The organism is Frigidibacter sp. RF13, from assembly GCF_026626305.1.
Classification (GTDB): domain Bacteria; phylum Pseudomonadota; class Alphaproteobacteria; order Rhodobacterales; family Rhodobacteraceae; genus TMP-24.
In genome coordinates this window covers 56,625-166,838 of record NZ_JAPNUE010000002.1, presented here as the reverse complement: position 1 = coordinate 166,838, position 110,214 = coordinate 56,625, and the positions used below count along the sequence as shown (strand labels likewise).

Annotated in this window: 113 protein-coding genes (2 of these 113 running past the window's edge); 45 read left to right on the top strand and 68 right to left on the bottom strand. The window is 64.7% G+C overall.

Annotation, left to right across the window (positions count from 1 at the left end):
- The 8 genes from OU426_RS06460 to OU426_RS06425 form a co-directional block, all read right to left on the bottom strand.
- Window positions 1-279, bottom strand: partial view of a cupin domain-containing protein gene (locus OU426_RS06460; protein WP_267633111.1) — the 5' portion only. Its footprint begins 69 nt before the window's first position; 279 of the gene's 348 nt are visible here — the first part of the coding sequence; the start codon lies at window positions 277-279; its stop codon lies off the left edge, out of view.
- A gap of 7 nt (window positions 280-286) precedes the next feature.
- A complete protein-coding gene (locus OU426_RS06455) occupies window positions 287-628 on the bottom strand; it encodes a cupin domain-containing protein (RefSeq protein ID WP_267633109.1) in 342 nt (113 codons plus the stop codon).
- Complete coding sequence (locus tag OU426_RS06450) at window positions 625-990, bottom strand: cupin domain-containing protein (RefSeq protein WP_267633108.1); 366 nt, start codon at window positions 988-990, stop codon at window positions 625-627. Before OU426_RS06450 ends, OU426_RS06455 begins: the two co-directional genes overlap by 4 nt.
- Window positions 987-2,264: a nucleotide disphospho-sugar-binding domain-containing protein gene (locus tag OU426_RS06445; RefSeq protein ID WP_267633106.1), complete on the bottom strand. Its 1,278-nt coding sequence runs from the start codon at window positions 2,262-2,264 to the stop codon at window positions 987-989. Before OU426_RS06445 ends, OU426_RS06450 begins: the two co-directional genes overlap by 4 nt.
- Before the next feature lie 13 nt (window positions 2,265-2,277).
- Window positions 2,278-3,261: an ABC transporter ATP-binding protein gene (locus OU426_RS06440; RefSeq protein WP_324289801.1), complete on the bottom strand. Its 984-nt coding sequence runs from the start codon at window positions 3,259-3,261 to the stop codon at window positions 2,278-2,280.
- Complete coding sequence (locus OU426_RS06435; protein ID WP_267633105.1) at window positions 3,258-4,034, bottom strand: ABC transporter permease; 777 nt, start codon at window positions 4,032-4,034, stop codon at window positions 3,258-3,260. The genes OU426_RS06440 and OU426_RS06435 overlap by 4 nt, the downstream gene beginning before the upstream one ends.
- Complete coding sequence (locus tag OU426_RS06430) at window positions 4,027-4,881, bottom strand: ABC transporter permease (RefSeq protein ID WP_267633103.1); 855 nt, start codon at window positions 4,879-4,881, stop codon at window positions 4,027-4,029. The genes OU426_RS06435 and OU426_RS06430 overlap by 8 nt, the downstream gene beginning before the upstream one ends.
- Before the next feature lie 69 nt (window positions 4,882-4,950).
- On the bottom strand, window positions 4,951-6,000 hold the full coding sequence (locus OU426_RS06425; RefSeq protein ID WP_267633102.1) for a polyamine ABC transporter substrate-binding protein: 1,050 nt from the start codon (window positions 5,998-6,000) through the stop codon (window positions 4,951-4,953).
- Window positions 6,001-6,170: 170 nt separating this feature from the next.
- Between OU426_RS06425 and OU426_RS06420 the strand changes: the two genes are divergently transcribed.
- From OU426_RS06420 to OU426_RS06405, 4 genes are all read left to right on the top strand, one after another.
- Window positions 6,171-7,133 carry a GntR family transcriptional regulator gene (locus OU426_RS06420; protein WP_267633101.1) on the top strand — a complete coding sequence of 321 codons (963 nt, stop codon included), beginning with the start codon at window positions 6,171-6,173 and terminating at the stop codon, window positions 7,131-7,133.
- On the top strand, window positions 7,126-8,451 hold the full coding sequence (locus OU426_RS06415) for a glycosyltransferase (RefSeq protein WP_267633100.1): 1,326 nt from the start codon (window positions 7,126-7,128) through the stop codon (window positions 8,449-8,451). Before OU426_RS06420 ends, OU426_RS06415 begins: the two co-directional genes overlap by 8 nt.
- A 119-nt stretch (window positions 8,452-8,570) precedes the next feature.
- Entirely contained in the window at window positions 8,571-9,251 is a 681-nt protein-coding gene (locus OU426_RS06410) for an IS6 family transposase (RefSeq protein ID WP_267633099.1), read from the top strand.
- Window positions 9,252-9,373: 122 nt separating this feature from the next.
- Window positions 9,374-11,524: a selenide, water dikinase SelD gene (locus tag OU426_RS06405; RefSeq protein ID WP_267633098.1), complete on the top strand. Its 2,151-nt coding sequence runs from the start codon at window positions 9,374-9,376 to the stop codon at window positions 11,522-11,524.
- A 6-nt stretch (window positions 11,525-11,530) separates the two neighbouring features.
- Here the strand turns inward: OU426_RS06405 and OU426_RS06400 are convergent, their stop codons facing one another.
- Window positions 11,531-12,526 (bottom strand): class I SAM-dependent methyltransferase, encoded by a 996-nt coding sequence (locus OU426_RS06400; RefSeq protein WP_267633096.1) that lies wholly within the window; start codon window positions 12,524-12,526, stop codon window positions 11,531-11,533.
- Window positions 12,527-12,535: 9 nt separating this feature from the next.
- A complete protein-coding gene (clpS, locus tag OU426_RS06395) occupies window positions 12,536-12,856 on the bottom strand; it encodes an ATP-dependent Clp protease adapter ClpS (protein WP_420712576.1) in 321 nt (106 codons plus the stop codon).
- Window positions 12,857-12,993: 137 nt separating this feature from the next.
- Between clpS and OU426_RS06390 the strand changes: the two genes are divergently transcribed.
- Both OU426_RS06390 and OU426_RS06385 read left to right on the top strand, forming a co-directional pair.
- Window positions 12,994-13,695 (top strand): HAD family hydrolase, encoded by a 702-nt coding sequence (locus OU426_RS06390; RefSeq protein WP_420712572.1) that lies wholly within the window; start codon window positions 12,994-12,996, stop codon window positions 13,693-13,695.
- Between the two features lie 239 nt (window positions 13,696-13,934).
- Entirely contained in the window at window positions 13,935-15,869 is a 1,935-nt protein-coding gene (locus OU426_RS06385) for a D-alanyl-D-alanine carboxypeptidase family protein (RefSeq protein WP_267633095.1), read from the top strand.
- Window positions 15,870-15,961: 92 nt separating this feature from the next.
- Here the strand turns inward: OU426_RS06385 and ccoS are convergent, their stop codons facing one another.
- From ccoS to ccoG, 4 genes are read right to left on the bottom strand one after another with little or no spacing between them, the layout of a single operon-like run.
- A complete protein-coding gene (gene ccoS / locus OU426_RS06380) occupies window positions 15,962-16,120 on the bottom strand; it encodes a cbb3-type cytochrome oxidase assembly protein CcoS (protein WP_267633094.1) in 159 nt (52 codons plus the stop codon).
- A gap of 9 nt (window positions 16,121-16,129) precedes the next feature.
- On the bottom strand, window positions 16,130-18,319 hold the full coding sequence (locus OU426_RS06375; protein WP_267633093.1) for a heavy metal translocating P-type ATPase: 2,190 nt from the start codon (window positions 18,317-18,319) through the stop codon (window positions 16,130-16,132).
- 3 nt (window positions 18,320-18,322) lie between these two features.
- Window positions 18,323-18,778, bottom strand: a complete 456-nt coding sequence (locus OU426_RS06370) for a FixH family protein (protein WP_267633092.1) — start codon at window positions 18,776-18,778, stop codon at window positions 18,323-18,325.
- A 1-nt stretch (window position 18,779) separates the two neighbouring features.
- Entirely contained in the window at window positions 18,780-20,216 is a 1,437-nt protein-coding gene (gene ccoG / locus OU426_RS06365) for a cytochrome c oxidase accessory protein CcoG (RefSeq protein ID WP_267633090.1), read from the bottom strand.
- A 377-nt stretch (window positions 20,217-20,593) separates the two neighbouring features.
- On the opposite strand from ccoG, the gene OU426_RS06360 reads away from it, so the two are divergent.
- Window positions 20,594-21,274, top strand: coding sequence for a DUF2270 domain-containing protein (locus tag OU426_RS06360; protein WP_267633089.1), 681 nt, complete (start codon window positions 20,594-20,596; stop codon window positions 21,272-21,274).
- A 16-nt stretch (window positions 21,275-21,290) separates the two neighbouring features.
- Here the strand turns inward: OU426_RS06360 and OU426_RS06355 are convergent, their stop codons facing one another.
- Window positions 21,291-22,187, bottom strand: a complete 897-nt coding sequence (locus OU426_RS06355; RefSeq protein WP_267633088.1) for a LysR family transcriptional regulator — start codon at window positions 22,185-22,187, stop codon at window positions 21,291-21,293.
- 98 nt (window positions 22,188-22,285) lie between these two features.
- On the opposite strand from OU426_RS06355, the gene OU426_RS06350 reads away from it, so the two are divergent.
- Entirely contained in the window at window positions 22,286-22,447 is a 162-nt protein-coding gene (locus OU426_RS06350) for a hypothetical protein (protein WP_267633086.1), read from the top strand.
- Here the strand turns inward: OU426_RS06350 and OU426_RS06345 are convergent.
- Window positions 22,444-23,007: an HD domain-containing protein gene (locus tag OU426_RS06345; protein WP_267633085.1), complete on the bottom strand. Its 564-nt coding sequence runs from the start codon at window positions 23,005-23,007 to the stop codon at window positions 22,444-22,446. The genes OU426_RS06350 and OU426_RS06345 overlap by 4 nt on opposite strands.
- A gap of 160 nt (window positions 23,008-23,167) precedes the next feature.
- On the opposite strand from OU426_RS06345, the gene OU426_RS06340 reads away from it, so the two are divergent.
- The 3 genes from OU426_RS06340 (at window position 23,168) to OU426_RS06330 (ending at window position 26,213) form a co-directional block, all read left to right on the top strand.
- Window positions 23,168-24,283 carry an acyltransferase family protein gene (locus OU426_RS06340; RefSeq protein WP_267633084.1) on the top strand — a complete coding sequence of 372 codons (1,116 nt, stop codon included), beginning with the start codon at window positions 23,168-23,170 and terminating at the stop codon, window positions 24,281-24,283.
- A 17-nt stretch (window positions 24,284-24,300) separates the two neighbouring features.
- Window positions 24,301-25,701 carry an adenosylhomocysteinase gene (ahcY, locus tag OU426_RS06335; RefSeq protein WP_267633082.1) on the top strand — a complete coding sequence of 467 codons (1,401 nt, stop codon included), beginning with the start codon at window positions 24,301-24,303 and terminating at the stop codon, window positions 25,699-25,701.
- Between the two features lie 170 nt (window positions 25,702-25,871).
- Complete coding sequence (locus tag OU426_RS06330; protein WP_267633080.1) at window positions 25,872-26,213, top strand: DUF2853 family protein; 342 nt, start codon at window positions 25,872-25,874, stop codon at window positions 26,211-26,213.
- Between the two features lie 212 nt (window positions 26,214-26,425).
- On the opposite strand, the gene OU426_RS06325 is transcribed toward OU426_RS06330, so the two are convergent.
- The 5 genes from OU426_RS06325 to tsaD form a co-directional block, all read right to left on the bottom strand.
- Window positions 26,426-26,821, bottom strand: a complete 396-nt coding sequence (locus OU426_RS06325) for a DUF1761 domain-containing protein (protein ID WP_267633078.1) — start codon at window positions 26,819-26,821, stop codon at window positions 26,426-26,428.
- Window positions 26,822-26,887: 66 nt separating this feature from the next.
- Window positions 26,888-27,307 (bottom strand): EVE domain-containing protein, encoded by a 420-nt coding sequence (locus OU426_RS06320; protein ID WP_267633076.1) that lies wholly within the window; start codon window positions 27,305-27,307, stop codon window positions 26,888-26,890.
- Window positions 27,307-27,576, bottom strand: a complete 270-nt coding sequence (locus OU426_RS06315) for a YciI family protein (protein WP_267633075.1) — start codon at window positions 27,574-27,576, stop codon at window positions 27,307-27,309. The genes OU426_RS06320 and OU426_RS06315 overlap by 1 nt, the downstream gene beginning before the upstream one ends.
- A 2-nt stretch (window positions 27,577-27,578) precedes the next feature.
- Window positions 27,579-28,544, bottom strand: a complete 966-nt coding sequence (locus OU426_RS06310) for an NAD(P)H-dependent glycerol-3-phosphate dehydrogenase (protein ID WP_267633073.1) — start codon at window positions 28,542-28,544, stop codon at window positions 27,579-27,581.
- Window positions 28,541-29,635: a tRNA (adenosine(37)-N6)-threonylcarbamoyltransferase complex transferase subunit TsaD gene (gene tsaD, locus OU426_RS06305; RefSeq protein WP_267633072.1), complete on the bottom strand. Its 1,095-nt coding sequence runs from the start codon at window positions 29,633-29,635 to the stop codon at window positions 28,541-28,543. The genes OU426_RS06310 and tsaD overlap by 4 nt, the downstream gene beginning before the upstream one ends.
- A 93-nt stretch (window positions 29,636-29,728) precedes the next feature.
- Here tsaD and OU426_RS06300 point away from each other — a divergent pair, with 93 nt between their 5' ends.
- The 3 genes from OU426_RS06300 to OU426_RS06290 all read left to right on the top strand — a co-directional run bounded on the left by OU426_RS06300 (window position 29,729) and on the right by OU426_RS06290 (window position 33,108).
- Window positions 29,729-30,454, top strand: coding sequence for a uroporphyrinogen-III synthase (locus OU426_RS06300; RefSeq protein ID WP_267633070.1), 726 nt, complete (start codon window positions 29,729-29,731; stop codon window positions 30,452-30,454).
- Between the two features lie 66 nt (window positions 30,455-30,520).
- Window positions 30,521-31,621, top strand: coding sequence for a COG4223 family protein (locus OU426_RS06295; protein ID WP_267633069.1), 1,101 nt, complete (start codon window positions 30,521-30,523; stop codon window positions 31,619-31,621).
- A complete protein-coding gene (locus tag OU426_RS06290; protein WP_267633067.1) occupies window positions 31,618-33,108 on the top strand; it encodes a heme biosynthesis protein HemY in 1,491 nt (496 codons plus the stop codon). The genes OU426_RS06295 and OU426_RS06290 overlap by 4 nt, the downstream gene beginning before the upstream one ends.
- Before the next feature lie 50 nt (window positions 33,109-33,158).
- Here the strand turns inward: OU426_RS06290 and OU426_RS06285 are convergent, their stop codons facing one another.
- The 3 genes from OU426_RS06285 to OU426_RS06275 form a co-directional block, all read right to left on the bottom strand.
- The gene (locus OU426_RS06285; protein ID WP_267633066.1) at window positions 33,159-33,473 is read right to left on the bottom strand and encodes an H-NS histone family protein; all 315 of its coding nucleotides are present in this window, start codon (window positions 33,471-33,473) and stop codon (window positions 33,159-33,161) included.
- 98 nt (window positions 33,474-33,571) lie between these two features.
- Entirely contained in the window at window positions 33,572-34,123 is a 552-nt protein-coding gene (locus OU426_RS06280) for an ActR/PrrA/RegA family redox response regulator transcription factor (protein ID WP_267633065.1), read from the bottom strand.
- 56 nt (window positions 34,124-34,179) lie between these two features.
- Window positions 34,180-34,818 (bottom strand): SCO family protein, encoded by a 639-nt coding sequence (locus OU426_RS06275; RefSeq protein WP_267633064.1) that lies wholly within the window; start codon window positions 34,816-34,818, stop codon window positions 34,180-34,182.
- A gap of 118 nt (window positions 34,819-34,936) precedes the next feature.
- On the opposite strand from OU426_RS06275, the gene regB reads away from it, so the two are divergent.
- On the top strand, window positions 34,937-36,307 hold the full coding sequence (regB, locus tag OU426_RS06270) for a sensor histidine kinase RegB (RefSeq protein ID WP_267633062.1): 1,371 nt from the start codon (window positions 34,937-34,939) through the stop codon (window positions 36,305-36,307).
- 110 nt (window positions 36,308-36,417) lie between these two features.
- Window positions 36,418-38,016 (top strand): PAS-domain containing protein, encoded by a 1,599-nt coding sequence (locus tag OU426_RS06265; RefSeq protein ID WP_267633061.1) that lies wholly within the window; start codon window positions 36,418-36,420, stop codon window positions 38,014-38,016.
- Between the two features lie 2 nt (window positions 38,017-38,018).
- On the opposite strand, the gene OU426_RS06260 is transcribed toward OU426_RS06265, so the two are convergent.
- Window positions 38,019-38,774, bottom strand: coding sequence for a hypothetical protein (locus OU426_RS06260; protein WP_267633060.1), 756 nt, complete (start codon window positions 38,772-38,774; stop codon window positions 38,019-38,021).
- 102 nt (window positions 38,775-38,876) lie between these two features.
- On the opposite strand from OU426_RS06260, the gene OU426_RS06255 reads away from it, so the two are divergent.
- The 4 genes from OU426_RS06255 to msrA all read left to right on the top strand — a co-directional run bounded on the left by OU426_RS06255 (window position 38,877) and on the right by msrA (window position 41,979).
- Window positions 38,877-40,112: an argininosuccinate synthase gene (locus OU426_RS06255; RefSeq protein ID WP_267633058.1), complete on the top strand. Its 1,236-nt coding sequence runs from the start codon at window positions 38,877-38,879 to the stop codon at window positions 40,110-40,112.
- A gap of 78 nt (window positions 40,113-40,190) precedes the next feature.
- Complete coding sequence (locus OU426_RS06250) at window positions 40,191-40,475, top strand: SCP2 sterol-binding domain-containing protein (protein ID WP_267633056.1); 285 nt, start codon at window positions 40,191-40,193, stop codon at window positions 40,473-40,475.
- 116 nt (window positions 40,476-40,591) lie between these two features.
- The gene (locus tag OU426_RS06245; RefSeq protein WP_267633054.1) at window positions 40,592-41,212 is read left to right on the top strand and encodes a hypothetical protein; all 621 of its coding nucleotides are present in this window, start codon (window positions 40,592-40,594) and stop codon (window positions 41,210-41,212) included.
- A 146-nt stretch (window positions 41,213-41,358) separates the two neighbouring features.
- The gene (gene msrA, locus OU426_RS06240) at window positions 41,359-41,979 is read left to right on the top strand and encodes a peptide-methionine (S)-S-oxide reductase MsrA (RefSeq protein ID WP_267633053.1); all 621 of its coding nucleotides are present in this window, start codon (window positions 41,359-41,361) and stop codon (window positions 41,977-41,979) included.
- Window positions 41,980-42,036: 57 nt separating this feature from the next.
- Here the strand turns inward: msrA and OU426_RS06235 are convergent, their stop codons facing one another.
- The 3 genes from OU426_RS06235 to OU426_RS06225 all read right to left on the bottom strand — a co-directional run bounded on the left by OU426_RS06235 (window position 42,037) and on the right by OU426_RS06225 (window position 46,731).
- The gene (locus OU426_RS06235; RefSeq protein ID WP_267633052.1) at window positions 42,037-43,116 is read right to left on the bottom strand and encodes a CAP domain-containing protein; all 1,080 of its coding nucleotides are present in this window, start codon (window positions 43,114-43,116) and stop codon (window positions 42,037-42,039) included.
- Window positions 43,117-43,591: 475 nt separating this feature from the next.
- Complete coding sequence (locus OU426_RS06230) at window positions 43,592-44,467, bottom strand: PfkB family carbohydrate kinase (RefSeq protein ID WP_267633050.1); 876 nt, start codon at window positions 44,465-44,467, stop codon at window positions 43,592-43,594.
- A complete protein-coding gene (locus OU426_RS06225) occupies window positions 44,464-46,731 on the bottom strand; it encodes an NADP-dependent malic enzyme (RefSeq protein ID WP_267633049.1) in 2,268 nt (755 codons plus the stop codon). Before OU426_RS06225 ends, OU426_RS06230 begins: the two co-directional genes overlap by 4 nt.
- 174 nt (window positions 46,732-46,905) lie before the next feature.
- On the opposite strand from OU426_RS06225, the gene mutS reads away from it, so the two are divergent.
- The gene (gene mutS, locus OU426_RS06220; protein ID WP_267633407.1) at window positions 46,906-49,521 is read left to right on the top strand and encodes a DNA mismatch repair protein MutS; all 2,616 of its coding nucleotides are present in this window, start codon (window positions 46,906-46,908) and stop codon (window positions 49,519-49,521) included.
- Here the strand turns inward: mutS and OU426_RS06215 are convergent.
- Window positions 49,499-50,377 carry a LysR family transcriptional regulator gene (locus tag OU426_RS06215; protein ID WP_267633048.1) on the bottom strand — a complete coding sequence of 293 codons (879 nt, stop codon included), beginning with the start codon at window positions 50,375-50,377 and terminating at the stop codon, window positions 49,499-49,501. The genes mutS and OU426_RS06215 overlap by 23 nt on opposite strands.
- 93 nt (window positions 50,378-50,470) lie before the next feature.
- Between OU426_RS06215 and tmpA the strand changes: the two genes are divergently transcribed.
- Window positions 50,471-51,613 carry a 2-trimethylaminoethylphosphonate dioxygenase gene (gene tmpA / locus OU426_RS06210; protein WP_267633047.1) on the top strand — a complete coding sequence of 381 codons (1,143 nt, stop codon included), beginning with the start codon at window positions 50,471-50,473 and terminating at the stop codon, window positions 51,611-51,613.
- Window positions 51,610-52,215: a (R)-1-hydroxy-2-trimethylaminoethylphosphonate oxygenase gene (tmpB, locus tag OU426_RS06205; RefSeq protein ID WP_267633046.1), complete on the top strand. Its 606-nt coding sequence runs from the start codon at window positions 51,610-51,612 to the stop codon at window positions 52,213-52,215. Before tmpA ends, tmpB begins: the two co-directional genes overlap by 4 nt.
- A gap of 42 nt (window positions 52,216-52,257) precedes the next feature.
- Here the strand turns inward: tmpB and OU426_RS06200 are convergent, their stop codons facing one another.
- The gene (locus OU426_RS06200; protein ID WP_267633045.1) at window positions 52,258-52,803 is read right to left on the bottom strand and encodes a nucleotide exchange factor GrpE; all 546 of its coding nucleotides are present in this window, start codon (window positions 52,801-52,803) and stop codon (window positions 52,258-52,260) included.
- A 5-nt stretch (window positions 52,804-52,808) separates the two neighbouring features.
- Window positions 52,809-53,876 (bottom strand): heat-inducible transcriptional repressor HrcA, encoded by a 1,068-nt coding sequence (hrcA, locus tag OU426_RS06195; RefSeq protein ID WP_267633044.1) that lies wholly within the window; start codon window positions 53,874-53,876, stop codon window positions 52,809-52,811.
- A 98-nt stretch (window positions 53,877-53,974) separates the two neighbouring features.
- Between hrcA and rph the strand changes: the two genes are divergently transcribed.
- The 5 genes from rph to OU426_RS06170 are packed head-to-tail and all read left to right on the top strand — an operon-like array spanning window position 53,975 to window position 57,201.
- Window positions 53,975-54,685 carry a ribonuclease PH gene (gene rph / locus OU426_RS06190; protein WP_267633043.1) on the top strand — a complete coding sequence of 237 codons (711 nt, stop codon included), beginning with the start codon at window positions 53,975-53,977 and terminating at the stop codon, window positions 54,683-54,685.
- Window positions 54,682-55,296, top strand: a complete 615-nt coding sequence (rdgB, locus tag OU426_RS06185) for an RdgB/HAM1 family non-canonical purine NTP pyrophosphatase (RefSeq protein WP_267633042.1) — start codon at window positions 54,682-54,684, stop codon at window positions 55,294-55,296. Before rph ends, rdgB begins: the two co-directional genes overlap by 4 nt.
- Window positions 55,293-55,667: a RidA family protein gene (locus OU426_RS06180; RefSeq protein WP_267633041.1), complete on the top strand. Its 375-nt coding sequence runs from the start codon at window positions 55,293-55,295 to the stop codon at window positions 55,665-55,667. Before rdgB ends, OU426_RS06180 begins: the two co-directional genes overlap by 4 nt.
- A 26-nt stretch (window positions 55,668-55,693) precedes the next feature.
- The gene (hemW, locus tag OU426_RS06175) at window positions 55,694-56,848 is read left to right on the top strand and encodes a radical SAM family heme chaperone HemW (protein WP_267633040.1); all 1,155 of its coding nucleotides are present in this window, start codon (window positions 55,694-55,696) and stop codon (window positions 56,846-56,848) included.
- Complete coding sequence (locus OU426_RS06170; protein WP_267633406.1) at window positions 56,848-57,201, top strand: YbaN family protein; 354 nt, start codon at window positions 56,848-56,850, stop codon at window positions 57,199-57,201. The genes hemW and OU426_RS06170 overlap by 1 nt, the downstream gene beginning before the upstream one ends.
- Here OU426_RS06170 and OU426_RS06165 read toward each other — a convergent pair whose 3' ends face one another.
- The 7 genes from OU426_RS06165 to hemJ all read right to left on the bottom strand — a co-directional run bounded on the left by OU426_RS06165 (window position 57,202) and on the right by hemJ (window position 64,544).
- On the bottom strand, window positions 57,202-58,095 hold the full coding sequence (locus OU426_RS06165) for a ParB/RepB/Spo0J family partition protein (protein WP_267633039.1): 894 nt from the start codon (window positions 58,093-58,095) through the stop codon (window positions 57,202-57,204).
- Window positions 58,096-58,098: 3 nt separating this feature from the next.
- Window positions 58,099-58,914: a ParA family protein gene (locus tag OU426_RS06160; protein ID WP_267633038.1), complete on the bottom strand. Its 816-nt coding sequence runs from the start codon at window positions 58,912-58,914 to the stop codon at window positions 58,099-58,101.
- Window positions 58,907-59,524, bottom strand: coding sequence for a 16S rRNA (guanine(527)-N(7))-methyltransferase RsmG (rsmG, locus tag OU426_RS06155; RefSeq protein ID WP_267633037.1), 618 nt, complete (start codon window positions 59,522-59,524; stop codon window positions 58,907-58,909). Before rsmG ends, OU426_RS06160 begins: the two co-directional genes overlap by 8 nt.
- Window positions 59,521-61,395 carry a tRNA uridine-5-carboxymethylaminomethyl(34) synthesis enzyme MnmG gene (gene mnmG / locus OU426_RS06150; RefSeq protein ID WP_267633035.1) on the bottom strand — a complete coding sequence of 625 codons (1,875 nt, stop codon included), beginning with the start codon at window positions 61,393-61,395 and terminating at the stop codon, window positions 59,521-59,523. Before mnmG ends, rsmG begins: the two co-directional genes overlap by 4 nt.
- A 3-nt stretch (window positions 61,396-61,398) precedes the next feature.
- Window positions 61,399-62,682, bottom strand: a complete 1,284-nt coding sequence (gene mnmE, locus OU426_RS06145; protein WP_267633034.1) for a tRNA uridine-5-carboxymethylaminomethyl(34) synthesis GTPase MnmE — start codon at window positions 62,680-62,682, stop codon at window positions 61,399-61,401.
- 27 nt (window positions 62,683-62,709) lie between these two features.
- The gene (rho, locus tag OU426_RS06140) at window positions 62,710-63,981 is read right to left on the bottom strand and encodes a transcription termination factor Rho (protein ID WP_267633032.1); all 1,272 of its coding nucleotides are present in this window, start codon (window positions 63,979-63,981) and stop codon (window positions 62,710-62,712) included.
- A gap of 113 nt (window positions 63,982-64,094) precedes the next feature.
- Window positions 64,095-64,544 (bottom strand): protoporphyrinogen oxidase HemJ, encoded by a 450-nt coding sequence (gene hemJ / locus OU426_RS06135; RefSeq protein ID WP_267633031.1) that lies wholly within the window; start codon window positions 64,542-64,544, stop codon window positions 64,095-64,097.
- A 404-nt stretch (window positions 64,545-64,948) separates the two neighbouring features.
- Here hemJ and OU426_RS06130 point away from each other — a divergent pair, with 404 nt between their 5' ends.
- From OU426_RS06130 to dnaQ, 4 genes are read left to right on the top strand one after another with little or no spacing between them, the layout of a single operon-like run.
- Window positions 64,949-65,548, top strand: a complete 600-nt coding sequence (locus OU426_RS06130) for a Maf family protein (protein ID WP_267633030.1) — start codon at window positions 64,949-64,951, stop codon at window positions 65,546-65,548.
- Window positions 65,545-66,384: a shikimate dehydrogenase gene (locus tag OU426_RS06125; protein WP_267633028.1), complete on the top strand. Its 840-nt coding sequence runs from the start codon at window positions 65,545-65,547 to the stop codon at window positions 66,382-66,384. Before OU426_RS06130 ends, OU426_RS06125 begins: the two co-directional genes overlap by 4 nt.
- A complete protein-coding gene (gene coaE / locus OU426_RS06120) occupies window positions 66,381-66,977 on the top strand; it encodes a dephospho-CoA kinase (RefSeq protein ID WP_267633027.1) in 597 nt (198 codons plus the stop codon). Before OU426_RS06125 ends, coaE begins: the two co-directional genes overlap by 4 nt.
- Entirely contained in the window at window positions 66,970-67,671 is a 702-nt protein-coding gene (gene dnaQ / locus OU426_RS06115; protein ID WP_267633026.1) for a DNA polymerase III subunit epsilon, read from the top strand. Before coaE ends, dnaQ begins: the two co-directional genes overlap by 8 nt.
- A 15-nt stretch (window positions 67,672-67,686) precedes the next feature.
- On the opposite strand, the gene OU426_RS06110 is transcribed toward dnaQ, so the two are convergent.
- The 6 genes from OU426_RS06110 to OU426_RS06085 all read right to left on the bottom strand — a co-directional run bounded on the left by OU426_RS06110 (window position 67,687) and on the right by OU426_RS06085 (window position 74,592).
- Window positions 67,687-68,355 carry a sugar transferase gene (locus tag OU426_RS06110; protein WP_267633024.1) on the bottom strand — a complete coding sequence of 223 codons (669 nt, stop codon included), beginning with the start codon at window positions 68,353-68,355 and terminating at the stop codon, window positions 67,687-67,689.
- A gap of 219 nt (window positions 68,356-68,574) precedes the next feature.
- A complete protein-coding gene (xylA, locus tag OU426_RS06105; protein ID WP_267633023.1) occupies window positions 68,575-69,876 on the bottom strand; it encodes a xylose isomerase in 1,302 nt (433 codons plus the stop codon).
- Window positions 69,873-71,309 (bottom strand): xylulokinase, encoded by a 1,437-nt coding sequence (gene xylB, locus OU426_RS06100; protein WP_267633022.1) that lies wholly within the window; start codon window positions 71,307-71,309, stop codon window positions 69,873-69,875. The genes xylA and xylB overlap by 4 nt, the downstream gene beginning before the upstream one ends.
- Window positions 71,309-72,073, bottom strand: coding sequence for an ATP-binding cassette domain-containing protein (locus OU426_RS06095; RefSeq protein WP_267633021.1), 765 nt, complete (start codon window positions 72,071-72,073; stop codon window positions 71,309-71,311). The genes xylB and OU426_RS06095 overlap by 1 nt, the downstream gene beginning before the upstream one ends.
- An 11-nt stretch (window positions 72,074-72,084) precedes the next feature.
- Window positions 72,085-73,398 (bottom strand): sugar ABC transporter permease, encoded by a 1,314-nt coding sequence (locus tag OU426_RS06090; RefSeq protein ID WP_267633020.1) that lies wholly within the window; start codon window positions 73,396-73,398, stop codon window positions 72,085-72,087.
- A 168-nt stretch (window positions 73,399-73,566) separates the two neighbouring features.
- On the bottom strand, window positions 73,567-74,592 hold the full coding sequence (locus OU426_RS06085) for a substrate-binding domain-containing protein (RefSeq protein WP_267633019.1): 1,026 nt from the start codon (window positions 74,590-74,592) through the stop codon (window positions 73,567-73,569).
- 204 nt (window positions 74,593-74,796) lie between these two features.
- On the opposite strand from OU426_RS06085, the gene OU426_RS06080 reads away from it, so the two are divergent.
- Together OU426_RS06080 and OU426_RS06075 are read left to right on the top strand one after the other, a co-directional pair.
- Entirely contained in the window at window positions 74,797-76,071 is a 1,275-nt protein-coding gene (locus tag OU426_RS06080) for an ROK family protein (RefSeq protein WP_267633018.1), read from the top strand.
- Between the two features lie 150 nt (window positions 76,072-76,221).
- Window positions 76,222-77,073, top strand: a complete 852-nt coding sequence (locus OU426_RS06075; protein WP_267633017.1) for a YihY/virulence factor BrkB family protein — start codon at window positions 76,222-76,224, stop codon at window positions 77,071-77,073.
- On the opposite strand, the gene OU426_RS06070 is transcribed toward OU426_RS06075, so the two are convergent.
- The 5 genes from OU426_RS06070 to OU426_RS06050 form a co-directional block, all read right to left on the bottom strand.
- On the bottom strand, window positions 77,070-80,591 hold the full coding sequence (locus OU426_RS06070) for a translocation/assembly module TamB domain-containing protein (protein ID WP_267633016.1): 3,522 nt from the start codon (window positions 80,589-80,591) through the stop codon (window positions 77,070-77,072). The two genes, OU426_RS06075 and OU426_RS06070, sit on opposite strands and share 4 nt — an antisense overlap.
- Window positions 80,591-82,411 (bottom strand): autotransporter assembly complex protein TamA, encoded by a 1,821-nt coding sequence (locus OU426_RS06065; RefSeq protein WP_267633014.1) that lies wholly within the window; start codon window positions 82,409-82,411, stop codon window positions 80,591-80,593. Before OU426_RS06065 ends, OU426_RS06070 begins: the two co-directional genes overlap by 1 nt.
- Window positions 82,412-82,518: 107 nt before the next feature.
- Window positions 82,519-83,040, bottom strand: a complete 522-nt coding sequence (gene idi, locus OU426_RS06060; RefSeq protein ID WP_267633012.1) for an isopentenyl-diphosphate Delta-isomerase — start codon at window positions 83,038-83,040, stop codon at window positions 82,519-82,521.
- A gap of 3 nt (window positions 83,041-83,043) precedes the next feature.
- Complete coding sequence (gene secB, locus OU426_RS06055) at window positions 83,044-83,547, bottom strand: protein-export chaperone SecB (RefSeq protein ID WP_267633011.1); 504 nt, start codon at window positions 83,545-83,547, stop codon at window positions 83,044-83,046.
- 51 nt (window positions 83,548-83,598) lie between these two features.
- Window positions 83,599-84,084: an FxsA family protein gene (locus OU426_RS06050; protein ID WP_267633009.1), complete on the bottom strand. Its 486-nt coding sequence runs from the start codon at window positions 84,082-84,084 to the stop codon at window positions 83,599-83,601.
- Between the two features lie 105 nt (window positions 84,085-84,189).
- Here OU426_RS06050 and OU426_RS06045 point away from each other — a divergent pair, with 105 nt between their 5' ends.
- From OU426_RS06045 to OU426_RS06035, 3 genes are read left to right on the top strand one after another with little or no spacing between them, the layout of a single operon-like run.
- Entirely contained in the window at window positions 84,190-84,855 is a 666-nt protein-coding gene (locus OU426_RS06045) for a Tim44/TimA family putative adaptor protein (RefSeq protein WP_267633007.1), read from the top strand.
- A complete protein-coding gene (locus OU426_RS06040; protein ID WP_267633006.1) occupies window positions 84,852-85,748 on the top strand; it encodes an MltA domain-containing protein in 897 nt (298 codons plus the stop codon). The genes OU426_RS06045 and OU426_RS06040 overlap by 4 nt, the downstream gene beginning before the upstream one ends.
- Window positions 85,745-86,341 (top strand): Smr/MutS family protein, encoded by a 597-nt coding sequence (locus OU426_RS06035; RefSeq protein ID WP_267633005.1) that lies wholly within the window; start codon window positions 85,745-85,747, stop codon window positions 86,339-86,341. Before OU426_RS06040 ends, OU426_RS06035 begins: the two co-directional genes overlap by 4 nt.
- Before the next feature lie 3 nt (window positions 86,342-86,344).
- Here the strand turns inward: OU426_RS06035 and OU426_RS06030 are convergent, their stop codons facing one another.
- The 4 genes from OU426_RS06030 to hslV are packed head-to-tail and all read right to left on the bottom strand — an operon-like array spanning window position 86,345 to window position 90,483.
- Entirely contained in the window at window positions 86,345-87,547 is a 1,203-nt protein-coding gene (locus tag OU426_RS06030; RefSeq protein ID WP_267633004.1) for an alpha/beta hydrolase, read from the bottom strand.
- A complete protein-coding gene (gene hslU / locus OU426_RS06025; RefSeq protein ID WP_267633003.1) occupies window positions 87,537-88,838 on the bottom strand; it encodes an ATP-dependent protease ATPase subunit HslU in 1,302 nt (433 codons plus the stop codon). The genes OU426_RS06030 and hslU overlap by 11 nt, the downstream gene beginning before the upstream one ends.
- Before the next feature lie 3 nt (window positions 88,839-88,841).
- On the bottom strand, window positions 88,842-89,933 hold the full coding sequence (locus OU426_RS06020) for a hypothetical protein (RefSeq protein WP_267633002.1): 1,092 nt from the start codon (window positions 89,931-89,933) through the stop codon (window positions 88,842-88,844).
- On the bottom strand, window positions 89,926-90,483 hold the full coding sequence (gene hslV / locus OU426_RS06015) for an ATP-dependent protease subunit HslV (RefSeq protein ID WP_267633001.1): 558 nt from the start codon (window positions 90,481-90,483) through the stop codon (window positions 89,926-89,928). The genes OU426_RS06020 and hslV overlap by 8 nt, the downstream gene beginning before the upstream one ends.
- A gap of 115 nt (window positions 90,484-90,598) precedes the next feature.
- Here hslV and OU426_RS06010 point away from each other — a divergent pair, with 115 nt between their 5' ends.
- Genes OU426_RS06010 through OU426_RS06000 form a run of 3 tightly spaced genes read left to right on the top strand, consistent with a single transcriptional unit; the run spans window position 90,599 to window position 92,973 of the window.
- The gene (locus OU426_RS06010; protein ID WP_267633000.1) at window positions 90,599-91,528 is read left to right on the top strand and encodes a hypothetical protein; all 930 of its coding nucleotides are present in this window, start codon (window positions 90,599-90,601) and stop codon (window positions 91,526-91,528) included.
- Window positions 91,529-91,586: 58 nt separating this feature from the next.
- Window positions 91,587-92,195, top strand: coding sequence for a uracil-DNA glycosylase family protein (locus tag OU426_RS06005; protein ID WP_267632999.1), 609 nt, complete (start codon window positions 91,587-91,589; stop codon window positions 92,193-92,195).
- Window positions 92,188-92,973: an SseB family protein gene (locus OU426_RS06000; protein WP_267632997.1), complete on the top strand. Its 786-nt coding sequence runs from the start codon at window positions 92,188-92,190 to the stop codon at window positions 92,971-92,973. Before OU426_RS06005 ends, OU426_RS06000 begins: the two co-directional genes overlap by 8 nt.
- A gap of 2 nt (window positions 92,974-92,975) precedes the next feature.
- Here the strand turns inward: OU426_RS06000 and OU426_RS05995 are convergent, their stop codons facing one another.
- The 6 genes from OU426_RS05995 to OU426_RS05970 are packed head-to-tail and all read right to left on the bottom strand — an operon-like array spanning window position 92,976 to window position 99,593.
- Window positions 92,976-93,911, bottom strand: a complete 936-nt coding sequence (locus OU426_RS05995; RefSeq protein WP_267632996.1) for a 2-hydroxyacid dehydrogenase — start codon at window positions 93,909-93,911, stop codon at window positions 92,976-92,978.
- A gap of 2 nt (window positions 93,912-93,913) precedes the next feature.
- The gene (rodA, locus tag OU426_RS05990; protein WP_267632994.1) at window positions 93,914-95,053 is read right to left on the bottom strand and encodes a rod shape-determining protein RodA; all 1,140 of its coding nucleotides are present in this window, start codon (window positions 95,051-95,053) and stop codon (window positions 93,914-93,916) included.
- The gene (gene mrdA, locus OU426_RS05985) at window positions 95,050-96,996 is read right to left on the bottom strand and encodes a penicillin-binding protein 2 (protein ID WP_267632993.1); all 1,947 of its coding nucleotides are present in this window, start codon (window positions 96,994-96,996) and stop codon (window positions 95,050-95,052) included. The genes rodA and mrdA overlap by 4 nt, the downstream gene beginning before the upstream one ends.
- Window positions 96,993-97,589 (bottom strand): rod shape-determining protein MreD, encoded by a 597-nt coding sequence (locus OU426_RS05980; protein WP_267632991.1) that lies wholly within the window; start codon window positions 97,587-97,589, stop codon window positions 96,993-96,995. Before OU426_RS05980 ends, mrdA begins: the two co-directional genes overlap by 4 nt.
- Window positions 97,582-98,517, bottom strand: coding sequence for a rod shape-determining protein MreC (gene mreC, locus OU426_RS05975; protein WP_267632990.1), 936 nt, complete (start codon window positions 98,515-98,517; stop codon window positions 97,582-97,584). Before mreC ends, OU426_RS05980 begins: the two co-directional genes overlap by 8 nt.
- 38 nt (window positions 98,518-98,555) lie before the next feature.
- A complete protein-coding gene (locus tag OU426_RS05970) occupies window positions 98,556-99,593 on the bottom strand; it encodes a rod shape-determining protein (RefSeq protein WP_267632989.1) in 1,038 nt (345 codons plus the stop codon).
- 257 nt (window positions 99,594-99,850) lie between these two features.
- Here OU426_RS05970 and OU426_RS05965 point away from each other — a divergent pair, with 257 nt between their 5' ends.
- Entirely contained in the window at window positions 99,851-100,609 is a 759-nt protein-coding gene (locus tag OU426_RS05965) for an SDR family NAD(P)-dependent oxidoreductase (RefSeq protein WP_267632988.1), read from the top strand.
- 10 nt (window positions 100,610-100,619) lie between these two features.
- Here OU426_RS05965 and OU426_RS05960 read toward each other — a convergent pair whose 3' ends face one another.
- From OU426_RS05960 to def (OU426_RS05945), 4 genes are read right to left on the bottom strand one after another with little or no spacing between them, the layout of a single operon-like run.
- Entirely contained in the window at window positions 100,620-100,856 is a 237-nt protein-coding gene (locus tag OU426_RS05960; RefSeq protein WP_267633405.1) for a GlsB/YeaQ/YmgE family stress response membrane protein, read from the bottom strand.
- 55 nt (window positions 100,857-100,911) lie between these two features.
- Complete coding sequence (gene fmt, locus OU426_RS05955; protein WP_267632987.1) at window positions 100,912-101,808, bottom strand: methionyl-tRNA formyltransferase; 897 nt, start codon at window positions 101,806-101,808, stop codon at window positions 100,912-100,914.
- Complete coding sequence (def, locus tag OU426_RS05950; protein ID WP_267632986.1) at window positions 101,805-102,308, bottom strand: peptide deformylase; 504 nt, start codon at window positions 102,306-102,308, stop codon at window positions 101,805-101,807. Before def (OU426_RS05950) ends, fmt begins: the two co-directional genes overlap by 4 nt.
- A 10-nt stretch (window positions 102,309-102,318) precedes the next feature.
- Window positions 102,319-102,840, bottom strand: a complete 522-nt coding sequence (def, locus tag OU426_RS05945) for a peptide deformylase (RefSeq protein WP_267632985.1) — start codon at window positions 102,838-102,840, stop codon at window positions 102,319-102,321.
- A 190-nt stretch (window positions 102,841-103,030) separates the two neighbouring features.
- Between def (OU426_RS05945) and OU426_RS05940 the strand changes: the two genes are divergently transcribed.
- Both OU426_RS05940 and OU426_RS05935 read left to right on the top strand, forming a co-directional pair.
- Window positions 103,031-104,203, top strand: a complete 1,173-nt coding sequence (locus OU426_RS05940) for a MalY/PatB family protein (protein ID WP_267632984.1) — start codon at window positions 103,031-103,033, stop codon at window positions 104,201-104,203.
- Window positions 104,200-104,751 carry a L,D-transpeptidase family protein gene (locus tag OU426_RS05935; RefSeq protein ID WP_324289800.1) on the top strand — a complete coding sequence of 184 codons (552 nt, stop codon included), beginning with the start codon at window positions 104,200-104,202 and terminating at the stop codon, window positions 104,749-104,751. The genes OU426_RS05940 and OU426_RS05935 overlap by 4 nt, the downstream gene beginning before the upstream one ends.
- Before the next feature lie 103 nt (window positions 104,752-104,854).
- Here OU426_RS05935 and OU426_RS05930 read toward each other — a convergent pair whose 3' ends face one another.
- On the bottom strand, window positions 104,855-105,205 hold the full coding sequence (locus tag OU426_RS05930) for a hypothetical protein (protein ID WP_267632982.1): 351 nt from the start codon (window positions 105,203-105,205) through the stop codon (window positions 104,855-104,857).
- 270 nt (window positions 105,206-105,475) lie between these two features.
- Here OU426_RS05930 and OU426_RS05925 point away from each other — a divergent pair, with 270 nt between their 5' ends.
- The gene (locus tag OU426_RS05925; RefSeq protein ID WP_267633403.1) at window positions 105,476-106,618 is read left to right on the top strand and encodes a lytic murein transglycosylase; all 1,143 of its coding nucleotides are present in this window, start codon (window positions 105,476-105,478) and stop codon (window positions 106,616-106,618) included.
- A 135-nt stretch (window positions 106,619-106,753) separates the two neighbouring features.
- The gene (locus OU426_RS05920; RefSeq protein ID WP_267632981.1) at window positions 106,754-108,412 is read left to right on the top strand and encodes an amidohydrolase; all 1,659 of its coding nucleotides are present in this window, start codon (window positions 106,754-106,756) and stop codon (window positions 108,410-108,412) included.
- On the opposite strand, the gene OU426_RS05915 is transcribed toward OU426_RS05920, so the two are convergent.
- The 4 genes from OU426_RS05915 to OU426_RS05900 all read right to left on the bottom strand — a co-directional run.
- Window positions 108,413-108,823, bottom strand: coding sequence for a hypothetical protein (locus OU426_RS05915; protein WP_267632979.1), 411 nt, complete (start codon window positions 108,821-108,823; stop codon window positions 108,413-108,415).
- Between the two features lie 103 nt (window positions 108,824-108,926).
- On the bottom strand, window positions 108,927-109,667 hold the full coding sequence (locus tag OU426_RS05910; RefSeq protein WP_267632978.1) for a hypothetical protein: 741 nt from the start codon (window positions 109,665-109,667) through the stop codon (window positions 108,927-108,929).
- Window positions 109,668-109,771: 104 nt separating this feature from the next.
- Window positions 109,772-110,137 (bottom strand): phosphomannose isomerase type II C-terminal cupin domain, encoded by a 366-nt coding sequence (locus OU426_RS05905; RefSeq protein WP_267632977.1) that lies wholly within the window; start codon window positions 110,135-110,137, stop codon window positions 109,772-109,774.
- On the bottom strand, window positions 110,134-110,214 hold the 3' end of the coding sequence (locus OU426_RS05900) for an ATP-binding protein (RefSeq protein ID WP_267632976.1). It continues 2,412 nt past the right edge of the window; 81 of the gene's 2,493 nt are visible here — the last part of the coding sequence; its start codon lies beyond the right edge, outside the window — the gene reads right to left on this strand; its stop codon occupies window positions 110,134-110,136. Before OU426_RS05900 ends, OU426_RS05905 begins: the two co-directional genes overlap by 4 nt.

The window sequence follows — 110,214 nt, the reverse complement described above, 5'->3', positions numbered from 1 at the left end:
GAAAGCCGCCGTATCCGGCGTGATCTCGATCACCTCGCCCGATTCATGGACATAGGTGCAGCGCCCTTCGAGGAAATGGCAGAACTCGTCCCGCGTCACATGGCAGACCCATTTGCCCGGCGTGCAGACCCAAAGCCCGCATTCGCTTTCGCCATTCGGTCCTTTCGAAATAACCCGGCCCGAGGTGTGAGAGGCTCCTTCGATCATCGTCGGGATAACGCCCCAGTCCACCAGATCGGTCTCTTCCAGCGGTTTGCGCATCAATGGTGTCGCGGTCATGGTGCTCCTATCGGCTCATGAAGGCCTTGGTGGCGGTTTCGGTGATGTGGCAGATGCCGGTCCAGCCTGCCTTGAAGAAAACGGCAGCCCCGGGTGCGATGACAATTTCCTGCCCGTCATCGGCGACATAGCGGCCCCGCCCGGAAAGAAAGATGCAGAACTCATCGCTCGGGATCGTCACCCGGCGCCTGCCCGGGGTGCAGGACCAGATACCGCATTCGCTCGAACCGTCGGGGTTCACATGCAGGACACGGCCGCTCAGGTGCGGGCTGCCATCCAGAACGTTCTTGCTGGGCCCCCAGTCTTCCAGCGGTACTGTGCCGGTGTCGGGCCAGGTGGGCGTGCTCATTCCCCCGCCTCCCTGTCTGTCAGGTAATAGCTGTTCCGCATCGTCTCATGCACCTCGCACTCACCTGCCCATCCGGCCGCGAAGAACACCGCCGTTCCGGGCACCACTTCCACAACCTCGCCCGTGTCGCGGGTGTAGGTCGCGCGGCCCGCGGTGAAATAGCAGAACTCGTCGCGCGGAATGGCCAGGCGCCAGCGACCGGGTGTGCAGACCCAGATGCCCACCTCCGGCCGGTTCCCCGGCCCCTTGTACACCAGACGTCCCGTCGATTGCGAGGCGCCCTCGATGGCGTCGGGCTGCGCCCCCCAGTCAACCAGATCGGTCCGGGTCGAGGCCTCTTTCAGATGCGGCGCAGAGCTCATTTCAGCAGCCCCACCAGCAGCTTCGCAGCCTTCGCAGGCCCGTTCTGGCTTTGCATATGCCGCGACGTCGCAGCCAGCTTCGCCGCCATCGCCTTGTCGCTGATGCAGGTCTCCAGCTTTGCGATCAGCTCCGCCTCGGTCCAGTCGTAGCGCGGCATCTTGAACCCGTGCCCCGTCTCCTGCACCCGGGTCGCATTGTCATGCCCATCCCAGACATAGGGCATGATGATCGCGGGCTTCGCGAAATAGAGGCATTCGGTGAACGAGTTGTTCCCGCCATGGTGGATGACCGCATCGACCTGCGGAATGACCGACGGCTGCGGGAACCAGTTCGAGACATGCACATTGCCCGGCAGGTCGGAATATTCCGACCCATAGTCGCCTATGTTCACCAGCGCCCGGAACCGCGATTTCGCCAGCGCCGCAATGATCCGCTTCAGAAGATCGGTATCCCCCGCACCAAGCGAGCCGAACGAGACATAGAGAAGCGGCCCATCATTGTTCTTCGTGAAGGTCGGCACCTCGTAAGGCGCCTCCTTCCGCACGCAACCTTCCAGATACTGGAACTGCGCCGGGTCCAGGGGATGCTCGCGGGTGAACTTCACCGGCTCGGGGTAGAGAAGCAGGTTCATATAGGGCGAGGCCTCGAAGAACTGGCCGATCGGATAGGCCGCCTCGCCATTCTGGGCGAGGAAGGCGTTGAAATCCTCGTGGATCGGCTTGATCACCGCGTTGAAGTGATCCCGATAGGCCTGATGGCAGGCGAAATCCTTCTCGCCGCAGCCCGACAGATGCGGCGGGATTTCATCGTCCTCGATCTCGTTTTCCGAACAGGAAATCACCCTGACCCAGGGCACGCCATATTGCTTGATCGCCGGGAAAAGGATGACGTTGTCGACCGCAATCACGTCGGGCTTTACCTTGGCCAGCACGCCCGGCAAATCCTTCTGCGCCCATTTCGCGCTGTCGACGATCGCGGTCCAGCAATCCTTCACGTAATTGTCGATCTGGTCGTAGGGCGACTTGCGGAAATTCGGGATATGGCCGTTGATGAAATCCTCCCAGAATTTCGCCATCTGCTCGGGCGGCATCGGCTCTGACAGGGCCACCGGATGGGCCTCGAATCCGTAGCCTTCATAGACCGGCACGAAGCCGGGGTCCGACAGGAACACGGCCTTGTGCCCCAGCGCCTCGACGGCCTGGGCGATGCCCACCGAATTCAGCGCCGGGCCAAAGGCCGCTTCAGGGAAAAAGGCGAAGGTTTTCTGGGCCATGAGTTCCTCCTGTTCAATCCGTGAATATCCGCACGTCGGCATCATTCCAGCCAATCGTGACCATGTCGCCCTCGGCAACCGGCCGCCGGTCGGCCCCCGCCGCCGTCACCCGCACGATCAGCGGCTGCGCAGACATCGCCGTCGCTACATGCAGCATCAGGTCCAGCCCGTGATAGGCCCGCGCCACCACCCGGCCCTCGACTTTCCGGTCCGCCGCCTCGGGGAAAAGCGCGATCCGCTCGGGCCGGATCGCCAACACCCGGCCACCGTCCTCGACAAAATTCGTCACCCCGATGAAGTCCGCCGCATAGCGGCTCGCCGGCGCCTCATAGACCTCGTGGGGGCTGCCCACCTGCACCAGCCGTCCGTCCTTCAGGATGGCGATCCGGTCGGCCATGACCAGCGCCTCTTCCTGATCATGGGTCACGACGATGAAGGTGATCCCCACCTCATGCTGCAACCGCTTCAGCTCCAGCTGCATCGCCGCGCGCAGCTTCTTGTCCAAGGCCCCCAACGGCTCATCCAGCAACAGAAGCCTTGGCCGCTTCACCAGGGCCCGCGCCAGCGCCACCCGCTGCTTCTGCCCGCCCGACAGCTGATCGGGCTTGCGCTTCGCCAACGCCGAAAGCTGGGTCTTCTCCATGATCTCGCCAACGCGTGCGGCAATCTCGCCCCGCCCCAGCCGCTCCATCTCCAGCCCGTAGGCGATGTTTCCCTCGACGGTCATGTGCGGGAAAAGCGCATAGGACTGGAACATCAGGTTCACTGGCCGCTTGTTCGGCGGCACCCGCGCGACATCGGCACCATCCAGCCGGATCGCCCCTTCCTCGGGCATCTCGAACCCCGCCAGCATGCGCAAAAGCGTCGTCTTGCCCGACCCCGAGGCGCCAAGAAGTGCAAAGAACTCGTTCTCGTAGATATCCAGCGACAGCCGGTCCACGGCCATCACCGCCCCGAACCGCTTCGTCACTGCGTCGATGTTCAGAAGTACGGTCAAGGCGCGATCACCCCCCGGTTCAGCCGCTGCGCCAGCGTCACCGCCGTCACCGACACCGCCATCACAAGTGCGGCCAAGGCGTTGATCTCGGGCGTCACCCCGAAGCGGATCATCGCGAAAATCTGCATCGGCAGCGTGGTCGAGGATCGCCCCGCCCCCGCCGTGAAGAAGGCGATGATGAATTCGTCGACCGACAGCGTGAAGGCCAGAAGCGCCCCGGCAATCACCGCCGGCAGGATCAGGGGCAGCGTCACCCGCCGGAAGGTGGTGAACCCGTCCGCCCCCAGATCGCCCGACGCCTCGGTCACCGACCAGTCGAAGGTCTTCAGCCGCGCCCTGACGACCGCCGAGACGAAGGCCAGATTGAAAACGACATGTGCCAGGATGATCGTATGCAGCCCCATCGGCACCTTGAGGATCGAGAAGAAGGACAGAAGCGCGATGGCCAGAACGATGTCGGGAATGATCATCGGCGCGAAGATCAAGGCCTCGACCGCCCGCCCCTTCCGCGCCCGCGCCTCGATGCCCAGTGCCAGCGCGGTTCCCAGCACCGTCGCGACCAGCGTCGAAATCAGCCCCACGACCAGCGTGTTCAGCGCAGCCGCCAGAATGTCGGCATTGGCCAGAAGCGCCCCGTACCACCGGACCGAAAAGCCGGTCCAGACCGTCGCCAACCCGCTCTCGTTGAACGACAGCGCCACCAGCACCCCAATGGGAACGTAAAGAAAGCCGAGCACGGCCAACAGAAGGGCGGCGCGCCCCAGCCTAACCATTACGCTCCCCCATGCCCTTCGCGGTGCCCCAGGCCTGCGCCATCAGCAGGACCATCATGATCGCGATCAGCACCATCGACAGCGCCGCGCCGAAAGGCCAGTCGTTCGCCGTCAGGAACTGCGCATAGACGAGGTTCCCCACCATCTGGAACTTGCCCCCGCCCAGCAGTGCGGGTGTGATGAAGTTGCCGATCGAAAGCACAAAGACAAACACCGCCCCCGCCGCCACCCCCGCCAAAGTCTGCGGCAGAACCACCCGGCGAAAGGTCGTGAACGCCCCCGCCCCTAGATCGCGCGAGGCTTCCGCCAGTTCCGGGTTCAGCCGCGAAAGGGGCGCATAACAGGCCAGGATCACGAAGGGCAGGTAGTTGTAGACCAGCCCCACGATCACGGCGCCTTCGGTATAGAGCATCGACGGCGGCTCGCCCTCGTATCCCAGCATCCGCAAGCCTTGCGTGATCAGCCCCTCGCGGTTCAGAAGCACGATCCAGGCATAGGTTCGAATGAGATAGTTCGACCAGAAGGGCAGCACCGCCAGAAACAGCAGCATCCCCTGCCAGCGCCGCGGCGCCCCCGCAATCGCATAGGCCGCCGCATAGCCCACCACGACCGCGATCAGCGTGGCCGTGCCCGCGACCCGCGCCGAATGCAGGAAGATCCCCAGATAAAGCGGATCGGCCAGCAGCCGGAAGTTCTCGAACGTGAACGTATAGTCGACCCCGCCGTATATCCCCCGCCGGAAGAACCCGAGCGCGAGGATCAATAGGCAGGGCACCACCATGAAGGCCGTCAGCCACAGAAGGGCCGGGGCCATCAGCAGCCGCGCGCGGAGGGATTGCGAAAGCACGAAGAGGTCACCTGTCAGTAAGCCCCCGGGGGGCGGGCGCTCCGACCCCCGGGGAAGCGGCGCGCCAACCTATTGCGCCGCCTTGATTTCCGTCACCGCCTTCGTATAGGCGCGCATCGCCTCGCCCACATCGCGCAGCTGCTCGAACTTCGTCAGGTCCGCGGGCGTCATCGCCATGTTGGGGAACTGCTCCAGCATCTCCGGCGCCAGCCCTTCCATCGCGGGCTGGTTCGGCACCTTGTAAAGGATGTTCTCCGCCGCCCACTTATGGTTGTTGGCGTCGAGGATGTAGTTGATGAACTTGAACGCACCCGCCTTGTTCTCGGACGCCTTCATCACCACCATCGTATCGACCCACAGGTCCGACCCTTCCGTGGGCACCGCAAACTTGATCGTCGCATTTTCCGCGATCCCGTAGTTGCACCAACCGTCCCAGGCATGCACCAGATTGGCCTCACCCGACACGAGCTTTGCGTAGAAGGTCGTGTCGTCGAACGCGAGCATCGTCGCCTTTGCCGCCGTCAGGTCCGCCTGCACCTCGTCGATATGGGCCTGATCGCTGTCATTCACCGAATAGCCCCGCGCCAGGAACCCAGCCGCCAAGAGCCAACGGTCGGTCCCCAGAAGCGTCACCTTGCCCGCATTGGCCTCGGACGGCGCCAGAAGATCCTTCCAGCTCGTCGGCTCCGGGCTCACCACGTCGGACCGGTAGCACAGGCCCGTCGTCCCCCAGGCGTAGGGCACCGAGAAGGCATTGCCCGGATCATGCGGCAGCGCCTGCGCCTCGGGGTAGAGGTTGGAAAGGTTCGGCACCTGCGCCGGGTCGATCGGCTCCAGAAGCCCAAGGTTGTTCAGAACCTCGGCAAAGGGCGATGAGACGAACACGACATCATAGCCCGCCCCGCCCGAGGCGATGAGCTTGCCCATGATCTCTTCGTTCGTGGCATGCACCACCATCTCGGCCGGCTCGCCGCTTTCGGCCGAGAAGTTCGCCACCGCATCCGGCGCCATATAGCCATCCCAGTTCGAGATCACGAGGTCGGCGAAGGCCGGTCCGGCAAGCGCGGCAAGGGCGGCTCCGGTCAGAAGGGTCCGAAGCGTCGAAGACATTCTGGTCATGGATGATCCCCTGTTCTGGATTGTCTGTTTTGGTTGTTTTTCGCGAATTCCGCCCGAAATGGCATTGCTGGACGGCGATGATCTTGACCCTACAGTATTATTGCGCGAAAAAATACGTCAACAGAAACTTCTTGCCCCGCCCTCACCGCCGGGGTAGCCCGCGAGGCACGATGCCGAGCACGACGCCCAAGACCTCCGCCCGCAGCCCTCGCGCCAGCCATCTGGAACTCGCGCGCCAGATCCTCGACCATGTCCGCGCGCGCGGCCTTGGCCCCGGCGCCCATCTGCCCGAACAGGCGCTGGCGACCGCTTGCAACGTTTCGCGCACGCCGGTCAGGGCCGCGCTGAATCTGCTTGTGACCGAAGGGCTTGTGACCCACACGGGCGATGCGGGCTACCGCCTCGCCCCCGCCTTCTCGACCGCCTCGGCGCTGTCGAACACGCTTCCCCAGACCAGCGACCGCGACCTGACCGCCCGCATCCTGCGCGACCGTGCCGGCCGGCGGCTCGACGAAACCGTGACCGTGGGCGAACTCATGCGCCGTTATTCCGCCGCCCGCTCCGCCGTCACCCAGGCACTGGGAAAACTGGCCGAGGACGGGCTCGTGACGCGCGCGCCCGGCCAGTCCTGGCTCTTCTCCCCCCTGCCCGACGACCCCGAATCACAGGCCGACAGCTACGACTTCCGCCTTATTCTCGAACCCGCAGCGCTCGCCCCCGGCTTCCGCTTCGACCCCGACCGCGCCGCGGCGCTGCGCCGCGCGATGATCGGCTTCCTGGCTGAACCCGACCACCGGCTCGACCCGCGCGCCTTCCAGTCGCTCGACAGCGAATTCCACGGCCTCATCGCGCGCGGCGCCGCGAACCGCTTTCTGGGCGAGGCGCTCCTTGGCCACCTGCGCCTGCGCGACCTGCCCGGCACCTCGACCCGCCTCAATGTCGTGCGCCTGCGCCAGGCCATGCAGGAACATCTCGGCATCCTCGACCAGATGGAGGCGGGGCGCTTCGACATCGCTGCCGACCTCCTGCGCGTCCACCTCAGGCTTTCCCGCAGCCAGCGGCCGCAGGCCGCGAACCGCGGCGCGCCCCCGCTTTTCGGCCTCACATTCCGCGCCGGGGGCCCCGATGCCTGACGCGCCCCTGATCGCCTTCTTCCCCGAGGCAAGCTTCGGCGCGGCGCTCAATTGCGTGGGCATTGCCCGCGAGCTGCAATCGCGTGGCGCGCGGCCGGTCTTCATCTGCCACCCGGGCTTCACCGGTATCTTCGCCGACTACGGCTTTCAGGAATACCACCTGCCCTCGACAGGCCCCGCCCAACCGGCCGACTACTGGCAGGCCTTCATCCGCCGCCACCTGCCGCATTTCAACCTCTCGCCCATCGACCAGATCGAGACCTACGTCGCCCCGACTTGGGAGGCGATCGTCGACACCGCCATCGCCGCCGAGGCGCCACTCGCCGCCCTCCTCGCCCGCCTCCGGCCCGACCTCATCGTCCTCGACAATGTCGTGATGTTCCCGGCCATCGCCCGCGCCGCCTGCCCCTGGGTCCGCATCATCTCCTGCGCGGAAACCGAGCTTGCGGACGAAACCGTGCCGCCGTATCTCTCCGGCCTCGCCTCGGACGACCGCACGGGCCGCGCGGCCTTCCTGCAACGCTACCTCAAGGCGACCGCCCCGGCGCAGGACCGTTACAACCGGTTCCGCCAGTCGGCAGGCCTCGCACCGCTCGCCCCCGGCCAATTCCTAGAACCCTCGCCCGACCTGAACCTGTTGCTGGCCCCCTCGGTCCTGCGCCACGATCGCGCAACGCCCCTCGACCCCGATCAGTTCACCTTCCTCGAAGGCTGCGTGCGCCACGAAGGCCCCTATGAACTGCCGGACTTCCCGCGAAACGAAGGCCCGTTGATCTATGTAAGCTTCGGCAGCCTTGGCGCCCTCGACATGGGCCTGATGGAGCGGATGATGGCCACCTTCGCCACTATCCCCGCCCGCTTCCTCGTGAACGCGGGCGCACTGCGCGAAGCCTATCGGTCGGTGCCCGACAATGTGCATCTGGAAGGCTGGTATCCCCAACCCTCGGTCGTCGCCATGGCCGACCTCTTCATCCACCACGGCGGCAACAACAGTTTTTGCGAGGCGCTCTACCACGGCGTCCCCTCGCTGATCCTGCCCTACTGCTGGGACGGCCACGACAATGCCACCCGCGCCGAGGAAACTGGCACGGGGCGCCGCCTGAACCGGGCCGACTGGACGGCGGCCTCGCTCAGCGCAGCGATAAGGGGGCTTCTGTCCGACGACGCGATGCGCGCCCGGCTGAAGGCGAACGCCCGCCAGATGAAGGCCGCGCCGGGAGTCGAAACTGCCGCCACTCTGATCCTCAAGACCGCAGGTGCAGGATCAAAGGCTCTCGCCCCCGCCGATCACCAGCGCATGGCCCGTCATGAAGGATGACCGGTCCGAGGCGAGATAGACGATACTGTCGGGGCTCTGTCTCGAACGTCTTCGGTTGACCCGAGCGGGTCTTGACCAGACATTGCAGTCCTCCAGGAACACCGGGCGGAGGCGGGGCGATGATCTCGTTCAAGGGCGCGCGGTTTCCGAAGGATGTGATCCTGTTCGCGGTGTTCTTCTACGTCCGCTACACGGTGTCGTACCGCGACCTTGAAGAGATCCTGGCAGAGCGGGGCGCGCGAGTGGACCATGCGACGCTGAACCGCTGGGTGGCCAAGTACTCGCCGCTGATCGCAAGCACGGCGCGGCGCCGAAAGGCCCCGGCGGATCGATCCTGGCGTATGGACGAGACCTGCATCAAGGTGAAGGGCGAGTGGGTCTATCTTTGCCGAGCGATCGATAAGCTTGGGAAAACCCTCGACTTGATGCTGTCCAAGCGGCGCAACAAGACGGCTGCGACCAAGTTCTTCGCACGCGCCCTTGAGGTGAACGGACTACCCCGCAAGATCGTCATCGACCGCAGCAGAGCCAACACGGCCGGGATCAGCCCGGTCAACCGCATGCTGCGGAGTTTTGGATGCCGGATCCCGATCGAGATGGTCCGGATCAAATACCTTAACAACATTGTCGAGCAGGATCACCGCATCATCAAGAAGCGCACTCGACCGATGCTGGGCTTCAAGTTCTTGGCCTCCGCGTCGGCAAGGCTCGAGGGCATCGAGGTGGCGAACATGATCCGCAAGGGCCAGATGGCGCCCAGACTCCGCCCATTTGCCCAGTTCGCCGCTCTGGCAGCCTAACGGAAGAAACTCAGAGGCTTCTGCCGATCAACGCAGAAGTTTGCGACATATCCGATGAAAGGGCAAAACGGCAGCTCTTTTGTGGTGAGCCATTTCGATCTAGGAGGGAAGCGAGGGCATTCATGAAGCTTCCTGAACCGATCACGCGTGAAATTGTCCTGGTGGGGGGCGGCCATACTCATGCGCTCGTCCTGCGCATGTGGGGGATGGCGCCCCTGCCCGGCGTGCGGCTGACGCTTATCGACCCGGCCCCTGCGGCCGCCTATTCCGGCATGCTGCCGGGTCATATCGCCGGGCATTATCCGCGCGCTGCGCTGGAGATCGATCTGGTGAAGCTCGCGCGGTTTGCGGGTGCCCGGCTGGTTCTGGGTCGCGCGACCGGGATCGACCGGGCGAAGCGGCGCGTGCAAGTCGAGGGGCATGCCGACATCGCCTATGACCATTTGTCCATCGACGTCGGCGTGACATCTGACATGCCAGGCCTGCCGGGCTTTCGGGACTTAGCGGTCCCGGCGAAGCCGCTCGCGCTTTTTGCCGACCGTTGGGAGGCGTTCGTGTCCGGCGTGACTTCGGGCGCGGTGGCGCCCGAGGTCGCGGTGATCGGCGCGGGTCTTGCCGGGGTCGAGCTGGCGCTTGCCGTGCGGCACCGGTTGGGACTGAGCGCGCGCGTGGCGCTGATTGAGGCGGCGGAGCCGCTTGCCGCCGTGGGACGCGGCGCTCGGGCGGCGCTGATGGCGCATCTGCAGCGGTCGGGCGTAGTCCTCCACGCCGGGCGTGCGGCGATTGCCTGCACGGCGGACGGGGTGGTGCTTGAGGGGAGCGAGACAGTTCCCGCCAGCTTCATCATCGGCACGGCGGCGGCGCGGGCGGGCGGTTGGCTTCAGGGGACCGGGCTGGCGCTGGAAGGTGGCTTCGTACGGGTCGGGCCGACGCTGCAAAGCAACAGCGATCCGCACATCTTCGCGGTGGGCGATATCGCCCATTTGACCCACGCGCCGCGTCCCAAGGCCGGGGTCTTCGCGGTGCGCGAGGCGCCGGTTCTGCTGGCCAATCTCAGGGCGCTTGCGACCGGTGACAGGGCGCAGGTGCACTACCAGCCGCAGAGCGATTATCTGAAGCTCGTCTCGACCGGCCATAAGGGCGCGGTCGCGGACAAATGGGGGCTGAGGCTTGACGGCGGGCTGCTATGGCGCTGGAAGGACCGGATCGACCGCAAGTTCATGGCGAAGTTCCATGACCTGCCGACCATGGCGGCGCAAGGACCGGCAGGGACACCGTCCGACCGTCCGCTCTGTGGCGGTTGCGGGGCAAAGGCGGGGCGCGGGGCGCTCGACCGGGCTTTGGCGCGGTTGCCCGCGCCGCAACGGGCCGATGTGGCGACCGGGGCGGGCGACGACGCGGCGGTGCTGATCATCGGCGGAGAGCATCAGGTCATTACCACCGACCATCTGCGTGCCTTCACCTTCGATCCTTACGTGATGGCGCGCATCGCCGCGGTGCATGCGCTAGGCGATGTCTGGTCGATGGGGGCGACGCCTCAGGCCGTGCTCGCCCAGATCATCCTGCCGCCCATGGGCGAGGGCCTGCAGGCCGAATGGCTGCGCGAGATCATGGAGGGCGCGCTAACTATCTTCGCGCCCGAAGGCGCCGATATCGTCGGCGGCCATACGACACTTGGCGCCGAACTGACGATCGGTTTCACCGTCACCGGCCTCGCGCCACGCTCCGTGACGCATGCAGGCGCGCGGCCAGGCCAGGCTATTCTGCTGACGAAACCCATCGGCACCGGCGTGATCATGGCAGCCGAAATGCTGGGCGCGGCGCCGGGGCGGGTGGTGGCGGGGGCACTGACCCACATGCAGCGCCCGCAGGGAAGGGCGGCACGGCTTCTCGCGCCCCATGCCACGGCGATGACCGATGTCACCGGATTCGGACTTGCCGGGCACCTTCTGTCGATCCTCGATGCCTCGGGCGTGGCGGCGACCCTCCGGCTCTCGGACATTCCCACCCTGCCCGGTGCGGTCGAACTGGCCGGCGCCGGACATGGGTCGAGCCTATTGCCCGCGAACCTCGCGGTCCGGGCGCGGATGTTCTACAGCGACGGGCCGAAGGCCGAACTGCTGTTCGATCCCCAGACGGCGGGCGGGTTGCTTGCGACGGTTCCGGCGGATGTGGCCGAAGGGCTCGTGGCGGCGTTGCGCGCGGCGGGAGAGGAGGCCGCAATCATCGGCCACGTCGCGGAAGGTGTGCCCTTCCTGACAGTGGACGATTGATCTGGCTCAGCGCCTCTTGAAGCGCGGCTTCGCACCCATCAACACCTTGAACCCGCCTTCACTTGCGACCTGGCGCACCTCAAGGAACGCTTGCGCCATCGCCTCTTCGTAGGGAAGGGTCCGGTTGGCGACGAGCCAGAGCTGGCCGGAGGGGGCGAGCATGGTGCGCGCGGCTTCGATGAAGGCCGCACCCAGCCCCGGATCGGCGGCGCGCGAGACATGGAAGGGCGGATTCGTCACCACGAAATCCAGAAGCGCGGGCGGGCGGAAGCGGGTGGCATCGGCCCAGTGAAACGCGGCGCGCGCGTCGGTGACATTGTCGCGGGCAGAGGCCAGCGCCTCGGCCTCAGCCTCGACCAGATGCAGGGTCTTGACGCCGGGCCTTGCCAGAACCTGCGCCGCGAGCCAGCCCCAGCCCGCGCCAAGGTCCGCCCCCTTGCCCCGCAAGTCGGCGGGCAGATGGCGGGCGAGAAGGGCGGAGCCCGGGTCTATCCCGTCTGCGGAGAAGACGCCGGGTCGGGTGATGAACCCGGGGGCCGCCTCTTGCGCCTGCCCCTGCCACCCATCGAAAACGGCAGCGCCGGGGTTGGCGAAACCGAAGGCCCGGCCATGCGCCTTGGAGGCCTGCGCCAGGAGCGGTTGGCGCGAACGGATGTCTTTCAGCGCGGATTCGATCCCGTCGTGCTTCTGTCCGTCGATCCAGATCGGCGCACCCTCGGGCAATAGCCCAGCCGACTGATGAACCAGCGCGCGCGCCAGTGCCCGGGCACGCGGCAAAAAGATCAGCGCCCCAGAAAAAGCGCCCTCCGGCGCCTCGGCCACCGCCCAGCCGCGTTCGCGGAAGCTATCAAAGTCGGGGCGGAAGCCTGTGACGATCAACGCCCGATCACGCGGCACGCAGCCCAGATCGCTGGCAAGCGTCGGGCGCAGCACCAGAATGCGGCCCGAAGCGGGCCAGCCGCCCGCCTCGGCGAGCGCATCCTCAAGGCGCGAGGTTCCCATGGCCCGCGCCTATTCCTTTTCCATCGTGCATTGCAGCGGGTGCTGATGGCGGCGCGAGAAATCCATCACCTGCGCCACCTTGGTTTCGGCAATCTCGAACGAAAAGACGCCGACGACCGCCAAACCCTTCTTGTGGACGGTCAGCATGATTTCGAACGCCTGGGCGTGATTGAGGCCGAAGAACCGTTCCAGGATATGGACGACAAATTCCATCGGCGTGTAATCGTCGTTCAGCAGCATGACCTTGTAAAGCGGCGGGCGCTGGGTCTTGGGCTTGGTCTTCGTCGCGACAGAGGCATCGCCCTCGGTTCCGTCCCGCGGGTCGGTCATCATGTCGGGCAGGCGGGACACGGGCGAAATGCTCCTTGGAATCGGCAGGCGTCAGGGCGAATACTATAGTCGAATGCGAAGATGACGAAAGGGTTGCCTTTCCGCAACTTGTCCGTTTGTCACCTTGAGGAGAGATAATGCCGCGGCTCGCCGCCATCGGTTTCGACGCCGACGACACGCTCTGGCACAACGAGCGCTTCTTCCGCATGACGCAGGAAAGGTTCGCAGGTCTTCTGACGGACTACACCGACGCGGGCCATCTGCAAGCCCGGCTTCTGGCCGCAGAACGGCGCAATCTTGGACATTATGGTTTTGGTATCAAGGGTTTCGTCCTTTCCATGATCGAAACCGCGATCGAGGTCACCGAGGAACGTGTGCCTGCCCGGGTAATCGCTGAACTGATCGCAGCGGGGCAGGAAATGCTTGCGCACCCGATCGAGCTTCTGCCCGGTGCGCGGGCAGCGGTCGAGGCGCTGGCCGACAGCCATCCGCTGATCCTGATCACCAAGGGCGACCTTCTCGATCAGGAACGCAAGCTGGCGCAATCGGGTCTCGGGGACCTGTTCGATGCAGTCGAGATCGTGTCGGACAAGACCGCGCGAACCTATGGGCAGATATTCGCGCGCCACGGCGCCGGGGCCGAACAGGCGCTGATGGCGGGCAATTCGCTGAAATCGGACGTGCTGCCGATGATCGCGGCTGGCGGGTGGGGCGTGCATGTGCCGCACGAGCTGACCTGGGCGCTGGAACACGACCATCCGCCCGAAGACGAGCCACGCTTCCGCAGCCTCGCCGGGATCGGCGATCTGCCTTCACTGATCGCTGCAATCGAGGGCTGAAACTACCTGATATGTTGTGTTTCGGCGCGGACTGGCCACCAGATATGGGACGGCCGCCGAAATCCGGCGGACACCGTTGCACACAAGACAACGGAAAAGCCTTTGAATAAAAAGGTGTTTTCGGCTTTTGGACCCTGTGCTATCGTCACAGGCAAATCACAAAGAACCCGGCAAAGACCGGGACGAGGCAGTAGGCAGTGACAGGCATCATACCCACCGTTTGGCGGTGCATTTCGCACATGTGCACCCTAACCCTTCAGGCGCTCGCGCTTGTTCTTCTGGCATCGGGCGCTTGGGCCGCGCCCTACGCGGACTATGTGATCGACGCGCGCACCGGCGAGGTCCTTCATCAGGACAATGCCGACACGCGCCTGCACCCGGCCTCTCTGACCAAGATGATGACGCTCTACATCGCGTTCGAAGCGATCGAGCATGGGGAAATTTCCCTCGACACGATGGTGACCATATCAAAACACGCCGCTTCTCAACCGCCGTCGCGGCTCGGGCTGAAGGCGGGCCAGCGGATCGCGCTGCGCTATCTGATCCGGGCAGCCGCGATCAAATCGGCGAACGATGCCGCGACGGCAATCGGCGAGGCGATCGAGGGCACAGAAAGCGCCTTCGCCAAGCGCATGACCCGCACGGCCAACGCCATGGGCATGTCGAAGACCACCTTCAAGAACGCCAATGGCCTGACCGCGCAGGGGCACCTCTCGACCGCGCATGACATGACCATCCTCGGGCGGCGGCTTTTCTACGATTATCCGCAATATTACGGCCTCTTTTCGCGCCGCACGGCGGATGCGGGCATGGCGCAGGTCGCCTCGACCAACCGCCGCTTCCTTGACAGCTACGAAGGCGCGGACGGGATCAAGACCGGCTATACCTCACCTGCGGGCTTCAACCTCGTGGCCTCGGCCCAGCGCGGCAACAAACGCATCATCGCCACCGTCTTCGGCGGCAAATCGACCGCGAACCGCAATGCGCGCGTGGCCGAACTTCTGGACCTCGGCTTCGGAAAGGCGCCGAACAAGGCCAAGATCTCGCCCCCGCCGGCCATCGCCTATAACGGAGATGTCAGCGAGCCCGAAGAGGATCTGATGGCGGAGACTATCGCCGCCAATGTCGATCCGTCGGTGCCTGCGGCAGGCAAGATCATCCGTTTGAAACTTGCGGTCACCGAAAGCCCACGCCCGCGCGCCAGACCACTGGCCGCACCGGTCGCGATCGCCGCGGCCGTGGTGGCGCCGGATGCTGACATCACCGCCGAAGCCGCCGAGATGGCCGACGCGACGGACGAGCTGATGGCCTCGCTCGCCGGAACCATCGACGCCGCGCTGGCCGAGGCGAATGCCGAGCCCGCCTTCGAGCAGACTGCAACGCCGCAGCCCGAAACACTCGCCATGGCGGAGCAGGTCGAAACCGTGACGCCCGTGCCGGAGACCACCGAAGCGGCGCCGGGAGCAGTGGCGATCGCGGCAGCTCCCGAGGCCGCCCCAGAGGAGGACGCGACCGCGGCCATCGCCACCGCATCCGCGATCGCACCGAAGACGACGCCCGTTCCGCCCGCCCGCCCGGGCGCCGCCGTTACGGATGCGCCGACGGCGGTTGCAGAAGCCGCGCCAGCGACCGAAGAGGGTGCCGAGACCGCGTTCGCCGCGACTGTGATCGCCGACCCGGAAAGTGCCGACATTCCGAAGGATCTTGAGGTCGCGGCTGCGGCCACCGAACCTGCAACGACCCCTGTCACGCCCGACGACAATCAACTGAGCGAGGCGGTTCTTTTGATGCCGCCTGCACCAGCGGCGGCATCTGACGCAACATCTGATGCGGCGGCCGAGGTGATCCTCGCCAGCGCCGACGCCTCGGTCGAAATGCCGGTCGAACCGAAGAATCCCGATTTGGAAATCGTCACCCGCGTATCCACCTCCGACGGCCGCGAATGGGGGATCAATGTCGGCAGCTTCTCGTCCCGCTACAATGCCGAACGCGAGCTTCTGCGCACCGCGCTTGTCGAGATGGCAACGCTCGACGAGGCTTTGCGCAAGGTCTCAAGCCGCAAGGGCGCGTTCGATGCCAATTTCGTCGGCATGACCCAGGAAGATGCCGAACTCGCCTGCCGCCGCCTCAGCGCGCGCGGGACAGAGTGCACGGTGCTGAACCCGGCTGGCTAAGTAAGGCGGTGAAAGCCCAGCGTCGCCCGAAATCTTTGAAAGATTTCGGACCGGATTTCGTCACGAAATCCGGCGCCCCCGGCGACGGGGACTCACGGCTTCGGCCTCTCGTCCCAGTCCTTGTTCAGGATACGCTGTGCGTCGCCTTCGGGGTCGTCATACTGGCGGGTCTTCAGGGACCAGAGAAAGGCCGCAAGCCCAAGCCCGCCCAGGATAAGCGAGACCGGGATGAGGATGACGAGCATTTCCATTGCAAGCGCCTATTTCAGACGCAGCGCGTTGAGTGTCACCATGAGCGACGAGGTCGACATGGCGAAAGCCGCGATCAGGGGCGTGGCGAACCCTGCCAGCGCTACGGGCACCGCGAGCGCGTTATAGCCGAGCGACAAGGCGAAATTCTCCTTGATCCGCGCCCGCGCCTTGACGGCGATGGCACGGGCTTCGGCGATGGGTGCCAGCGACTGGCCCAGAAGCACGATGTCGGACGCGGTGCGCGCGGCGTCAAGCGCCGAGGCGGGCGAGACCGAGACATGGGCGGAGGCAAGCGCCACCGTGTCGTTCAACCCGTCGCCCACCATCAGCACGCGCGCGCCCCTTGCCTTCAGCGCATCGATATGGGCGGCCTTCTCGACGGGCAGCATGCCGCTTTGCCAGTCTGCGATGCCGAGCGTCCGTGCGAGCCCCGCCACCGGTCCTTCGGCGTCACCAGATAGAAGCGTCACGCCAAGGCCCGCGGCCTTCAGCATTCCGACCGCCTCTTCCGCGCCGGGCCGCAGCCGGTCGGCGAAGATCAGGGCCTTGCGGGTAGCGCCGACGGCAAGGTAGCTCGCGCTGTCCGCGACCGCCTCAGTGCCAACCCAGGCCGCGCGGCCAAGTCGCACACGGCTCCCCTGCCACAGGCCCTCGACACCATAGCCTGCGACCTCGCGCAGGTCGGTGACGTCAGCCGCCGTGACCCCGCGCGCCTTCAGCCGTTCCGCGATCGCCAGAGACAGCGGATGGGCCGAGCCATCGGCAAGTGCGAGCGCCACGGCGGCTTCCTCGTCCGTCAGGATATCAAGGTTCGCCGGTTCCGGCGCACCCATGGTCAGGGTGCCGGTCTTGTCGAAAACCACATGCGTCACTTCCGCCAGCCGTTCCAGTGCGGTGCCGTCCTTGACCAGCAGCCCCTTGCGGAAAAGCCGCCCCGAGGCCGAGGTCACGACCGACGGCACCGCAAGTGCCAGCGCGCAGGGGCAGGTGATGATCAGAACGGCGGACGCTATGTTCAGCGCCAGACGCGGATCGTGGGTGCGGGTGATCCAGAAGAGGAACGCGCCGAGCGCCAGCAAGTGAACCATCGGCGAATAGCGCCGCGCCATCCGGTCGGCGAGCGAGATATAGCGGTTCTTCGCGCTTTCCGCGACCGCCACCAGATCGGCAAGACGGTGCAGCGACGATGACGCGCCCGCCGCCTGTACCCTCACCTGAAGGGGCCCGGTCAGGTTGACCTCGCCCGCACTGACCAAGGTACCAACCTCCACCGCGACAGGCCGGGTTTCGCCGGTCAGGAGAGAGCGGTCGACCTCGGACGCCCCCGCCTCGACCACGCCGTCGACGGGCATCCGCGCGCCGGGCCGCACGAGGACCAGATCGCCCGACAGAACTTCTGCCACTGGCACCAGTCGCGCCTCGCCGTCCCCGTCCAGCCGGACCGCGCGCGGCACTTCCAGCGCGGCCAATTCCTCAGCCGCAGACCGGGCGACAGCGCGCGAGCGATAGTCGAGATAGCGGCCGATCAGCAGGAAGAAGCATAAGGACACGCCCGCGTCGAAATAAGCATGCTCTCCGCCCATGATCGTCTCGAAGAGCGAGACGGCTGAGGAAAGGATCAAGGCGAGCGAGATCGGCACATCCATCCCCAGCTTGCGCGCCCGGATCGAGGCGAGCGCAGAGGCAAAGAAGGGCTGGCCCGCGAAGACGAGCGTCGGCAAGGCGATCATCGCGCTGATCCAGTGGAACAGGTCGCGCGTGGCAGCCTCTGCCCCCGACCAGACGGCGACCGACAGCAGCATGATATTCATCATGGCGAAACCGGCGACGCCCAAGCGCATCAAGAGGTCGCGCCCACGCTTTTCGCTTTCGGTCGTAGTCAGGAGCCCCGGGTCAAGCTCGAACGCCGGTTGGCCGACCTCTTCCAGCGCGGCGATCAGCCGCTCTGGCAGCACTTCGGGCGCGGCCATCACCGAGACGCGCCGACGGGTCAGGTTGACACGCGCCGACAGGACGCCCGGTTCCGCCGTCAGGCGTCGTTCGATGGTGGCCATCGCCGTGCCGTCGCGTGCCTCGGGTATCGAAAGCACGATCCCCTCGGAGGCCGCCCGCAGCCGCGACTGCGCGAGCATCTCGGTCGCGGGCAGCGCGACGCAGGCCGGGCAGGCGGAGAGGGAGAGGGGTTCGGCAAGGCTCATGGCCTAGCCTTTCACATATAGATCGAGACGCTGGTGAAACCGCGTGCCATCCTCTGACCGCGCCTCCAAGAGCACCATCCAGCGGCCTTTGCCCAGATCGACGGGTGCGCGGAAATCGCCGTTCCTGTAGGTGAAGGCGGGTGTCTTGTCTTCTGCGGCCTCGGTCGTCCGACCGATGAGGGCGCTGATGTCTTTCGCCTGCACCGGCTGGCCCGCCCGGTCGCGGAAGGAGAGGATCAGTTCGCCCGCCTCGTAGCGGTAGCCGAGCGTCCAGCCGAGCCTTTCCTGCGCGGCGCGCTCTGCCTCGAAGCTCTGCGAGGCGACATAGGAATTCTGCACCTCAAGGCCGGGGAAAGTGCCGACCGCCTTCACCGCCATGAAGACATTGACGCCGATGATGACGGCGAAGGCCCCGGCGGTGATGGCAAAGACCTTACGTCCTGTCAGTTCGCGCGCCATGTCACTCTCCCTTGCCATGGAAGACCGTGTCGGCGCTGACCCGGTCAGTGGCCTCTGTCAGATCGACGACCCAGAAGCGCATTTCCAGAAGCCCGCCGTCTGCGGCCTTGGACCCGGGCGCGGCCGTCACATAGATGCGCTGGGTCAGGGTGCCGTCGGCGGGCACGTTCACCACCGTATTGTCGCGCCCTTCGAGCGAAATCTCCAGTGCCTCCTCAGCCGTGACCGAGACATGGAAGGGACGCTCCTCGCCATGCTTGTTGTGAAGGCGCACTTCGTAGGTGTTGCGGATCGTGCCGTCCTTCAGCGTGACATAGAGCGGGTTCCTGACCGGCGTGACATTCAGGCCGATCGGCGAGCGCAGGAAGAGTGCCGCGACCATAGCAACCCCGACCGAGGCCCAGAGGGCCGTGTAAAGCAGGGTGCGCGGCCTGAAGATATGCTTCCAGATATTGCGCGCCTTGCCGCCGGCACGTTCGACCGTCTCGTCCTTCAGCGCCATATAGTCGATCAGGCCACGCGGCTTGCCGATCCGGTCCATCACCTCGTCGCAGGCATCGATGCACAAGGCACAGGTAATGCATTCCAGCTGCTGGCCTTTCCTAATGTCGATCCCCATCGGGCAGACATTCACGCAAGCCATGCAATCGATGCAGTCGCCCTGCTTCTCCGCCTCAGCATCATCCGGTTTCCTCAGCTTGCCGCGCGGCTCGCCCCGCCACTCTCGATAGGCGACGACGAGTGTATCCTCGTCCATCATCGCCGCCTGGATGCGGGGCCAGGGGCAGGCATAGATACAGATCTGTTCGCGCGCGAAGCCGCCGAAAAAGAAAGTGGTGAAGGTCAGGATCGCCATCGTCACGTAGGCGACCGGATGGGCGGTGCCGTCGAGAAGCGCCCAGAAAAGCGTGGGCGCATCGGTGAAATAGAAGATCCACGCGCCGCCGGTCGCCAGCCCGATCAGGAACCAGACCAACCACTTTATGGCGCGAAGCCGGACTTTCTGCGCGTTCCATTTCTGGTGATAGAGTCGCACACGCGCATTGCGGTCGCCCTCGATCCAGCGCTCGACAAGGATATAGAGATCGGTCCAGACCGTCTGCGGGCAGGCATAGCCGCACCAGACCCGGCCGAGCGCGGAGGTGAAGAGAAAGAGCCCAAGCCCCGCCATGATCAGAAGGCCCGCGACGAAATAGAACTCGTCGGGCCAGATTTCGATCATGAAGAAGAAGAAGCGGCGGTTGGCCAGATCGACCAGCACCGCCTGATCGGGAAGGGACGGCCCACGGTCCCAGCGCAGCCAGGGCGTGATGTAATAGATCCCCAGCGTCACCGCCATGATGATCCATTTCAGATTGCGGAACGTGCCTTTGACCCGGCGCGGAAACACCGGTTCGTGCACCGCATAAAGCGATGGAGGGCTGTCGTTGGCGCTCATACGGGCTGCCTGTTCACTGTTCGCGTCCTCGCTTCTTATGCGGATCAGGGTGCCGCCGGGCTTTGATGTAGGTCAACAGTGGATCCGGCGTGAGCCGTCAAATCGCCGCAGACCGGGCCTTTGTCCGATCAAAGAGACCGACTGGGGGCGGATGTTCGTGGCGGAAGCTGCGACTGGGCCGGCCTGGCCATTCGCGGACGGATGTGACGCGGACAGTTCGGGCTGGGTCATGGGTGCGGGCCGCAACCCGCCCGATTGAGCTAGAAACATTGCCATTGCCCGCAATTGAGACTTGCCAGCTGGGCGTTCCGGGCGCCTGATGAAGGCAAGATGCGCCAACCTTTCACAAGGGCCACAAGGCGCGCGAGGGAGGGGCCATGCCGGAAAAACGCCGCGCGGGCGATGCGAATGAATTCTCAGCCGCCGAGATCGGCGCGCTTGCGCACCTCTACCGGGGCGAGGTCTATCGCTCCACCATCTGGCGGACGCGACTCGATACCACCACCAACTGGTCAGTCGTCACGCTCGGCGTGGCCTTGTCGATCACCTATTCCTCGCCCGGCGCCTCGCCCTTGCCGCTGGTCCTTGTCGGCATCCTGATAATGCTCTTCCTCGCGCTCGAGGCGCGGCGCTATCGCTATTTCAGCGTCTGGCGCGCGCGGTCGCGCTGGCTGGAGCGGAATTTCTACGTGCCAATGCTGCAGGATGGCGACCTGCATACAGAAATGAACTGGCAGCGCATCCTTGCCGACGATTACGCCCACCCGCGCTATCACGTCTCTTATCTGGTGGCGGTGGCGCGGCGGGTAAGGTCGAATTATCTGTGGATCCTCCTGATCCAGACCTTGGCCTATTGCGGCAAGATCACCGTCCATCCGGTGCCGGTGCAAAGCTTCGCGGGCTTCGTCAACCGCGCCGATATCGGCCCGATCCCAGGTGAGATCGTCCTCTTCGCCGGATTTCTCTATGTCGCCGCCTGGACCGGGCTCGCGCTCTGGATCACCCGCGTCGACGCCCGCCGCATCCGCCAAAGGGGCGGCACGCCCGAGATGGGGTGAGGATAGGGCGGGGGCTTCATACCGGCACGCGCGCCGCCTGCGCGCGCAGCCATTTGATGAAAGTGCGCTTGGCGTCCGACAGCGGCCCCGGCGCTGTGACGATGAAATAGCCGCTGTGGGTATCGTTGCAATCGTCCAGCAAGAGCCTGAGGCGGCCCTCGGCAATATCCTGTTCGACGATGGCCGAGCTGGCCACGAACAGGCCAAGCCCGGCGCGGCCGGCGGCCAGCATAAGCTCTTCGGTCAGGAAATAGCTTTTCGCGCTGCCTGAAAGATCCACGCCGCTACAGGCCAGCCATTGCTCGGTTTCGGGCCAGCCCTGCTCCAGCACCCATGGCAAGTGCTTCAGGTCGCCGGGCGACAGGTTCTCGCGGCCCTGCAACAGCTTTTCCGCCCCGATCGCCATCATCCGCGCCGAGGTCAGAAACTCCGCCTCGACTCCCGACCATTTGCCCAGACCATAGCGGATGCCGACGTCTATCCCCTCGCGCCTCAGGTCGACGACGTCCTGTTCGGCGCGCAGCGTCAGGGTAATGTCGGGATGGTTTAGCCAGAAATCGCGCAGGCGCGGCATCAGCCAGCGTTCGGCGAAGATCGGCGTGGTGGTCACAGAAAGCGCGTTCGGCTTCTGCCGCGCCCGCAAGGCGAGAAGCGCCGACTGTATCTCGGCAAATCCCCGGTTCGCGGCAGCGGCCAGTTCCTCGGCTTCGGCCGAAAAAACCAGCGTGCGGCCCTCGCGATGCACCAGTGACCGACCGAGATATTCCTCAAGCCCGCGCACCTGCTGGGCGATGGCGGCATGGGTGACATTCAGCGCCCGCGCCGCCGCGCTAAAGCCGCCAAGGCGCACCGCCGCTTCAAGCGCGCGCAGGGCGGACAGCGGGGGGAAGCTAAGCCAGTCAATCTGCGCCATCTGTTAGTTTTCCTAACATGAAGGAAATCCAATTGATTGGGATTTTCTGCGGAAAAGGCATAGTTTTCAATCAGAAACTTCAACGAATGGAGAAGGAAATGTTGAACATACTCGCCGATACGCTCTATGTCGCCACCTTTCAGGAGCTGCCCCGTCGCAAGGTGCACTGGCCCGAAGAGCGGCCCGCCAGGAGGGCACTGGAATCCGCAGAACCGCGCCGCCGTCGCCGCTGGTTGTCGTTTGCGGGGATCCTTGGCTAGGGCGTATCAAGAAGATGGGCGTGGCGGGCGACGAACGCCGCGCGCACCTCGGCTGGCGGGCGCAGCCGGATCTCGATCGCCGGAAGATCCTGATGCGGGGGGCGGCCGAAGAATCGGTCGGCCTCCGCACGCGTGAAGCCCGCGATCTGAACCGCCTCGGCCCAGGCCGATATCCGGTCGGCGCGCTTAATTTCCTTCTTGATCGCCGCAGGCAGGCTGCCCGGCAGGCCGAAGCGCAGGTGGACGGCCGCCGTCAGCCGCTCGTCCAGCGCCCCATAGCCCGGCCCGATCGCCGCCTTCACCGGACTGATCATATCCCCGATCACATACTCCGGCGCGTCATGCAGAAGCGCCGCCAGCTGCCAGCGCGCGCCGATGCCCGGGTTGAGATACGAAAAGATTTCCTCGACCAGCAGCGAATGTTCGGCGACCGAATAGGGCCAGTCACCAACGGTCTGCCCGTTCCAGCGCGCGACGAAGGCGAGGCCATGTGCGATATCGGCGATCTCGATATCCAGAGGTGTCGGATCGAGCAGGTCGAGTCGCCGCCCCGACAACATTCTCTGCCATGCACGTCTATTGGCCACAGTTCACCTGAAACCGCACGGTCCGCGCGACCGCCGCTTGACCGGCCGGGGACAGTGGATGTTGCTCTGGACCGTTCATTACGAGTGCGGGGGCGGGTACGTCAATCGAAGGTCTTGCGGAGCATTCCAGAGCGTGACCCGGGACGAGAGCATTCAGATCGAGCTGGTGCGCGTGATCTGCATCACCTGCATGATGTGGGTCCATGTAGCGCCCGGCCTTGCCACGCCGTCCTTCGTCAACGGCGGCTCGGGAACGGCAGCCGGTATCTTCTTCGGCGAAACGCTCGGGCGGGTCAGCGTCACGACGCTGAGCTTCGTCTCCGGCTATCTTTTCTGGACAACGGGTATCGCGAAACCGTTCCCCGATGTCGCACGGCGCCTCGCCTTCTCGATCCTGCTGCCCATGCTGATCTGGAGCGCGATCTTCATCCTGATGGCCTGGCTGCGCGGCCGGATGGGGGAGCCGTCGAATGCGATTGCGCTGGTCGGCGAGGGCTGGATGGGCTGGGTCAATGCCTGGACCGGTCTTGCCGGACGCACCGCCAATCAATCGCTGTTCTTCGTGCGTGACCTGATCGCGGCGACGCTGATCCTGCGGCTAATAGCGCCGCTCGTGCGGCTGGCACCTGTGCTGAGCGTCCTGATCGCGATTGGCGTGAATTTCCTGACGCACACCCAACCTTTTCTGTTCCGGCCGCAGATCCTCACCTTCATGATCCTGGGCGCGGCCTGCGCTCAGCGCGGCTGGACCGTCACACATCTGGCCGCGCCACGTTTCTCACTGATCTGGGGTTTCGGCTTCAGCATCGCAGCGACCACGCTTTACCATCTCTACCCGGGCGAGGCTTTCCCGTTCGAGATCGCCCATGACCTTATGCGCCGCGCGGGGATCGGTTGCCTGATCGTCGCCATAGCCTATGCGCTGGTCGAAAACCCGGCCGCCCGAAGCGTCGCCAATTGGGGGCGGCACAGCTTTCTGGCCTATCTGTCGCATGCCTGCATCATCGGCGTTCTATGGCTGCCCTGGTCGCGGATCATGGGATCCGAACAGGAGCCCCCATATCTGTTGTTCTTTCTTGCCATGCCCCCGCTCTGCATGGCGCTGGCCATAAAGGCCGGGCGGCTGGTCGACCGGTTGCCGCCTCTTCTACAGATCGCGCTGCGCGGCCGGATATTCCGCGACTCCGGCCGGGCGGGCCGGGTTGATTGCCCTGAGGGGAAGGGAATGTTATCTGACCGCAAATCTTGATTGAGGAGCACGGCCTGATGGCTCAGGACTATATCGTCAAAGACATTTCGCTTGCCGCCTTCGGCCGCAAGGAACTCGACATCGCCGAAACCGAAATGCCGGGCCTGATGGCGCTGCGCGAGGAATATGGTGCGGCCCAGCCGCTGAAGGGCGCGAAGATCGCCGGATCGCTGCACATGACGATCCAGACCGCGGTGCTGATCGAAACGCTGACGGCGCTGGGCGCCGATGTGCGCTGGGCCTCGTGCAACATCTTCTCGACCCAGGATCATGCGGCGGCGGCGATCGCGGCCTCGGGCACGCCGGTCTTTGCCATCAAGGGCGAGACGCTGGCGGAATACTGGGAGTATACAGACAAGATTTTCCAGTTCGGCGGCGAAGGCGGCACCTGCAACATGATCCTCGACGATGGCGGGGATGCGACGCTTTACATCCTGATGGGCGCCCGCGTCGAAGCGGGCGAGAAAGATCTGATCGAGGTTCCGACCTCGGAAGAAGAGGTCTGCCTCTTCAACCAGATCAAGAAGCGGCTGGCGGCGAGCCCCGGCTGGTTCACCAAGCAGCGCGCTGCGATCAAGGGCGTCTCGGAAGAGACCACCACCGGCGTTCACCGCCTCTATGATCTGCACAAGAAAGGCCTCTTGCCCTTCCCCACGATCAACGTGAACGATTCCGTCACCAAGTCGAAGTTCGACAACAAGTACGGCTGCAAGGAATCACTCGTCGACGGCATCCGCCGCGCCACCGACACGATGATGGCCGGCAAGGTCGCGGTCGTCTGCGGTTACGGCGACGTGGGCAAGGGTTCTGCCGCCTCGCTTCGCGGCGCGGGCGCGCGCGTGAAAGTGACCGAGATCGACCCGATCTGCGCCCTGCAAGCGGCGATGGACGGCTACGAAGTCACGCTGCTGGAAGACGAGGTCGCTTCGGCCGACATCTTCATCACCACCACCGGCAACAAGGACGTGATCCGCATCGAGCATATGCGCGAGATGAAGAACATGGCCATCGTCGGCAACATCGGCCATTTCGACAATGAGATTCAGGTCGCGGCGCTGAAGAACCACAAGTGGACCAACGTCAAGGACCAGGTTGACATGATCGAGATGCCGTCGGGCGCCAAGATCATCCTCCTGTCCGAAGGCCGCCTTCTGAACCTTGGCAATGCCACCGGCCATCCGTCCTTCGTGATGTCGGCCTCGTTCACCAACCAGGTTCTGGCGCAGATCGAGCTGTGGACCAAGGGCGCCGAATACAAACCCGGCGTCTATATCCTGCCCAAGCATCTGGACGAAAAAGTCGCTCGCCTGCATCTCAAGCGCATCGGCGTGAAGCTGACGGAACTGCGCAAGGATCAGGCCGACTATATCGGCGTGACGGTCGAAGGTCCGTTCAAATCGGATCACTATCGCTACTGACGCAGCGCAAACTCGACGGGAAGGGGGCGGTTTTCCGCCCCTTTTCTTTTTGGGGTGAAAAAAGCCCGATCTTTCACTTTGCCAAAAACGCTGAACCGACCGTAAGCTTTCGCCCGGGCGGCAATCGCCGTCTTCAAGATCAACATAATCCGGAACGGTTGGAGCTGACGATGGGAAAGAGGGACGAACTGATCGCCAAATATGCGGACGATCTGAAGAACAAGTGCAAGATGACCCCCGACATGGACCTTCTGACCAAGGTCACGATCGGCTGTGGTCCGGCGATCTACAGCGCCGATTCCGAAACCGTCGCGGCAAGCCAGGCGTCGGAACTTGAACTGGTGAAGAACAACTTCCTGGTCAAGAAGCTCGGCCTCAAGGACGGGCCCGAACTGATGGCGGCGATCAACGCCGTGATCGAAACCTACGGCAAGTCCGAGCGCAACAAGTACCGTGCCGTGGTCTACTACATGCTGACCAAGCATTTCGGCAAAGAGAAAGCGTACAAGTAATCCTTCGGGAACGCACCGCGATTCCTAAGGAAGAGTTTATTTAACCTGCTGTTTCTCTTGAAATTTTAGGCACTCTGCCCTTGCCCGGGCAGGGTGATGCGGGGTATGTTCTTCCTGTCAGGCCAGGATGGCCGAGACCCGGATTTCACGTGGTGCAGGGGTGCACACGGGTGGAAAGGGTCCCGGCCAGCAGCGTCGGGACCCTTTTTCATTCAGAACAGCATTAGGATGGCACCCATGATCGCGCAGGCGAACGTGGCATTGGCGCCGTCGATCAGCGTCAGCTTCGAATTACGCATCGCGAAGGCATAGTTCATCGCCAGAAACGGCATGACGAAGAAGGCGCCAATTCCAAGGCCCGCGACAATCCCCTTGCCGACCGTATCGATGCCCGCCATCGAGAATATGTGCCGCATCATGCCGGCAACGACGACCATCGCCAGAAAGCCGGTGACATAGGGCATGGGGTTCGACCCGTTCGCGGGTCGGCCGTCTGCGCCGACCGCCACTCCCGAGGCCGCCATCCAGGCCTTGCTGAGGCTCATGTACCAGACCGCACCGAAGACATAGGCGCCTAACGCGGCAGCCAGCACATTGAGAAGTTCCATCGCGTCCTCCCTCGGTTCACGCTGGCGGCAGGATGGCGCGCGAGCGCCGTCCGGCCAAGCGAAAACTCAAGGGTCGACACCACCAAGGGTGCAGATGATCCGCCATTCCTCTTCCGTCACCGGCTGGACGGACAGGCGCATGTTGTTCACCAGAACCATCTGCGAAAGCCCGGGATGGGCCTTGCAATCCTCAAGCGTCACCGGCCGCGCGAAGGGCTTCACCGCGCGGATATGGACGCAATCCCAGCGCGGATCGTCGGTGGTGCTGTCGGGCGCGCTTTCGGCACTCACTTCGACCACGCCCACGATTTCTTTGCCGATATTGGAATGGTAGTAGAAGCCGCGCTCGCCCACTTTCATCGCCCGCATGTTGTTGCGGGCCTGATAGTTCCGGACGCCGTGCCATTCCTCGCCCGCCGCGCCTTTTGCGACCTGCTGGTCCCAGCTCCAGGTGTCGGGCTCGGATTTGAAAAGCCAGTAGGCCATCAGCCGATCACCTTCTTCCATTCGATGACCGAGACGCTTTCGAAAAGCCCGGCCTTGCCATAGGGATCGCCCGCCGCCCAGGCGTTCGCGGCCTCAAGGTCCTCGGTCTGAAGGATCACCAGTGAGCCGACCATCTGGCCACCTTCCAGGAACGGACCGGCCATCTCGACCACGCCGGTTTCCTCGATATAGGCAAGGTGGGCGGCGCGGTTGGCAAGGCGCACTTCAAGCGCGCCGGGCTTGTCGCGGCAGATCACGGCAAAACGCATCGTCATTCCCTTTTCAACGGGCGCGCCATCAGCGCCGCCATAGCTTCCCCGACGGTCACGCGACCGTCAACCAGCGCCGCGACCATCGCGGTCACAGGCACGTCAACGCCAAGTGTCTTTGCAAGCGCAAGCGCGGCCTTCGCGGTTGCCGCCCCCTCGACGGTAGTGCGCGTATCGAAGGCGGTTCCGGCGCCCAGCGCCCGCCCATAGCGGAAGTTCCGCGATTGATCCGAGGTACAGGTCAGGATCAGGTCGCCTAACCCCGACAGACCCATTAGCGTCTCGCCGCGTGCCCCCAGCCGTTCGGCCAGCCGCACCATCTCGGCAAAGCCGCGTGTCATCAGTGCGGCCCGTGCACTGTCGCCAAGCCCCGCGCCGGCGATCACCCCCGCCGCGATGGCGATCACATTCTTCAGGGCGCCGCCCAGCTCGGCCCCGGTCACGTCGGTCGTGCGATAGAGCCTGAGGACCGGGGTTGAGAGCAGGTCTTGCAGATCCGCGCCCCGCCCCTCGTCGGCACAGGCAAGCGTCAGCGCAGTCGGCAAGCCGCGCGCAATGTCTGCGGCAAAGCTCGGTCCGGTCAGGACGGCCGGATGACCACCGGCGAAGCTTTCGGTCAGGATCGCCGTTGGTCCGCGCAGGCTTGTCAGGTCGATCCCCTTGGCGCAGGCGACCAGCGCGCGTCCCGCGAGCGCCTCGCGATGGCTTTCCACAAAGCCCACAAGCGACTGCATCGGAACTGCCAGAAGCAGCATACCCGCCGCGCTGAAATCGACGATTTCAGCCGAAACAGACACTGTTTCCGGCAAAGTCACGCCTGGCAGGCGGGCTGCATTTTCGCGCACTGCCTTCATTGCCTTCGCCTGATCCGCGTCGCGCGCCCAAAGGCCCACAGTCTCGCCGCCCCGCGCCAGCGCAACCGCCAGAGCGGTACCGAAGGCGCCAGCGCCCAGAACCGCGATCCTCATGCCTTCGCCCCCTTCTTTCCGGACCCGAGCATCGCGGGCGCGCTGTCATCCAGCGGCCAGCGCGGGCGGGCAGTAATCTCGCCCATCGGTCTCTGGCCGATCCGGTGCTGTTCGATCCCGGCCCAGGCGATCATTGCGGCATTGTCGGTACAGAGCGACAGGGGAGGCGCGGTGAAGCGCACGCCTAGGCGCGCACACAGATCGGTCAGGTTGGCGCGGATCGCCGAGTTGGCCGCAACACCGCCTGCGACGGCAAGGGCCGGGGCCGCAGGACGCTCCGCCACATAGGCCTCCAACGCCCGCCGCGACTTCTCGGTCAGAACCGCCGCAACCGCTGCCTGAAAACCGGCGCACAGGTCCGAACGGTCCTGATGGGTCAGTCCTCCCTTCTCGGCCACGACGGAATCGCGGGCGCGGAGAATCGCGGTCTTCAGGCCGGAAAAGGACATGTCGCAGCCCGGACGGTCCAGCAGCGGGCGCGGAAAGACAAAGCGCGCAGGATCGCCGCGCGCGGCTTCCGCCTCGACAAGCGGCCCGCCCGGCTGGCCAAGGCCCAGAAGCTTCGCCACCTTGTCGAACGCCTCGCCCGGCGCATCGTCGATCGTGCCGCCAAGGCGGGTGAAGCTGTCCGGCGCCCGCGCGATCAGGAACTGGCAATGGCCGCCGGAGACGAGGAGCATCAGATAGGGAAAATCGAGCCCGTCGGTCAGGCGCGGCGTCAGTGCATGGCCCGCGAGATGGTTGACCGGCAGAAGCGGCAGGCCCGACCCGGCGGCCAGCCCGCGCGCGAACATCACGCCCGACATCACCCCGCCGATCAGCCCCGGCCCCGCCGTCACCGCGATCCCGTCCAGATCGGCCAGTCGGATGCCCGCCAAGTCCAAAGCCTCGGCGGTCACCAGATCCAGCCGCTCGGCATGCGCGCGCGCGGCGATCTCGGGCACAACGCCGCCGAAATCGGCGTGAAGCGCGGTCTGGCCCTGCACGACCGAGGACAAAACCTCTCCACGGCCTCGGGCAAGACGCACGACCGCAGCCGCCGTATCGTCGCAGCTGCTTTCGATGCCGAGATATGTCAGCGTCTCTGCCATGGCTCCATCGTTGCAAGCCGGTCCCCCGGCAGGTAACACCGGGGCGGCGATCCGACAATGCCGAACGCGCCGCAGGATGGATGACCCGCACGGATGACAGAACCCCCGCGCCCGACATTGCTTCTGACCCGGCCCGAGGCGGCGTCGCACCGGTTCGCCAATGCCTTCCGTGCCCGGTTTGGCGCGGACTGGCCCGTGGTGATCGCGCCACTGATGCGATTGCGCCATCTTTCCCCCCAGATTGACCTGACCGGCATCGACGGCCTGATCTTCACCTCGGAGGCAGCGGTCGATGCTTTCTGCCGGATCAGCAGTGACCGCAGCCTGCCCGCCTGGTGCGTGGGGAAACGAACCGCCGAGGAGGCCGCCGGGCGGGGCATTAACGCGCAACACGCTGGCGGCGATGCCAAGGCCCTCGCCGCGATCCTTCGCGAGCGGCAGGGCGGTCGGCGGCTTCTGTGGCCGCATGGGCAGGACCGGGCGGTCGATCTGCCGGAATTGCTAAATCCGGCCGGAATAGAGACGATTTCCGTCGAAACCTATGTTCAGGAAGCGCTGCCCCTGACTGCAGAGGCGAGGGCATTGCTCGCCGCCGATCAACCCGTCCTCCTGCCGCTCTTCTCGCCACGCTCGGCGCGGCTGTTTCTCTCGGCAACGAGGGCGCGAACGGCGCCCCTGTGGATTGCCGCGCTCAGCCCCGCCGTAGCCGCCGAACTGGGCGAGCTGTCGCGTGCGATGATCCGCGTAGCGGCGCGGCCCGATGGCGAAAGCCTGCTTGATTGTCTGGCTGCGACCTTGGGGACAGAGCCAGAAGGTTGAGGCGGCGGGCCGGGGTCACTAGATTGCACCTTGAGAAGATTCTTGATTTGGTCCGGAGGGGGCGAAATGGCGCGAAGAAGCAAAGCCGGTGCATCCCAGGACGAAGCCATAGCACGAACCGAAGAAACCCCCGCCGAAGCGCTCGCGGACGAACCTCTCGCACTCGCCATGCCGAACATGGACGAAGCGGCGGAGCCGCCGCCGGAGGCCCAGCCGCCGCAACCGGAGGTGCAGGCGGCGCCTCAAGCCCCCCGCCGCGCTGGCTTCTGGCCGCTCGCGTTCGGCGGCGCCCTTGCCGCAGCGGTTGGCGCTGGTGGGGCCGTCGCGGTCCTTCGCGCCAATCCGGGCCTCATGCCGCCGCCCAGCACCGCTGGTCTGGAACAAAGGCTGTCGGATCAGGACAAGCGGCTTTCTGACCTGTCCGCCCAGCTCGCGGCGGCACCCGCCGAGGTGCCAGCGGCGGCGCCGGACCTCCAGCCGCTCATCGATCCGCTGACCGCGCGCCTCGATCAGGTCGAAGCGGCGCTTTCACGCCTGCAAGACCGTGTAACCGCGCTTGAGAGCCGACCAGCCGCCCCGTCCGGCGATATCAGCGCCGCCACCAACGAGGCGGTCGCGGCGGCGAAAGCCGCCGAGGCAGAAGCGGCCCGGATACGCCAGGAAGCCGAAGCGATTGCCCGCAAGGCCGCCATTTCATCTGCGCTTGGCCAGATCGATACGGGTCTTGAAAGTGGCGCGGCGCTCGCGCCGTCGCTCAAGGCGCTCAGCGATCTGGGTATCGCCGCCCCCGATCCGCTTATCGCCGTCGATCAGGGCGCACCGACGCTTGCGGCGCTACGCGACAGCTTCCCCGCCGCTGCGCGCGATGCCCTGTCCCTTTCTCTCGCCGCCTTGCCCAAGGCCGGCACCTGGGACCGGGTCTCTGCCTTCCTGCGCAGCCAGACCGGCGCGCGGTCATTGTCGCCGCGTGCAGGCGATGACCCAGACGCTGTCCTCAGCCGGGCCGAGGCCGCGCTCGGCGCCGGAGATCTGATGGCGGCGGTCGCAGAAATCTCGGCGCTGCCGGATGCCGGGCAGGCGCGGATGAGCGAATGGGTCGGGCTGGCGACCAAACGGTCCGAAGCGCTGAAAGCCGCAGCAGCCCTCAGGGCGGAGGTCAGCCAATGATCTGGTCCTTCGCAAAGATCGCCCTCTTCGTCGCGCTTGTCGCAGGGCTGACGCTGACGGCGGGCTATTTCGCCGATCAGGGCGGTGGTATACGTATCGCCGTCGCCCATCAGGAATTCACCCTCGGCCCGGTGCAGTCGGTCGTCGGCATCCTGCTGGCCCTTCTTGCACTCTGGCTCGCGCTGAAGGTCATCGGATTCGCGGTTGCCATCCTGCGCTTCATCAATGGCGATGAAACCGCGATCAGCCGCTATTTCGACCGTAGCCGCGAACGCAAGGGCTATGAGGCGCTGACCGAGGGCATGATGGCACTGGCGGCGGGGGACGGGACGGCGGCGCTGTCGCATGCCGCGCGGGCGGGCAAGTATCTTGACCGGCCCGCGCTGACCAATCTTCTCTCCGCGCAGGCAGCCGAAGCGGCGGGCGACGGGCGCAAGGCGACGGAGGCCTACAAGCGGCTTTTGGGCGACGAGCGGACCCGTTTTGCCGGGGTGCGCGGGCTTCTGAAACAGAAACTGACCGAGGGCGATCGCGACACCGCGCTGAAGCTTGCCGAAAAGGCCTTTCTCATGCGGCCGTCAAATCCAGAGGTGCAGGATGCGCTGTTCGATCTGCAGGCCGAAAGCGGAGACTGGGCAGGCGCGCGCAAGGTTCTGGGCGCAAAGCTGAAACACGGCCATCTGCCGAAGGATGTCCACCGCCGCCGCGATGCGATCCTGGCGCTGCAGGAGGCACGGGCGGTATTCGAGGATGACCTGCCGGTCGAGGCCCGCGAGGCTGCGATTGCGGCGAACAAACAGTCGCCCGATCTCATTCCGGCGGCAGTACTGGCAGCCCACGGCTATCAAGCTCAGGGCAAGACCAAATATGCCCTGCGCATCCTGAAGAAGGCCTGGGAGGTTCTGCCGCACCCCGACCTCGCCGCCGCTTTCGCGGCGCTGGAGCCGACCGAGACCCCGCGCGAACGGCTGAAGCGGTTCGACCTGCTATTCTCCGCCAACCCGGATCACGAGGAAACCCGGCTTCTGAAAGCTGAACTCAATATCGCGGCCGAGGAGTTCCCCGCTGCACGCCGGGCGCTGGGCGACCTGCCCGAACGCCATCCGACCACGCGCGCCCTCACCATCATGGCGGCGATTGAGCGCGGCGAGGGCGAAGAGGATGCGGTTGTTCGGGGATGGCTGACCCGTGCGCTGTCGGCAAGCCGGGGGCCGCAATGGATCTGCGACAAATGCCAGCATGTGAATGCAGTCTGGTCACCCACCTGCGATCATTGCGGCAGCTTCGACACCCTGTCCTGGCGTGAACAGTCGCAGACCCCGTCCGGGCCATCCGCAGCCGATCTCTTGCCGCTGGTTGTCGGGGGCGCTGCAGCCGCGGAACCTGCCGCGCCTGCCGACACGCCGGACGAGCCGACAGAGCCGCAGACAGGCGCAGTCTATGAAGCGGAGTTCATCGAAGCGAACGGGCCGCGCAGCAGTCGCTGACACGGCCCGTTTTCGCTGCTGCCAACCCGGAAGATGCCGGGGCGAACGGATCAGATCAGAAGATCGTCAAGCTTCTTGCCGGCCTTCAGCGCCGCCTCGACCCAGCGCGGCTTGCGGCCACGACCGGTCCAGGTTTCGGACTTGTCGGCGGGGTTGGCATATTTCGCCTTCGCGGGCTTGCGCTTGCGAACCGGCGCGGCAGCCATAAGCTCGCTGAGAGAAAACCCGAGTGCGGCGGCCTTTTCTTCCAGCGCTGACAGGGCTTCCTGCTTCTTGCGCGCCTCGAACGAGGAAATAGCCTTTTCGACCTGAGAGCGAAGATCCTTCAGCTCTTTCAGCGACATCGCGTCGAGATTGATTTTCATTTGGCTGTCCTTTTTTCGGCTCTGCCAAATAATCACCACAGAACCGGGAAAGCTACAAGCCCGTGACGACCTGCCTTTTTGTGCAGGAGACGAACGTCTTATTTAGGGCTGCGCTTGGCCAATATTCGCTGCAACGTGCGCCGATGCATGCTTAATCGCCTAGCGGTTTCAGATACATTCCGGTCGCACAATTCATAGACGCGCTGAATATGTTCCCAACGGACACGGTCGGCCGACATCGGATTTTCCGGCGGCGGCGGGGCTTCGCCGCGCGACAGAAGAGCGTTGGTAATATCGTTGGCATCGGCGGGTTTCGAAAGGTAATCGGTTGCACCGAATTTTACCGCCGCGACCGCCGTCGCGATCGCGCCATAACCAGTCAGGACGACAATGCGACAATCGGGGCGGCTCGCACGCAGCGCCTCGACCACGTCAAGCCCGTTGCCATCCTCAAGCCTGAGATCGACAACCGCGTAGGCGGGCGGGCGGCTTGAGGCAACAGCCTTTCCGGCAGCGACGCTTTCGGCGGTTTCAGGCAGGAAGCCGCGCTTTTCCATCGCGCGCGCAAGCCGGGCAACGAAGGGCGCATCATCGTCGACTAGCAGAAGCGTCCGGTCTGGCCCAAGCTCGGCCATATCAATATCCGCCATCACAAATCCTCGCGCATTTCCTTGCGAATGGACCCTAGAGAAGGCTGGTCGCAGGGTCAATTTTCCGTCTGCGCCGCGTCCAGAAAACAGGCGGTGCGCTCGGCGACCTGATCGCTGGTCTCATCCCGGCCGAAAAATTCGACAAACCCGTGGCCAGGCAGCATCAGATAGGTCTGGGTCATGTGATCGACCATATAACTGTCGTCAGCCGGCGCTTCAGGCACTTTGTAATAGGTCTTGTATTCCTTTGTGACCGCCTTGATCTCTTCCTCGCTGCCGGTCAGGCCGATCATGCGCGGATGCAGATAATCGGTCCATTCCTTCAGAACCTCGGGTGTATCGCGGCCCGGATCGACCGAAATGAAAACCGGCGTCACCTCATGGCCATTCTCTTCCAGAATATCGACCGCCTCGGCATTGCGGGCGCTGTCGGTCGGGCAGACGTCGGGGCAGTAGGTATATCCGAAATAGACGAGTGCCGGTTTCGAAAGAACTTCCTTGTCGGTCACGCGACTGCCGTTCTCATCCGTCAGGGTGAAGGGGCCACCGATCGCGCCCGATCCGCCGACGACATTTGTCGCCCGGCAGCGGGCGAACCCCTCCAGCTCCTGCTTGTGGGTCAGGCTGTAGGTCGCGATCAGCGCGATCACCACGGTCGCGGTCGCCGCGATTGCCAGTCTGCCCGATGCCGCCATGATTGCCCCATCCGCTTGCGCTTTTCGTCGGCGCCATAGATCGCCTATCTTGGCGCCGGGTTCAATCGGATCGCCTGAACGTGATGCGGGGCATGTGGCCGCAGGAAGGATGGAGGGCATGAGCAAGATATCCGCCCAGGTAGTGGCGGAGGATGCCTTCGCCTCGCGCAGCGACTGGGTGCGGCTGAGGACACTCGTCATCCTGCGCTGGACGGCGGTCGCGGGCCAGCTTGCGGCGATGTTCGCCGCCTGGCGTTTCTACGGGATCGACATTCCCGCCGCGCCGTGCCTTGCCGTCGTCGGACTTTCGGTCGCGGTGAACCTTGCCTCGAACCTTCTTTACGCCGAAACCCACCGTCTGACGGAGTTTGAGGCGCTGACCCTTCTGGCGTTTGACAGCTGCCAGCTTACCGCGCTCCTCTATCTGACCGGAGGCTTGGGCAATCCGTTCGCGCTCCTCCTCCTTGTGCCCGCAACCATCGCGGCGACAGCGCTGAACGGGCTTTCTATCGCCATTCTCGGCGGACTGACCGTTATTCTCGTCTCGCTCCTTGCGGTCTTTCACCTGCCGCTGCGCTATCTCGACGGGGCCGAGATCCTGGTGCCCGCGATCCTCGCGAACGGCTTCTGGCTGGCCATCGTGATCGGCGTCGCCTTTATGGCGCTTTACACACGGCGGGTCAGCGGCGAGCTGCATGCGATGACCGATGCGCTTCTGGCCACCCAGATGGCGCTTGCCCGTGAACAGACGCTGACCGACCTGTCGGGCGTCGTCGCCGCCGCCGCGCATGAACTTGGAACGCCCCTGGCCACGATCAAGCTCGCCGCAAGCGAGCTGGCCGACGATCTGTCCGACCGGCCAGACCAGCGCGCGGATGCGGTGCTGATCGGTGCGCAGGCCGACCGCTGCCGCGACATACTGCGGTCGATGGGCCGCGCAGGGAAGGACGATCTGCAGATGCGGGCCGCGCCCTTTCAGGCCATTGTCGAAGAGGCCGCCGAACCCCACCGCGACCGCAAGGCAAATATCGCCATCACGATCAAAGGCGACGGTCAGCCGGTGCTGGCACGGCGGCCGGAGATCATTCACGGGCTGCGCAATCTGATCCAGAATGCCGTCGATTTTTCTAACGGCGCCGTCTGGATCGACCTCGACTGGACGGCGGACCGCGTCCTGCTCGCCATCACCGACGACGGGCCGGGCTTTCCGCCCGCGCTTCTGGGGCGGATCGGCGACCCGTTCGTGCGCGACCGCGGCCGTTCCGACGAGCGTCGGCCGCAGTATGAAGGCATGGGCCTTGGCCTTTTCATCGCCAAGACGCTACTCGAACGAACCGGGGCGCGGCTTGAGTTTTCGAATGCCTCTGACCCGTTTCTCGCGACCGAGGAACGCCCGGCACGCTGCGGCGCGCTTGTGAGGGTAAGCTGGCCGCGCGAGCGGGTCGAAATCGCAGATCATGACATATCCGGTCAGAATCAGCCGTTCTGACGCCTGCGGAAGCGGTCAACCGTTTGAAATTTATGGATCCGCTTAACCTCGGATTAACCAGTTGAGCGAAGGATCGGTCCCGGGGCGATACGTTCGGGAAAGGTCTTGCCATGCTGGCAACACTGGTTCTTGCGGCGATCTATGCAATGACGTCGGTTGTTTCGGCCCTTCTGGTGCTCTTTGCGCTGACGCTGCTCCACCGAAGGGCGGGCGCACGCCACCAGGCCCGGGCCGAGGCGCTTCTTGAAGCGGAACCGACCATCTTCCTTTTCGAACATCGCGATCTTGTCGATGCCACCGCACCCGCCCGCGCACTTCTGTCGCTGTTGCCCGGTCCAGGGGAGGAGTGGAACCGGCTTGCCGCCTACCTCGGCCCCCGCATTCCCGGCTTCGACCGGATCGAGGCCGAGGCGGAGCGGGCCGGCAGTGTGTCCCTTTCCGGCGGTGAGGACGGCAGCCTGTCGCTTGTGGCCGAACATCTGGGCGAAAGGCTTCGGCTGACGCTGGTCGATCTGAAGGCCGAAGGCCAGTTCGTGATGATGGACAGCCTCAGCCAGCATGCGCAGGAAGAGGAGCTCTCGGCGCTGAGGGACATGCTCGCCAGCCTGCCGGTTCCGGCCTGGCGGCGTAGCGGCGATGGCGCGGTTGCCTGGTCGAACTCGACCTATCTGGCGCTTGCTGCCCATACCACGGGCGAACCAGATCTGGTCTGGCCGCTGCCCGACCTCTTTCCGCACGAACCCGGCGCCGGACCGGGGCGGCAATCGCGGCGGCAAAGCATCCGCGATGCGTCCGGCCAGGAACATTGGTACGATTGCCAGCATATCCCGTCGGGTGATGGCAGCCTGGGTTTCGCGATCCCCGCCGATGCGGTGGTCAGGGCGGAACGGTCGCTGCGCGATTTCATCCAGACCCTGACCAAGACCTTTGCCGACCTGCCGATCGGTCTGGCGATCTTCGACCGCAACCGCCAGCTCGCGCTCTTCAACCCCGCCCTTGTCGATCTGACAACGCTCGACAGCGAGTTTTTGATTGGCCGGCCCACGCTTTTTGCCTTCCTCGACCGGCTACGCGATGTCCGGCTTCTGCCGGAGCCGAAGAATTACGCGCTCTGGCGGCAGGAAATGGTCGATCTCGAACAGGCGGCTTCAAGCGGCCAGTATCAGGAAACCTGGACGCTGCCTTCCGGCCAGACCTACCGGATCACCGGGCGGCCACATCCCGAAGGCGCGGTGGCCTTCCTCTTCGAGGATATCAGCGCAGAAGTTTCGCTGACGCGGCGCTTCCGGGCCGAGATCGAACTGGCGCAATCGGTGGTCGATGCGCTGGACGATGCGGTTGTGGTCTTTGCCCAAAGCGGCGATCTGATCATGTCGAATCGCGCCTATGCCGACCTGTGGAAAGTCGATCCGCGCCCGACGCTCGGAATAATGACCATCTCCGACGCGACCCGTCACTGGCAGGACCGCTGCCTGCCCACCGGCCTCTGGAGCGATATCCGCGAGTTCGTCCGAAGCCACGAGGATCGGGTGGACTGGGAAGGCGCCGTCACGCTCGCGGGCGGCCGGCAGCTTGACTGCACGGTGCAGCCTCTTCCCCGGGGGGCCACGCTTGTCCGCTTCGCCCCGCACCGGGCCGAGCGGCTACAGGTCCACCATTCCCGCCGCGGGCGCGTCGGCGCGGAGGCCGGAGGGCCGTTCGATGCCTGAGGTCAGCTAAGCGCCCGGCCCTCGATGTAATGGCCGTAAAGCGTGGTCAGCACGCTTGCCCACACCATCATCTGGACCCAGCCGATCAAAGCTGCCCAGATCGCCGGGACCAGACCGCCGGGCGGCAGGAAAAGCTTTCCGGGCAACGCCAACAAGCTGCCGAAAACCACCAGTATGACCGAGAGCGCCAGAAGGTCGGCGGCCTGCCCAATCGTCGCCCGCCAGCCGTCCCCGATCCCCGAGGATTCGCCAAGCGCCGCCGCTGGCAAGGACACCGAAAGCCGGAGGACTAGGAAGACGAGGGGAACAACGAAAAGAACCCTTGCCACAAGCTCCATCGTACTTTCGCCGAAGGGTTGGAAGGCGTAGGCCAGAAGCGCGGCGACGAAGCCGATGGCGACCGCCGCCGGGATCACAAGAAGGGCGATCAAGAAAGACCGGCCGAAATAGGCCATCATCCGATCGCCGTTAAACGCCGGCAACAGCGAAGAAGGCCGTTCGACCCGCAGGATGAACCGGTGCCAGGCGACAGCGATCCACACCCCGACAACAGAGGTAACCAGGATCACGATGAGGAGGGGCCCCACAGGAAGCCTTGCGCCCTGCGCGGAAAAGTCGATCGCCGAGAAAACGTTGACGCCAATAAAGACCGCCACGGCGAGCTGGATCAGGTAAAGCGGTCCCGAAACCTTTAACGCCGCTTCCAGATTGCCGAACACCTGCCGGACGGAATGGATGAAGATCTGCCAGCCTTTCATGGGCCCTCCTTGTTGCCGGATGCAGCCTAATCCGGTCACGGGCTTGTGGGGAAGGCCGTTTCGCACTATCCCCCGGCCCGACAGATGACCCGGAGGAACCCGATGCCTGCGCCCGCCGCCCCGAAGAAAGTCGTTCTCGCCTATTCCGGCGGTCTCGACACCTCGATCATCCTCAAATGGCTGCAGACCGAATATGGCTGCGAGGTGGTGACCTTCACCGCCGATCTCGGCCAGGGCGAGGAACTGGAGCCGGCGCGCAAGAAGGCGGAGCTCCTGGGGATCAAGCCCGAGAATATCCATATCGTCGATGTGCGCGAGGAATTCGTACGCGATTTCGTCTTCCCGATGTTCCGGGCGAACGCGCTCTACGAGGGGCTATACCTCCTCGGCACTTCAATCGCTCGTCCGCTGATCTCGCAGCATCTGGTGCGCATCGCCCATGAAACCGGAGCCGATGCGGTCGCGCATGGCGCCACGGGCAAGGGCAACGATCAGGTCCGGTTCGAACTGTCGGCCCTCGCGCTTGACCCCCACGTCAAGGTGATCGCGCCCTGGCGGCTGTGGGACCTGACCTCGCGCACCAAGCTGTTGGAGTTTGCTGAGGCGAACCAGATTCCGATCGCCAAGGACAAGCGCGGCGAGGCGCCGTTCTCGGTCGATGCGAACCTTCTGCACACCTCGTCCGAAGGCAAGGTCCTGGAAAACCCCGCCGAAGAGGCGCCGGAATTCGTCTATCAGCGCGTGGTGCCGGTCGAAAAGGCGCCCGACACGCCCGAAATGGTAGAAATCACCTTTGAAAGGGGCGACGCGGTGGCCATCAACGGCGAGCGGCTGTCGCCTGCAACGATCCTGACGCGCCTGAACGAACTGGGTGGCAAACACGGCGTGGGCGTGCTCGATCTGGTCGAGAACCGTTTCGTCGGCATGAAATCGCGCGGCCTTTACGAAACCCCCGGTGGCACGATCCTTCTGGAGGCGCACCGCGGCATCGAACAGATCACGCTGGATGCTGGCGCAGGCCATCTGAAGGATTCGATCATGCCGCGCTATGCGGAACTGATCTACAACGGCTTCTGGTTCAGCCCCGAACGCGAGATGCTGCAGGCCCTGATCGACAAGAGCCAGGAACATGTCACCGGCACCGTGCGCGTGAAACTCTACAAGGGCTCGGCCCGCACCGTCGCCCGCTGGTCGGACCACTCGCTTTACAGCGAAAAGCACGTGACCTTCGAGGAAGACGCGGGCGCCTACGATCAGAAGGATGCCGAAGGCTTCATCAAACTGAACGCACTGAGGCTGAAACTGATCGCCACGCGGAACGCCCGGGTGAAGAGCTAAAACACTGGTGACGCAACGCTCAGGTTGCGGATCATCGTGAGGCAACTCTAGATCCTCCCCGACATAGGGGAGGATTTCATGCCGCTGGACGCCATTGCCGCCGATATTGCCCGAACGCTCGAAACCCGGGCCTTTACCGGGTCGCTCAAGTTCGACTGCGGCGACGTGGGGGTGATCGTGCTGGCGGATGGAACCGCGACCACGGCGGACCGGAAGACCGATTGCACGCTGAAGATCAGCGAGGACAATCTGGTGAAGCTGCTGACCGGGAAGCTGAACCCGATGGCCGGCGTGATGACCGGGAAGCTGAAGGTTTCGGGGGATCTGACCGTCGCGATGGGGCTTGCGAAGCTCCTCGGCTGACCGGCTCGCGGACCATGCCCAGATTTTGCCATGATTCACCCCTAGAAACGTGGGCGGCAGGGTGGCGGGGTCTTTCGACCCATTGGTGGAGTGCGCAGGTGCGAACAAAATCTCTGATGATCCTCTTTTCCCTTGCGGCGGTCGGCCTTTCTCCGGTCGCCTTGCTCTTGCCGCTTGACGGCATAGATGCGGCCTATGCGGGGAACGGTCATGGCGGCGGCGGTGGAAACGGCGGCGGCAAGGGTGCCGAGAAATCCAAGAAGGAAAAGCCGTCCAAACCCAGCAAGGCCCCCAAGACCACGAAGACCAGCAATGGCGCGATCGCGTCGGAGCTGAAGGGCCTGAACGCCTATCATGCGTCAGCCACAGCATTCGAGAATGCCGCGCCGAACAGTCAGGTCGGCCGGATCGCCACCTATCGCGAGGCCGCACTTGCCAGCCAGGAAGGCGCCGCCGCGGTTGAAGATGCAGGGCAGGCGCTTGTCGATGCGCAGACCGCGCTCGATGAGGCGACGGCCTCTGGCACCGCCACGCAGGAAGAGCTGGACGCGCTGCAGGCCGCGGTCGACGAGGCGCAGATCGATTATGACACGGCGGTCACGGACGCAGAGGCGCTCAGCCTCGCCGAGGAAGAGGCGCTGCTTGAGGCCTCGAACGGCCGGATCCTGACGCGCGGCACGATCGAATATCTGCGAGAACAGCTGGGCATCACCGACAGCCCGGAAACCAGCGGCTGATCGCGTTTGATGGATTTTGAAACGGCCCGCGGCTTGGGTGCCGCGGGCCGTTTTCCTTTGGTCGCGCGTGTTTCGTCCCCGCTCACGGGAAACTGACTTGCCCGTGAGCGGTGCCACAGGGCATCGCTGGGCAAACGGAGGGTTTCATGCGCGCGTTCCTGGTCTTCATTTCTGTGTTCTTCGCCCCGCTGGCCGCCCGGGCCGATACGGCGATCCTTGCCGGTGGCTGTTTCTGGTGCCTGGAATCGAACTTCGAAAGCGTGCCGGGCGTGAGTGCGGTCATCTCCGGCTATACCGGCGGGCATCTGAAGAACCCGACCTATGACGATGTGACGTCCGAGACCTCGGGCCATCTCGAATCCGTGAAGATCACCTTCGATCCGGGCAAGGTGAGCTACAGCGAGATCGTGCGCCTATTTCTGCATTCGACCGATGTTCTGGACGCGGGCGGGCAGTTCTGCGACCGGGGCGAGAGCTATACATCGGCGATCTTTGCAAGGAACGCCGCCCAGCGCGCGGCGGCCGAGGCAGAGGTTGCGAAGGCGGAAAAGGAACTTGGCCGCAAAATCGTGACGCCCGTACGTGACGCGGTGAAATTCTGGCCGGCCGAGGACTATCATCAGGATTACTACAAGGGCAGTTCGATCGTGCTGACCCGGCGCGGGCCCAAGACCAAGGCGGCGGCCTACGCGTTCTACCGCAATGCCTGTGGTCGCGATCAGCGCGTGAAGCAGCTTTGGGGCAGCCAGGCAAGCTTCGTTCACTGAGATGCAGTGCTGATGCCGCGGCCCCCGGCGACCCTTGCCGGGGGCCGCGGCATCGGTTCAGGCGACTTCGTGGCAGGGGTGATGGGGCTGCCAACCGCCATGGTACGTAACGGCGAGCTGCTGCAGGAACATGTCCACGTCGAACCTTGCCGCCGCCAGTTCGGACGGCACTGCCGGATCAGCGGCCCAGGGCGTCATCTCAGGCTGCCATCCGTCAGCGTCGGCGCCGGGCTGGACGGGATCGTGCCTGAAGCTGAATGTATCGGGATCATCCGCCTGTCCGTCGCCGTACCCGCGCTTGAGCAGATCGGCGAGAAGCTGGGCGTGATCGACGACATTGCCCGTGGCAATCGGCGCCCCTCCGTCATCGGTCACGCCGGTCCTGTCATCCCCGGCGGGAAGGCCGTCGCAACCGTCGTCGACATTGGGCGCTTCGCCGGTGGCAACGACCACCTCTTCGTCCGGCTGATCGGTGTCATCGCAGTGATCCGGCATCGGGTCAGAGTGCGGTGTCCGCGCCGTGACATCCTCGTCCGGAACCGCCCCATCAGGCACGGGCAGGTCCGTCTCGGGCGTGCCACCCGGACTGCCGGTGTCACTGCCATCGGGCGCCGGACTGATATCGGGAGCTTCGGCGATCATATCCCCGTCCGGTGCAGGCGGCTCCTCCGGCGCCCCGTTCGGCGCATCGCTGGTGGCGAAATTCTGCGTGACCACCACCGAATCGAATGTTGTGCCCTCGCTTGTGAAATCTCCCTGCTCGAGCCCGATCCCGATTTCCTTGAATTCAGGATTGAGGATGTTCGCACGATGGCCTGGGCTGTTCATCAGCCCCCGGTGCAGGTCGATCACGTCATCGGACAAGCCGGGCTGGCCACGCTCGCTCTGGAAGGCGATGTTCTCGCCCGACCGCCAGCTGCCCTCGAATCTGTATCCCGCACCCTCCATACGATCCTGCGGCGAAGATCCGTCCACGCCGGTATGCGAAAAGACGTCGCTGTAGAGGATCGACCGCCTGTGAGTCTCGGCCGAATCATTCAGCCGGTCGTTGAGCGTCAGGGGCGACAAACCGATCGCGGCGCGCTCGCCGTTGATCAGTTGAAACATCTGAAGTTCAAAGGTGTTTGCTTTGGACATCTTGCTTTCCTTTGTTAACGGCAGCGGGGGCTGCCAGAGAGGCTTTTGGAGAACTCGCTTGCAGATGGCGTCCGAAGGATGGCGCCGACGATCAGGCACATGTTTCCGGTTCCGGCCAGAGTGTGACCGGAGTGTCGGTTACAGATCCGATAGCGGGACCGTTTTTCACGCAGCGGCAATGAGTTACATGCCAGGCACGGTGTTGGCCGACGTGATCATCGTCGGCGCCGGCACCCTAGGAACGCGAGGAATCCGGGTCAATTGCCCGGGTGGTACGCCGCCGGTTTGGGGCTTGAAACCGCCAAAGAGCGGGCAAGGGTCGGCGGGAAAGTGCGGGTCTTTGCGGCATCGGCGACAAGCAGCGCGCGAACTCTGCCGCGATGGCATCGCGCCGCGCATGGCTCATCGCCACAGCATCGAACCAGGGCGCTGCGTAGGACCGGATCGTGATGCGGCCCCGGACTCGTCGGGCAACTCAGCCGCGACGGCCGAGAAAATCCGCGACCTCGGCTGCGGTAGGAACCGCATCAGCGGTCCCCGCCCGCGTGACCTTGAGGCTTGCCGCCGCACCCGCCCATTCAAGCGCCGCTTGCGGCGAAAGACCCCGGTCGCGTGCGGCAGCGAAATAGCCGGCGAATGTGTCGCCAGCGCCGGTCGTGTCGACCGGGGTGACCTTGAGCGCCGGCGCAAAAGCGGTTTCACCGGTCCTTGCGCGCCAGTCGGCGCCCTCGGCGCCGCGTGTCACCAGAATTTCGGGTACGTCGAGCGTTGCGAGATCTGTTCCGAGCGCCGATGAGAGTTGCGCGGCCTCGACGGCATTCAGTGCGAGGATCGTCACATAAGGCAGGACGGCGCGAACTGCCCCAACGTCGAAGGGCGCAGCGGAATAGAGAACCCGCATCCGCTTGGCGCGGGCCAGTTCTGCGGCACGCACCTGATGGGCGGTCTCGTTCTGCAGGATCAGCATGTCGTCCGGCTGCGCTTCGGCAAGCGCCGCCTCGACCAAGGCGGCAGGCATCGCCCAGTTCGCGCCGGGGAACAGGACGATATTGTTTTCGCCCGCCACATCGACATTGATGATCGCATGGCCGGTCGCCACGTCGAGTCGGGAGATATGGGTCGTATCGACCCCCCAGCCTGCCAGCCGCTCGACCGTCCAGCCGCCCTCGGGGCCTACCGCGCCGATATGGGCCACGCGGGCGCCCGCCTTGGCGGCGGCGGCGGATTGGTTCGCGCCCTTGCCGCCAAGGCCCATGCGGTAGTCCGTCGCCGCTAGCGTCTCGCCCGGACCGGGCAGGTGCGGGACCGCGTAGAAATGGTCGATATTGATCGAGCCGAGATTGTAGATCATGCGGTCTGGCCGAGCTTGCAGGCAGCGATGACCGCCATGTTCAGGATATCGTTCACCGTCGAGCCGGTGGAACAGACCTGGATCGGACGGTCGACGCCCGTGAGGATCGGGCCGATCACCGTCGCGCCCGCCATTTCCTGGATGAGCTTGACCGAGATCGAGGCGGAATGGCGGGCGGGCACAACCAGTACATTCGCCGGTCCGGTAAGCCGGCAGAACGGGTAATGTGCCATCTGATCCATGTTCAGCGCCACATCCACCGTCATCTCGCCTTCATATTCGAAATCCACCCCGCGCTGGTCGAGCACCCTGGGCGCCTGATGCATCTTGGTGGCACGCTCGCTGACCGGATAGCCGAAAGTCGAGAAAGACAGGAAGGCAACACGCGGTTCGATCCCGAGGCCGCGCGCCACATGGGCGCCACGCATGGCGATGTCGGCCAGATCGTTCTCGTCCGGCCATTCGTGCACAAGCGTATCGCCGATGAAGACGATCCGCCCGCGATGGACGATGGCGGTGATGCCCACGGCGCCATCGGCGGCCTTCACGTCGAAGACATGGTTCACGAGCTGCAGCACATGCGCCGATTTCCGCGTCGCGCCGGTTACCATCCCGTCGGCATGACCATGGGCGAGCATCAGTGCCGAAAACACATGCCGGTCGCGCGCGGCGAGCCGGTGAATATCCGTCCGGTCGAAGCCCTGACGCTGCAGGCGCTGGTAGAGAAAATCCTTGTAGGCGCTCAGATGACGGGTGTTCGCCGCATTCACCACTTCGATCTCGCGTACCGCATCGGCGAGGCCCTCGGCGGAAAGCTTTTCCTTCACATCCGCCTCGCGACCGACGACCAGCGCCTTGCCAAGGCCGGCCCGGCTGTAGGCGACTGCGGCCTTCAGAACGCGCGGATCGTCGCCTTCGGCAAAGATCATCCGCGCCTGCGCGGCGCGGGCGCGGGCATGGATGCCCTGCAGGATAGTCGCGGTCGGATCCATCCGCGCCTTGAGGCTCAGCTCATACGCGCCCATGTCGACGATCGGCCGCCGCGCGGCGCCGGTCTTCATGCCAGCCTTGGCAACGGCGGGCGGGATGACATGGATAAGGCGCGGGTCGAAGGGTGTCGGGATGATGTAATCACGCCCGAAGGTCAGCTTGCGGCCATAGGCCATGGCGACCTCGTCCGGCACATCCTCGCGCGCCAGCTTCGCCAGCGCCTCGGCGCAAGCGATCTTCATCTCGTCATTGATGGCGCGGGCGTGGATGTCGAGCGCGCCGCGGAAGAGATAGGGGAAGCCCAGGACGTTGTTCACCTGATTGGGGTAATCGCTGCGCCCTGTGGCGACGATTGCGTCGGGGCGGACGGCGTGCGCCTCTTCCGGCGTGATTTCGGGGTCGGGGTTGGCCATGGCGAAGATCACCGGGTTTTCGGCCATCGACAGGACCATGTCCTGCGTCACAGCGCCCTTGGCCGACACGCCGAGGAACACATCCGCGCCCTTCATCGCTTCTTCCAGAGTGCGCAGGTCGGTCTTCACCGCATGCGCCGACTTCCATTGGTTCATCCCCTCGGTGCGGCCCTGCCAGATGACACCCTTGGTGTCGCACATGATGCAGTTTTCGTTGCGCGCACCCATGGTTTTCAGCAGTTCGAGGCAGGCGATCCCGGCCGCTCCCGCGCCGTTCAGCACGATTTTCACATCCTGAATGCGCTTGCCCGACAGCTCCAGCGCATTGATCAGGCCCGCCGCGCAGATCACCGCCGTTCCATGCTGGTCATCATGGAAGACCGGGATGTCGCAGATCTCCTTAAGGCGGCTTTCGATGATGAAGCATTCGGGCGCCTTGATGTCTTCAAGGTTGATGCCGCCGAAGGTCGGCGCCATCAATTTGACCGCCTGGATGATCTCGTCCGCATCCTCGGTATCCAGCTCGATATCGATGGCATTGACGTCGGCGAAGCGCTTGAAGAGCACCGCCTTTCCCTCCATCACCGGCTTTGACGCCAAGGCGCCGAGATTGCCGAGCCCGAGGATCGCCGTCCCGTTCGACACGACTGCGACCATGTTGCCCTTGGTCGTGTAGTCATAGGCCGTCTCGGGCCGCTCGGCGATCGCCTCGACCGGCACTGCCACACCGGGGCTGTATGCCAGCGACAGATCGCGCTGCGTCGCCATCGGCTTCGTCGCGTTGATCTCATATTTCCCCGGCACCGGGTTGAGGTGATAGGCCAGCGCCTCTTCCGGCGTGACGCGGTTCTTCGGGGCCATGTCGCTTTCCTTTTGCTTTCGGTCGTCATAGCGCCATGACCGATGCCCGACAACGGCGCCGACCCCGGCGTTAGCGATAAAACACTTGCGGCTTTTCCTGAAGGATCGGCTTCGCTAGGGTCGCGCCGGAATTCGGAGGCTGGTTTGAACAGAAGCGACCCCCAAGTCACGCCGATGATGGCGCAATATCTGGAGATCAAGGGGCGCTATGCGGACGCGCTCCTTTTCTACCGGATGGGCGATTTCTACGAGATGTTCTTTGCCGATGCCGAGGCGGCGGCGGCGGCGCTGGACATCGCGCTGACGAAACGCGGCCAGCATCTGGGCGAGGATATCCCGATGTGTGGCGTGCCGGTACATGCGGCTGAGGGTTACCTCCTGACGCTGATCCGCAAGGGGTTCCGGGTCGCGATAGCCGAACAGATGGAAGACCCGGCCGAGGCAAAGAAGCGCGGCGCGAAGTCGGTCGTTGCCCGCGATGTCGTGCGGCTGGTCACGCCCGGCACGCTGACCGAGGATTCGCTGCTGGAGGCGCGGCGCCACAACTTCCTTGCCGCCTGGGCCGAGGTGCGGGACGAGGCGGCTTTGGCCTGGGCCGACATCTCGACCGGAGAGTTCCGGGTGATGCCCTGCCCGCTGGGGCGCCTCTCGCCGGAACTGGCGCGGCTTGCCCCGCGCGAACTGGTGGTGAGTGAGGCGAAAGAGGGCGATTGTGCTGGATTAGTGTCTGATCTGGGCATTGCGCTGACGCCGCTTTCACGCGCGTCGTTCGACAGCCAGGGGGCGGAAAAACGTCTCTGCGATCTGTTCGCTGTTGGCTCGCTCGATGCATTCGGCGCCTTCGGCCGGGCCGAAATGTCGGCCATGGGCGGCATCGTCGAATATCTCGACCTGACGCAGCGCGGCAAGCTGCCGCTTCTGCGCCCGCCGGTCCGCGAAGTCGCAGGCGGCACGGTGCAGATAGACGCGGCGACCCGGCGCAATCTGGAAATCACGCAAAGCCTGTCGGGCGGGCGCGAGGGCTCGCTGATTGCCGCGATCGACCGGACGGTGACGGCGGCGGGCGCGCGGCTTCTCGATCGCAGGCTTTCGGCGCCCTCTCGCGATCTGGCCGAAATCCATGCGCGCCTCGCCTCCGTCCGCTATCTCGCCGACACGTCCCGCCTGACCGAAGACCTGCGCGCCGCCCTGAAGTCGGTTCCGGATATGGACCGGGCGCTCTCGCGCCTTGCGCTCGACCGTGGCGGACCGCGCGATCTGGCGGCGATCCGGGCGGGGTTGAAAGGCGCGGCCAGGGTCGCGGAACGCCTGCCCGACGATGCGCCGGAGCGCCTGCGAGAGGCCACGACGAACCTGATCGGCTTTGACGACCTCGTTGCTCTTCTCGACCGGTCGCTGGTGGAGGAGCCCCCCCTTCTCGCCCGCGACGGCGGCTTCATCGCGCGCGGGTATGAGCGCGGCCTCGACGAGGCGCGCGCGCTGCGCGACGATGGCCGGTCGGTGATTGCGGGCATGCAGGCGGACTATGCAGACCTCGCCCAGGTGCCGAGCCTCAAGATCAAGCACAACAATGTGCTGGGATATTTCATCGAAACCACCGACACCCATGCCGCGCGGATGCTGGCGCCTCCCTTGAACGAAACTTTCATTCACCGACAGACGACCGCGAACCAGATCCGCTTCACGACCGTGCCGCTCTCCGAGATGGAGACGAAAATCCTCAACGCCGGGAACCGGGCGCTGGAGATCGAAAAAAGGCTCTATGACGGCCTGAAAGCCACGATCATCGATGCGGCAGCTCTGATCGCCGGGGCAGCCCGGGCGCTCGCCGAGATCGATCTTGCCGCCGCTTTCGCCGATCTGGCGCGAGGCGACGACTGGGTGGAACCGCTGGTCGACGACAGCCGCGCCTTCGCGGTTGAAGGCGGGCGCCATCCGGTAGTGGAGCGGGCGCTGAGACGCTCGGGCGAGCCGTTCGTTGCGAACGACTGCGCGCTGACGGGCGGCGATACGCCCGCGATCTGGCTCTTGACCGGCCCGAACATGGCGGGGAAATCGACCTTCCTTCGCCAGAACGCGCTCATCGCCCTTCTGGCGCAGGCAGGGTCATTCGTACCCGCCGCCCGCGCCCATATCGGCCTTGTCAGCCAGATTTTCAGCCGGGTAGGCGCCGCCGACGATCTGGCGCGCGGGCGCTCGACCTTCATGGTCGAGATGGTCGAGACGGCGGCAATCCTCAACCAGGCCGACGACCGGGCGCTGGTGATCCTCGACGAGATCGGGCGTGGCACCGCGACCTATGACGGGCTGTCGATTGCCTGGGCGACGCTGGAACATCTGCATGACACAAACCGCTGCCGCGCGCTGTTTGCCACGCATTACCACGAGATGACCGCGCTCGCCGCAAAGCTCAAGGGCGTCGAGAATGCGACGGTGACGGTCAAGGAATGGCAGGGCGAGGTGATCTTCCTGCATGAGGTCCGCAAGGGCGCCGCTGACCGATCTTACGGCGTGCAGGTGGCGCGGCTTGCGGGCCTGCCCGCTTCGGTGGTCGAGCGGGCGAAGGTCGTGCTGGAAGCGCTGGAAAAGGGCGAACGTGAGGGCGGCACGCGCAAGCACACGCTGATCGACGACTTGCCGCTCTTCAGCGCCGCGCCTGTCGCGCCGGCCCGCCCCGCGAAAGGCCCCTCGAAGCTGGAAGAGAGGCTGGTGACGCTCCATCCCGATGAGATGACGCCGCTTGAGGCACTGAACGCGCTCTACGATCTCAAGGGTCTGATGGGCGACTGACGTCGCAGAACAAGGCGGTGAGCCGGTCCCATTGGCGGCGGGAAACAGTGTCTGTTCCAGCCAAAAGCCAATAGGTTTCGCGCGGGCGAAGCGTTTCGGATGACAGCCGCACCAGCGACCCATCCGCCAGATCGCGCGTCAGAAGCGGCAAGGAACCGACCAAAACGCCCAGTCCGGCCCGGGCGGCAGCTGCGGCCACCGCGAAACTGTCGAACCGCAGCGTCGGCTGGGGCGTCGCCGGACCACCGGATGCTGCGCACCATTCCTTCCAGCCCGCACGCGGGCCGGTCAGGCCAATGCGCGGCAGGTCCCGCCAGTCACGGCCAGACAGGAGCTGAGGCGCCGCGACGGGCGCCAGCGCCTCGGCATAGAGCGGCGCCCGATAGCTTTCCGCCCAGCCGCCCACGCCATAGCGGATGCGCACGACCTGTGGCTCTGGCGGCCCGGGATCGATATTCAGAACCATGGTCCGGATCGACAGGTCGGGGCGATCCGCAGCAGCAAGGCCCGCCAGACGCGGCACCAGCCAAAGTTCGGATATCGAGGTGCTGGCGGATATGGCGATGCGGCGCCGACCGGTCGAGAACAGGTCATCCGTGCTTTGCTGAAGGCTTCTCAGCGCCTCAGTCACGAACGGCAACCAGGCCTCGCCTTCGACCGTCAGGATAATGCGTCGCGCCTGACGCAGAAACAGCGCCGCACCGAGCCGAGCCTCCAGATGGCCGATGCGCTGGCTGACGGCGGCCTGGGTCAGCCCAAGTTCGGATGCCGCGAGGGTAAAGCTGCCGAGCCGAGCCGCCGCTTCGAACGCGCGGACCCATTCAAGCGGCGGCAGGTCGGTGTGACGGTTATTCATTAGAGCTTCTGCATCTCAGCACCAGAACGGCTTTGTTGAAGTTATGCATGAATCGGGAAGACTGTCATCGGACAGGAATTCAGGAAGGCGCTCATGTCTCAGGTCACTCTCGCCGCCGACGGCGGTTCTCTTACGCTTGAAGCGGGCGGCATGCGCGCCCGGTTTCACGCCATATGGCTGCGCGACAACGCCTGGGACGCGGCAACCCGCGCGCCCGGGAACGGCCAGCGGCTGATCACGCTCGCCGATATCCCGAAGGGTACGCGGATCGACGCGGCGCGGATCGACGGCGGTCGGCTGAGCGTGTCCTTTGCGCCCGAGGGAAAGGCCGTGGACTATGACATCGGCTGGCTGATGGCCAACCGCTATGACCGCACCCATGAACGGGCGCCCGGCTGGACAGCGCCGGGGGTCGAGCCCTGGGATGCGCGCCTGATGGGGAATGTCCCGGTTGGGGATTTCGCCGAAGTATCCCGCGACGCGGATGCGCTGTGTGGTTGGCTCGCGCTGGTCGCGCGCTACGGGTTCGGCAAGCTGGTGAACGGACCGGTCGAGGACGGGGCGTTGATGAAGGTCGTGGACCTTTTCGGCTATGTCCGCGAAACCAACTATGGCCGCCATTTCGAGGTGCGGACCACAGTCAATCCGACGAACCTGGCCTATACCGGGCTTGGCCTGCAGGCCCATACCGACAATCCCTACCGCGATCCGGTGCCGACCGTGCAGGTGCTTTACTGCCTCGAAAGCTCGGCGGCGGGCGGCGAGAATATGGTGGTCGACGGGTTCGCGGCGGCGCTCAGGCTGAAGACGGAAAGCCCGGATCTGTTCGACGCGCTGACCCGCCACTGTGCGCGGTTCGAATATGCGGGCGAAGCGGGGGTACGGCTGACCTCCCGCCGCCCGATGATCGAGCTGGCGCCCGATGGCGAGCTGATCGCGGTCCGCTTCAACAACCGATCCGCCGCCGCGATCACCGATGTGCCGTTCGAGGAGATGGAGACCTATTACGCCGCCTACCGGCGGTTGGGCGAGATCATCGACGATCCGGCGATGGAGGTGACCTTCCGCCTCAATCCCGGCGAGAGCTTTCTGGTCGACAACACCCGCGTCCTGCATGCGCGGAAGGGCTATTCCGGCAGCGGTACGCGCTGGCTGCAGGGATGTTATGCCGACAAGGACGGGCTATTGTCGAAACTCGCGGCGCTGAGCGGCGCACGGAAGGAGGCGGCAGAATGACAAGGCCCGACTTCACCCGGCTGACGCAAGAAAATATCGTGGCCTTCATCGGCGATGTCTTCGACCGGCGGGGCGACGAAGAATATCTGGGCGAGCCGGTGACCATGGCCCAGCACATGTTGCAGGGCGCGACGATCGCCGCCCAGAACGCGATGCCCGAGGAGATCGTCGTTGCGACCCTTCTGCATGACATCGGGCACTTCACGTCGGAATTCGGGACCTTCAGCATGGACGATACCGAGGACCGCTATCACGAGGAGGCGGGGGCGGAGCTTCTGGAGCAGTTCTTCCCTTCGGTCGTGACCGACTGCGTCCGCTATCACGTGGCAGCAAAGCGCTATCTGTGTGCGACGAAGCCCGAATATTTCAAGCGCCTGTCCGAGGCGTCGATCCATTCCCTGTCCTTGCAGGGTGGACCGATGAGCGCGGATGAGGTGGCCGAATTCGAGAAGAACCCGAACCTGAAGGAAATCATCCAGGTTCGTTATCTCGACGAGGCGGGGAAGCGGCCGGACATGGAAACGCCGGACTATTGGCATTTCGCCCCGATGGTGCAGCGCGTGGTCGATAGACACTGCGCGGCGCGTGCGGCGGAGGTCTGAAAGAACGGGGCGGGCCGGTTTCGGCTCCGCCCGCGCGACAGATCAGGACTTCGGGGTCGAGCTGACGCCCACCTGCGCCGGGCGCAGAAGGCGGTCGTGCAGCATGAAGCCTTCGGTCATCACTTGGATGATGTCGCCGGCCTTGGTGCCCGGCAGCGGCGCCTCGAACATCGCCTGATGCAGCTGCGGATCGAAAGCGTCGCCCACAGCGGGCGAGATCGGCGTCACGCCATGGCGGGTCATCACATTCGTCAGTTCGCGCAGCGTCAGTTCAACGCCCTCGATCAGGGCCTGGGCCGCGGCGCGCTGTTCATCCCCCGCGGCATCGAGCGCGCGCTTGAGATTGTCATAGACCGGCAACAGGTCGCGCGCGAGCTTCGAGCCGCCATATTGTTCCGCCTCGCGCCGGTCGCGTTCGCCGCGCTTGCGGATGTTCTCGGCATCCGCCAGGGCCCGCATGAAGCGGTCCTTCATCTCGTCGCGCTCGGCCTTCAGCGCCTCGACCTCGGCCAGAAGCGGGTCATCCAGAAGTTCGTCGCCCATCAGGGCCTGATCTTCGGCCAGTTCGTCTTTCTTCATGTCGTTCATCAGTTCTACCCTTGACGCTCGCCGGACAGGAGCCTGCCCACAAGCTGCGCAGTGTAATCGACGATCGGCACGATGCGCCCGTAATTCAGCCGCGTCGGTCCGATCACGCCCACGGCGCCGATGATCTTCCGATCCGCGTTCATATAGGGAGAAACCACCAGAGAGGAACCCGAAAGTGAGAAAAGTTTGTTCTCTGCCCCGATAAAAATGCGCACCCCTTCGCCGGTTTCCGCCAGCTCAAGAAACTGGGCGATATCGCGCTTGCGTTCGAGATCGTCAAAGAGGCTACGGACGCGGGCAAGATCCATCTCGGTCGCCGCGTCCAGAAGGTTCGACTGGCCGCGCACGATCAGCCTTTCCTGCGAATCGCCCGGGGCGTCCCAAAGAGCGAAGCCGCTTTCGACAAGGTCGCGGGCGAGCTGATCAAGCTCCTGCCGCCGTACCACGATCTCGCGGGCGATATGGCCGCGCAATTCCGATAGGGTGCGGCCCTCTGCGAGCGCATTGAGGAAATTTGCGGCCTCGCGCAGCGAGGATGGCGTCTGGCCGGGCGGCGGGGTGAAAAGCCGGTTTTCGACCTGACCATCAGCAAAAACCAGAACCACCAAAGCCCGGTCGGGGGCGAGCGAAACGAACTCGATATGCCGGATCGGCGCCTCTCGTTTCGGCGTCAGCACCAGGCTCGCGCCGTGGGTGATCCCCGACAGCGCCGCGCCGACCCGGTCTAGCATCGTGCCCACATCCTGCTCCGGGGCGCCAAGCGTCGCGTCAATCGCCTGCCGGTCGGCGAGCGTGACGGTCGAGACCTCCATGATCCCGTCGACGAACATCCTGAGACCAAGCTGGGTCGGAATGCGGCCCGCAGAGATGTGCGGGCTGTCGAGAAGGCCCAGGAATTCCAGATCCTGCATCACATTGCGGATCGTCGCTGCCGACAGTTTCTCGCTCATCGTGCGGGTGAGGGAACGCGAGCCCACGGGATCGCCGCTTTCGAGATAGCCTTCGACCACGCGCCGGAAGACCTCGCGCGAGCGGTCGTTCATCTGGGAAAGGATTTTCTGTCCGTCGCTCATATCTTTGAATAAAGAGCGGGCAAGCGCTGCGTCAATCGGGGTTGCATCGGTGCACCCGCCCCTTCTAATTGGCGCGACCAGTTCAGGAAGGACCGCCGATGCGCCCGTCAGGCCGGAAACTCGACGAAATGCGCCCGATCTCGATCGAGGTTGGCGTGACGAAACATGCCGAAGGCTCGTGCCTGATCCGCTGCGGGGAAACCCAGGTGATCTGCACCGCGACGATCGAGGACAAGGCGCCATCGTTCCTTAAGGGCACAGGGCTGGGCTGGGTGACGGCGGAATATGGCATGCTGCCGCGCGCGACCAACACCCGCAACAAGCGCGAGGCGGCGACGGGGCGGCAATCCGGCCGAACTCAGGAAATTCAAAGACTTATCGGGCGGGCGCTGCGGGCGGGCGTCGATCGCGTGGCACTGGGCGAGCGTCAGATAGTCGTCGATTGCGACGTGATCCAGGCCGACGGCGGCACCCGCTGCGCCTCGATCACCGGGGGTTGGGTGGCCCTCAGGCTTGCCGTCAACAAGCTGATCAAGGCGGGTCTCGTGACCAGCGATCCGATCGTCGATCATGTCGCTGCGGTGAGCTGCGGTATCTATGCGGGCCAGCCGGTCGTCGACCTCGATTATGCCGAGGACAGCGAGGCGGGGACGGACGGCAACTTCATCCTGACCGGGCGCGGCCGCCTGATCGAAGTGCAGATGTCGGCCGAGGGCGCGACCTTCTCGCGCGACGAGATGGGTCGGCTGCTCGATCTGTCCGAAAGTGGTATCGCCGCGCTGGTCGCGGCACAAAAGGCGGCGGTATGAGGCGCTTTACCGGCGACCGGCTTTTGGTGGCGACACATAATTCTGGCAAGCTGGAAGAAATTGCGGCCCTCCTTCAGCCCTATGGAATCACCTGCGTGAGCGCGGGCGAGATGGGGTTGCCCGAGCCTGAAGAGACCGAGACGACCTTCGTCGGCAATGCGCGGATCAAGGCGCATGCGGCGGCAAAGGCGACAGGCTTGCCGGCGCTGGCCGACGACAGCGGCATCGAGGTTGACGGGTTGGGCGGTGCGCCGGGCGTCTATACTGCCGACTGGGCGATGACGCCCAACGGTCGGGATTTCGTGCAGGCCATGAGCCGGACCTGGGCTGAATTAGAGACTGTTTCGGCGCCCTACCCGCGTCGCGCGCGCTTTCGCGCAACGATGGTTTTGGCCTGGCCCGACGGACATGACGAGGTCTTCGAGGGCAAGGTCGAGGGTCAGGTTGTCTGGCCGACGCGCGGGCGTCAGGGGCACGGTTACGATCCGATGTTCCAGCCCGATGGCCATGAGATTACCTTCGCGGAAATGGACCCGGCCGAGAAGAACCGGATTTCGCACCGCGCTGACGCGTTCCGCAAACTTTCAGCCGCTTTCGGAGGCAAGGAATGAAGCTGATTTCCACCGGATCCCCCTTTGAGAAGAAGATGGGCTACAGCCGCGCGGTCGTGAAGGGCCCATGGTGCTTTGTCTCGGGCGTCACCGGCTATGACTACGGCACAATGACCATGCCGACTGACGTCGCCGAACAGGCGCGCAATTGCTTCGAGACGATCAAATGGGCGCTGAACGAGGGGGGCTTTTCGCTCACCGATATCGTGCGGGTGCAATATACGATCACCGACACCGCCTTCGTGGACGCGATCACCCCGGTTCTGGGCGAGTATCTGGGCGAGATCAGACCGGCGGCGACAATGGTCGTGGCCGGCTTGATCCGCCCTGAGATGAAGGTCGAGATCGAAGTCACGGCACTGAAGGAATAGACCCTATTCCTGCGGAAAGTGGGCAAATGGACGATTGGCGGCACGGCGGTTTCGGCCTCTATCTGCATTGGCCGTTCTGCACGTCCAAATGCCCCTATTGTGATTTCAACAGCCATGTCGCGGCGCAGGTCGATCAGACGCGCTGGCAGCACGCCTATCTCGCAGAGATCGACCGAATTGCCGAGGAGACAGACGACCGCGTCCTTAACACTGTCTTCTTTGGTGGCGGGACGCCATCCTTGATGGACCCGGACCTTGTCGCGGCGATTCTCGATCGAATCGGCGCGCGCTGGCGGCGTGCGAATGATTTCGAGGTGACGCTGGAGGCAAATCCCGGCTCGGTCGAGGCCGGGCGGTTTCGTGCCTATGGCGCCGCCGGGGTGAACCGGCTGTCAATGGGCGTGCAGGCGCTGAACGATCGGGACCTCAAGCGCCTGGGCCGGATGCATTCGGTTGCCGAGGCGCGGCGCGCCTTCGATATCGCGCGCGATACGTTCGGGCGGGTGAGTTTCGACCTGATCTATGCCCGGCAGGATCAGGCACTGGACGATTGGCGACGCGAATTGACCGAAGCCCTGTCGATGGCGGTTGATCATTTCTCGCTCTACCAGCTGACGGTAGAGGAGGGCACGGTCTTTGGCGCACGCGCGGCGGCGGGACATCTGAAGGGCCTGCCGGACGAGGACCGCGCGTCAGATATGTATCTGATAACACAGGAGATATGCGAGGCTGCCGGTCTGCCCGCCTATGAGATTTCCAACCATGCGCGCCCGGGTTCCGAGAGCCGCCACAACCTGATCTACTGGCGTTACGGCGACTATGCCGGGATCGGCCCAGGCGCACACGGCCGCCTGACCAGCCCGGCCGGGCGCTGGGCGACCGAGGCACCACGCGGTCCTGAGGAATGGCTTCAGCGCGTGGAAACAGCCGGCAACGGCGAGACGCCGCGAGAGCTGCTGTCTTCGTCCGATCAGGCCACGGAGTATCTGTTGATGGGGATGCGGCTTTCCGAGGGGATCGTGCTTGGTCGTTGGCAAGCGCTTCGCGGGGCCGATATACCCGCCGACCGGATTACAGGGCTCATCGATCTGGGCCTCCTGTGGCACAGCGAGGGCAGGATTGGCGCGACCAGCACCGGACGACCGGTACTCAACGCGCTTTTGAGAGAGCTTCTTGCATGATCCGGGCGGTCTGGGTGACGATCGGCTTTCTGGCGCTGGCGCTTGGCGTCATCGGGGTCTTCTTGCCGCTTCTGCCAACGGTTCCCTTCCTTCTTCTCGCCTGTGTCGCTTTCGGGAAATCCTCGGCGCGGCTGCACCGATGGCTTCTGGCGCATCCGCGGCTTGGGCCGCCGATTCACGACTGGAACGAGCGCGGCGCGATATCCCAGAAGGCCAAGCTGCTGGCGAGCTTGTCGATTATCGCTGCATTTTCAATATCTTGGCTCATGGGCTTCGGCGCCCGGGTGCTGATCATACAGGCGATCACGCTCGCCTGCGTCAGTCTTTTCATCTGGACGCGGCCGGACCGCTGATCAGCGAATTTGCGACAGGAGTTGGCAAAGCTCGTCCAGCTGTTCGAGCGTCTTGTAGCTGATCGTCAGGTGGCCGCCGTCATGGCCCTTGTGATCAATCACCACCTTCATGCCGAGATTGGCGGACAGGTCCTGTTCCAGCACCCGCGTATCGGCGTCCTTATCCGGCGCGCGGCGCGGCGCGGTTGATGCTGCCCCCTGCCCGATCTTAGTCTTCGGAGCCTGCGCCAGCCGCTCGGTCTCGCGCACGGACAGGCCTTCGTCGATCACCCGGCGCGCCAGAGCCACCGGGTTTTCGGTGGTAATCAGCGCGCGGGCGTGGCCTGCGGTCAGCTTGCCCTCACGCAGCCAGGTCTGAACCTGATCGGGAAGCGACAGAAGGCGCAAAAGGTTGGCGATATGGCTGCGGCTTTTCGACAGCGCCCCGGCAAGCCGTTCCTGGGTGTGACCGAAACGGTCCATCAGCTGACGGTAACCCATCGCCTCTTCGACCGGATTGAGGTCGGCGCGCTGGATATTCTCGATGATTGCGAGCTCCAGAAGCTCTGTATCGCTGACCTCGCGGAGAAGAACCGGCACTTCGTGAAGCTGCGCGAGCTGTGCCGCGCGCCAGCGTCGTTCCCCCGCGACGATCTCGTAGCCACTTGATTTTCTTGGATTTTCCCTGACAATCAGCGGCTGAATGATGCCCTTTTCCCGGATCGACGCCGCCAGTTCCTCCAGCGCGTCGCGCGGGAAATCCCGGCGCGGCTGGTCTGGATTTGGCTCGATAAGCTCGATTGGAATCGTCAGATCCGGGCGACGCGGCCGCGCCTCCTCGGCAGGCGCGACGTCTGCCATCAGGGCGGACAGGCCCCGGCCAAGACCGCGGCGTTCGGGTTTCTTGTCAGCCATGGCTCAGCCCTTTCCTTCTTTCTTCTCATGTCGCGCCAGCAGTTCACGCGCCAGCGCCCGATAGGCCGCCGAACCTTTCGACGCGCTGTCATAGGCGAGCACCGGGACCGAATAACTCGGCGCCTCGGACACGCGGACATTGCGAGGGATCACGGTCTTGAACACCAGTTCGCCAAGATTGCTGCGCGCATCCGATTCGACCATCTGGGACAAGTTGTTGCGGCCATCATACATGGTTAACACAACACCTTCGATGCGCAGATCCTTGTTGGCCGACTGGCGCACCGTGCGGATCGTCAGCATCAGCTGCGATAACCCTTCCAGAGCAAAGAATTCCGCCTGCAGCGGCACCAGCACCGACTGCGCGGCGATCATCGCATTCACGGTCAGAAGCGACAGGGACGGCGGGCAGTCGATCAGGACGTAGTCAAACTCATAAGCGTCGATCGCCGGCTGAACCAGCGCGTCGTGTAGCAGGAAAGAGCGCTTTTCGTTCGCCACAAGCTCGATATCGGCGGAAGACAGGTCGGTCGTCGCGGGGCAGAGATAGAGGTTTTCGATTGAGGACGGGCGGATCACATCCAGAATGTCGGCATCCTCGATCAGCAGATCGTAGGTGGTCAGTCCACGCGCCTGCGGTTCGAACCCGAGGCCGGTCGAAGCGTTGCCCTGAGGGTCAAGATCGACGAGCAGCAAGCGCTTGCCTTGTTCTACCAGCGCCGCCGCCAGGTTGATCGCGGTCGTCGTCTTGCCCACCCCACCCTTCTGGTTGGCAATTGCAATGATGCGGGGGCCGGACGGACGCGTCGGATCAGGCACGGGAAAGCCCTCGGATGGAATAGATGACGGCGTCCGGGTCGGTCGCGCTCTCATGTGTTTGGTATGAAAAGCGCCAGCTTTCAAGGGCTTGACGCAGCTCTGCGGCGTGATTCGCGCCCTTTGGGAACAAGGCGCTGCCCCCGGGGGCCAGATGACGCTCGGCGTGGCCGAGCAGGTCGGTAAGCGGCGCAAGCGCACGGGCAGAAAGGATGTCGGCGCCCAGCGGCGGCAGGCTTTCGATCCGTGTTGCGTGCACCACGACCTCGAGGTCGAGGGTGCGAGCGGCCGTCGCCAGAAAAGCAGCCTTGCGCTGGTCGCTTTCAACGAGGGCAATCCGAAGGCCCGGCGACCGTTCGGCTGCCAGAATTGCAGCGATTAGTCCGGGAAAGCCGCCGCCAGAACCAAGGTCCGCCCAAAGGCCAGTTTCGCGATCTTTCAGAGCGAAAACCTGAGCAGAATCAAGGATGTGGCGTTCCCACATCTGGTCAAGACTGTTGCGGGATACCAGGTTGATCGCGGGATTCCACTTCCGGACAAGCGCCTGATACGCCTCCAGCCGATCGAATGTTTCACGTGAAACATCCCCAACTCCCGCGATGGAGTCGGTCATCCCGCAACCCGGGTGCGCGCCTCACGGCGTAGGACCGCAAGGATCAGCGTAAGGGCAGCCGGTGTCATGCCCTCGATACGTCCCGCTTGGGCGAGTGTCGTTGGCCGGGTCCGGGTCAGTTTGGCTTTCAGCTCCGCCGACAGGCCGTCCAGCCGGTCGTAGGCAAAGCCGTCCGGTATCAACTGCGCCTCGTCGCGGCGCAGCCGTTCTGCGTCCTCGGCCTGGCGGTCAATCACGGGCGCATAAAGCGCGTCCCGGCACAGCTGATCCCGGATATCGGGCGCGATCGCCATCAGATTGGCGCTGACGTCGGCAAGCTGCGCAAAGCTGACGTCCGGGTAGGACAACAATTGATACCCCGTCCGTCGCTTGCCATCCTGATTAAGATGGATCCCCGCCGCGGCAGCCTCTTTCTGCGAAAACTCCAGCGATTCCAGAAGGAAACGGCCAGCCGCAAGCGCCTCCATACGCGCTTCGAACCGTTCGCGGCGCGCCTCGCCCACGCACCCGATGGCGACACCAAGGCCGGTCAGGCGTTGGTCGGCATTGTCGGCGCGCAAGGACAACCGGTATTCGGCGCGCGACGTAAACATGCGGTAAGGCTCCGACACACCGCGCAGCGTAAGATCGTCAATCATCACGCCGATATAGCTGTCCGTCCGGCTGAACGTTATGGCGTCCCCCGCCAGCGCCCGGCGTGCGGCGTTGAGCCCGGCCACCAGCCCTTGCGCCGCAGCCTCCTCATATCCTGTGGTTCCGTTGATCTGACCTGCAAGATATAGGCCTGGAAGCTGCTTCAGTTCCAGCGACAACGTCAGCGCTCGCGGATCGATATAGTCGTATTCGATCGCATAGCCGGGCTGCGTGATCGCAACGGACTCGAGTCCTGCAATCGAGCGAACATAGTCCTCCTGCACGTCGACAGGCAACGAGGTCGAAATACCGTTGGGATAGACCGTCGGATCATCCAGCCCCTCGGGCTCCAGAAACACCTGGTGCGACGCCTTGTCGGCGAACCGGACGATCTTGTCTTCGATCGACGGGCAATAGCGTGGACCAACACCTTCGATATGGCCGCCATACATCGCAGACCGCGACAGGTTGGTGCGAATGATTTCGTGCGTCTGTTCGTTGGTATGCGTGATCCCGCAGGATATCTGCCGCGCGAACGGACGGTCGTTCAGGAAGGAAAACATTGTCGGATCGTCATCGCCGGGCTGGGTTTCCAGCCGATCCCAGTCGATCGTACGGCCATCAAGGCGCGGCGGCGTTCCGGTCTTCAGCCTGCCGATCGGCAGAGCCAGCGCGCGCAGGCGGTCCGCCAGCGGCACCGACGGCCGGTCGCCAACTCTGCCGCCCTCGCACCGTTGGTCGCCCACATGGATGACGCCACGCAGAAAGGTTCCGGTGCAGAGCACCACTGAGGCGCACCGGACTTCCGATCCATCGGAAAGCCTAACGCCCGCTAGTGTAGCCCCATCCATGATGAGGTCGGAGACTTCGCCCTCTAACACATCCAGCAGCGGTGCGCTGGCCATCTCTGTCTGCATCGCCTCACGATACAGTTTGCGATCCGCCTGTGCGCGCGGCCCCTGCACGGCGGGACCCTTCCGACGATTGAGCAGCCGGAACTGAATCCCCGCTCGGTCGGCGACACGCCCCATAACCCCATCCAGCGCGTCAATCTCGCGCACCAGATGGCCCTTGCCCAGCCCGCCGATCGCCGGGTTGCAGGACATGACGCCAATCGTTTCCGCCCGCATCGTCACTAAGGCGGTCCGCACACCCATGCGCGCCGCTGCATGCGCGGCCTCCGCCCCCGCATGACCACCGCCAACCACCACCACATCAAAATGTTTCACGTGAAACATCGCCTACTTCCCGATGCAGAAACTGGCGAAGATCTCGTCCAGAAGATCCTCGACATCCACCCTGCCGACCAACGAATCCAGCGCCCGGATCGCCCGCCGCAGGTCCTCTGCCGCAAGTTCCGTCCGCCCGGACCCTGCCCTTACCTCATTTCGCGCCGATTCCAAAGCCTCGATCGCACGCAGCGCCGCAAGCTTATGCCGCTCCCGGATCATCAGACCTGCACCCTGCGCCTGCGCCCCGAGCCGCTCTGTCAGCTGGGCGATCAGATGCTCTATTCCCTCGCCCGTCTTCCCGGACACGGCAAAGCCTTCGGCCGCAACAAGATCGGCCTTTCCGTGTACCAGCAGGTCCTCCGGCTCCGGCGGCAGAAGCGGTACATCCGCGCCGTCCAGAAGAAATATCCGAAGATCTGCCGCGCGGGCGCGCTCCAGCGCCCGCTCTATTCCTATCGCCTCGATCCTGTCATCGCTATCGCGCAATCCCGCCGTGTCGAGAAACGTCACCGGCAGCCCGCCAAGGTCCATCCGCACCTCGATCACGTCACGAGTTGTCCCGGCAATCTCGGAGGTTATCGCAGCCTCTCGGCCCGCCAAAGCGTTGAGAAGCGTGGATTTTCCGGCATTTGGCCGACCGACGATGGCAACTTCATAGCCATCGCGGATGCGTTCTGCGGCGCCTACGCCTTCGGCTTCGCGCCGCAAATCCTGCAGCACCTGACCCGACAGATCCAGAACCTCTGGCGCTACATCCACCGGCACATCTTCGTCAGCAAAATCGATGGTCGCCTCCAGAAGCGCCGCCGCCCGGATCAGATCACGGCGCCAGCCTTCTGCCCGGCGGCCGACCGCACCCGACAGAACCCGCAGCGCCTGCCGTCGTTGCGCCTCGGTCTCCGCCTCGATCAGATCAGCCAGCCCCTCGACCTGCGCCAGATCCAGCCGCCCGTTTTCCAGCGCGCGACGGGTAAATTCCCCGGGCTCAGCCAGGCGCAAGCCCGGCTGAGCGCCCAACGCCCGCAACACCGCCGCAACCACCGCAGTCGCCCCGTGCAGATGCAGCTCTGCCGACGCCTCGCCGGTGAAGCTTTCCCCAACGTCGAAGATCAGCACCAGCGCCTCGTCCAGCGCCTCGTCCTGCCAGCTCAGTCGCCGCAGAGACGCCCGACGCGCATCAGGCAACGATCCACAGAGCGCGATCACCGCTGCATGTGCTTCGGGCCCTGAAAGGCGCACTACCGCAACGCCGGCCTTGCCGCGCGCGGATGCGAGGGCGAAGATCGTGTCCATAGGCAAACCCTTGTTCTGAAAGAACAATCAGGCGTTCATCGAATCGAAGAACTCGGAATTGGTCTTGGTCTGCTTCAGCTTCGAGATCAGGAATTCGATCGCATCGGTCGTGCCCATCGGGTTCAGGATGCGGCGCAGTACATAGGTCTTCTGCAGATCCTTCTGATCGACCAGCAGGTCTTCCTTCCGCGTTCCGGACTTCAGGATATCCATCGCCGGGAAGACGCGCTTGTCGGCAACTTTGCGGTCGAGCACGATCTCCGAGTTCCCCGTGCCCTTGAATTCTTCGAAGATCACCTCGTCCATCCGGCTGCCGGTATCGATCAGCGCCGTCGCGATGATGGTCAGTGACCCGCCCTCCTCGATATTCCGCGCCGCACCGAAGAACCGCTTCGGGCGCTGCAGCGCGTTCGCATCCACACCGCCGGTCAGAACCTTGCCCGACGACGGCACGACTGTGTTGAAGGCCCTACCAAGTCTGGTGATCGAATCGAGCAAGATCACAACATCTCGCTTATGCTCGACCAGGCGCTTGGCCTTCTCGATCACCATCTCGCTAACCGCCACATGTCGCGTCGCCGGTTCGTCGAAGGTCGAGGACACGACCTCCCCTTTCACCGACCGCTGCATGTCGGTCACTTCCTCGGGCCGCTCGTCGATCAGGAGAACAATCAGATAGCACTCCGGATGGTTCTTCTCGATCGAATGGGCGATGTTTTGCAGAAGCACCGTCTTGCCGGTCCTGGGCGGCGCCACGATCAGCGCGCGCTGGCCCTTGCCGATCGGGCTGACGAGGTCGATGATCCGCGCCGAGCGATCCTTTATCGTCGGATCCTCGATCTCCATCTTCAGCCGTTCGTCGGGGTAAAGCGGCGTCAGGTTGTCAAACGCAACCTTGTGGCGCGCCTTTTCCGGATCCTCGAAATTGATCTTGGTGACCTTGGTCAGGGCGAAATACCGCTCATTCTCGCCTGGCGCCCGGATCACGCCTTCGATCGTATCGCCCGTCCTCAGCGAATATTGCCTGAGCATCTCGGGGCTCACATAAATATCATCCGGCCCCGGCAAGTAGTTCGCAGCGGCCGACCGCAGGAAACCGAACCCGTCCTGCAGCACCTCAACCACACCGTCGCCGCCGATCTCGTAACCTTCCTCGGCATATTCGCGCAGGATCGAGAACATCATCTCGCCCTTGCGCATGGTCGAGGCATTCTCGATCTCCAACTCCTCGGCCATTGCCAGAAGGTCGGCGGGGCTCTTGAGTTTCAGATCGGCAAGGTTCAGACGCTCATTGGTCATGCGGAAATATCCTGCGGTCGGTAAGATCGCGATGTAAGACGGGAAAAGTCCTTCCGGACGGAAGGCTTGCGCGCATTATCAGCGCGAACCGCCCGGAGTCAATCGCCACCGGGTCAGAACTTCACGATCACCGAGATTACGATCAGCACCAGAAAGACCGTCGGCACCTCGTTCATCACCCGGTAGGTCCGGCCCGACCTGCGGTTGGCGCCCGCCAGGAAGTCCTTCCGCCGGTAGCCCAGCCAATGGTGAAACCAGGTCATGCCGAGGATACCGGCCGCCTTGGTCCAGGGCCAGACCTCAGACCAGCTGACGATCCCCGGCGTGAAGACCAGCGCGAGACCGAAGGTCCAGGTCGCGATCATCGCCGGGTTCATGATCAACCGCAGAAGCTTCCTTTCCATCGTCTGGAACAGAAGATCGGTCTCTGACCCCTGTTCCACGCTTTCGGCGTGATAGACGAACAGCCGCGGCAAGTAGAAGATCCCTGCCATCCAGGCGATGACCGAGATCACGTGAAAGGCTTTGGTCCAGAGATAGACCGAGGCCAGAAAATCGCCCATCGCATATGCTCCTCGTCTCAGCCTCTTCCCTAAACAAGATAAAGAGAAAGAAAAAGATGATGATGATCTTGGTCCTGTGGAGATCGGGATACCGGATCTTTTCCAAGCGGATTCCCCCAGATGGACAAGTCTGGGGACAAGGCTGTAAGTTTTGAATGAGATAAAATATATATTTTATATTCAATTAGTTAAACAAAACCTGATGACGGAAAACCGGGAGAGATACCCACAGCCGCGCCGGATCGCCGCACCATTCACAGCCACCTACTCGAACCATGCACATCGGGAAGAACCGCCCCCTCCGTCTTGACAAACGGGCCCTTTCCCACACTCCTCGGCTCAACGCCAATCGGCCCCCGGATCATCCGTCCCTTTCGGCCCCGTTTTTCCACAGACCCATCCCCATGACTCGCTCCCTCATCCTGGCCTCCGCCTCCGAAATCCGCGCCCGGCTGCTTCACAATGCCGGTCTTGCGTTCGAAATCCTGCCCGGCCGGATTGATGAAGAGGCGGTGCGGCACAGCCTGATCGCCGAAGGCGGCAGGCCCCGCGATCTCGCCGATCTGCTGGCAGAGCTGAAGGCCACGAAAATCTCCGACCGGAGGCCCGAAGCACGGGTCATCGGTGCCGATCAGGTGCTGGAATGCGAGGGCCGCATCTTCGCCAAGGCCGAAAACATCGACGAGGCGCGCGCACAGCTCTCTTTCCTTTCCGGCAAGGACCACCGCCTGTTTTCAGCCGCGGTAGTTGTCGATCAAGGCAAGCCGATCTGGCGCCATACGGGTCAGGTGCGGCTGACCATGCATGCACTCAGCCCCGGCGAAATCGACGCCTACCTCACCCGGGCGTGGGAATCTGTCCGCCATTCCGTTGGCTGCTACAAGATCGAGGAAGAAGGCGTGCGGCTTTTCAGCCGGATCGATGGCGATTTCTTTCACATCCTTGGCCTGCCGCTGATCGAGCTCTTGACCTGGCTCCGGATTCGCGGAGACATCGCCCTATGACGGACCATCCCCGCATTCCGCTCGCCGGTGTGATCGGCTCTCCCGTGGCGCATTCGAAATCGCCGCGGCTGCATGGCTACTGGCTGAAGAAATACGGGATCGCCGGGCATTACATTCCGCTCGACGTCGCGCAGAAGGACCTGCCCGAGGTGATCCGCGCCCTGCCGAAGGCGGGTTTCGTCGGCGCCAATGTGACGATCCCGCACAAGGAAAGCGTGCTGGCGCTGGCTGACGTCGTGACCGACCGGGCCGCGCTGATCGGGGCAGCCAATACGTTGATCTTCCGTCCGGACGGCCGGATTCATGCCGACAATACCGACGGTTACGGCTTTACTGCGAACCTCACCCTGAATGCCCCTTCCTGGCAACCGCAAACAGGTCCGGCGGCTGTCATCGGCGCAGGTGGCGCGGCGCGGGCTGTCATCGCCTCGCTCTTGGAGGTCGGCGTGCCGGAAATCCGTCTCACCAACCGCACCAAGGCGCGGGCCGAGGCGCTCAGGACCGAGTTCGGCGCACGCGTCGTGGTCTATGACTGGGTGCAGGCCGCGAACATGCTGGAGGATGCGGCAACCGTGGTGAACACCACTGCGCTCGGCATGGTCGGCAAGCCCGAGTTCCGCATCCCGCTTGATGCCCTGTCCCCAAGGGCCGTGGTAACCGACCTCGTTTATGCGCCGCTCCGCACCCAACTTCTGGACACTGCCGAGGCAATGGGCTGCACCGTCGTTGACGGCCTCGGAATGCTCCTGCATCAGGCGGTTCCCGGTTTCGAGCGTTGGTTCGGCGTGCGGCCGGAGGTCGATCAGGCGCTGCGCGACGCGGTCCTCGGCGCATGACGCGCCCGTTCGTTCTCGGTCTCACCGGCTCCATCGGCATGGGCAAATCGACAACGGCCGCGATGTTTGCGGCCGAAGACGTGCCGGTCTGGGATGCGGATGCAGTGGTTCACCGGCTCTATTCCGCGGGCCAGCCCGCCGCGCAGGCCATAGCAGAGCGCTTTCCCCAAGTGATGGCGCCGGATGGCAGCGTCGATCGATCCCTGCTCCGGACGCTGGTTGCCGCCGACCCGGCGGTTCTCGACCGGCTGAACGCGATCGTCCATCCGCTGACCGCTGCCGACCGCGCGGCGTTCATCGCGGCGAACCGGGCTGCCCCGGTCCTGCTCCTTGATATCCCGTTGCTGTATGAAACCGGGGCGGACGCGATTTGTGATGCGACTGTCGTTGTCTCGGTGCCGATGGAAATACAGCGCGAAAGGGTGTTGGCACGCGGGATGAGTGCGGCGGATTTCGAAATGATCCTCGCCCGGCAGATGCCGGACGCCGAAAAGCGCCGCCGGGCGACCTACGTGATCGAAGCCCTGACTGAGGATGGCGCCCGAGCCGCCGTCAGGGGGTTGCTGCAGGAACTGAGGTCAGAACATGCGTGAGATCGTACTCGACACCGAAACCACCGGCTTTGAGCCCGCCGAAGGCCACCGGATCGTCGAGATCGGCGCGGTCGAGCTTTACAATCACGTTGCCACCGGGCGCACCTATCACCAATATATCAACCCCGACCGCGCCATGCCGCCCGAGGCGTTCGAGGTTCACGGCCTTGGCGACGACTTCTTGCGCGACAAGCCGCGGTTCGCGGAGATCGGCGCGGCTTTCCTCGATTTCATCGGCATGGATTCGCAGCTGGTGATCCACAATGCCGCCTTCGACATGAAGTTCCTGAATGCCGAACTGAACTGGGCCAAGCTCCCCACGCTCGGACCGGAACGGGCGCTGGATACGGTCGCGCTCGCCCGGCGCAAGTTTCCGGGCTCCCCCGCCTCGCTCGACGCGCTTTGCCGCCGTTTCGGCATCGACAATTCCGCCCGCGAAAAGCACGGCGCGCTTCTCGACAGCGAGCTTCTGGCCGAGGTCTATCTGGAACTGATCGGCGGCAGGCAACCCGATTTCGGCCTGTCGACGATGGATCAGAAAGCAGGCGATGGCGCTGGGGCGGAAAGTGCCACCTGGACGGCGCCGCGCCGATCTGCACCCCTGCCGCCGCGCATCACCGAGGAAGAGGCTGCGGCGCACCGCGCCTTCGTCGAGGGGCTTGGCGACAGATCCCTGTGGAAGCGGTTCGGCTGAGCCGCCGGGCGGCGGTCACAGACCGGTTGCCCGCATCATCACCGAGAACGTCCGCCAGATGATCTTGAGGTCTAACATCAGGCTGACGCGCAGTCCGTAATCTTCGTCATAGTGGACACGCTCCACAAACGAGCCGGCGTTGCGGCGGCTGATCTGCCACAGGCCAGACAGGCCGGGCCGCAGCCGATAGTAGGCGGATGCGCTGTCCGCCGGATAGAGCGTCCGCTGATCCGGCGTGAAGGGCCGCGGACCCACAAGCGACATGGTGCCGTTGAGCACGTTCCAGATCTGCGGCAGTTCATCAAGGCTCGTCTGCCGCAGGAAGCGGCCAAGCCGGGTGATCCGTGGGTCGCGGGCGAGCTTCTGGTTTGCTGTCCATTCCGCCGCCGCTGCCGGGTCGGTCGCAATCAGCCGGGCAAGCGCCGCATCGGCATCAGGCACCATCGTGCGGATCTTCCAGAAACGGAAAGTACGGCCGCCATGGCCGATACGCTCCTGCACATAAAAGGGCCGCCCGCCCTCGATCCAGGTCAGCGCCGCGATCAGAAGAAGCGGCGGCAGAACGACCGGAAGCGACAGGATGACAAAGGCGATATCAAAAAAGCGTTTGCCTGCGGTCTCGTAAAAGGTCCGCTCGGCGCGCACCTGAACCGGGGCTGAGAAATCGGCATAGGGAATAGTCACAATGCGGAACTCCGGTCTAACACAATCGCCGGACCCCGCCCCCAGGCCGACACAGGCAAGCTACGGGCGCTTGGTAAACTGTTCGTAAACAAACGCCCATAGCCGTATGTTGCAAAACGCCTTGTTCAAACCACGACGGCTGTTTGGCCCAATCGTGATGATCGTTTCCAGATTTTGCCAGATTCGCACGCTTTCGCGCCAATTTCGCCGCAGGCCTTGTCAGACGAACCGGTTCCAGAGGTTCTCCAGCCGCTCCTGTCGCCCCGATTTCGGCTGCGGGTTGAGGCTCTCATCCAGCACCCGTTTTGCGACAGTTTCCAGTGGGCCCGACAGCATCCGCCGATTCGCGGGCTTGTCCCAGTCGGCATAGCGTTCCGCCCGGGCCCGTTCGAGCGATCCGTCCTCCAGAAGCGCCGCCGCCGCCTTCAGCGCGCGGGCGCAAATATCCATGCCGCCGACATGCGACAGGATCAGGTCGGCCGGGTCGAGCGATTGGCGGCGGATCTTGGCGTCAAAGTTCGTGCCGCCGGTGGTGAAACCGCCCGCTTTCAGCACTTCGTAATAGGCCCGCGCCATTTCCGGCACATTGTCGGGGAACTGGTCAGTATCCCAGCCAGACTGATAGTCATTGCGGTTCATGTCGATCGACCCGAAAAGGCCAAGCGAAGCGGCAAGTGCCAGCTCATGTTCAAACGAGTGGCCCGCCAGGATCGCATGACCCTGCTCGATATTGACCTTCACTTCGTCCTCAAGACCAAAGCGTTTGAGGAAGCCGTAAACGGTCGCCACGTCATAGTCGTACTGGTGCTTCGACGGTTCCTGCGGTTTCGGCTCGATTAGGATCGCGCCCTTGAAGCCGATCTTGTGCTTGTAATCGACGACCATGCGCAGGAAGGCGCCGGCCTGTTCGGCTTCGCGCGAAAGGTCGGTATTCAGCAGCGTCTCATAGCCTTCCCGCCCGCCCCAAAGGACGTAGTTCTGCCCGCCGAGCCGGTGCGTCGCGTCCATGCAGCTTTTCACCGTGGCGGCGGCGTAGGCGAATACCTCCGGGTCGGGGTTGGTTGCCGCGCCCGACATGAAGCGGCGGTGCGAGAAAAGGTTGGCCGTACCCCACAAAAGCCGGGTGCGATGGCTTTCCATCTTCAGCGCGAAATAGTCGGTGATCTCTTCCAGATTGCGCATGCTTTCGGCGAAGGTCGCCCCTTCGGGGCGGGCATCGGCATCGTGGAAGCAAAAGAAGGGCGCGCCGAGGATGTCGAACATCTCGAAGGCCACATCGGCTTTCAGTTTCGCGTCTGCCATCGCCGGCCCGAACCAGGGCCGGTCGAAGGTCTGGCCGCCGAATGGGTCGCCGCCCGGCCAGGCGAAGGAATGCCAGTAGGCAACGGCAAACCGCAGATGGTCTTCCATCCGCTTACCCATCACCATCTCGTCGGGATTGTAGTGACGGAAGGCAAATTCGTTGGTGCTGTCCGGTCCCTCGTAGCGGACCTGCGGAATGTCTTTGAAGAAGTCGGTCATGTCAGTCCTCTGATTGCGTCGCGTGCGGCGCGGTAGCAGGCGTGGCCCGCGTCGAAGGCCGCGGAAAGCTGGCTGTCGGGGTCGATGGTCCGATCAATAGCCGGAAGCGTGGCGATCTCGGCGCCCGCGCCGGTCGCGGCCATGATCGCAAGGCGTGCGGCACCGAAGGCGCCACCGAAATCCCCCGCGACCGGAACCTGAACTGGCGTGCCAAGTGCGGTTGCGATCGCCTTTAGCCAATAATCCGAACGCGACCCGCCGCCGACGGCAAGCAGCCGCGAGATCCGGGTTCCGGTCGCCGCGAGCGCGTCGCGGCAATCGCGGATGGCGAAGGTCACGCCCTCCAATACCGCGCGCACCGCCGCATCGCGGTCTGTGGCATGTTCCAGCCCGATGAAGGCGCCGCGAATGGCCGCATCGTTCAGGGGCGTCCGCTCGCCACCGAGATAGGGCAGGAATCGTGTCTTGCCGGGCGCCTGAAGTGCGCCGAGCGACTGGGTAAGTTCGGCCGCAGATGCACCCGTGAGCCGGGCGAACCAGTTCAGCGCGTCGGTTGCCGCGAGGATAACCCCCATCTGGTGCCAGGCACCGGGAAGGGCATGGCAGAAGGTGTGAACGGCGGTGGCCGCATCCGGGCGGTAGCCGTCGTTCGCCGCAAACAGAACACCCGACGTTCCAAGCGAAACGAAGGCCTGTCCCGCCTTGACCACACCGACACCGATCCCGGCCGCGGCATTGTCGCCCGCCCCTCCCGCGACCACGACCCCGGGGGCGAAGCCGAACCGCCCCGCAACCTCGGGCCGGAGCCGTCCAGAGACCTCGGACCCTTCAACCAATCTGGGCATGTGATCGCGGCCAAGACCTGTCGCGGCCAGCAAATCCTCCGACCAGTCGCGTGCGCCGGTGTCGAGCCAGCTCGTGCCCGCCGCATCGGACATTTCGGCCACATGTTCGCCCGTCAGCCACAGGCGCAGATAGTCTTTCGGCAACAGTACCTTGGCGACACGGCCATAGAGGTCGGGCTCATGCGCCCTGACCCACAGAAGCTTCGGTGCGGTGAAGCCTGGAAAGACGATATTGCCGGTCAGCGCCCGAAAGCGCGGATCGGCGTCGAGCTTGGCGGCTTCCGCATGCGCCCGCGTGTCGTTCCACAGGATCGAAGGGCGCAGGACATTGTCTGCCGCATCCAGAAGCGTCGCGCCATGCATCTGACCCGACAGTCCGATAGCCCTCACCCCGGCGCGAACCTGCGTCGGCAGCGCAGCAAACACCGCCTCCGCCGCCGCGACCCAGTCGGCCGGCGACTGTTCCGACCAGCCGTCGTGCGGGCGCGAAACGGTCAGCGGCGCGGTGGTCTCGGCGACGATCTTTTGCGCCGCGTCCACCACCACGCCTTTCAGGCCCGATGTTCCAAGATCGAGCCCCAGATACATCAGGCGGCCTTCCCGGGCTGTTTGCCAAGGATGATCATCCCGAGGATATCTTCGTCCGTCACCTCGTTCACATTGACCGTCCCGACCAGCTGGCCGTTCTTCATCACGCTCGCCCGGTCGCACAAGTCCATCACCGCATGGATGTCATGCTCGATCAGGAAGATGCCGATTCCCTGCGCCTTCAACTCCTGGATCAGTTCGGCCACCATCTGCGTCTCGTGCGGGCCAAGGGCGGCGGTCGGTTCGTCCATGATCAGGATCTTGGCGTTGAAATAGACCGCCCGCGCGATGGCGACAGACTGGCGCTGCCCGCCCGAAAGGGCCGAGACCGGAACGTTGAACTTGCGGAAGTTCGGATTGAGCCGCGCCATGATCTTGCGCGTCTCCGCCTCCATCGCCGCATCGTCGACGAACCCGGCCGATGTCACCAACTCCCGCCCGAGGAACAGGTTCGAGGCGGCATTGAGGTTATCGGCCAGCGCGAGCGTCTGGTAGATCGTCTCGATATTGTAGCTGCGCGCGTCGCGCGGGTTGGTGATTGTGGCCTTCTCGCCGTTGATGAAGATATCGCCGCTGTCGGCTTGATAGGCGCCCGACAGGCATTTGATCAGCGTCGACTTGCCCGCGCCATTGTGGCCAAGAAGCCCGACTACCTCGCCCGGGAACAGGTCGACCGTCACATGATCGACCGCCTTGATCCCGCCGAAAGCGATGGAAATGTCGCGCAGCTCGACAAGCGGAGTGCCTTTTTGTGCGTTGCTCATGACAATCCCCCTTACTTCGCGCGGCGGCGGTAGATGATGTCGAGAAAGACGGCGAGCACGAGAACCGAGCCGACGACGATCTGCTGGATGGCGGCGTCGAACCCGATTAGCACCATGCCCGACTGCAGCGACTGCATGACAAGCGCACCAAGGATTGCGCCGTAGATCGTGCCGACGCCACCGGCGAGCGAGGTGCCGCCGATGACCGCGGCCGCGATGACGTAAAGCTCGTCCAAAGTGCCCAGCGCGTTGGTGGCCGAGTTCAGGCGGGCCGAGGCGACGACCGCGGACAGGCCCGCCAGGAAGCCCATCAGCGCGTAGATCTTCACCAGCATCCAGCGGGTGTTGATGCCTGACAATTCCGCCGCATCCGGGTTGCCGCCGATCGCGTAGACATAGCGGCCAAAGCGGGTGCGGGTGGACAGGATCGTCATCAGGATGCCGACGCCAATCAGGATCAGGACCGGAATGGCGAAGCCATGGCTGATGAAGAGGCCACCTTCGGGCACTTCGATCCCGCTCGCTTCGGCATAGGTCTTCACGATACCGACCGGCCAGGGATAGGCGTTGACCAGAAGAACCGCACCGATCACCACGCCGCATCCAAGCGCTGCCAGGAAATATTCCGCCCACATCGGTCTTTGCGGAAAGTCGTGCTTGGTGCGCTGGATGCGGCCATTCCAGATCATCCACAGGATCGCGGCGCACGCCAGAAGCCCGACGATCCAGCTGCCCATGGCACCGACGGCCCCGTAAGGCCCGCCGCCCAGAAGCGCGAAGGTCGCGTCGACCGGCGAAATCGTCTCACCGCGCGCCACCAGGAACGCCGCACCGCGCCAGACAAGAAGGCCGCCGAGCGTGACGATGAACGACGGGATCTTGCCGTAGGCGATGAGAAAGCCGTGGAAAGCCCCGATCGCGGCGCCAATCGTGACACCGCAAAGCGCCGCCAAGACCCACAGCATCGGGTGACCAAGGCCGAGGTACTTCGGCAGGACATAGACCTGCATCACCCCCATGACGATGGCACAGAACCCAAGGATCGAGCCAACCGACAGGTCGATGTTGCGCGTCACGATCACCAGAACCATGCCGGTCGCCATGATGCCGATGGATGCGGTCTGCACCGACAGGTTCCACAGGTTCCGCGGTGTCAGAAAAGCGCCACGCCCGTTGACCAGCTCTCCATAAAGATGAAAGCCGATCCAGATCAGGAGAAGCGCGGCGACCATGCCCAAAAGGCGCGTGTCAATCTCGGTCGCGCGGAAAAACCGGGCGATTGCGCCCTCTTCCGCGTGTGATGTCTGAGTGTTTGTCTGGGTCATTTCCTCTTCCTGCGATCTGCATGGGTGACGAGGTATGGCAGAGAAATCAGCCCGGCCCGGGTCTGATGTCTGCGGCTGCAATCTGTCAGGGAGCGCGAGGTTCCGCGCGGAATGGCTGGCCGTGGCCAGAGGCAGGCGCCGGGTCGAAGCCCGGCGCCGGGTCTTGTCTTACTGGCAGGCGGCCACGTCGGCCATCGCGCCTTCGCAGGCCTGTTCCTTGCTGATCCAGCCCGCGTCGATCACCAGGTTCAGGTTGTCCTTGGTGATCGGGGTCGGTGCCAGAAGGATGGCGTTCATTTCAACGCCTTTCGCGCCGTCCGAGAACTTGGTCGCGCCTTCGACAGCGTCCATCGCCGTGCCGCCCGCGAGCGCCGAGGCGATCTTGCCGGCCGCGTCGCCAAGCTGGCGGGAGTCTTTCCAGACCGACACGGTCTGGGTGCCGCGCGCCACGCGGTTCAGCGCGGCAAGGTCGCCGTCCTGGCCTCCGATTGGAACATTGAGGCCTTGGGCGGACAGGGCCGCGATGGCACCGCCGGCCATGCCGTCATTTTCGGCCAGAACCGCATCGACCGCATTGTTGTTGGCGGTCAGGATCTGTTCCATGTTCTTCTGGGCACCATCGGGCTTCCAGCCGTCGGTGAAGGCTTCGCCGACGATCTTGATCGTGCCGGCATCGACGTCGGGGCCGATCACTTCCATCATGCCTTCCAGAAGGAAGGTCGCGTTCGGGTCGCCCTTGTCGCCCTTGATGATCGCATAGTTGCCGTCGGGCTTCGCTGCCTTGACGGTTTCGGCGATGATGCGGCCGACGCCCTTGTTGTCGAAGGTCAGGTAGAAGGCCCGCTCGTCTTCGATCAGCCGGTCGTAGCCGACTACCGGAATGCCCTCGGCGGCGGCCTTGTCGACGGCCGGACCGATCGCGTCTTTGTCCATCGCCAGAATGATGAGCGCGTTGGCACCCTGAGCGATGAGCGATTCGACGTCGGTCAGCTGCTTGGCGGCCGAAGCCTGTGCGTCAGACGAGATATAAGTGTCGCCGTTGGCTTCGATCGCCGCCTTCATCGCCGCTTCGTCGGTCTTCCAGCGCTCTTCCTGGAAATTCGACCAACTCACGCCGATGATCTTGCCCTCGGCGAGCGCTGCGGACGAAAACCCGACGACCGCCATCACGGCGGCCAGAACAGTCTTGTGCATATGATCCTCCCGTTTTCGGGCAAGTGCCCGTTCGGCGACTGGCCGAATGCAGCAAAATTGGCGCCAATAAATTCAGTTGTCAAATTAAAAAACATCACTCAATGTCTGTTCGAGGGCCTGAAGGGCAAGAAACAGTGCGGAGAGGCCCGTAAAATCGGTTGAACGGGCGCAAATCAGCAGAAATTTTCTTCGGGAGAAGAACAAATGACGGCGCAGCGAGTCGGCCGCAAGCGGATGGGGACGGAAAAGGCGGGCTGCGGCCCGCTGATTCCACCCCTGTCCGAATCCGGCCGCCCGCTGCGCCAGCAGATATTCGAGCGGGTGCGTGCGGCGGGGTCGATACCGCGTGTGCAGGTGGCGCGCGAACTGGCGATCAGCCCGGCGAGCGTCACCACGCTTACCTCGGAACTCATTGAGCTTGGCCTTCTGGAAGAGACGACTGCAGGCGGCGGCGATGGTGGGCGGGGCCGCCCGGCAGTGGCGCTGGGCGTCCGAGCGGATGCTCATTACGTCGCGGGTATCAAGCTGTCGGACCGCGAACATACCGCTGTGATCGTCGATTTCGCCGGAAACCTGCTGGCCGATGTTGCCGTACCGCGCCGACCCGGCCCGCTGGAGCTGGCGGCGATCGTGGAGTCTACCGAAACGCTGCTGATCGAGGTCTGCGGCAAGGCGAGCATCGACCGCGCCGCCCTCTCTGCCGTCGGCCTCGGCGTGCCGGGTTTTGTCGACAGCCAGAGCGGCGTCGTCCACTGGTCGCCGATCCTGTCCGCGCGCGAAGTGCCGCTTGGTCAGGCGGTCGCCTCGCGCATTGGACTGAATGTCCATGTCGACAATGACGCGAACCTCGTGACGCTGGCCGAACTGTGGTTCGGCGCCGGGCGCAGACTGTCGGATTTCGCTGTCGTCACCATCGAGCATGGCGTGGGCATGGGCCTTGTTCTGAACCACCGCATCTATCGCGGCGCGCAGGGCCTCGGGATGGAGCTTGGCCATACCAAGGTGCAACTCGACGGCGCGCTCTGCCGCTGCGGCCAGCGCGGTTGCCTGGAGGCCTATGTCGCCGACTATGCGTTGGCGCGAGAGGCGACGACCGCGCTGAACTGGGGCGGGCGTGAGGCGCAGCCGGTGAACCAGCTTCTGGAGAGCCTGTATGACCACGCCAAGGCCGGCAATGGCGCGGCGCGGTCGATCTTTCACCGGGCCGGCCGCTATCTGGCGCTGGGCCTCGCCAATGTCATCAACCTTTTCGACCCCGAGCTGATCATCCTGTCGGGCGAGCGGATGCGCTATGACTACCTGTATGCCAACGAAACGCTGGCCGAGATGCGGGCGATGGCGCTGAACACCGGCCAGCCGCTGCCGAAGATCGAGATCCACGCCTGGGGCGATCTCCTCTGGGCGCATGGCGCGGCGGCGCTGGCACTGGCGCAGGTGACAGAGAACATTCTCGGCGCGACCCGCGATCTGGCCGCCTGACCTCACCGACCGCCGCCGGATTTCGGCACGAAATCCGGACGGACCCTTCGAAGGGTCCGGTCCGAAATCTTTGAAAGATTTCGGCACCACCGGGAAGCCGGTGCCGCCAAGACCATTGGAGCCGCCCGCACCGGGCGCTATGGTTGCGCCATGGCAGATGATCCGGCGAACAAGGCAAACGAACCCGGCTTCCGGCACCTCGCCGCCGCCGTCTGGCGCGCTCTCGACGAGCGACATCTCGGCCTGATCGCCGCGGGCGTCGCCTTCTATTCGATCTTCGCGATCTTTCCGGGCATGGCCGCAACCATCGCCATCTGGGGCATCTTCGCCGACCCCGCTGTCGTATCGTCCTATATGGAGGCGATACATGGTGTCATTCCTGACGAGGCCTATTCGCTGATTGCCGGGCAGCTTGACGGGCTGATCAGCGCCAATGCGAGCGGCTGGCATTGGGCTGCTGCGCTGCCGATCGTGATCGCCTTCTACTCTGTGCATTCCGCGGTCGCCGCATTGATATCGGGCCTCAACGCGGTTCAGGCGCGCCGACATCGACCCAGCCTGAAACGTATCTTCGGGTCGCTCGCGCTGACACTGTCTCTCATCGTTCTCATCCTCGCAGCGCTTGTCCTGGCCGTGGCGGTGCCGGTTGCCCTCAGTTTCGTGCCGCTCGGGTCAGCGGGTGCGATCGTCCTTCGGTTCGTTCCCTGGATCGTGCTCTTCATCGTGGTGAAGGTAACGCTTGGCCTTTTCTACCGATGGGGTGCGACAAGTGAGGGTGCGCGTCACTCCTGGGTTTCAACGGGCAGCCTCGTGGCGGCCTTCCTCTGGGCAGCGGTTTCCTTTGCCTTTTCGCTCTATCTCGAGAATTTCAACAGCTACAACCGAGTCTACGGTTCGATCGGCGCGGTGATCGCGCTGATGATGTGGCTCTATCTCTCTGCCTATATCGTGCTGTTCGGCGCGGTCCTGAACGCCGAAATCGCCCGCCTGAAGCGCGCCTAGTAATCCTTGGTGAAAAAGACGCCGACCCCGGTCTGGCCATCGGTGCCGACGGCGCCCTTGAGCGTCAGGTCGCGGTTCAGGTCGATCTCGATCTCGACCTTGCTCTTGCCGTCCTGGCCGATGGAAATCTCTGAATAGGTCTTGTCCGACAGATATTTCCCGGCCTTCACTGCCGCCTTTCCATCTTCGTCGGCGGTGATGTCAAGATCATCGAGGCCAATCGACTTGCGCAGCTTGACCACCACACTCTCATCTGTCCGGCCGGTCAGCGTGGCGATGGCATCTGCAAGCTGCAGAAGCTGGAACGTGGAAATCTTCGAGATGCTGTTACCGAAGAGAAGTTCCGACAAAACCTCTTCTTCCTGCAGGCCGCTGGTCGAGGTGAAATGGATCTCCGGCTTGTTCGCTGGGCCTTCCAAAAGGATGGTTGTCGTCGCGCCGAAACTGTCGGAAAGTGCGGTGAACTCCACATAGGGGATGAACGATCCCAGAAGCTGCACGATGCCGCGATCCAGCACGAAGCGCTTGCCGAGTATGGTAAGCCGGCCGCGGATCAGCTCGAACTGCCCCGCCGGAATGACGGCGGCGGTCGTGCCGCCGAGGAGAAGCGAGCCGCCCATCTCGGCCTCGAGCCCGAGGCCGCGCACGAAGATCCGCGCGGGCGCCGAAATGGTGAGGTCAAGCCCGTAGACCGGCCCGGCGGACCCGCCCCCGGGTCCAGCGGTTCGCCGGTCCATCCCGGCGCGGCGGCGGCTGGCACGCGTATCGGCACTACCGTTGACATGGCGCACGTCGAGGTCGGCGGTGACCGAGGACAGCGCCGAAGAGAGGCGGATCTCGCTTTCATGCACAACGACCCGTCCGCCGATCACCGCGCCGCCGCCGAGCGGTCCGTCAAGGGTCAGATCGGCGCTGAGACGGCTCGAATAGAGCGACGGGTCGCTGAAGGTGACATTGTCAAGCGCGACAGCAAGGTGCGATGCGGCATCCGGCGAGAGCGCCAGATCGCCTTTAACGCTGAAGCCGCCGCCGCCGCGAACCGTGCCGCTGCCTGTGACGACCGCATGTCCGCCGGACACCGCACCGGAAAGCGCAATCCCTTCCAGCGCCAGATTGTCTGCGGGCGAGGAAAGCCGCGCGCCCGAGGCCGTGATGCGCCCCGACAGGGCCGACAGGCCCGGCGCGCCACGCATCGCCAGATCGAAAGCCACCCCGCCGTCGATGCTGCGGGGCGCGATGAAGCGGTTGAGCAGTGCAAGCTGCGCCTGCCCCGTCAAGGAAAGATCGCTGTCCGACAGATCGGTCGCAATCCCGCCCGTGACATGTCCGCGCATGGCTCCGGGGCCCGTGAGCGAAAGGTCAAGAGTGACCCGCCCACCCCTCAGGGCCGCGGTGCCCGCGGCATCAAGCGGCCCCGCAAGGCCGGGCGCAAGCGCGGCGACATCGGCAAGCCGCGCCTTGACCGCATAGCGGCCAGATTCCGTCTCGGCCAGATCGGCAGACAGAAGGGTGCCATCTGATGTCAGCTTCGCCAGTGCAAACCCGTCTTCCCGCTCGACTGCCTCGGCGCTAATCGCCGTCCGACCGGCGAAGAGGGGCGCCAAGGTAGGGCTGCCGGGGACAAGACCATCGGCCGTGCCAGTCAACCGCAGCCGCCGCGATCCGTTCGGACCGGAAAGATCGGCCTCTGCGGCCAGCGCCCCCGAGAAACCCGGCCCGAGGACCGAAAGATCGGGGAAATCCAGTTCGGCGCGAAGGCCGGTCTCCTTCGAATCCAGGTACCCTTGCGCAGACAGCCGCAGATTGGCTGCGCTAACCCTAAAATCCTCAAGCGCTATGCCAGTCTCGTCGCGCCGCGCGTCGACCTCGATTGTCGATCGCCCGGCCAGCAACCGGTTTGCCATCGGCTGATCCACTGACAGATCCTGCCCGTTGGCCGTCGCCTGCATATCGAACGCACGCGACAGAAGGTTCGCGTTACCCGCGACCGTCAGGTCTGCCTTGCCGCCGAGCTGCCGCCCCGCGAGCGCGGAAAAGCGGGCCATATCCGGAACCATAAGCGACAGCCTGCCATCGGCAGCGAGGTCAAGGCCGTCGGTCACCAGATCGACATCACCCTTTACGGTCATATCCCCGGCGCGCAGGTCGAGCTTGGTCAAGCGCAGGGGCGCGCCTTCCTGCCAGCGCAGGTCGAAGGCGCCGCTCAACCGGTCGCCCAGCGCGGCCGCAAGAGCGGGGTCGCTCAGCGCGACGGCAGTGGCGTCAAGCTTGATATGGCCGTCCAGCTGCGCGGCGCCGGTCGCTTCCGCCGCGACGCCCGAAAGTGTGCCTCGACCGTCAAGCGTGATTGACCCGACCGTCACTGCCCCGGTCGCCAGCCCCTCTAGCGCACCGTCGAGCGCCCAGCTTTCCCCGGCCGCCGCATTGTAGCGCAGCTTCAGCACGCCGTTTTTCACTGTCGTCTCCGACCCCGGCAGCTGCAGCGGCGCACTATCGGGAAGACCCAGCCTGACGGTCAACGCCGCGGCCAGCGGCAGGTTGTCGGCCGACAGGTTCAGACGGCCCGACAGGTCGGTGCCCGCTGACTCGACAACAAGACGGCTCAGGCGCTTCTCGCCATTCAGAAGCGTCTCGCCATCGGCTTCAACTCGGGTCTCGCCCGCGAAGAAGGGGCGATAGTCGGGCTGCAGAAGCGGCGAGATGTCACCCTGAAGGCGTGCGGCGAAGCTTCGCACGCCTTTGGCGTTCGGCGGCGATTTCGTCTCTATCGTGCCTGAAAACCGCGATACTCCGTCCGTGGACAGAACCAGATCGCTGCGAAAATCTGCTGCCCCGCCCGAACCGTGCAGGGCAAGCTGCAGCGACGGAAGGCCTGGCAGGTCGAGCATCCGCGCGGCGATGCCGCCCTCGCCTTCCTTGACCAGAAGGTCGATCGTGCCGGTTTCCTCGGCGTTGGAATAGGCGGCCTGCAGGGTCATGTCTCCCGTCCGCCCGTCGATCCGGCGAAGCGCCAGCGCGCCGGTGCCCTCGCCATTGGCGATCTGGCCCTGGCCCGTCACCGACACCCGCGCCTCTTCACCCAGGACGGCGGCGCCGATCCTGAGGTCGGCGGCCGACAACGCGCCGATAGAGACGGAAACCGGAAGCTCGGGCAGCTTGAAGGACCGCGCCTCGGCGGTCGTGTCCTCGCTTTTCGGGCTGCGGATCAGGTCGATCCGCGCCGCCGACAGTTCCGCGATTTCGACCCGGCCGGACAGCAGCGCCGAACGGTTCCACTGGATCGCGCCATCCTCGATGGTGAGCCAGACACCCTCGGCATCGGCAATCGCCAGCCGGTCGAAGGTCGCGCGCGACGACAAGGCGCCCGCGAAACCGTAGATGGTCACCGTGCGACCGGCACCCGAAAGCTGGCCTTCCAGCAAGCCGGTCAAAAAGTCCTTGTCGCTTTCTGACGCCTCCTGCGCCCCGGCAAGACCGCCGGTGAGAAGCAAGGCCAATGCCAGAACCCAGCGCCGCATCAGAAGGCCTGCCCGATGCCGACATAGACCTGCATGCCGTCGCCCGTCGATCCGCTGAGCGGAAAGGCCACATCCAGCCGCACCGGCCCGAAGCCCGTATCATAGCGCAGGCCGAGGCCCGCGCCGCTCTGCCACTCGCTGTTGCCGCCGAACCATTCGGCATCGCTCACATAGCCCGCGTCGTAGAAGGCCACTGCGCCGACCCGATCATTGATCCGCCCGCGTATCTCGCCTGACAGCGCAATCCGGCTGAGGCCGCCCGACAGATAGCTCGACCCGCCTGCCGAGACCGGCACACCAAGCGATTCGAACGGCTGGCCGCGCACCGTGCCGCCGCCGCCGGAATAATAGAGATAGTCGGGCGAGGTATTGGTGAGCGATGTGCCAAGCGTTGTCGCCAGCTGGACCCGGCCCGCGAACACCAACTGGTCGCGCGCCCCAAACCCTTTGTAATAGCGCGCGTCGGCAGACAGGCCGGTGCCGGAATCCGCTGTCCCGAAACCCGCGAAAGGCGTCACACTCGTCTTGAGGTAATAGCCGTCCACCGGATCGAGCTTGTCGCCGCGCCGATCCCATTCCAGCGAAACCGGCAGGGCGAGCAGACGGTAGTCGAGCCGGAAGGTCGAATCCTCGATCGACGCGATCTGGTAGGAGAGCCCGGCCTCCAGCGTCAGATCGTCGGTGACGGTCCGTATCGCACCGAGGCTGAAGGTCAGGCTGCGGATGTCGAGATCGAGGATCTCCACCCGGTCGAACCGGGTTTCGGCAAAGACTGAACTGTCGGTGAAGGGCGTGCCCGGCCGCTCGATCCGGGCGCCTAGCTCGTATTCGGTAAAGCCTGCATCCCCGTCGATGCCCTTGATCAGCCCGTCGAGCCTCAGCCTCTCGCCGCCGCCGAGGAGGTTGCGATGCAGCCAGAAGGCCGAAAGGCTCGCGCCATCGCTGCCATTCACTTCGGCGCCGAAGCCGAAGCGGTGCAGGACCTCCTCATCCAATTCCAGCAGGATGTCGAGCGTGCCGTCTTGGTTCGGCTCTGCTGCCTCGCGCACGGATACACTGCGATAGATACCGGTGCGGCGCAGGCGCGAGGCCATCTTCTCCAGCACCTCCGGATCGAAGACCTGACCTTGGCGGTAGCCCGCGATCTTCACCACCCGGTGGCGCGGCAGCCGCTCTATCCCCTCGATTTCCAGCGCTCCGAAGGTCAGGCGCGGACCAGAGGCCAGCGTCAGGCGTGCGTCGATCAGGGCGGTGGCATGATCTGCCGTGATGTCCTGGCCCGCGACCCGCGCCTTGGCATAGCCAAGCTTCCGCCAGCCGGCGATCCCGGCCTCGGCCGCCTCGCCGATCGCGGTGGCGCGGGCGATCTGGCCGTCGCGGTAACCCGGCGGCAGGTCGGTGCCCGGCGCATAGGGCGCCATCCGGGCGGCGCCGAACCGGAACGGCGGACCGGGCGTAACGGTAACGGACACATGATCAATGTGCGTCGGCGCGTCGAGCAGCGGAATATCCGCGGCTTCGCGCCCGTCGATCCGGATGTGGATCACGCCGCCGTAATAACCTTCGGCATACAAAGCCTTCGTCAGGCGGGCATAATCGCTCAAGGCTGCCGCCAGGATATCCTGCGGGTCGGTCGTGCCCTCGCGACCCGCCGCAACCAGAAGTGAAGCCGACATCAGGGCGCGTGTCAGCGTCTTGTCTGCCCCGGGCGCGGCAAAGCCGATCATCTCCTCTGCCGCCAGCCCGCGTGTCGGCGCCACCGACTGAAGCCCCGCAACGGCGAGGCAAAGGCAGACGGAAAGGCAGGCAGCGCGACGCAACTTGAACCCCGGGTGACAGCACCCTCTTTCCTTGCCGCAAACTGAACCGGATTGCCAGTGACAGTGGCGAGGGACGGCGCCTATCGGCTCAACTGCTGAGCGTGTGCTCAGTTCCCGAAGATCTCGGAGAAATGGTCGCGCAAATAGATCTTGAGCCAGGGCGTGAACGTTTCGGGTGCCGCGTCGATCAGCACCGAAAGACCCTCAATGGGTTCCCATCGGCACTCCATCACCTCTGCCGGATCGGGCGCCAGGCGGGGCTTGTGGTCTAGGGGTGCGCGAAAGACCTCGACCACCTCATGTTCCACCATGCCGCCACCCACATCGGCGCGGTATTCGACCGTTCCGCGAGGGTGAAGCGCGCCGACTTCGACCCCCAGCTCCTCACGCACGCGGCGGCGGGCGCAGGCCTCGGGCGTTTCCCGCCAGTGCGGATGCGTGCAGCAGCTGTTCGCCCAAAGCCCCGGCGTGTGATACTTGCCCAGAGCCCGGCGTTGTAGCAGGACCTCTTCGCCCACCGTCAGAAAAACGGACACCGCCGGATGGCGCAGGCCACGGCGGTGCACGTCGATCTTGTCATGGGGCGCGAGAATGCCGCCCTCCCAGGCGGCGATCGGGGCGCCCGGCATGGTTCAGGAAAGCGTCGGGGTTTCGGCGGGCTGCTGCGCCGCGCGGCGCTGGGCCTCTTGCCGGTAGAGCGCCAGGAAATCGATCTGATCGAGATTCAGCGGCGGGAAGCCGCCGTCGCGCGTCACGTCCGAGATGATGCGGCGGATGAACGGAAAGAGCATCCGCGGGCATTCAATCATCAGGAACGGGTGCATCTGCTCGTCCGGCACGCCCTCGACCTGGAAAATTCCGCCATAATCGATCTCGAGGATGAAGAGCGGCGCCTGATCGGCCTTGTTGGTCGAGGTCGCCTTGATCTTCACATAGACCTCGAACTGGTGCGCCACGCTGCGGGCGCGACCGTCGAGGCTGACCTGCACCTGAATGTCGGGCTGGACGTCGCTGGACGAAATGCCCTTCTGCGCCACCACATTCTCGAAGGAAAGGTCACGAATGAACTGGCCGAGGACCTGCAGCTTCGGCTGCTGGGGAACCTGCGGCGCGGCGCCGTTGCCGAGATCGGACATGATGTCTCCTTGGGTCTGTTTGCGCCGCTCTATCAGCTTGCAGGCAAAGCCTCAATGCCGCGTCCAGCCCGACGGCGGAATGCCAGGACTGTCGGGCGGAATTTCGTAGAACTCGCCGTCAACCACATCGGGCCGCGTGCCGCGCCGGTCCGAATAGGGGTCTTCGGGCGTCCTGCGCGGCCCGCCCATCACCTGAATGCGACTGGCGACACGGCTCAGGATCGCGGCCCGCACCGGCCGGATCAGCAGCAGGATGCCGATCATGTCGGTGAAGAAACCGGGCGTCAGGAGAAGAAGGCCTGCAAACAAGATCATCAGCCCATGCGCGAAAGGTTCGGTCGGATCGCGCAGCTCGCTCATCGAACGCTGCAGATCGGCAAGTGCCCCAAGCCCCTGTTCGCGCACAAGCCAGGACCCGACAACCGCGCTCAGAAGCACCAGCCCCAGCGTCGGCCAAAGCCCGATCAGCCCGCCAACCTGGATAAAGAGCGCGATCTCGATCATCGGGACCGCGACGAAAAGCGCAAACAGCCACATATTTCCTCGCATCCGGCCTAAGGTGGACTTGGCCTGACCGCTCACATACATAAGTAGGAAGAAAGATGTTACCAACCCCGTCCGTTGCGGGGCGAAGGAAAGACCATGAACAATTCGATCATCCAGCTTCTCGTTCTTGCCGGTGTGGCGATCTTTCTGATCCTCAAGCTGCGGAGCGTTCTTGGTACGCGCGACGGCTTTGAGGGGCGCCCGCAGCCCGACGCGCTGCCCGATGCGACGCGGCGCGACCGGCGCGGGTTCGACGTGATCGAGGGTGGCCCCGACCGTGATATCACCGATCATGTGCCCGAAGGCAGCGACAGCGCCGCCGCCCTTCAGGCGATGAAGAATGTCGAACCGGATTTCTCGGTCGGCACCTTCCTTCAGGGCGCGCGTGGCGCCTACGAGATGATCCTCGGCGCCTTCGCAAACGGCGATCTCGACAAGATCCGCCCCTTCCTGTCGCCCGACGTCGCCGCAAGCTTTGCCGCCGTGATCGAGGACCGCAAGGCCAAGCGCCTAACGGTTGCCAGCGAATTCCTCGGCATCCGCGAGCTGGCGATCCTGTCAGCTGAATTCGACCGCGCCGCGAATGAGGCGGAAGTGACGGTGCGCTTCGTCGCCGAACTCATCTCCGCGACCCGCGACAGCGCGGGCGAGGTGGTCGAGGGCGATCCCAAACATGCGCGCAAACAGAAGGACGTCTGGACCTTCGCGCGCCGCATGGGCGCGAATGACCCCAACTGGCAGCTCGTCGCCACCGGGGAATGAGTTCCGCGCAAGTCGTGGCGGGCCTTCCGGGATGGTCGGACGACGACCATGAGGCCGCGCTTGCCTCCTATGCGGCAAGTCTTTCCATCCAAACCGACCATTGGCCCCGCCCCGACGGTCGCCCGGCGCGCACCTTCTTTCAGGAAAGTTTCAGCCCCGGTGCGTCTGCCGAGGGCCTGCTGACCGGCTATTACGAGCCCGAGCTTGAGGGCTCCGCAGAGCCCGGGGGCCGGTTCCGCCATCCGCTTTACGCGATGCCTCCCGATCTCGACTCAGGTCACCCATGGCACGACCGCGCGGCAATCGAGGCAGGCGACCTGCTCGCGAGGCTGGAACTTGTGTGGCTGGACAGCCCGCTTGAGGCCTTCCTCGCGCAGGTGCAGGGCTCGGTCCGGGTGCGGCTAGCCGAAGGGTCAGTGCGGCGCTTCGGCTATGCCGGAAAGAACGGGCAGCCCTATTCCTCGATCGGCAAGGAACTGATCCGGCGTGGCGTACTTTCCCAAAGCGATGCGTCCGTCGCCGCGATCCGGGCCTGGGCGGCGGCCCATCCATCCGAAGTACCTGCGCTACTGCGGGTGAACCGCTCCTTCGTCTTCTTCCGCCCGCTTGATCTCGACCCCGACCTTGGCCCCATCGGCACCGCCGGTTGTCCGGTCACGCCGCTGCGCTCGCTTGCCGTCGATCCCGACCATATCCCGCTTGGTACCCCAGTTTGGGTGGAATGGCGGGGCAGGGCGCATCTGATGATCGCACAAGATACCGGCGGGGCGATCAAGGGTGCGGGGCGGGGCGATATTTTCTTTGGCACCGGCCACGCGGCGGGCGAGGCGGCTGGCGCCCTGAAATGCGCCGGGCGGCTGACGCCGCTGGTCCCCAAGGCAGGCAAAGCATGAGCCGCCGCCGCCATCTGAGCGCGGAGGAACGCGAGCTCTGGAACCAGATCGCCGCCTCGGCGCGCGCGCTCCGGCCCGTGCGACCGCTGCCGCACGACCCCGCGCCACATCCGAAAGTGGCGCCGAAGGCCCCGCTGCACCGGGCGCCCGACCTTGCGCCCTTCACGCTTGGCGAACGGGCGCTGCCACGCGCTGCGGGCCACAATCTGTCACCCACACCTCACGAGAGACTGAAGGCCGAACCGCTGCGCATGGATCACAAGACCTACGGACGCATGGCGCGCGGCAAGCTCGCACCCGAGGCGCGGATCGATCTGCACGGCATGACGCTTTCGGAGGCGCATGCCGAACTCATCCATTTCGTGCTGACGTCGCAAGCGCAGGGATTGCGGTTCCTGCTCGTCATCACCGGCAAGGGCAAGGCGAAGGACAGTCACGGCCCGGCCCCCGACCGGATCGGCGCGCTGCGCCATCAGGTGCCGCACTGGCTGATGCTGCCGCCCGTCGGCTCGCATGTTCTGCAAGTGGCGCCCGCGAGCCTGCGCCATGGCGGACAGGGCGCCTACTACGTCTATCTCAAGCGCAGCCGCTGAGCGTCAGTTCGCGATCGCGCTGACCGGCGACAGGATGATCTGGGTCGCATTCTGCACGCTCAGCACGACGCCGCTCAGCAGTCCGGGCCTGCCGGTCCGGTCGGCGGCAAGCGCCAGTTCCACATCCGCAATCCGCCCCAGGATCGACAGAAGGGCAGGCGAATTTCCGACGTTGAAATGCCCGCCGCCGGTGGAATAGGCGGTCGTATCAATCAGCGTCACCTCAAGCGACCCAAGCTCGGACGCGCTCTGAAGATTTCCGACGCGGTCTCTCTGGCCGGTCAGCCTCGCAGAGAGTGCAAGCGCCTTGTCCTTTTTCGAGGTGAAGATGATGAACGGTTGCGGCAGCTTGCCGATCCGCCGCGCCTGTTCGTGGAATACATCGACGTCTATGTCGGGCGACATAAGGACCACACCGTCGATATTGGCCAGAACAGGCGTCCTTTCCGAAATCGCCATTTGCCGCAGCGTTTCCATCACCACGAGGCTGCCGAGCGAATGGGCGACAATCGTCACCCGGCGCGCGCCGGCAGCGTTCACCTGACGGATGAGCTCTTCCAGCCCGTCGCGCGCGAAGAGCGCGCTGTCCCGGTCATAGACATAACCGAGCGGCCTGGCGCGGGACGGCCAGGAATAGTTGACCAGCACCGCGCCGATCTGCAGGTCATAGCCCAGCTGTGCCAGACGGTAGGTCCCTTCGGCGAAGGTGCTGTTGAAGCCATGGACGAAAATCACCGCATCACGCTTCTGGCGGAGCGCGCGCGCCAGATCGGCGCGGAACTCCGGCGCGCCGTCATAGATTTCCTGCGCGGTCGCCACGAATTCGGTCTGGGGATCAGCCCGGTCCTTCTTCGCTGGCCAGTCGATTTCGCCCGGCCGGTGCTCGGGCGGGATAGAGACATCGACCCGGCCATAGCGCATGGTGCGCGAGCGGCGATAGCTGAACGGTTCGGCGGTCTCCTCGTCGAAACCGCGCGTGGTGCCGATGAAGACCTGCTCGCTCGCTCCAAGCCCCTTGGCCTCCGGCACGATCTTGATCGCGCCGCGTGCTGCACAGGCGGCGAGCGAGGCGACTGACAGCGCGAGGATCGCGCGGCGCGGGAGCAGGCAGGGCGCCTTCCCGGGCGCCTCCTCGTACGCTTCGCGGCTCGTCGGGCGGCCCGAAGAGTGCTCGAAGTGCGGCGATGAGGGCCTGTCAGAGCACATAACGACTGAGGTCCGCCGACCGCGCCAGATCGCCGAGGTTTGTCTCGACGAAAGCGGCATCGACCGTCACCACCTGCCCCGACCGGTCGGGCGCATGGAACGACAGTTCTTCGAATACTCGCTCCATCACCGTGTAAAGCCGCCGCGCGCCGATATTCTCGACCGAGCGATTGACCTCCGCCGCGATCTGGGCGAGCGCGGCGATACCGTCGTCGGTAAAGGTCACGTTCACGCCCTCCGTCTCCATCAGCGCCGCATATTGCCGCGTCAGCGCATTGTCGGTCTCGGTCAGGATCCGCACGAAATCCGCTTCCGTCAGGGCCCGCAGCTCCACCCGGATCGGCAGGCGGCCCTGCAGTTCGGGCAGAAGGTCCGACGGTTTGGCGATATGGAAGGCACCCGAGGCAATGAAGAGTATATGGTCGGTCTTCACCGGCCCGTATTTGGTGGATACCGTTGTGCCCTCGATCAGCGGCAGAAGATCGCGCTGCACGCCTTCGCGGCTGACATCGGCCCCGCGCGTCTCGGCCCGGGCGCAGACCTTGTCGATCTCGTCAAGGAACACGATGCCGTTTTCCTGCACCGCCTCCAGCGCCGCCGCTTTCACCTGTTCGTCGTCCAGAAGCTTGTCAGCCTCCTCGGCGATCAAAAGGTCGTAGCTTTCCGCAACGGTCATCTTGCGCCTGACCCGCCGCCCACCGAAGGCTTTCCCGAAAATGTCGCCGAGGTTCATCATGCCCATCCCCTGCTGGCCCGGCAGCTCCATCGCCGGGAAGGGACTGGATGTGTCGGCCACGTCAAGCTCGATCACGGTCTTGTCAAGCTCGCCCTTCTTCAGCTTGGCCCGGAACATCTCGCGCGTTTGCTCGCGCGCGTCCGCCCCGGCGATCGCCTCGACCACCCGGTCCTCGGCGGCCTTGTGGGCGCGGGCCTTAACCTCTTCGCGCATCCGCTCGCGTGTCTCGACGATGGCCGCATCCATCAGGTCGCGGATAATCTGGTCGACATCGCGGCCGACATAGCCCACTTCGGTGAACTTGGTCGCCTCGACCTTCAGGAAAGGCGCACGCGCGAGCTTGGCGAGCCTGCGCGATATCTCTGTCTTGCCGACGCCGGTTGGGCCGATCATCAGGATATTCTTCGGATAGACCTCCTCGCGCAGGTCATCGGGCAGCTGCTTGCGCCGCCAGCGGTTGCGCAGCGCCACAGCGACGGCGCGCTTGGCGTCCGACTGGCCGATGATGAAGCGGTCAAGTTCCGAGACGATCTCGCGCGGGGTCAGGTTGGTCATGGGTCAGGCCGTGTAAGGGGGAAGGCTGGACTTGCCGGGAAAATCCGGCAGCGCGCGCATCAGGGCACCACGCAGCGGCACCCACCAAGTGCCGAGCGCGGTGATGAAGAAGCCAAGGATCAGGAGGATGAAGGCCCAGTGCCCCGGCCCGGCATCATCGGCGCCATTGCGCACGATCCAGGAAATGACCAGCGCCACATAGACGATGCCCGCCGTCAGGAAGGACCGGCGGTCGATGACGAGCGCGAGCGCGGCGATCAGCGCCAGCGCAGCGCCCGTGGCCGCCATGCCAGCGGTGCCGCCGATATTCATCAGGGTCAGCGCAACGGTGTTCACCAGCGCAGGCGCGGCCAGCAGATGCAGCCAGAAGGCGGTCGCGGCGTGGCGACCCAACCGGTGCGGGTCGCGGGTGTCGAACCACATGCCCGCGACAAAGGCCGCGATGCCGAAGCCCAATGTGGCAAGCGAAAAGCGCGGGCTTTGCCTGAGGTCGAAAATGCCATTCGCCATGCCGCCCCGCATGTCGAAGATCGCCTCGACCGAGGCCGTCAGGCCATAGAGCGCCAGAAGCCCGAAGCCACCGAGGATGAACATCGAAAAGGGCAACTTGAAACGCCAGTACCAGACGGCCATCGCCGCCATCGCCGCGATATTGGCAATGACGAACGCCCCCCGGTCGGCGAGATTGCCGCTGGCAAGAAGCGTCAGAACCATCAGATAGACGCCGGTCCCGAAGGCGACGGCCAGCACCATCGACGGCAGGTTCATCCGCCGCTCCAGCGTGAAATAGGTGGCCCACCACCAGGCGATGGCGGCAGAGATCGCGGGCAGCGCGATCATCATCGCGAAGCCGCCGAACCAGGCGAGCAAGAGAGAGATCCCCGACAGAAGGATCATCAGGCCGAGCGAAACGAAAATCTCGGAGAAACCCTTGAAGAACTCGAAAGGCTCATCCTCGGCGGGCATGGCGGCGCGCTTGCCCTGCCGGGTCGCGGCCAGCGCCGACAGCCCCGCCGCCTGCGCTTCACTCATCACGCCGGCCTGTACTGCCGCCCTCAGGTCAGACGCACCGATGATATTCGCCTCGTCAGCCACTGATACGCTCCACCGTCAGATTGCCGTTGGTATAGACGCAGATGTCGGCCGCGATCGCCATGGCGCGGCGCGCGACTTCTTCCGCCGAAAAGTCGGTCGCCATCAGGCCGCGCGCAGCAGCCAGCGCGAAATTGCCGCCCGAGCCGATGGCGGCCACGTCATGTTCGGGTTCCAGCACGTCACCCGCGCCGGTCAGCACGAACAGAGCCTTGCCGTCGGTGACGATCAGCATGGCTTCAAGGTTGCGCAGGTATTTGTCCATGCGCCAGTCCTTGGCAAGCTCCACACAGGCGCGCGACAGTTGCCCCGGCGCGGCTTCGAGCTTTTTCTCCAGTCGTTCCAGCAGGGTGAAGGCATCCGCCGTCGATCCGGCAAAGCCCGCCACAACCTCATGCCCGCCCGGCGACAGCCGCCTGACCTTGCGCGCCGTGCCCTTGATCACCGTCTGGCCGAGGCTGACCTGCCCGTCACCCGCCACCACAACCTCGCCGCCCCGGCGTACCGCCAGGATCGTGGTCCCGTGCCAACCGGGGAATTTCTCGTCGCTCATGGCCAAACGTCCGTCCTGGGCTCTGTCTGGCCAGATATGGGTCATGGCGGCGGGCAGGGCAAGCGGTGGTTCTGCGGCTTGCCGTATGCTGCGTCGCATAGGTAGTGTTCCGCCCATGACAACTGAACGTTCCGTCCGTATCCACCTCGGCCCCAAGGTCCTCGAAGCGGCCCGCGCCGGGCGGCACAATTTCCTTAACCGGCTGACCGCCGTTCTGGGGGAATGCGGTTACGAGACTGAGTTTCGAGAGAACAATTACGCCGAACGGATCGCCACCGGCGCGCTGCCCGGCTGGTCGATGTTCGAGATGGAACCGCCCGAAGGCCCGCGCTCGCTGGTCTTCCGCCTCGCCTATGTCGCGCCCTTCTGGCAGATCGACCGGACCGACCGGCGCTGGGACTGGTCGGTGGCCCAGGCAGCGTTCGACCCAGATCCGCGCCACCGCGAAGAGGCGGAAAGGTTTGCCGCCTACTGGCGGCGGCGCCTCTATGGCTCGGCGACAGAGAGCGCTGTGCGCGGCGGCGTGATCTTCGTGCCGCTTCAGGCGCGGCTTCTAGACCGGCGACCGTTTCAGGCGATGTCTCCGCTTGAAATGCTCGAATGGCTGCTAACCCGCTTCCCGGGCCGCACAATCCTTGCAACGCTTCACCCCAAGCATGAGCTGACGGAGGAAGAGCGACCCGCGCTTGCGGCGCTGACCGCGCGCCACGGCAAACTCACGGTCGACCACAGCTCTGCCCCCGAAATGCTCGCGCGGTGTGATTTCGTCGCGACAGAGAACAGCGCAGTCGCCTTCGAGGCGCTCTTCTTCAGAAAGCGCGCACTTCTCTTCGCGGGCATCGACTTTCACCACCCGTTCGCATCGGTCTGGCGCGACGGAGAGGAGAAGGCGCTTGCCGATCTGGAAGGCAGGCAGCCGGATTTCGACGGCTACCTCTATTGGTATCTGCAACGCCAGAGCCTCAATGCCGGGCGTGACGATTTCCGGGTCAAGACGATGAAGCGTCTCGGCGATCTGGGGATGGACCTGCTTGTCGAGGGATGAAGTGAACGTGACCGGGCCTCTGGTTGCCGGTTTGTGACCGCTTCGCTAGCCTGCCGCCATGAAACCCGCCCGTCCGGTGATCGAAGAGATACCGTCCTGCAGGCTGTGTGCCGACCGGTTCGCGGCGACCGCGACGGCGCATGCGCCGCGCCCGGTCGTCTGGCTGTCGGCCGGCGCGCGCATCCTGATCGCCGGGCAGGCGCCCGGCGCGCGGGTCCATGCGTCTGGCAAGCCATTCGACGATGCGTCGGGCGCGCGGTTGCGCGACTGGCTGGGGCTGGATGAGGCGACCTTCTGGGACCGATCGCGCGTGGCCTTCCTGCCGATGGCCTTCTGCTTTCCCGGCTATGACGCGCGCGGCGCCGACCTGCCGCCGCCGCCGATCTGCGCCAGAACATGGCGGGCGCCGCTGTTGGAAGACCTCTCGCAGGTGCGGCTCACTTTCCTGATCGGTGGCCATGCCCAGCGCTGGCATCTGGAGTCACGGGCCGTCGCTGGTGGCGTGACACCCACTGTTGCCCGCTGGCGCGACCATGCGCCACGGCTTTTTCCCTTGCCCCATCCGTCCTGGCGCAATAGCGGCTGGCTGAAACGCAATCCATGGTTCAGCGCCGAGCTTCTGCCGCGCGCCCGGGCTGCCGTGGCAGAGGTTCTGGCCGATGACTGACGCAAGCGCGCTTGACCGCGCCCATGCCGAGATGATCACCCGCCCCGAGGACGAGGCGGCGCGGCGGGCTTATTATCACCGGCTTGCGGCGGCGGAGCTGTGCCTGTTGCTCGACCGGGAGCCGGAGGGTGACGATCTGGCGCCGACCGTGGCCGGTATTGAGGAGGGCCAATTCGTCTTGGCCTTCGATGGAGAGGAGCGGCTGGCCGCTTTCGCTGACGGCCCGGTTCCCTATGCGGCCCTGCCGGGCCGGGTGATCGTGGGGCTTCTGGCCGGACAGGGGATCGGCATCGGAGTGAATCTCGGATCGGAGGAGACGGCTTTTCTGATGAACGCCGAGGCGGTCGACTGGCTTGCCGATCTTCTCGCCGCAGAGCCCGAAGCGGGCGCCGCGCGCCCTGTCGGTTGGGCGGCGCCCGCGCGGCCTGACGCGGCGGCGGCGCTTTCGGCCGCCTTGTCCGGTCTTGGCGCGTTCGCCGAAGGCGGCTGGCTGGCGACTGTCCGCTATGGGGATGGGCGCGTGGCAATGGCGCTGGTGATCGAAGGCGCTGCGCCGGGGGCAGAAGGCCCGCTTGCCAAGGCCGCCGCAGAGGCTCTGGCGCTGACCTTCGGGCCAGGCGAGGCGGATGTGCTGTTCCTTTCCCCGGCCGACTGCACGAGGCTTGACCTTGCTGCATTCGCGGCGCCGGTCATCCTGACGCGCCCCGTGGCGCCAGCAACCGCACCTGCACCTGCCGCGCCCGGCTCCGATCCAGACCGCCCGCCGCGACTGCGCTGAGCCTAGTAGCCGCGCGCCATGTCGACGAGGTTGAGGAAGGGCGCGCCCGCCTCGCCGCGCCGGATGTTTTCGACGAGCTTCTCGCAGGCTGACGGAACGCGTGTATCGGCGGCGATATGGGGCGTGACCGTCACGCGCGGATGCGCCCAGTAGGGATGGTCCGGCGGCAGGGGTTCGGTCCGGAAGACATCGAGCGTCGCATGGCCGATCTGACCAGCATCAAGCGCCGCGAGAAGCGCCTCATCGTCGATCAGCGGCCCGCGCCCGGGATTGATGATTACCGCACCTTTGGGCATCAGCCCCAACCGCCGTGCGTTCATGATGTTCGTGGTCCCGGGCGTCAGCGGCATAAGCAGAACCGCAATTTGCGCGCGTGACAGCACATGATCCAGACCCGCTTCGCCCGCATGGCAGTCGACATGCGCGATCTCTTTCTGTGACCGGCTCCAGCCCATCACCGGAAAGTTCAAAGCGGCAAGTGCACGGGCGGAAGCTGCACCAAGCTCCCCCAGACCCAGCATCGCAACGGGGCGTTCGCGGGCGAGCGGCGGCAGGATGTGGTTGCGCCAGGTGCCGTCCTGGCCGTGGATATGGGCATCCATGCCCAGATGATGGCGCAGCACATGGCCAACCACATACTCGACCATGCCCTCGGTCAGTTCATTGTTGACCATGCGGGCAAGCGGCATGGTCAGGGTCGGGTTCGGCACGATCTTCTCGACCCCCGCCCAAAGGCTGAGGACCGCCTTCGCCCGGGTGAAGGGAGAAAAGTCGCGCAGGCCGCTTGCGGGCGCATAGACGATGTAATCGACCGCCGACGGATCGGGCGCCGCGTCCGACATACGCGCCGCAATTCCGGCGCGGGCCAAAGCAGCGGCCAGCGGTTCGCGGTAGTCGGCCCAGTTCTCGGCCCCGGCAGAGACATAGATGTTCAGCATGGCTACCTCGGCCTGTGAATATGGGCGCTTTGCACAAGACCAAAGCCCATCAGAAGGATGATCATGGCCGTCCCGCCGTTCGAGACAAGCGGCAAGGGAACGCCCACGACCGGCAGCATTCCCATCACCATCCCCATATTGACCGCGATCAGAAGGAAGAAGGCGGTGGCGATCCCGTAGGTGACCAGCGCGCCGTATCGGTCGCGGTTGCCGAACGCCGACAGGAAGCAGAAGCCGATGATCAGCACATAAAGCGCCAGTAACGAGATGCCGCCAACGAAGCCGAATTCCTCGGCCAAAGTGTTGAAGATGAAATCGGTGTGCTTTTCGGGCAGGAAGTTCAGCTGCGACTGGGTGCCCTGCATGAAACCCTTGCCGCTCCAGCCGCCGGAACCGAGCGCGATCTTGGCCTGCATGATATTGTAACCCGCGCCCAGCGGATCGGCGGCGGGGTCGAGGAACGTATCGATGCGTCGGAACTGGTAATCCTTGATCAGCTGCCAGCTGGTTCCTCGGCTTTCGAAGACCGCCGAGACAAGCCCGACGCCGGTGCCGATCACGGCGCCGAAGTACCAAAGGCTCACGCCTGCGACGAGCATCACGGCACCGCCGCCTGCAAGCAGCAGAAGCGTGGTTCCGAGGTTCGGCTGCTTGAGGACGAGCGCCGCCGGGATCAGGATCAGAAGAACCGGGATCAGCACCCATAAAGGGCGCGAAACCTTGCGCGGGTCGAGCCAGTCGTAATAGGCGGCGAGCATCATCACGAGCGTGATCTTCATAAGTTCCGACGGCTGGAGTCGGATTGGCCCAAGCTCCAGCCAGCGCTGGGCGCCCATGCCCATGGAGCCGAAGAGCTCCACCGCCACGAGCAGAAGAACCGTGCCGACATAGCCGACGACCGAGAGGCCCTTCCAGACTTTGATAGGCGTAAAGCCGATCACGAACATCACGACCAAACCGACGGCGAAACGCTTCATCTGCGGTTCTGCCCAGGTGCCCAGATCGCCGCCCGCGACCGAATAGAGCATCAGAAAGCCGACCGAACTGACCGCGCCGATCAGGAACACCAGCGGCCAGTGGACATGCAGGACCTTGCGCCATCCGGCGGGCGCGGTCGCGAGACTGTAGTCAAGATAGCTCATGCCCGCGATATCCCCCCGGTCGTGAAGGTCGAGGGGTCGGCCAGCGGCATCGTATCCAGCAGTTGCCGTACCTTTTCGCGCTGGGCAGACGGGTAGACCTCCAGCGGCGGCAAGCCGTCGAATAGCGCGTAAAGAAGAATGTCGCGGGCCAGGGGGGCCGCCACCGCCGAGCCGCCGCCGCCATGTTCGACCACAACCGAGACGGCGACACGCGGCGCGTCGAAGGGGGCATAGCAGACGAAAAGCGCATGATCGCGCCTTTCCCAGGGCAGATCCTCGTTCCGGGTCACGCCGGCGGCCCGTTCGGCAGCCGAGATATTGCGGACCTGGCTCGTGCCGGTCTTGCCCGCCATAACCACAGAGGCATCGACCGTGCGGCTTGCCGAAGCGGTGCCGCGATTGCCGTTCAGCACCGCATGCATGCCGCCTCGGACCGCGGCAAGATGGGCGTCCGATATGCCGAGGGGCGGGGCCTCCGGCTTGGTCAGCGGCACATCGTCGAGCGCCTTGATGAGCCGGGGCGAGAGCGCCTTGCCGGTCGCCAACCGCCCCGCCATGACCGCAAGCTGCAGGGGTGAGGCGAGCACATAGCCCTGACCAATGGCGCTGTTCAGCGTATCGCCGATGATCCAGTCCTTGCCATAGCGGGCCTGTTTCCAGGCCCTGTCCGGCGCCACCCCTTCGGAAACGGCGGACATCGGCAGATCGTGCTTTACACCGATCCCGAGCCGCCGCGCCATCTCGGCGATCTTGTCGATGCCGACGCGCTGGGCGATCTCGTAATAGTAGACGTCGCAGGATTGTTCGAGACTCTGTTCCAGATCGACATGACCATGGCCACCGCGCCGCCAGCAATGGAACTTGCGGTCGCCAAGCTGGGTGAAGCCAGGGCAATAGACTTTTTCGCCCGGCCCGATCACGCCCGCCTCGAGCGCCGCGAGCGCCGTGACCATCTTGAAGGTCGATCCGGGCGGGTAGGCGCCCTGCACCGTCTTGTCGGCCAGAGGCCGGTGATCGTTCTCGGTCAGAAGCGCGTAATCCGCGCTTGAAATGCCGCGCACAAAAAGGTTCGGGTCGAAGGTGGGGGTAGAGCCGATCGCTAGGATGCCGCCATCCTCAAGGTCGATCGCCACGGCGGCTGCGCTTTCGGCACCAAGCCGCGCGATCAGGAAATTCTGCAAGCGCGCATCGAGCGTCAGAACCACGTTCGCGCCCTGATCGCCTTCGCGCCGGTCAATCTCCCGCATCTCGCGGCCCCTGACGTTCACCTCCACCCGCTTGACGCCCGCACTGCCGCGCAGGACATCTTCAAGCTTCGCCTCGATGCCGAGTTTGCCGATCTGGAATTTCGGGATCTGCAGGATCGGGTCGGGGTTTTCCATCTTCGACAGGTCGTAGTCGCTAACCGGACCAACGTACCCCAGCACATGGGCGAAATCGCCCCGATGCGGATAGACCCGCGACAGGCCGACCTCGGTCGAGACGCCGGGCAGCGCGGGCGCATTGACCGCCACGCGCGAAAACTCTTCCCAGGTCAGCCGGTCGGCGATAGTGATCGGCAGGGTCGGGCTGCGCTTCTCGATCTCGGCGATGAGCTTGGCGATATCCTCGTCCGACAGCGCGAGGAGCCGCGACAGGTCGGCCAGGGTGCCCGGCACGTCCTCGGTATCCTCGCGGATGATGGTGATCCGGTAATTCTGCTCGTTCCCGGCCAGAAGCACGCCCTTGCGATCCTGAATAAGGCCGCGCGCCGGGGGGATCAGCCGGATCTTGATGCGGTTCTCGTCGGCCAGAAGCTGGAACTCGCCCGCCTGCTCGATCTGCAGCTGCCGCATCCGGTAGGCCAGCGCGCCGATAAAGGCGCCTTGCAGCGATCCCAGCAGGAACCCGCGCCGCGTCATCCGCCGCGAAGCCTCCACGACAAGGTGCTGGGCCCGCCTCATATCCGGTTCCCCCAGCTGTCGACCTCGCCCGGCGCGGCGCGGTGCAGGCCGAAGGTCAGCTGCATCAGCCCCGCAAGCAGCGAATAGAGAAGGATCGTCGCGACCATATGGATCACGACCGGGCCGAAGCCCACCTGCGGCACCATGAAGATCGTCAGGACAAGGCGGTTCGCGAGCACCATTGCGGCGATCACCGCCCCCGCCATCAGCCATTCGCCGACGAAGGGCAGGTCGCGGCTCCGCGCCTCGCGCGACCGCAAAAATTCGGTGCCAGCGACCACGATCAAAGTCCAAAGGCCCGGTGGCCGCCCGGTCAGAAGATCGTCCAAAAGAAAAGCCGCGGCAATCAGCGGCGCTGGCACGAAATCGGGCCGCCGCTGCACCCAGACGAGCGTCAGCGCCAAGAGCATGTCAGTGCCCGGCCAGTCATGCGGGTAAAGCCAGCCGGGCATGTGATCGACAATAGCCTGTGGCAGGGGCCAGTCCTGCGGCAAGGCCGACAGGGGCAGAAGCCGGAAGAAGAGAATGAGGACCGCGAGCCCCAGAAACAGCGCCCGGAACCCCCAGAGCTTTGCCGTGCGCGGATCAACCATCGCCCGCCTCCCCCGCGGCGGGCGTCAGCTCCGCCGGGTCGGGAAATGAGAGCGTGGGCGCAGCCGTGGCGGGCGGCGGGATCAGGACGCCCGCCTCGTTGATCTGCTCGGCCGGATGGCTGCGCAGCACGCGCACGAAATCCAGCCGGTCGTAGTCGGCCGCCAGCCGCACGCGGAACCGGTTATCGGTGGTCTTGACCACCGTTCCCACAAGGATGCCGGCCGGAAAGACTCCGCCGTCACCCGAGGAAATCACCCGGTCGTCCGGCCGCACCTGTTCCGGCGCTTCGATGAACTCGAGTGGCGGCGCGGCGGAATTGTCGCCCACCAGCATCGCCTTCTGACCCGAGGGCTGGATGGTCACCGGAATGCGGCTGGAGGCATCGGTCAGGAGAAGCAGGCGCGAGGTGTTTTCCGCCACGCCGGAAATCCGCCCGACAAGCCCCAACCCGTCCATCGCCGCCCAGCCATCTACGATCCCGTCGCGCGCGCCCACATTCAGAAGCACCGACTGGCGGAAGGGCGAGCCGCTGTCGGCCATAACGACCCCCGACACCGACGTCAGTTTCGGGTCAAGCCGCACCTGGTTCTGCGCCAGAAGCTTGGCGTTCTGCTGTTCCAGCTGAACCGCCGCCTCTTTCCAGGCGCGCATCTGCTGCAGCTCGCGCCTGAGCTCCTGATTTTGCTCGTATATGCGCGCATAGGACTGGAAACTGTCGATCATGCCCGCAAGCCGCGTCACCGGCGCCATGGCCCAGTCCATCGACGGGACAACGCGGTCGATCAGCGCATTGCGCATCCGCTCGACCCGCGGGCTGTCGATCCGCCACAGAAGGAACAAAGCGCCAAGCACAAGCACAAGGATCGCGATCATCACCCGCCGGACCGGGCCGCGATAGTCCAGATCGCTCATGCGTTCTCTTGCCACGGGCAGCCTCTCAGTCGGCTTTCGACGGGCGCGGGGTATCAGCTGTCGTAGTCGATGACGTGCTTCAGCTGCTTTTCATATTCAAGCGCCTTGCCGGTGCCGAGGGCAACACAATTCAGCGACTGGTCGGCGATGGAAATCGAAAGCCCCGTCTGTTCGCGCAGCGCAAGATCCAGCTCTCCCAGCAGCGCCCCGCCCCCGGTCAGCATCACACCCCGGTCGACGATATCGGCGGCCAGATCGGGCGGCGTCGTCTCCAGCGCGGTCATCACCGCCTCGCAGATCTGCTGGACCGGCTCGGCCAGCGCCTCGGCCACCTGCGCCTGGTTGATCTCGATCTCCTTCGGCACACCGTTCAGAAGGTCGCGCCCGCGCACATGCATGGAGGCGCCGCGCCCGTCGTCGGGCATTCGCGCCGTACCGATCGAGGTCTTGATCCGTTCGGCAGTCGATTCCCCGATCAGAAGGTTCTGCTGGCGGCGCAGATAGGAAATGATCGCCTCGTCCATCCGGTCGCCCCCCACCCGGACCGAGCGCGCATAAACGATGTCACCCAAAGACAGGACCGCGACTTCCGTCGTGCCGCCGCCGATATCAACGACCATGTTGCCCGTGGGCTCGGTGATCGGCATGCCCGCGCCAATGGCTGCCGCGATCGGCTCGGCGATCAGCCCCGCGCGCCGCGCGCCCGCCTGGATGACCGAATTGCGGATCGCGCGCTTCTCGACCGGCGTCGCGCCATGCGGCACGCAGACGATGACCTTGGGCTTCGGCCAGCTCGTCCGCATCACCTTGCGGATGAAATGCTTGATCATCTCTTCCGCGGCCTCGAAATCGGCAATCACGCCCTCGCGCATCGGGCGGATCGCCTCGATCGTGCCGGGCGTGCGGCCGAGCATCAGCTTGGCATCCTCGCCCACGGCCAGAACCTGCTTCTTGCCGCCCTTGTTGTGATAGGCCACGACAGACGGCTCATTGAGGATGATGCCCTTGCCCTTCACATAGACGAGCGTGTTCGCGGTCCCGAGGTCGATCGCCATGTCCGACGAAAACAGCCCGCCCAGTAGTCCTGCCATGATCTTCTTCCGCTACCCCAATAAGCCCCCGAAAAGGCGGTGGCCCGCGACTCGGTCTCCCAGCGCAGGCCGTGACCTTATATTGGCCCAAGTCCTCGGCAGGAAGGCCAAAGCGACCCGTCACGCGGGATTCCGCGCGCGGCCGCCGCGTCAGGTGCACCACCCGTACGATAAAGCCCTTTGCTTTCACTTTGGTCCAAATATCCTGCGGGGAGCGCGAGGGGTGCAAAACCCCTCGCTTCCACAGCGGGGGCAGGATGCAGGGATTTCAGGACAGGGTCGCCATCGTCTCCGGTGCGGGCAGCGCCGATGGGATCGGCTTCGCGGTGGCACGCGCGCTTGCAGCTGCGGGCGCGAAGGTCGCCTTGACCGCGACCACGGCAAGGATTTTCGACCGCGCAGAGGCGCTCGGCCCTACTCATGCAGGCTTCATCGCCGACCTGACCGATGCAGCGGACGCCGCCCGCCTTGTGGCGGAGGTCACCGAACGGTTCGGCGCTCCCGCAATCCTCGTGAACAATGCGGGCATGATCCAGACCGGCCGCGCGCACAGGCTACGCCGGATCGAGGCGACGGGCGACGAGGGCTGGCAACGCGATCTCGACCTCAACGTGACCACCGCCTTCCACATGATCCGCGCCGTCCTTCCGGCCATGCAGGCGGCGGGCTATGGTCGGATCGTCAATGTCGCCTCGGTCACAGGCCCTGTCGTCGCCATCGAGAAGGCCGTGGGCTACGGTGCCGCCAAGGCCGCGATGTGCGGGCTGACACGCGGCGTGGCACTGGAAAACGCGCGCCTCGGCATCACCTGCAATGCCGTCCTGCCCGGCTGGATCGCCACCGGATCGTCAAGCAAGGGCGAGATCGCGGCCGGAAGACGCAGCCCGACCGGCCGCCCCGGCACACCGGGCGAGGTCGCCGCCTGCTGCCTTTTTCTTGCCAGCTCCGGGGCCTCCTATGTCAACGGCGCCATGCTGGTGGTTGATGGCGCGAATTCCATCGTCGAGATGAAGTGAGGGTTCGCGCTCAGGACCCGAAATAGCGCTGCCAGAGCCAGATGAGCAGCATGGCGCCCAGAATGGCGCCGACGAATCCCGCCGCCCATCCGGCAATCACGGCGAGGAAGCGGATCAGGAGGCCGCCCGCCAGCGCGCCGAGGATGCCGATGGCGATGGTGGTGCCTAGGTCGGCCTCGACCTTCATCAGACGTGTGGCAATGAAACCGGCGGCGGTGCCGATGATCAGCATGGCGAGAATGGGCATCATGGTCTGGCTCCTTACGCCCGGAATATGGGAAGCCCTGCGCCCTTTTTGAAGATCAGCCGATCCGCCCGGGCAGTGTCAGGCCGCGCAACAGCTCGTCCGCCGCCATCGGGCGCTTGCCTTCGCGCTGGGCGAGCGTCACTTCGACCGCGCCTTCGCCGCAGGCGATGGTCAGCCCGTGCAGAACCTCGCCGGGCGCGCCGGACGCTTCGGCCAGACGGGACCGCAGAAGCTTCACCCGCTCGCCCGCCACATCGCACCAGGCACCGGGGAAGGGCGATAGCCCCCTGATCTGGCGATCCACCTCCGTGGCGGGCCTCGTCCAGTCGATCCGCGCCTCGGCCTTGTCAATCTTGCGGGCGTAGGTAACGCCGTCACCGGGTTGAGCGTCGGGGTGCAGATGGTCGATCCCGCCAACCGCCTCGACGATCATCCCGGCGCCCATCTCCGCCAGCCGGTCATGCAGGTCGCCGGTCGTCTCCTCGGGCCCGATCGGGGTCGCGCGGCGCAACAGGACCGGCCCGGTATCGAGCCCTTCGTCCATCTGCATGATGCAGATGCCGGTCTCTGCATCTCCCGCCATCACCGCCCGGTGGATCGGCGCGGCCCCGCGCCAGCGCGGCAGGAGAGAGGCATGGATATTGAGGCAGCCCTTGCGCGGCGCCTCCAGCACCGCTTTCGGCAGAAGAAGGCCGTAGGCGACTACAACTGCGACATCGGCCTGAAGGGCCGCGAAGGCCGCTACTTCGGCCGGATCGCGGAAGTTGACGGGATTGCGCACTTTAAGGCCCAGCGCCTCTGCCGCCAGCTGGACGGGCGAAGGCCGGTCCTTTTTGCCGCGCCCGGCCGGGCGGGGTGGCTGGCTGTAGACAGCGGCAATCTGATGCCGGGCGGCGAGCGCCCGAAGCGCGGGCACAGAGAAATCCGGCGTGCCCATGAAGATCAGCCTCATCCCTGCCGCCTCAGCTTCTCGGCCTTCGCGACCAGCATCTTGCGGCGCAAGGGCGACAGGTGATCGACAAAGACCTTGCCATTCAGATGGTCGATCTGGTGCTGCACGCTTGTGGCCCAGAGGCCGACGAAATCACGCTCCTCGATCTCGCCCGCCTCGTTCAGGAACCGCACGGTCACCGCGCGCGGCCGTTCGATATGGGCCGAAACGCCGGGCAGATTGGGGCTGGCTTCCTCGTGCTTGCGAAGCTGGATCGAGGCGTGCAGTACTTCGGGGTTTGCCTTGCGCACCGCCTGTCCCCGCTTTTCCGACGCATCCACAACCGCGAGTCGCAGCATGATGCCGATCTGAGGGGCGGCAAGGCCAACGCCCGGCATCGCCTCCATCGTCTCGACCATGTCGTCCCAGATCATGCGGACAGTTTCGGTGATTGCAGCGACGGGTTCGGCGGGTGTGCGCAGGCGCTTGTCCGGGTAGGGAACGAAGGGGCGGACGGTCATCGGCAGCGCCTTAGCCGCGCGCCCGGTCGCGCTTCAGCTTTTCCATCTTGCGGGTGATGAGCTGGCGCTTGAGCGGTGAAAGATAGTCGATGAACAGCTTGCCATCGAGATGGTCGATCTCGTGCTGGGCGCAGGTGGCCCAAAGGCCGGTGAAATGTTCTTCCTGCTCCTTGCCGTCGAGGCCCGTCCAGCGCACGCGCACCTCGGACGGGCGTGTCACCTCGGCATATTGTTCGGGGATCGACAGGCAGCCTTCCTCGTAGACGTTCGTCTCGGCCGAGGTCCAGGTCACGGCGGGGTTGATCAGGACCATTGGGCGCGGCGCGGCGTCCGGGTCCTTCACGCAATCCATCACGAACATGCGTGCCATCAACCCGACCTGCGGCGCGGCAAGGCCCACGCCCGGCGCGTCGTACATGGTTTCCAGCATGTCGACGGCCGCCTCTCTGAGATCGTCGGTGATCTCGGTCACGGGCGGGCAGGCCTTCTTCAGGCGGGGATCGGGATGGATGAGGATCGGGCGCAGCGTCATGGCCCGGGATTTAGGCCAGAGCGCCCTTCAGCGCAATGGCAGGCCGCATCGCCAAGGCCGAGGATTGTCGCCAATACAATATTCCCCGGACTTCGCCGTTCTCAGGCGCGGGCTTTTCGGCTAAGGCGGACGTGATCCGCGCGGGTGGCCCGACCTGCCCCAGACCCGCGCCCAAGCGACCGGAGCAAGCATGGATTTCGACCGTATCATCGAACGACGCGGTACCCATTCGGTGAAATGGGACATGATGGAAGCCGCCTATGGCGTCAGCGCCAAGGACGGAATTGCCATGTGGGTGGCGGATATGGATTTCGCCCCGCCGCAGTCGGTGCAGCGCGCGGTCGAGGCGATGGCGGCCCACGGGGTCTACGGTTACTACGGCGATGACCGTGCCTATCTGGACGCTATCGGCTGGTGGATGCGCGAACGCCACGGCTGGGCGGTCGATCCGGCGTGGATCTTCACCACCCATGGCCTTGTGAACGGCACATCGATGTGCATCGATGCTTTTACGAAGCCCGGCGACGGCGTGGTGCTGACGACGCCGGTCTATCACGCCTTCGCCCGCGTCATCAAAGCCTCGGGTCGTGTAGTCGTCGAATGCCCGCTGAAGAACGCGGGCGGGCGCTACGAGATGGATTTCGACGCCTGGGACGCGCAGATGACCGGGCGCGAGAAGATGTTCATCCTCTGCTCGCCCCACAATCCCGGCGGGCGGGTCTGGAGCCAGGCCGAATTGAAGGGCGTCGCCGATTTCTGCAAGCGGCATGACCTTCTGCTCGTCTCGGACGAGATCCACCATGATCTGGTCTATCCCGGCCAAAAGCACACGGTGATGGCCAACGCCGCGCCCGAGATCATGGACCGGCTGGTAATGATGACGGCCACCACCAAGACCTTCAACATCGCCGGTTGCCATTCCGGCAATGTGATCATCCCCGACGAGGGGCTGCGCAAAACCTTTGGCGCACGGATGATGGCCATGGGCATCTCGCCCAATTCCTTCGGCATGCATATGGCCGAGGCCGCCTACAGCCCCGAGGGCGCGGCCTGGGTCGATGCGCTGATGACCTATCTGGACGGAAACCGGAAGATCTTCGATGCTGGCATCAATGCCATCCCTGGCCTTGCCTCGATGAGGCTTGAGGCGACCTATCTTGCCTGGGTGGATTGCGTGGGCACAGGCATGGCGGCGGACGAATTCACCGGCCGCGTCGAGAAGGACGCGCGGATCGCGGTGAACCATGGCGGCACCTTCGGGGCGGGCGGCGAAAGCTTCCTGCGCTTCAACATCGCCACGCCGCGTGCCCGGGTCGAGGAAGCGGTCGCGCGACTGCAAACGGCCTTCGCCGATCTGCAGTGAGGGGCATCCGGCGATTTGTCCGGCTCCTGATCTGGCTCGCCCTGCTTCTGGCGGCTTTGGTCGCGCTCGGCCTCTGGTCGGGGATCAGGCCACCGCCCGCCCCGCCGGTCGTGCGGGTGCCGCTGGAGGGGCAGGTGGACCTGATCCTGGTCGAAAAGGCCGCGCGGCGCCTCACGGTCTTCCGCGATGGCGAACCCTTGCGGACCTATCCAGTTGTCTTGGGCTTTGCGCCGACGGGCGACAAGGTGCGGCAGGGCGACGGCAAGACCCCCGAAGGGCGGTTCCGCATCGACCGGCGCAATGACCGGAGCCGCTTTCACCTCTCACTCGGGCTCGACTATCCGCAGGCCGACGATCGTGCCCGCGCGGCGGCGGGAGGCTACGATCCGGGCGGCGATATCATGATCCACGGCCAGCCGAACGCCCTCTTCGGCAAGGCTACCCTGACCCGCGACTGGACGGCGGGCTGCATCGCGCTGGCCGATACCGATATCGAGGAGCTTTGGCGCGTCACCCGCGTGGGAACCGAGGTCGAGATCAGGCCCTGACGGGTACCCCGGGCGGCACCCTCCTTGAGTACCACGTGCACGCGTCGGGCTCCGCCCCGCGAGGAGTGCCCGAGGGGCTTCGACGAGCCCCCCGCGACAGGCATCAATGCCGCGCCAGATACCCCACCGGCGCCTCATCCTCGCGCACATAGTCGAGCGCCGGGCGGTCGCTGGCCGCCGTATGCCATTTCAACGTGCAGATCAGTTCGCCATCGACGATTTCCGACGCGATGATCAGGCACTGCCAGCGATGGCGCGCGCCATCGTAGAGATCGACGATGCCGCGCAGATGATCCACCTCCTCGGCATCGAGCGTGAACCCGTCCGGCAGCATCCTGAGAACAGGATAGGTCTCTTCTCCGGCGGTGATCGTCATCCGCGTGCGCTTCTTCAGCGCCTGCTTGCGGGCGGCTTCCATCTCGGCCCTAATTTCACGCGACAGAAAGTCAGACATCTTCCCCTCCGCACCTACACACGCAGGCAAGTCTGCGCCCGGGCGGCCTTCATCCCTAGTTAACGAGGAAATCTGTAAGCAATGTGAAGAGGATAGGGCGGTTCATGCCGCATTGTTGAACAATTGTGTAGAAATTGTCGCACTTTCGGCGTCGGTCAGACGCCGGGCCTTCTGGTTGACGGGCCGGATGGGGCGGCTAGGCTGCACCCGCCTGTTAACCAAAAGGATCGATCCGTGCGCCCCTCCAAGCTTGCCACTGTTCTCGCTGCGATGCTCTGTTCGATGCCCCTTGCGGTGCAGGCGCAGTGCGGCGGCTCCTTCGACAGTTTTGTCGCTGGCATACGCGACGAGGCGATTGCGCGCGGCCATGATCCTGCGCGGGTGAAGAGCTTTCTTACGGGCGCGCGGATCGACAAGAAGGTGCTGGGCGCGGACCGCGGTCAGGGCGTCTTCCGCAAGACCTTCCTTGAATTCTCGCAATCGCTGATTTCCAAGAACCGGCTGGTGACCGGCAAGAACCGGGCGGAGAAATTTGCCGCGACCTTCGACCGGATCGAACGCGAGTATGGCGTCTCGCGCGGCGTGCTCCTGGCCTTCTGGGGGCTCGAGACCGACTTCGGACAGGTGCAGGGCGACTATAACACGCTGAACGCGCTGATCACGCTGGCGCATGATTGCCGCAGGCCGGATCTCTTCCGCCCGCAGGTCTTCGCGGCGCTTGAGCTCTATGCGCGCGGCGACTTCGACCCGGCGCGCACCAAAGGCGCCTGGGCGGGCGAGATCGGGCAGGTGCAGATGCTGCCCGACGATATCCTCAGGAACGGCGTCGATGGCGATGGTGACGGCCATGTCGACATGAAGGGCTCCTCGCCCGACGCGCTGATGTCGGCGGCGAAGATGCTGAAGGGCCTCGGCTGGCGCGCGGGTGAACCCTGGCTGCAGGAAGTGGTGGTGCCCAAGGGGCTCGACTGGTCGAAGACCGGGCTCAATCACGAATTGCCCACGTCGGACTGGGCGGCGATGGGTGTGACGGCGCGCTCAGGCAATCTTCCGCGCGGTTTGAAGGGCTCGATCCTTCTGCCGATGGGGCGCAAGGGACCGGCCTTCATGGTCTATCCGAACTTCCGTATCTATTTCGAATGGAACAAGAGCTTCATCTATGTGACGACGGCAGCCTATTTCGCCACCCGGCTGGAAGGCGCGCCGGTGATGGACGCAGCCAGCCCGGAAAAGGGCCTTGGGCCAGACGAGATGAAGCGTCTGCAGGAACGGCTGGCCGCGCGCGGCCATGACGTGGGCAAGATCGACGGCATCCTCGGCGAAAAGACCCGCGAAGCGGTGCAGACCGAACAGGAACGGCTCGGCCTGCCCGCCGACGCCTGGCCGACACGCGCGCTCCTCGACGCGCTTTAAGGTACGGGCCGCTCGTCAGCCCTCTCAGGCCTCCTCGCTGAGATATCGCGGCGAAGAAAGCCCGCCCGGGCTTGATGAGCGGCCGCTTTTCTGCAAGCGTCACCCCCGACATTTGATCAATTTCCGGGTTCCGCCATGACGCCCCATCTGATCCTCACCAACGCCCGCATTCTGACGATGGACGCCGCCCGCCCGCGCGCGGGCGCCATAGCGCTGGCAGGCGAGCGCATCCTCGCCCTGGGCGCGCCCTCGGTGATCGAGCCGCTGGCGGGGTCACAGACCGAAGTGATCGACTGCCGGGGCGCGACGCTCCTGCCCGGCTTCGTCGAAAGCCACCTGCACCTGATCTTCGGCGGGGCAGAACTGTCGCACCTGCATCTGACCGGGATCGAGGGCGAGGCGGCCCTGACCAGCGCTTTCCGCGACTTTGCGGCGAAACATCCCGACCGGCCGCTTCTGATGGCGCAGGGCGGGCATTATGCCCTTCTTGACCATCCGATGAGCCGCCATGACCTTGACCGGATCATCGCCGACCGGCCGATCGCGATCATGGCGCATGACCATCACACCGTCTGGGCCAACACCGCCGCGCTGAAGGCGGCGGGCATCCTCAATGGCCTCAAGACCCCGCCGGGGCACGAGGTGATGATGGGCGCGGACGGGCTTGCCACCGGCGAACTGCTGGAATTCGAAGCCTTCGCCCCCATCGTCGCCTATAACGGCGAGGCGCGTCTTGGCCTTGGCATCGCCACCGGCGCCGAGCCTTCGCCCTGGCCCACCGATGCCGAAATGGCCATCGACCGCCGCGCGGCGGCGGCGGGCCTTGCCCATGCTGCGCGCCATGGCATCACCTCGATGGTGAACATGGACGGCAATCTCTATTCGCTCGAGCTGCTCAGAAGCCTTGAGAAGCAAGGCGGTCTGACCGCGCGGGTGAAGGTGCCCTTCCATTTCAAGCCGCACATGGATCTGTCCGAGCTTGACCGCGCCGACCATATGGCCCGCGCCTTCGCTGACGACTGGCTGACTTCGGGCTTCGTGAAGATGTTCATGGACGGGGTGGTCGACAGCCGCACCGCCTTTATGCTGAACGAGTATCCCGGCCATCCGGGCCAGCGGGGCGAGCCATTGTTCCCCGGCCCCCGATTCAATGAGATCGCGACCGAGATCGACCGGCGCGGGCTGCAGATCGCCGTTCATGCCATCGGCGATGGCGCAGTACGTACGACGATCGACGGCTATGAGGCCGCGCAGAAGGCCAATGGCCGTCGTGACAGCCGCCACCGGATCGAACATATCGAACTGGTCGATCCCGCCGACATTCCGCGCCTCGGCGCGCTCGGGATCACCGCCTCGGTCCAGCCGGTCCATGCGCCCGGCGCGATGGATTTCGCGCTGGAGCCCACCATTCACACAATCGGCCTCGACCGGCTGAAGGATGCCTATCTCTGCCGCACCTTGGCCGAGGCGGGCGCGCCTTTGGCTTTCGCCTCCGACTGGCCGGTCACCGATATCAATGTCATCCGCGGCATCGGCGCGCAGATGTGCCGGCGCCCCTATGCCGCGCCCGGCGCGAGCGATCAGCGCGTCAGCCTGATAGAAACGCTTTGCGCCTACACGGCTGGCGGCGCCTGGGCCGCGCACCGCGAGGGGCTGGTGGGCACGCTCCGTCCCGGCATGGCGGCGGATGTGGTGGTGCTGAGTGGTGATATCGAGGCAACACCGGCCGAAGAGATCGCCAGCCTTGACGTGGCGCTGACGGTCGCAGGCGGCCGGATCACCTGGCGCGCCTGATCAGTCGGCCTCGTAGGGCGATGTGCCGCCGAGGCTGTCGTTCGTGTGGGCGATCAGCAGATCTGCAAGGCAGGCCTTGTCGGTGCAGGCATCGCGCGCCTCGATGAAGAAATCATCAAGCGGCGGGTCGGAATGGTCGGTTTCGGTCCCGGTCGCATTCTCGACCGCGTAGACCCAGGCCCAGGTGTCCAGAAGCCCCATCTGCCAAAGCGCGTCATCCTCGCACATCAGCTTGTGGGCGGGCACGGACGGCGCATCGCAGGAAATATCTGAGAGCACATCGTGAGAGGAAGAAAGCCCCGCCTGAGCAGCATGGACCTTGGCCGGGTCGGGAAGGTCCGCGGACTGCGCCGGCAGCGCGGTGGTGGTGGCAAAAATCAGCGCCGCCAGGGGGCAATAGAACGCTCTCACGTCGGACTTCCTTTTTGTGGCCGGCCAAGGCACGGCGGTTGTGGCAGGAACCTAGTTCGCGTTTCAGGGGAAAAACAGGCGGGAATTCCACCATGGCGGCCGCTCAGACGATCTCTGACAGAGACTTTCCCACCCGAAACGGTGCCGCGAAAGCGATAAGGGCGAGAGCAAGGACCTGAATCTTCAGGAAGATCGTGCGGGACCGCAGGTAATCCCATTCTTCCTTCAGCGCGACGACATCGCTGATCAGTTCTTCATAGCTCATCGCCAGAACCTGAAATTCCGCGGCAACTGGCGCGCGTCCGTTCGCGCGCAGCGCTTCGATGGCAGCACCCGTCGCCTCATCCCGCGCGGTGAAGGCGAGGATTTCCTGCGTATCGAACGCATCTGCCTCTTCGGTCATGCCCGCCATTTCTTCGGCGCCGCCAAACAGCGTCAACCGCTGAAGAGGTGCGGCCATATGGGTGATGTCGAGGAAAAGCGGCAGATCGCGGTTGAGCGCCGTCGAGGCAGAGAGGTAATCGGCCTTGTCGCACAAGGGAAGCAGAAGCGCGTCAGGCGCCGCGCACCAGGCTAGGCGAAAGCGCGCCGCATCGCGGTCGAAGGCTCGACTTGCGGCATAGGCAAGGTCGATCTGCCGCTCGACCCGCGCGGTATCGGCCCGGTAAAGCCCCGCCATCACGGCGGCAACCGCCCCGAAACCGCCGAGAATGACCCAGATGAAATCCGCGACCCGCCAGGCCCTATGGCCTGCAGGCTTCGTCAGGATGAAAAGCCAGCCAAGCGTCCCCGCCGCAACCGCGCCGAGGATGATCAGAAGCTGGTTGTCGAGAAGGAAGGACATGTGCACTCCGGAGACGGGCCCACTTTCGGAGCAATCCCGGCCCGAGGCAAGGCCGGGCACGTCATGCTCGTGCGGCAGATGCGTCAGGTGCCGTCCCGTACAAACTATTGCCGCAGGAAATCGTCTTCGATCCGGACGATGTCGTCTTCGCGGAGTTCGGCGCCGAACTGCACTTCGACAAAGACAAGCGGTGCATCCCCGTCGTTCGCGATTCTGTGCTTGGTTTCCCGGGGAACATAGACGTGGCTGCCCCGGTCGACCCGTATCGTGTCACCTCCGATCGTTACCGTGCCCCGGCCTGCGACCACCACCCAATGTTCCGAACGGTGGTTGTGGTATTGCAACGACAGCCGCGCGCCCGGGTTCACGTCGATCCGTTTGACGACATATCCGGGATCGGACTGTACCACCTGCCAGCGTCCCCACGGACGGGTTTCGGCCTGACCAGCGCGGTAGGAAAGATCGGTCATATGTGTATTTCCTGCTCTTTAATGGAAGCTGCAACAATCGGGGCTAGGATGGCCGCGGTTGCGGGTTTTGAAACCAT

What these genes read in the sequence shown, in the direction of transcription:
- OU426_RS06455 (WP_267633109.1), bottom strand. Translation starts at nt 628, where the DNA reads ATGAGCACGCCCACCTGGCCCGACACCGGCACAGTACCGCTGGAAGAC.
- OU426_RS06450 (WP_267633108.1), bottom strand. Translation starts at nt 990, where the DNA reads ATGAGCTCTGCGCCGCATCTGAAAGAGGCCTCGACCCGGACCGATCTG.
- OU426_RS06445 (WP_267633106.1), bottom strand. Translation starts at nt 2,264, where the DNA reads ATGGCCCAGAAAACCTTCGCCTTTTTCCCTGAAGCGGCCTTTGGCCCG.
- OU426_RS06435 (WP_267633105.1), bottom strand. Translation starts at nt 4,034, where the DNA reads ATGGTTAGGCTGGGGCGCGCCGCCCTTCTGTTGGCCGTGCTCGGCTTT.
- OU426_RS06425 (WP_267633102.1), bottom strand. Translation starts at nt 6,000, where the DNA reads ATGACCAGAATGTCTTCGACGCTTCGGACCCTTCTGACCGGAGCCGCC.
- OU426_RS06420 (WP_267633101.1), top strand. Translation starts at nt 6,171, where the DNA reads ATGCCGAGCACGACGCCCAAGACCTCCGCCCGCAGCCCTCGCGCCAGC.
- OU426_RS06415 (WP_267633100.1), top strand. Translation starts at nt 7,126, where the DNA reads ATGCCTGACGCGCCCCTGATCGCCTTCTTCCCCGAGGCAAGCTTCGGC.
- OU426_RS06410 (WP_267633099.1), top strand. Translation starts at nt 8,571, where the DNA reads ATGATCTCGTTCAAGGGCGCGCGGTTTCCGAAGGATGTGATCCTGTTC.
- OU426_RS06405 (WP_267633098.1), top strand. Translation starts at nt 9,374, where the DNA reads ATGAAGCTTCCTGAACCGATCACGCGTGAAATTGTCCTGGTGGGGGGC.
- OU426_RS06400 (WP_267633096.1), bottom strand. Translation starts at nt 12,526, where the DNA reads ATGGGAACCTCGCGCCTTGAGGATGCGCTCGCCGAGGCGGGCGGCTGG.
- clpS (WP_420712576.1), bottom strand. Translation starts at nt 12,856, where the DNA reads ATGACCGACCCGCGGGACGGAACCGAGGGCGATGCCTCTGTCGCGACG.
- OU426_RS06390 (WP_420712572.1), top strand. Translation starts at nt 12,994, where the DNA reads ATGCCGCGGCTCGCCGCCATCGGTTTCGACGCCGACGACACGCTCTGG.
- OU426_RS06385 (WP_267633095.1), top strand. Translation starts at nt 13,935, where the DNA reads ATGTGCACCCTAACCCTTCAGGCGCTCGCGCTTGTTCTTCTGGCATCG.
- ccoS (WP_267633094.1), bottom strand. Translation starts at nt 16,120, where the DNA reads ATGGAAATGCTCGTCATCCTCATCCCGGTCTCGCTTATCCTGGGCGGG.
- OU426_RS06375 (WP_267633093.1), bottom strand. Translation starts at nt 18,319, where the DNA reads ATGAGCCTTGCCGAACCCCTCTCCCTCTCCGCCTGCCCGGCCTGCGTC.
- OU426_RS06370 (WP_267633092.1), bottom strand. Translation starts at nt 18,778, where the DNA reads ATGGCGCGCGAACTGACAGGACGTAAGGTCTTTGCCATCACCGCCGGG.
- ccoG (WP_267633090.1), bottom strand. Translation starts at nt 20,216, where the DNA reads ATGAGCGCCAACGACAGCCCTCCATCGCTTTATGCGGTGCACGAACCG.
- OU426_RS06360 (WP_267633089.1), top strand. Translation starts at nt 20,594, where the DNA reads ATGCCGGAAAAACGCCGCGCGGGCGATGCGAATGAATTCTCAGCCGCC.
- OU426_RS06355 (WP_267633088.1), bottom strand. Translation starts at nt 22,187, where the DNA reads ATGGCGCAGATTGACTGGCTTAGCTTCCCCCCGCTGTCCGCCCTGCGC.
- OU426_RS06350 (WP_267633086.1), top strand. Translation starts at nt 22,286, where the DNA reads ATGTTGAACATACTCGCCGATACGCTCTATGTCGCCACCTTTCAGGAG.
- OU426_RS06345 (WP_267633085.1), bottom strand. Translation starts at nt 23,007, where the DNA reads ATGTTGTCGGGGCGGCGACTCGACCTGCTCGATCCGACACCTCTGGAT.
- ahcY (WP_267633082.1), top strand. Translation starts at nt 24,301, where the DNA reads ATGGCTCAGGACTATATCGTCAAAGACATTTCGCTTGCCGCCTTCGGC.
- OU426_RS06330 (WP_267633080.1), top strand. Translation starts at nt 25,872, where the DNA reads ATGGGAAAGAGGGACGAACTGATCGCCAAATATGCGGACGATCTGAAG.
- OU426_RS06325 (WP_267633078.1), bottom strand. Translation starts at nt 26,821, where the DNA reads ATGGAACTTCTCAATGTGCTGGCTGCCGCGTTAGGCGCCTATGTCTTC.
- OU426_RS06320 (WP_267633076.1), bottom strand. Translation starts at nt 27,307, where the DNA reads ATGGCCTACTGGCTTTTCAAATCCGAGCCCGACACCTGGAGCTGGGAC.
- OU426_RS06315 (WP_267633075.1), bottom strand. Translation starts at nt 27,576, where the DNA reads ATGCGTTTTGCCGTGATCTGCCGCGACAAGCCCGGCGCGCTTGAAGTG.
- OU426_RS06310 (WP_267633073.1), bottom strand. Translation starts at nt 28,544, where the DNA reads ATGAGGATCGCGGTTCTGGGCGCTGGCGCCTTCGGTACCGCTCTGGCG.
- tsaD (WP_267633072.1), bottom strand. Translation starts at nt 29,635, where the DNA reads ATGGCAGAGACGCTGACATATCTCGGCATCGAAAGCAGCTGCGACGAT.
- OU426_RS06300 (WP_267633070.1), top strand. Translation starts at nt 29,729, where the DNA reads ATGACAGAACCCCCGCGCCCGACATTGCTTCTGACCCGGCCCGAGGCG.
- OU426_RS06295 (WP_267633069.1), top strand. Translation starts at nt 30,521, where the DNA reads ATGGCGCGAAGAAGCAAAGCCGGTGCATCCCAGGACGAAGCCATAGCA.
- OU426_RS06290 (WP_267633067.1), top strand. Translation starts at nt 31,618, where the DNA reads ATGATCTGGTCCTTCGCAAAGATCGCCCTCTTCGTCGCGCTTGTCGCA.
- OU426_RS06285 (WP_267633066.1), bottom strand. Translation starts at nt 33,473, where the DNA reads ATGAAAATCAATCTCGACGCGATGTCGCTGAAAGAGCTGAAGGATCTT.
- OU426_RS06280 (WP_267633065.1), bottom strand. Translation starts at nt 34,123, where the DNA reads ATGGCGGATATTGATATGGCCGAGCTTGGGCCAGACCGGACGCTTCTG.
- OU426_RS06275 (WP_267633064.1), bottom strand. Translation starts at nt 34,818, where the DNA reads ATGGCGGCATCGGGCAGACTGGCAATCGCGGCGACCGCGACCGTGGTG.
- regB (WP_267633062.1), top strand. Translation starts at nt 34,937, where the DNA reads ATGAGCAAGATATCCGCCCAGGTAGTGGCGGAGGATGCCTTCGCCTCG.
- OU426_RS06265 (WP_267633061.1), top strand. Translation starts at nt 36,418, where the DNA reads ATGCTGGCAACACTGGTTCTTGCGGCGATCTATGCAATGACGTCGGTT.
- OU426_RS06260 (WP_267633060.1), bottom strand. Translation starts at nt 38,774, where the DNA reads ATGAAAGGCTGGCAGATCTTCATCCATTCCGTCCGGCAGGTGTTCGGC.
- OU426_RS06255 (WP_267633058.1), top strand. Translation starts at nt 38,877, where the DNA reads ATGCCTGCGCCCGCCGCCCCGAAGAAAGTCGTTCTCGCCTATTCCGGC.
- OU426_RS06250 (WP_267633056.1), top strand. Translation starts at nt 40,191, where the DNA reads ATGCCGCTGGACGCCATTGCCGCCGATATTGCCCGAACGCTCGAAACC.
- OU426_RS06245 (WP_267633054.1), top strand. Translation starts at nt 40,592, where the DNA reads ATGATCCTCTTTTCCCTTGCGGCGGTCGGCCTTTCTCCGGTCGCCTTG.
- msrA (WP_267633053.1), top strand. Translation starts at nt 41,359, where the DNA reads ATGCGCGCGTTCCTGGTCTTCATTTCTGTGTTCTTCGCCCCGCTGGCC.
- OU426_RS06235 (WP_267633052.1), bottom strand. Translation starts at nt 43,116, where the DNA reads ATGTCCAAAGCAAACACCTTTGAACTTCAGATGTTTCAACTGATCAAC.
- OU426_RS06230 (WP_267633050.1), bottom strand. Translation starts at nt 44,467, where the DNA reads ATGATCTACAATCTCGGCTCGATCAATATCGACCATTTCTACGCGGTC.
- OU426_RS06225 (WP_267633049.1), bottom strand. Translation starts at nt 46,731, where the DNA reads ATGGCCCCGAAGAACCGCGTCACGCCGGAAGAGGCGCTGGCCTATCAC.
- mutS (WP_267633407.1), top strand. Translation starts at nt 46,906, where the DNA reads ATGATGGCGCAATATCTGGAGATCAAGGGGCGCTATGCGGACGCGCTC.
- OU426_RS06215 (WP_267633048.1), bottom strand. Translation starts at nt 50,377, where the DNA reads ATGAATAACCGTCACACCGACCTGCCGCCGCTTGAATGGGTCCGCGCG.
- tmpA (WP_267633047.1), top strand. Translation starts at nt 50,471, where the DNA reads ATGTCTCAGGTCACTCTCGCCGCCGACGGCGGTTCTCTTACGCTTGAA.
- tmpB (WP_267633046.1), top strand. Translation starts at nt 51,610, where the DNA reads ATGACAAGGCCCGACTTCACCCGGCTGACGCAAGAAAATATCGTGGCC.
- OU426_RS06200 (WP_267633045.1), bottom strand. Translation starts at nt 52,803, where the DNA reads ATGAACGACATGAAGAAAGACGAACTGGCCGAAGATCAGGCCCTGATG.
- hrcA (WP_267633044.1), bottom strand. Translation starts at nt 53,876, where the DNA reads ATGAGCGACGGACAGAAAATCCTTTCCCAGATGAACGACCGCTCGCGC.
- rph (WP_267633043.1), top strand. Translation starts at nt 53,975, where the DNA reads ATGCGCCCGTCAGGCCGGAAACTCGACGAAATGCGCCCGATCTCGATC.
- rdgB (WP_267633042.1), top strand. Translation starts at nt 54,682, where the DNA reads ATGAGGCGCTTTACCGGCGACCGGCTTTTGGTGGCGACACATAATTCT.
- OU426_RS06180 (WP_267633041.1), top strand. Translation starts at nt 55,293, where the DNA reads ATGAAGCTGATTTCCACCGGATCCCCCTTTGAGAAGAAGATGGGCTAC.
- hemW (WP_267633040.1), top strand. Translation starts at nt 55,694, where the DNA reads ATGGACGATTGGCGGCACGGCGGTTTCGGCCTCTATCTGCATTGGCCG.
- OU426_RS06165 (WP_267633039.1), bottom strand. Translation starts at nt 58,095, where the DNA reads ATGGCTGACAAGAAACCCGAACGCCGCGGTCTTGGCCGGGGCCTGTCC.
- rsmG (WP_267633037.1), bottom strand. Translation starts at nt 59,524, where the DNA reads ATGACCGACTCCATCGCGGGAGTTGGGGATGTTTCACGTGAAACATTC.
- mnmG (WP_267633035.1), bottom strand. Translation starts at nt 61,395, where the DNA reads ATGTTTCACGTGAAACATTTTGATGTGGTGGTGGTTGGCGGTGGTCAT.
- mnmE (WP_267633034.1), bottom strand. Translation starts at nt 62,682, where the DNA reads ATGGACACGATCTTCGCCCTCGCATCCGCGCGCGGCAAGGCCGGCGTT.
- rho (WP_267633032.1), bottom strand. Translation starts at nt 63,981, where the DNA reads ATGACCAATGAGCGTCTGAACCTTGCCGATCTGAAACTCAAGAGCCCC.
- hemJ (WP_267633031.1), bottom strand. Translation starts at nt 64,544, where the DNA reads ATGGGCGATTTTCTGGCCTCGGTCTATCTCTGGACCAAAGCCTTTCAC.
- OU426_RS06130 (WP_267633030.1), top strand. Translation starts at nt 64,949, where the DNA reads ATGACTCGCTCCCTCATCCTGGCCTCCGCCTCCGAAATCCGCGCCCGG.
- OU426_RS06125 (WP_267633028.1), top strand. Translation starts at nt 65,545, where the DNA reads ATGACGGACCATCCCCGCATTCCGCTCGCCGGTGTGATCGGCTCTCCC.
- coaE (WP_267633027.1), top strand. Translation starts at nt 66,381, where the DNA reads ATGACGCGCCCGTTCGTTCTCGGTCTCACCGGCTCCATCGGCATGGGC.
- dnaQ (WP_267633026.1), top strand. Translation starts at nt 66,970, where the DNA reads ATGCGTGAGATCGTACTCGACACCGAAACCACCGGCTTTGAGCCCGCC.
- xylA (WP_267633023.1), bottom strand. Translation starts at nt 69,876, where the DNA reads ATGACCGACTTCTTCAAAGACATTCCGCAGGTCCGCTACGAGGGACCG.
- xylB (WP_267633022.1), bottom strand. Translation starts at nt 71,309, where the DNA reads ATGTATCTGGGGCTCGATCTTGGAACATCGGGCCTGAAAGGCGTGGTG.
- OU426_RS06095 (WP_267633021.1), bottom strand. Translation starts at nt 72,073, where the DNA reads ATGAGCAACGCACAAAAAGGCACTCCGCTTGTCGAGCTGCGCGACATT.
- OU426_RS06090 (WP_267633020.1), bottom strand. Translation starts at nt 73,398, where the DNA reads ATGACCCAGACAAACACTCAGACATCACACGCGGAAGAGGGCGCAATC.
- OU426_RS06085 (WP_267633019.1), bottom strand. Translation starts at nt 74,592, where the DNA reads ATGCACAAGACTGTTCTGGCCGCCGTGATGGCGGTCGTCGGGTTTTCG.
- OU426_RS06080 (WP_267633018.1), top strand. Translation starts at nt 74,797, where the DNA reads ATGACGGCGCAGCGAGTCGGCCGCAAGCGGATGGGGACGGAAAAGGCG.
- OU426_RS06075 (WP_267633017.1), top strand. Translation starts at nt 76,222, where the DNA reads ATGGCAGATGATCCGGCGAACAAGGCAAACGAACCCGGCTTCCGGCAC.
- OU426_RS06070 (WP_267633016.1), bottom strand. Translation starts at nt 80,591, where the DNA reads ATGCGGCGCTGGGTTCTGGCATTGGCCTTGCTTCTCACCGGCGGTCTT.
- idi (WP_267633012.1), bottom strand. Translation starts at nt 83,040, where the DNA reads ATGCCGGGCGCCCCGATCGCCGCCTGGGAGGGCGGCATTCTCGCGCCC.
- secB (WP_267633011.1), bottom strand. Translation starts at nt 83,547, where the DNA reads ATGTCCGATCTCGGCAACGGCGCCGCGCCGCAGGTTCCCCAGCAGCCG.
- OU426_RS06050 (WP_267633009.1), bottom strand. Translation starts at nt 84,084, where the DNA reads ATGTGGCTGTTTGCGCTTTTCGTCGCGGTCCCGATGATCGAGATCGCG.
- OU426_RS06045 (WP_267633007.1), top strand. Translation starts at nt 84,190, where the DNA reads ATGAACAATTCGATCATCCAGCTTCTCGTTCTTGCCGGTGTGGCGATC.
- OU426_RS06040 (WP_267633006.1), top strand. Translation starts at nt 84,852, where the DNA reads ATGAGTTCCGCGCAAGTCGTGGCGGGCCTTCCGGGATGGTCGGACGAC.
- OU426_RS06035 (WP_267633005.1), top strand. Translation starts at nt 85,745, where the DNA reads ATGAGCCGCCGCCGCCATCTGAGCGCGGAGGAACGCGAGCTCTGGAAC.
- OU426_RS06030 (WP_267633004.1), bottom strand. Translation starts at nt 87,547, where the DNA reads ATGTGCTCTGACAGGCCCTCATCGCCGCACTTCGAGCACTCTTCGGGC.
- hslU (WP_267633003.1), bottom strand. Translation starts at nt 88,838, where the DNA reads ATGACCAACCTGACCCCGCGCGAGATCGTCTCGGAACTTGACCGCTTC.
- hslV (WP_267633001.1), bottom strand. Translation starts at nt 90,483, where the DNA reads ATGAGCGACGAGAAATTCCCCGGTTGGCACGGGACCACGATCCTGGCG.
- OU426_RS06010 (WP_267633000.1), top strand. Translation starts at nt 90,599, where the DNA reads ATGACAACTGAACGTTCCGTCCGTATCCACCTCGGCCCCAAGGTCCTC.
- OU426_RS06005 (WP_267632999.1), top strand. Translation starts at nt 91,587, where the DNA reads ATGAAACCCGCCCGTCCGGTGATCGAAGAGATACCGTCCTGCAGGCTG.
- OU426_RS06000 (WP_267632997.1), top strand. Translation starts at nt 92,188, where the DNA reads ATGACTGACGCAAGCGCGCTTGACCGCGCCCATGCCGAGATGATCACC.
- OU426_RS05995 (WP_267632996.1), bottom strand. Translation starts at nt 93,911, where the DNA reads ATGCTGAACATCTATGTCTCTGCCGGGGCCGAGAACTGGGCCGACTAC.
- rodA (WP_267632994.1), bottom strand. Translation starts at nt 95,053, where the DNA reads ATGAGCTATCTTGACTACAGTCTCGCGACCGCGCCCGCCGGATGGCGC.
- mrdA (WP_267632993.1), bottom strand. Translation starts at nt 96,996, where the DNA reads ATGAGGCGGGCCCAGCACCTTGTCGTGGAGGCTTCGCGGCGGATGACG.
- OU426_RS05980 (WP_267632991.1), bottom strand. Translation starts at nt 97,589, where the DNA reads ATGGTTGATCCGCGCACGGCAAAGCTCTGGGGGTTCCGGGCGCTGTTT.
- OU426_RS05970 (WP_267632989.1), bottom strand. Translation starts at nt 99,593, where the DNA reads ATGGCAGGACTACTGGGCGGGCTGTTTTCGTCGGACATGGCGATCGAC.
- OU426_RS05965 (WP_267632988.1), top strand. Translation starts at nt 99,851, where the DNA reads ATGCAGGGATTTCAGGACAGGGTCGCCATCGTCTCCGGTGCGGGCAGC.
- OU426_RS05960 (WP_267633405.1), bottom strand. Translation starts at nt 100,856, where the DNA reads ATGCCCATTCTCGCCATGCTGATCATCGGCACCGCCGCCGGTTTCATT.
- fmt (WP_267632987.1), bottom strand. Translation starts at nt 101,808, where the DNA reads ATGAGGCTGATCTTCATGGGCACGCCGGATTTCTCTGTGCCCGCGCTT.
- def (WP_267632986.1), bottom strand. Translation starts at nt 102,308, where the DNA reads ATGACCGTCCGCCCCTTCGTTCCCTACCCGGACAAGCGCCTGCGCACA.
- def (WP_267632985.1), bottom strand. Translation starts at nt 102,840, where the DNA reads ATGACGCTGCGCCCGATCCTCATCCATCCCGATCCCCGCCTGAAGAAG.
- OU426_RS05940 (WP_267632984.1), top strand. Translation starts at nt 103,031, where the DNA reads ATGGATTTCGACCGTATCATCGAACGACGCGGTACCCATTCGGTGAAA.
- OU426_RS05930 (WP_267632982.1), bottom strand. Translation starts at nt 105,205, where the DNA reads ATGTCTGACTTTCTGTCGCGTGAAATTAGGGCCGAGATGGAAGCCGCC.
- OU426_RS05925 (WP_267633403.1), top strand. Translation starts at nt 105,476, where the DNA reads ATGCTCTGTTCGATGCCCCTTGCGGTGCAGGCGCAGTGCGGCGGCTCC.
- OU426_RS05920 (WP_267632981.1), top strand. Translation starts at nt 106,754, where the DNA reads ATGACGCCCCATCTGATCCTCACCAACGCCCGCATTCTGACGATGGAC.
- OU426_RS05910 (WP_267632978.1), bottom strand. Translation starts at nt 109,667, where the DNA reads ATGTCCTTCCTTCTCGACAACCAGCTTCTGATCATCCTCGGCGCGGTT.
- OU426_RS05905 (WP_267632977.1), bottom strand. Translation starts at nt 110,137, where the DNA reads ATGACCGATCTTTCCTACCGCGCTGGTCAGGCCGAAACCCGTCCGTGG.